The organism is Streptomyces sp. NPDC000134, from assembly GCF_042899225.1.
Classification (GTDB): Bacteria; Actinomycetota; Actinomycetes; order Streptomycetales; family Streptomycetaceae; genus Streptomyces.
The window spans coordinates 1-113,660 of the sequence record NZ_JBIAZN010000016.1; the positions used below are offsets into that span (position 1 = coordinate 1).

A 113,660-nucleotide genomic window follows, 5' to 3' on the forward strand; every position below is an offset into this window, starting at 1 on the left:
AAGGTCATCACCGAGATCGCCGCCTCCCGGCTCACCGAACGCGGCGCCACCCGCGCCGACGACAAACTCTCCGAGGCCGCCATGGAAGACCGCAAACGTGAGGGGTACTTCTAGTCATGGCCACTGTGGACACCCTGCGCTTCGCGACCGCCGGTTCGGTCGACGACGGCAAGTCGACGCTCGTGGGACGGCTGCTGCACGACTCCAAATCGGTGCTCGCCGACCAACTGGAGTCGGTGCGGCGGGCGTCCCGGGGCGAGGGACCCGACCTCGCGCTGCTCACCGACGGCCTGCGGGCCGAACGGGAACAGGGCATCACCATCGACGTGGCCTACCGCTACTTCGCCACCCCCCGGCGCCGGTTCATCCTCGCCGACACCCCCGGACACGTGCAGTACACCCGCAACATGGTCACCGGCGCCTCCACCGCCGAACTGACCGTGGTCCTCGTCGACGCCCGCAACGGCGTCGTGGAACAGACCCGCCGGCACGCCGCCATCGCCGCCCTGCTCCGCGTCCCGCACGTCGTCCTCGCCGTCAACAAGATGGACCTCGTCGGGTACGAGGAGCGGGCCTTCGCGGAGATCGTCGAGGAGTTCGCCAAGTACGCCATCGAACTGGGCGTCCCCGAGGCCGTCGCCGTCCCGATCTCGGCGCTCGCCGGTGACAACGTCGTCGAGCCGTCCGACCGCATGGACTGGTACGGCGGGCCCACCGTCCTGGAGCACCTGGAGACCGTGCCGGTCGCGGCCGGGCCGGTGGACGCGCCCGCCCGGTTCCCGGTGCAGTACGTGATCCGGCACGGTGACCAGCGCCTCTACGCCGGGCAACTGGCGTCGGGGGTGCTGCGGGTGGGCGACCGGGTGACCGTGCATCCGTCCGGGGAGACCACCGAGATCGCCGGCATCGACGTCCTCGGCACGGCGGCCGGGGCGGCGTACGCGCCGCAGTCGGTGAGCCTGCGCCTCGCCGACCAGCGGGACGTCTCGCGCGGCGACCTGATCACGGCCGGGGTGGAGGCGCCGACGCTCACCCAGGACGTCAGCGCCGCCGTCTGCCACCTCGCCGACCGGACGCTGCGCACCGGGGACCGGGTGCTGCTGCGGCACGGCACCCGCACGGTGCGGGCCGTCGTCCGGGACCTCGGGGGCGCGGACGCCCTGGCCGCCAACGACCTCGGCCGGATCGTCCTGCGCACCGCCGAGCCGCTGCCCCTGGACGACTACGCGGTCTCCCGGCGCACCGGCGCGTTCCTGCTGATCGACCCGGCCGACGGGGCGACGCTCACCGCCGGCATGGTCACGCTCACCACCCCGGCCTGAGCCGGGGGCGCGGGGGCGGGTGCGGTACCGGGGTCCTTCGGAGCCGTCGCCGGTCCGTGACTGTCGTCAGGGGTACGCGACAGTCACGGCACGCGGGCCGGGCGCCGAAGGTCCCGGCCGTGCCCGTCGAAGGACTCTGTCGGGCGGGGACGTACCATTCATATGGTTGAAAGCAGGACGGCACCGCCTGCTCCATGAACGGAAACCCCCCGTGCACGATCGTTACTCCGCCCCCGCCTCCTGGCGCGTCGCGCTGCCGCACACCGCCGCGGCCGTGCCGGTGGCCCGTGCCCTGATCCGTACCGCGCTGACCGAGCTGAGGCACACGGCCGACTGCGACACCGCCGAGCTGCTGACGGCCGAGCTGGTGGCCAACGCCGTGGAGCACACCGCCGGCGACGCCCCGATCGAGCTGGTGGTGGAGCTGCTGCCGACCAGTTGCCAGGTCGAGGTGCACGATCCGGACCCGGCGCCGCCCGCCGAGCTGACCCGGCCGGCCCTCACCGAGCCCGACCCGTGGCAGGAGGGCGGACGCGGACTGCTGCTGATCCGCGCCCTCAGCTCCAGTTGCGGGCACCGCGCCACCGGATCGGGCAAGGCCGTCTGGTTCAGGCTTCCCGCGATACCCGCTCAGCGGCGTCCGGCGTGACACCGGCCGTCCGGGCCAGCCGCGAGTGGCGGCGGCCGTAGGCGGCGTACACCCCCAGGCCGACCACGAGGAACGCGGCGAACTGGAGCCAGGTCGTGGCGCCCGTCTCGTACATCAGGTACAGGCAGAAGGCGACGCCGAGGACCGGCAGGACGGGGTAGAGCGGCACGCGGAAGGTGCGGGCGAGGCCCGGTTCGCGGCGGCGCAGGGCGATCACCGCGATGTTGACGGCGGCCATGGTGGCCAGGGTGCCGATGGTGCAGAGGTTGACCACCGAGTCCAGTGAGGCGAAGGCGGCCGGGAGGGCGAAGACGACGCCCACGATCAGGGTGCCGGCCACGGGGGTGGCGGTGCGCGGGGAGACCTTCTCGAAGACGCGGGGCACGAGTCCGTCCCGGGACATCGACATCAGGATGCGGGTCTGGCCGTACATCACCGCGAGGACCACGGAGGCGATGGCCACCACCGCGCCGAAGGCGACGACCGCGCCGCCGACGGAGGAGCCGGTGACCTCGTCGACGACGTAGGACAGGGCGGCGGGGCGGTCGCCGACGGCGTCGCCGCCGATGGCGCCGATGGCGGCCAGGGCGACCGCGCAGTACAGCAGGGTGACCAGGCCGATGCAGACCAGGATGGCGACGGGGATGTCCCGGCGCGGGTTCTTGGCCTCCTCGCCGGCGGTGGTGATCGCGTCGAAGCCGATGTACGAGAAGAAGGCGGCGGTGGTGCCCGCGCCGATGCCGCCGAGGCCGGCCGGGGAGAACGGGGTGAGGTTGCCGTCCCGGAAGGCGGTGAGGCCGATGGCGCAGAACGCGACCAGCACGGCCAGCTTGAGGACCGCCATGGCGGCCGTGGCGCGGGCGCTCTCGCGCACCCCGCGCACCAGCAGGACGCAGGCCAGGGCGATGACGATGACGGCGGGGAGGTTGACCGCTCCCCCGTCGCCGGGACCGGCGGACAGGGCGTGCGGCAACCGGATGCCCAGCACGCTGTCCAGCAGTTCGTTGACGTACTGGCTCCAGCCGACGGCGACCGCGGAGACCGACACGCCGTACTCCAGCAGCAGGCACCAGCCGACCAGGAAGGCCGTGGTCTCGCCGAGCCCGGCGTAGGCGAAGGAGTACGAGGAGCCGGAGACCGGGATCGCGCCGCCCAGCTCGGCGAAGGCGAAGGCGGTGAAGACGCAGGTGACGGCCGCCAGCACGAAGGAGACGACGACGGCCGGGCCGGCCTCGGCGACCGAGTCGGACAGGCCGACGAAGATGCCGGTGCCGACGATCGCGCCCACCCCGAAGCACACGAGCTGGAACAGCCCCATGGTGCGCTTCAGGCCGTGGCCTTCGCGGTCGGCGCCGGACTCGGCGACGAGGAGGTGGGGGGACTTGATGCGGGGCATGCGGGTGGTGCTCGTTTCTGGTGGTGCGGGGGGCGCGACGGTGGTCGCGGCCGGCGGCGCCGGAAGGGGTGGTCCGGGCCGCAGGTCAGGATAACGGGGCCGGCCGGGGGCGGGGGCCGACCGGCGCGGGGCGGGCCGGGTCAGGCCAGGGTGGCGACCAGCACGGCCTTGATGGTGTGCAGGCGGTTCTCGGCCTCGTCGAAGACGACGGAGTGGTCCGACTCGAAGACCTCGTCCGTGACCTCCAGGGAGTCCAGGCCGTACACGGCGTGGATCTCCTGGCCGACCTTGGTGCCCAGGTCGTGGAAGGCGGGCAGGCAGTGCAGGAACTTGACGTCCGGGTTTCCGGTGGCGCGCAGCACGTCCATGGTCACCGCGTACGGGGCGAGGGCGGTGATCCGCTCGGCCCAGACCTCCTTGGGCTCGCCCATGGAGACCCAGACGTCGGTGGCGACGAAGTCGGCGCCGCGCACGCCCTCCTCCAGGGTCTCGGTGAGGGTGATCCGGCCGCCGGCGGCGGCGGCCAGCTCCCGGGCGCGGTCGACGACGTCCTGGGCGGGCCAGTAGGACCGCGGGGCGACGATCCGCACGTCCATGCCGAGCAGGGCGCCGGTGACCAGGTAGGAGTTGCCCATGTTGAAGCGGGCGTCGCCGAGGTAGGCGAGGGCGATCTCGTGCAGGGGCTTGTCGGTGTGCTCGGTCATGGTGAGCACGTCTGCGAGCATCTGGGTGGGGTGCCAGTCGTCGGTCAGGCCGTTGAAGACGGGCACGCCCGCGTGGGCGGCGAGTTCCTCGACCTTGGCCTGGCTGTCGCCGCGGTACTCGATCCCGTCGTACATCCGGCCCAGCACCCGGGCGGTGTCCTTCACCGACTCCTTGTGCCCGATCTGCGAGCCCGAGGGGTCCAGGTAGGTCGTCGAGGCGCCCTGGTCGGCGGCGGCGACCTCGAACGCGCAGCGGGTGCGGGTCGAGGTCTTCTCGAAGATCAGCGCGATGTTCTTGCCCCGCAGGTACGGCGTCTCGGCCCCCGCCTTCTTGGCGGCCTTCAGCTCGGCGGCCAGCTCCACCAGGCCGCGGAACTCCTCCGCGGTGAAGTCCAGCTCCTTGAGGAAGTGGCGGCCGGCGAGGGCGGTCGGGACAGTCGCCATGGGGGCGCTCCAGGGATACGGGCAACAGGGACTCTGGAATACTATACGATCCGTTGAATTGTTATTCAGAACCCCGGTACGGCGTCCCGCTCCACCGGGCAGCTCATGCAGCGCGGCCCGCCCCGGCCCCGGCCCAGTTCGCTGCCCGGGATCTCGATCACCTCGATGCCCTGTTTGCGCAGGTGGGTGTTGGTGGTGGCGTTGCGTTCGTAGGCGATCACCACGCCCGGCTCGACGGCCAGCACGTTGCAGCCGTCGTCCCACTGCTCCCGTTCGGCGGCGTGCACGTCCTGGGTGGCGGTCAGCACCCTGATCTCGCTCAGTCCGAGCGCGGCGGCGATGGCGCGGTGCATGTGCTCCGGCGGGTGGTCGGTGACCTTCAGCTCCTTGTCCCCGGTGCCCGGCTCGATGGTGTACGAGCGGAGCATGCCGAGTCCGGCGTACTGGGTGAAGGTGTCGCCGCCGACCATGGTCATCACGGTGTCCAGGTGCATGAAGGCCCGGCGTTTGGGCAGGTCGAGGGCGACGATGGTGGTCGCGGAACCGGCCGCGAACAGCTTGTGGGCGAGCATCTCCACGGCCTGCGGGGTGGTGCGCTCGCTCATGCCGATGAGCACCGCCCCGTTGCCGATGACCAGGACGTCACCGCCCTCGATGGTCGACGGGTAGTCGGCCTGCCCCTCGGACCAGCGGGGGAAGCGCTCGTCACGGAAGAGCGGGTGGTGCCGGTAGATCGCCTCGAAGTGGACGGTCTCGCGCTGCCGGGCGGGCCAGCGCATCGCGTTGATGGAGACGCCGTCGTAGATCCAGGCGGAGGTGTCCCGGGTGAACAGGTGGTTGGGCAGCGGACCGAGCAGGAAGTCGTCCAGCTCCATGGCGTGGAACCGCACGGAGACCGGCTCGGGGTGCGCGTCCAGGTACTCCCGCTTGGTCATGCCGCCCACCAGCACCTCGGCCAGCTCCCGGCCGGGCAGCGTCTCGAACGCGGCCCGCAGGTGGTCGGTGGCCAGGACGCCGTACTCCTTCTCGTCGAAGACCCGGTCCAGGACCAGTTCCCGGGCCGCCGGGACGTCGAGGGTCTCGGCGAGCAGGTCGCCGAAGAGGTGCACCTCGACCCCCCGGTCGCGCAGCACGTCGGCGAACCCGTCGTGCTCGGCGCGCGCCCGGCGCACCCAGAGCACGTCGTCGAAGAGCAGGGCGTCCTTGTTGCTGGGGGTGAGCCGCTTCAGCTCCAGGTCCGGTCGGTGCAGGATGACGCGGCGGAGCCGCCCGGCCTCGGAGTCGACATGGAATCCCATGCCTCCATCCTGACCGGGGAAACGCTTCTTCACGCGTCCCCGGTCCAGGGCGGCTCGGCTCACAGCCGGGGGTCGACCGGCTCGGACTCCAGCGCCAGCACGCCGAAGACCGCCTCGTGCACCCGCCACAGCGGCTCGCCGTCCGCGAGCCGGTCCAGGGCCTCCAGGCCGAGGGCGTACTCGCGCAGCGCCAGGGACCGCTTGTGGTTCAGGGACCGGCGGCGCAGCCGGGCCAGGTTCTCGGGGCGGGTGTACTCGGGACCGTAGATGATCCGCAGGTACTCCCGGCCCCGGCACTTGATGCCCGGCTGCACCAGGCGGCCCCTGGGGTCGCGGACCAGCGCGCCGACGGGCTTGACGACCATGCCCTCGCCGCCGCGGCCGGTCATCTCCAGCCACCAGTCGACGCCGGCCCGCACCGACTCGGGGTCGGCGGTGTCGACGTACAGCCGGCGGGTGGTGCGCAGCAGGCCGGTGCCGTCGTGCTCGACGAGGCGGTCGATCAGGGCGAGCTGCTCGTCGTGCGGCAGGGCGGCGAGGCTCCGGCCCCGCACGGCGAGGATCTGGAACGGGGCGAGGCGGACGCCGTCGAGGCCGTCGGTGGTCCAGCAGTAGCGCCGGTAGGCGGCGGTGAAGGCGGCGGCGTCGGCGGCCCGGCCGCGCTGGCGCGCGAGGAGGCCGGTGACGTCGACGCCCCGGGCGGCGGCGCCCTCCAGCGCGGCGAGCGCGCCGGGCAGGGCCGCGCCGGCGGCGGCGCCCACGGCGGCGTACTGGGAGCGCAGCAGCCCGGACGCCTTCAGCGACCAGGGCATCAGCTCGGCGTCGAGCAGCATCCAGTCGGTGTCCAGCCTCTCCCACAGCCCGGCCTCGCCGATCGCGGCGCGCAGCCTGTCCAGGACCGCCTCGGTGAGGGAGGCGTCGTCGAAGAACGGGCGGCCGGTGCGGGTGCAGAGGGCCCCGGTGGGGCCTCCCCCACTCTCGGCTCCGCTCGAGCGGGAGGTGCCCCCACCCCCGAAGCGGGCAGCGGCGGTCGCGGCGTCCTGGCAGACCAGGGCGACGGCCCGGGAGCCCATGTGCTTCTCCTCGCACACGACCCGGGCGACGCCGTCCGCGGCGTAGGACGCGAACGCCTCCTCGGGGTGCTCCAGGTAGCCGTCCCGGTGCGAGGTCGCGGTCGGCGCCATGGTCGGCGGCAGGTACGGCAGCAGCCTGGGGTCGGTGGCGAAGCGGCTCATGACCTCCAGGGCCGCCGCCGCGTTGTCCTCCCGCACGGTGACGCGTCCGGCGTGCCGGGTCTCCACCACGCGGCGGCCGTGCACGTCCGCCAGGGCCAGCGGCCGGCCGTCGTGGCCGCCGGGCGCCTCGGTGCGCAGCGGCTTCACCGGCTCGTACCAGACCCGCTCGGCGGGTACGTCCACCAGCTCGCGCTCCGGCCAGCGCAGCGCGGTCAGCTTGCCGCCGAAGACGGCGCCGGTGTCCAGGCAGATGGTGTTGTTCAGCCAGGTGGCCTCGGGGACCGGGGTGTGGCCGTAGACCACGGCGGCGCGGCCCCGGTAGTCCTCGGCCCACGGGTAGCGCACCGGCAGCCCGAACTCGTCGGTCTCCCCGGTGGTCTCGCCGTACAGGGCGTGGCTGCGGACCCGGCCGGAGGTGCGGCCGTGGTACTTCTCCGGCAGCCCGGCGTGGCAGACCACGAGCCGCCCGCCGTCGAGGACGTAGTGGCTGACCAGCCCGTCGATGAACTCCCGTACCTCGGCGCGGAACTCCTCGCTCTCGTGCGCCATCTGCGCGACCGTCCCGGCGAGCCCGTGGGTGTGCCGCACCTTGCGGCCGCGCAGGTGGCGGCCGTACTTGTGCTCGTGGTTGCCGGGCACGCACAGCGCGTTGCCCGACTTCACCATGGACATCACGCGGCGCAGCACGCCGGGGCTGTCGGGGCCGCGGTCGACCAGGTCGCCGACGAAGACGGCGGTGCGGCCCCCGGGGTGCACGCCGTCGGTGTAGCCGAGCCTGCCGAGCAGGGTCTCCAGCTCCGCGGCGCAGCCGTGCACGTCGCCGATGATGTCGAAGGGGCCGGTGAGGTGGGTGAGGTCGTTGAACCGCTTCTCGGTGACGACGGTGGCCCGCTCGATCTCCTCCGCCCCGCGCAGCACGTGCACCTTGCGGAAGCCCTCGCGCTCCAGGTGGCGCAGGGAGCGGCGGAGTTCGCGGATGTGCCGGCCGATGACCCGGCGGGGCAGGCCGGCGCGGTCGGCGCGGTCGGCGTTGCGCTCGGCGCAGACCTCCTCGGGCACGTCGAGGACGATGGCGACGGGCAGCACGTCGTACCGTCTGGCCAGCTCGACGAGGTGCGCGCGGGCCTCGGACTGCACGCTGGTGGCGTCCACGACGGTGCGCCGGCCGGCCGCGAGGCGCTTGCCCGCGATGTAGTGCAGGACGTCGAAGGCGTCCCGGCTCGCGCTCTGGTCGTTCTCGTCGTCGGCGACCAGCCCGCGGCAGAAGTCGGAGGAGATGACCTCGGTCGGCTTGAAGTGCCGCCGGGCGAAGGTGGACTTGCCGGAGCCGGAGGCGCCGATCAGCACGACCAGGCAGAGGTCGGTGACGGGCAGGGCGCGGCCCTCGGCGGTGGTGGTGGTCATGCGGCCTTCGCCTCCTTCTCGGTGCCGGTGGTGACGGTGAACACGGCCATCTGGGTGGGCGGCCCCACCTCGGGGTCGTCGGGGCCGACGGGCCGGAACCCCACCTCGTAGCCGTGCCGCGCGGCGACCGCCGACGCCCAGGCGCGGAACTCCTCGCGGGTCCACTCGAAGCGGTGGTCGCGGTGGCGGACACGGCCGGCCGGGAGGGTCTCCCAGCGCACGTTGTACTCGGCGTTCGGCGTGGTCACGATGACCGTGCGGGGGCGGGCGGCACCGAACACCGCGTACTCCAGGGCGGGCAGCCGGGGCAGGTCGAGGTGCTCGATCACCTCGCTGAGCACGGCCGCGTCGTAGCCCTTGAGGCGCTGGTCGGTGTAGGCGAGGGAGCCCTGGAAGAGGCGGACCCGGGCGGCCTGCCGCTCGCCCATGCGGTCCAGCCCCAGCCTCCGGGCGGCGACGGCGAGGGCGCGCACCGAGACGTCCACGCCGGCGATCTCGGTGAACCGGGGCTCCTCGAGCAGCTCGCGCACCAGGTGGCCCTCGCCGCAGCCGAGGTCGAGGACGCGGGCGGCGGCGGACTCGCGGAGCGCGCCGAGTATCGCCTCGCGGCGCTGGACGGCCAGCGGGGCGGGCCTCTCGTCGCCTTCGGCGGGCCCGGACTCCTCCGGGACCGCGTTGTCGATCTCCTCGACCGCGCTGTCGTCGGTCTCGGCCAGCCGGACCAGCTCCAGCCGCTCGGTCGCCGCGCGGGTCAGCGCCCAGCGGCGGGCCAGATAGCGGCTGGTGATCAGCTTCTGCTCGGGGTGGCCGGGCAGCCAGCCCTCGCCCGCCCGCAGCAGCTTGTCCACCTCGTCGGGGGCGACCCAGTAGTGCTTGGCGTCGTCCAGCACCGGCAGCAGGACGTACAGGTGGCGCAGGGCCTCGGCGAGGGTGAGCGCTCCGGACTCCAGGGTGAGCCGCACGTACCGCGAGTCGCCCCACTCGGGGAACTCGGTGTCCAGCGGCACGGGTTCGGCGGTGACCGCCCACCCGAGCGGCTCGAACAGGCGGTGTACGAGGCCGGGGCCGCCGCGGGCGGGCAGCGCGGGCACCTCGATCCGCAGCGGCAGCGGCTCGGCGGCGCGCTCGGGGCGGGCCTTGCACACCCCGCGCAGCGCGCTGGAGAAGACGTTGCCGAGCGCGACGGCGAGCAGCGAGGAGGCCGCGTACGGGCGGTCGTTGACGTACTGCGCGAGGGCCGCGTCGGGGGCGCCGCCCCGGCCCTTGCCCTTGCCGCGCCGGACCAGCGCCACCGCGTCCACCTCCAGCAGCAGCGCCGCCGTGCAGCGCTGCTCCTCCGCCTCGGGGTAGAGCACGTGGGCCGTGCCGAAGGAGGTGGGGAACGCCTGCGCCTTGCCGGGATGCTTGTGCAGCAGGAAACCGAGGTCGGTGGCGGGGCGGGCGGGCGTGCCGGTGGTGGTGACGGTCAGGAACATGCGGAGGGCCTCTCCGGCTCGGACACGGACAAGGGTGCCGTCGTACGCGAAAGCCCCCAGGCGGTGGTGATCCTGGGGGCCGGCAGGACGACGGTCATACCCTCGCACAAGGGTGCGGACCGGCGCCTCGGTTTATCGGTGCCTGTTCATCGCGGGAGCTGGGCCTGGACCTGGGCGGAGATCAGCTCCAGGTGGTCCAGGTCGTCGAGGTCGAGGACCTGGAGGTAGATGCGCTGGGAGCCGGCCTCGGCGTAGCGGCCGATCTTGTCGACGACCTCGGCCGGGGAGCCCGCCAGGCCGTTGGCCTTCAGCTCGTCGACCTCGCGGCCGATGACGGCGGCGCGGCGGGCGACCTCGGCGTCGTCCCGGCCGACGCAGACGACCAGGGCGTTGGAGTAGACGAGGGCGTCGGCGCCCCGGCCGGCCTCCTCGGCGGCGGCCCGGACCCGGCCGAACTGGCGCTCGGTGTCCTCGATGGAGGCGAAGGGGATGTTGAACTCGTCCGCGTACTGGGCGGCCAGCCGGGGGGTGCGGGTGGCGCCGTGGCCGCCGATGAGGACGGGGACCTTGGCCTGCGCGGGCTTGGGCAGCGCGGGCGACCCGGTCAGGTCGTAGAACGTGCCGTGGAAGTCGAAGGTCTTGCCCGCCTCCGTGGCCCACAGGCCGGTGACGATCGCGAGCTGCTCCTCCAGCCGCGCGAACTTCTCCTTCGGGAACGGGATGCCGTACGCCTTGTGCTCCTCCTCGAACCAGCCCGCGCCCAGGCCCAGTTCGACCCGGCCGCCGGACATCTGGTCCACCTGCGCGACCTGGATGGCGAGCACGCCGGGCAGCCGGAAGGTGCCGGCGGTCATCAGGGTGCCCAGGCGGATGCGCTTGGTCTCGCGGGCGAGGCCGGCCAGGGTGATCCAGGCGTCGGTGGGGCCGGGCAGACCGTCCACGTTGCCCATGCGGAGGTAGTGGTCACTGCGGAAGAAGGCGTCGAATCCCAGGTCCTCGGTGGCCTTGGCGACGGTGAGCAGGGTGTCGTAGGTGGCGCCCTGCTGGGGCTCGGTGAAGATGCGAAGATCCATGCCTCCATCCTGCACGCTCGGACGGACACGGCGGCTCACCGGCTTGGCCCCGGACCCGGCGTCCGCGGCGTCCGGGCGGGCCCGGCGTACGCGGCGTTCGGGCGGGCCCGGGTTGCCCGGCTTCCGTGCGGCCCGGCCCTGAGCCGGTCCGGCCTCGGGGCCGCGCCGTGTCCGCCCGGAGTCCGAGCGGCCCTGAGCCGGTCGGTCCGGTATCCGGCGGCCTTCAGCCAGTCCGCCCGTGTCCGAGCGGCTGCCCTGAGCCGGTCGGGCCGGTGTCCGGGCGGCCCAGCGTCCGCCCGGTAGCCGAGCGGCCTTCAGCCGGCCCGGCACCCGGGCCCCCGCGGGCCGGCCCGGCCGTCCGGGTGGTCCCGGCCTAGCCGGCCTCGCGTTCGGGCAGGCGTGCGGTCATCGCCTCGTCGCGGTCGGCCAGTTTGCGGAGCATCTCCAGGACCCGGTCCCGGGACTCGTCGGCGGCGTCGATGGCCTCCATGCACTGCCAGTACGTGCCCTCGTCGGCGGCGGCGCTGGCGAGGGCGACGAGGGCTATGCCGGTCTCGCCCAGCAGGGTGCCCAGGCGCACCAGGGCCTGGCGGGCGTCGCCGAGTTCGGTGAGCTGGGCGGCGCGCAGCTCACCGGGGGCCAGGTCGGGCCGGCGCAGCACACCGCAGCCGCGGCCCGCCAGCTCGGTGAGGCCCAGCGCCTCGCCGCGCAGCTCCGGGGGGCCGGTGACCGCGAGGCGGCTGCCTATGGCCTGGGCCAGGGCCTGTACCTGCCACACCTCCGTCAGGATCTGCCGGACGTCGCCGCCGGCGGTCAGGGCACGCCTGCTCGTCACGATGAGCCGCACCGCGTCCATGGGTCGTCCCCATCTGTCCGACGCGCTCGTCACGCGTCCGCCCGAACTCCATTGTTCACTACCCAGAGTGAGGGCGCCTGAGACGAAAAGCTAGAGGAAGACCGAAATCTGCGGACAACAATTCGATTATGGGCGGCTTTTCGAATGCGGAGCGTAATTACGGAGCGGGTGGTTCCGTGTCGGCCGGGCGCGGGAACCTCCGCTCGTTGCGGTCGATCTTCGCCGCGAGCGCCGCCAGCGGATCGACGCCGAGCACCGCGCAGAGCTGGAGGAGGTACGCGAGGACGTCGGCGACCTCGTCCCTGACCCGGTGCGCGGTGTCCGGGTCGGCCATCACCCGGGACGACTCCTCGGGCGTCAGCCACTGGAAGATCTCCACGAGTTCGGACGCCTCGACGCTCAGCGCGGTGACGAGGTTCTTCGGGGTGTGGTACGGCTGCCAGTTCCGGGCGGCGGCGAATTCGGCCAGCCGGTGCTGGAGGGCCGCGAGGTCGTGATCGGTCACGGCCCCAGGTGTACCACCGTGACGCCGGCGGTCCCGGCCGCCCAGGAGGCGTCGGGGACCGCGCCGACGAGGCGGATGTCGCCCCGGTCGCACAGCCGGACGGCCAGGCCCAGCAGTTCCGCCCGCTGCTCCGGGTCCAGGCCCCGGTCGAACCCGTCGGCCAGCACGGTGAGCGTCTGGAGCGCCGCGGGGACCTCGCCCGCCGGGTCGGGGTCCAGCACGCCGGGGCCGGTGAGCAGCACCAGCGCGAGGGCGAGGTAGCGCAGTTCGCCGTAGCCCAGGCGGGCGAGGCCGGTACGGACGCCGTCGCCCCGGTCCAGGGCGGCGGCGACCACCGCGCCGGCGCCGGGCTCGGTGACGACGTCCGCGACGTCACCGGCGCAGCCGGCGCGGACCGCCGCGACCAGCCGGGCGTGCCGCACGCGGTGAGCGCGGGTGCGCCGCAGGACGTCGGCGAGGTTGTCGCAGCCCCGCAGCAGCCTGCCCGAGCCGATCGGCGCGGGGTCCCGCATCCGGGCGGGGCGGGGGTCGCAGGCGAAGACCTGGCGCAGGGCGAGCACCATCTGCTCGGCGGCGGCGAGCACCCGGCGCTGTCCGTCCGTGGCGCCGGACACCCGCAGCGGCAGCAGCGCGGTGCCGAGCCGGTCGTCCGGCAGCGGGGCGCGGATCATGGGCACCGGCCCGCCGGTGTGCCAGGCGGCCTGCACGGCCCGGCGGCCGGGGTCGCGCAGGGCGGTCTCCAGCAGGACCAGCCCGCCGGCGGTCAGCCGCTCCCCGACGACGCGCAGGTCGGGCTCGGCCTGCACGGCGATGTCCAGGCGGACCGGGCCGGCCGGGCCGTCGGCCGTACAGCCGATGCGGAAGCCGCGGCGGTGCTGGGCGTCCGGGCGGGCCCGTTCGGGCACATGGGCGGCCGGGTCGGGGAAGACCGCGGCGAGGCGGGCGCCGCCGCCGAGCCGGGCGAGGGCCTCGTAGGCGCGCAGGGCGCTGGTCTTGCCGCTGCCGCTGGGGCCGGTGAGGAGGGTGAGGGGGCCGAGCGGGAGGGCGGTGCGCCGGTGCCCGGCGAAGGCGGACAGCCGCAGTTCGGTGACGCGCGGACGGCGGTCCGGGTGCCCCGCGTCGTCACCGGCGGACGGGACGGGGACGGCCTGGGCAAAGGGCACGGTCATGAGCCCGGACGCTAGGGCGCCCCTCCCCCGCCGAACCGTTCCACCCCTCACCACTTCCCACGATCGAGTGAAACCTCAGATGTGGGGTTGCTACGGCACGGGTGGTCGTGCCCGTCACACTTCCGGCGCCCCCGGCATGCCGGGCCCTCCCGCTTCCTCGACCCGCCCCGTGACCTCCGTGTCCGCCGGGGTCAGCAGGAACACGTTGCGGTCGACCCGGTGCATGCCGCTGGCCAGGCCGAAGACCACGCCGGTGCTGAAGTCGAGGACGCGCTTGGCGACCTCGGTCTCCGCGCCGGTCAGGTCCAGCAGGACCGGGATGCCGGACATGAGTGTCTCGGCGACCTCGCGGGCGTCCGCGAACACGTTGACCCGCAGGACGACGAAGCGGCGGCGCGTCTCGGTCTCCGCCTCGGGCAGCGCCCGATGGCCGACCGAGGACGGCCAGGCGTCGCGTCCGCGCAACGGAACGACCTGGGCGAGCCCCTCCCACTGTTCATCGGTGACGTCGTGGCTGTTCACCGGCTCCCCCCGCTCCGACTCGCCTTCAATGCGTGCACCAGCCAATTCTTACGCCAAGTCACCTGTTCGGCCCAACAGCGACACGGTGCGCGACCGGCCGGTACCGGTCACAGTCCGGTACCGGCCTCCTCCTGACGGCTGGCCAGGGACCAGATGACGAACACGTCCAGCGCCATCATGACCACGGCCCAGACCGGCGCGTACGGCAGGAAGAGGAACTGCGCGACGAGGCTCAGCGAGGCCAGCAGGATGCCCGCGAAACGCGCCCAGGCCAGGTCCTTGAGCAGGCCGTACCCGATGACCAGGGCCAGGGCGCCGAGGACGATGTGGAGGACGCCCCAGCCGGTGAGGTTCATCTCGTAGACGTAGGAGCCGATCCGGGCGTACACGTCGTCCTCGGCCACGGCCGCGATGCCCTGGAGGACGGCGAGGGCGCCGTTGCACAGCAGCAGGACGCCCGCGAAGACGATGCCTCCGGTCACCCAGCTCCGGTGCCGGTCGGCGGCGCGCGGGGACCGGGGCGCCGGGGCGCCCGGGGCGGGAGCGGCGTGCTGAGTCATGGCTGACGTCCTTTCACACGGTTGCTCCGAGCGTGCGCGCGGACCGCGCCGGGCAGCCATGCGGGATGGGCCGAACGGGTGAACCGGCTGGGCGGCGCCGCCCCGGCCGCCGGGCGCTCGGGCGCCCCGGGGCCCGCTTGTCACCACCCCCGCGGGCGCACTACTGTCGCCACGCCTTGGTGAACGGGAAATCCGGTGCGGAACCGGTGCGGCCCTCGCCACTGTGATCGGGAAGTCCGGCTCCCGCCCCGCAAGGGGCAGCCACTGGGTCCTCGCGGCCCGGGAAGGCGGAGCACGGGCGGTGGTACCCGTCAGCCAGGAGACCGGCCAGGGCGCGTCGTCCATCCACGAGGTGCTGGAGAGGGTCTGTCCGGTCATGCACATAGCCGAGGGTTTTCTGCCCCCGGCGCACGCGATCGCCTGGGGCATCGCGTCCGCGCCGTTCGTCGTCCACGGAGCCCGGTCACTCAGCCGTGAGGTCAGGGAGCATCCCGAGAGCACCCTGCTGCTCGGCGCCTCCGGGGCCTTCACCTTCGTCCTGTCCGCCCTGAAGCTGCCCTCGGTGACCGGGAGCTGCTCCCACCCCACCGGCACCGGACTGGGCGCGATCCTGTTCCGGCCGCCGGTCATGGCGGTGCTCGGCACCATCACTCTGCTGTTCCAGGCGCTGCTGCTCGCGCACGGCGGGCTGACCACCCTCGGCGCCAACGTCTTCTCCATGGCGATCGCCGGGCCGTGGGCGGGCTACGCCGTCTACAAGCTGCTGCGCCGCTTCGAGGCGCCGCTGATGGTCACCGTGTTCTGCGCGGCGTTCGTCGCCGACCTGTCCACGTACTGCGTCACCAGCGCGCAGCTCGCGCTGGCCTTCCCCGACCCGCACAGCGGCTTCTGGGGGGCGCTCGGCAAGTTCGGCTCCATCTTCGCCGTCACGCAGATCCCGCTGGCCGTCAGCGAGGGCCTGCTGACGGTGCTGGTGATGCGGCTGCTGACGCAGTCCAGCGGCGGCGAGCTGACCCGGCTCGGCGTGCTGCCGGCGCGTCCGGCGAAGGCCGATCCGGAGGCGGTGGCCCGGTGAAGCGGAACACCAGGATCAACCTCCTGCTGCTGCTCGCGGTGGCCGCCCTCGCCGTGCTGCCGCTCGCGCTCGGTCTGGGCGATCACAAGAAGGAGCCGTTCGCCGGGGCCGACGCGGAGGCGGAGACGGCGGTCACCGAGATCGACCCGGACTACGAGCCGTGGTTCTCGCCGCTGTACGAACCGCCGTCCGGGGAGATCGAGTCGGCGCTGTTCGCCGCCCAGGCGGCGCTCGGCGCGGGCGTGCTGGCGTACTACTTCGGGCTGCGCCGGGGCCGCCGCCAGGGCGAGGAACGGGCCCTGGCCCGGCGGAGCGCGCCCGGGACCGAGGGCGACTGAGTGCTGCCCATCGACGCGGCGGCGCACGCCAGTCGCTGGCGCCACCGGCACCCCGTGGACAAGGCGGTCCTCGGACTGGGCCTGACGCTGCTCGCCATCTCGCTGCCCGCCTGGCCGGGCGCCGCACTGGTCCTGCTGGCCGCGCTGACCGTGCTGCTCGGCCCGGCGGGCGTGCCGGGGCGCAAGCTGTGGCGGGCCTACCGGGTGCCGCTGGGGTTCTGCGTGACCGGGGCGCTGCCGCTGCTGGTGCGGATCGGCGGGCCGGGCGGGTTCGCCGGGCTCGCCGACGGCGGGGCGGTGCGCGCCGGTGAGCTGCTGCTGCGCTCGTCGGCGGCGTCCCTGGGCGTGCTGCTGTTCGCGTTCACCACGCCCCTGTCCGACCTGCTGCCGCGCCTGCTGCGGGCCGGGGTGCCCGCGCCGGTGGTGGACGTCGCCCTGGTGACGTACCGGATGAGCTTCCTGCTGCTGGACTCCGTGCGCCGGGTCCGGGCCTCGCAGGCGGCGCGGCTCGGGCAGACCACGCGGGCGGCGGTGTGGCGTTCGCTGGGCGGGCTGGGCGCCACCGCGTTCGTGCGCGCCTTCGACCGGGCGGCGCGGCTCCAGGCCGGGCTCGCGGGACGCGGTTACGACGGCACCCTGCGGGTCCTGGTGCCCGAGGCCCGCGTCTCGGTCCGCTTCACGGCGGCGAGCCTCGCGCTGCTGTGCGCGCTGGCCGCCCTCACCCACGTACTGGAAGGGCCGCTGACATGAGCGAGCCGGCACTTTTGTCCCTGCGGGGCGCGTCGTTCGGCTACGAGGACGGGCCCCGGGTGCTGGACGGCCTGGACTTCGACGTCCGCGAGGGGCGGGCGCTCGCCCTGCTGGGCCGCAACGGCAGCGGCAAGACGACGCTGATGAGGCTGCTCAGCGGCGGACTGCGGCCGCACGCCGGGCGGTTGGCGGTGGACGGGACGCCGGTGACGTACGACCGGGCGGGGCTGACCCGGCTGCGGACCACCGTGCAACTGGTGGTGCAGGACCCGGACGACCAGCTCTTCGCCGCGTCGGTCGCGCAGGACGTCTCCTTCGGACCGCTCAACCTGGGGCTGTCCGACGCCGAGGTGCGGGAGCGGGTCGCCCGGTCGCTGGCCGCGCTGGACATCGCGGAACTGGCCGACCGGCCGACGCATCTGCTGTCGTACGGGCAGCGCAAGCGGACGGCGATCGCGGGGGCGGTGGCGATGCGGCCGAGGGCGCTGATCCTGGACGAGCCGACCGCCGGGCTCGACCCGGACGGGCAGGAACGGCTGCTCGCCACCCTGGACGGGCTGCGCGCGGACGGGACGACGGTGGTGATGGCGACCCACGACGTCGACCTCGCGCTGCGCTGGGCGGACGACGCGGCGCTGCTCACCCCCGACGGGGTGCGCCGCGGGCCGGCGCCCGAGACGCTGGCCCGCCCGGAACTGCTGGCGCGGGCGGGCCTGAAGCTGCCGTGGGGCGTCGCCGCGGCCGCGCTGCTGCGCGCCCGGGGCATGCTGGGGGCGGCGGGCGCCGCTCCGCGTACGGCGGAGGAACTGGCCGCGCTCGTGGGGCGGGCCGCCGCTGCCGACTGACCCGAGGTACCGTCGGACCGCCGCCGCGGAGCCCGGCGCGGTGGGCGCGCGCTCCGCCGCCGGCCGACCCCGCAGGACCCGTCGAGAACCCTCGCCACCGACCGAACCCGACACTCCGCCGGAACACCCCCGCGCGGGCCCCACCGAACACCTCCGCTGCCGACCGACCCGGGAAATCCAGCGGACCGCCCCCGCAGCACCGCCGAGCACACCCGCTGCCGACCGACCCGGGAAATCCAGCGGACCGCCCCCGCAGCACCACCGAACACCCCCGCTACCGACCGCCTCCGAGAATCCACCCGACCGCCGCCTCGGGGTCCGGCACGGTGGGTACGTCGTCGGGGACCGGCGGGCGGCGTACGACGACGACGGGGACCCCCGCCTCCCGGGCGGCGGTCAGTTTCGGCGCGGTGGCCGCGCCGCCGCTGTCCTTGGTGACCAGGACGTCGATGCGGTGCCGCCGCAGCAGGTCGCGTTCGCCGTCGAGGGTGAACGGGCCCCGGTCCAGCAGGACCTCCAGGTGCGGCGGGTGCGGGGGTCCGGGCGGGTCGACGGACCGGACGAGGAACCACGCGTCGCGGCAGTCGGCGAAGGCGGCCAGGCCGGTCCGGCCGGTGGTGAGGAAGACCCGCCGGCCCAGCGCGGGCAGCAGCGCCGCGGCCCCGGCCAGCGAACCGGCCTCGTGCCAGACGTCGCCCGCGACGGGGCTCCAGCTCGGCCGCCGCAGCGCGAGGACGGGCACCCGGGCGCTCGCGGCGGCCCGCGCCGCGTGGAAACTGATCTCCCCGGCGAACGGGTGCGTGGCGTCGACCAGGACGTCCACGCCGTGCCCGGTCAGCCACGCGGCCAGCCCCGCCGCGCCGCCGAACCCGCCCTCGCGCACCTCGCCGGGCGGCCGCCGGGGCGCGGCCACCCGCCCCGCCAGGGACGTGGTCACCCGCAGCGCGGGCGAGGCGTCGGCGGTCAGCAGTCCGGCGAGCAGGCGGGCCTCGGTGGTGCCGCCCAGGATCAGTACGTGCACGGTGCTGCGGGTCCCTTCCCACGGTTGCCCCGAGCCTACGGGTCCGCCGTACCGGGGCGGCGCGGGCCCGTGGCCACGCCCGGGAGGCGACGGGACCGCCGGGCGCGGGTGCGGGGCGGGCGGGTGCGGGGCGGGACCGGTCCGGACGCCGGCGGCGCCGGACGCCGCGGACCGGTCCCGGTGGGTCAGCCGGTCGTGCAGGCCGTTCCGTTGAGGGTGAACGCCGTGGGCGCCGGGTTGGTCGACTGCTTCGTCCCGATGAAGCCGACCGTGACCGAGCCGCCGGCCGGGATCGTCGAGGTGTACGGGGCGGCGGCGACCGTCACCGAGGCGCCGCTCTGGGCCGGGGTGCCGCCCCACATGTTGCTCACGGTCTGGCCGGCCGGGAAGCTGAAGCCCAGGGTCCAGCCGCTGACCTTGGCGGTGCCGGTGTTGCGGACGGTGATCTCGCCCTGGAAGCCGCCCGGCCACTGGCCGACGACGCGGTAGCCCACCGAGCAGCGGGTGCCGGGCGTGCCGGTGTCCTTCCCGGTCCGCACGGTGACCGCGGCCGACCGGGGCGACCGGTTGCCGGCCGCGTCCCTGGCGTAGACCGCGAAGCTGTACGCCGTGTCCGGGGTGAGGGAGGAGACGGTGACCGAGGTGGCCGTCGCGGCGGCGGCCGGCGTCTCCGTGCTCCCGTCGACGCGGACCACGTCGTAGCCGGTGACGGCAACGTTGTCCGTGGCGGCGGGCCAGGTCAGGGTGACCGAGGTCGGGGACACCGCCGACGCGGTGGGGGTGCCCGGCGCGGTCGGGGCCCGGGTGTCGGGGGCGGTGCCGCCGAAGACCGTCGCCTCACGCGAGGTCGCGGCGATGCCGTCGGGGCCGTGGAAGATGCGCTGGCCCCAGGAGCTGAGCCGCGCCGGGTCGAAGTCGATGGCGAGGTCGAGGACCGGGTCGGTGTTGCCGCTCCAGGACCAGGCCAGGTAGCCGAGGTCGAGCTGTTCGGCGGTGGCCATCATGGTGTCCTCGTCCGGGTCGCCCCACTGGTCGGCGGGGCCGCCGAACTCCCCGATGAGGATGGGGAGTTTCGCGGCGACGAAGGCACCGAGGTAGTCGGTGATCTCCTGGGCGGTGTCGAAGACGCTGTACATGTGGATGGAGAAGATCAGGTTGCCGGTGGGGTCGGCGTCGTAGACGCGCTGGGCGTCGGCCCGCATGACGCCCTGCCAGTCCTGGCCCCAGTTGGGGGCGTCCACCATGATCGTGTGCTGGAGTCCGGCGGCGCGCAGCTTCTGGATCGCAGCGGTCGTCGGGGCGGTCCAGCCCTCGGGGTCGGTGTTGCCCCACGGCTCGTTGCCGATGTTGACGATGACGTAGTCCTCCTGGCCGGCCAGGACGTCCTTGAGGCTGATCCAGTAGTCGGCGGCGTGGTCGAGGGTGCCGGCGGCGGCGTCCTCGCCGTAGCCGGTGGTGTCGTGCACCTCCAGGACGCAGATCAGCCGGTTGGCCTTGCAACTGGCGATGACGGCGGCGACGTCCTCGGCGCTGTTGCGGCTCCAGCGGTAGCCGTCGGAGAGCACGACCCGCACGCTGTTGGCGCCTAGCGCCTTGATGTCGGCCAGCGACTGCGTCTCGCCGGGGTACCAGGTGTGGGCGTGGTTGACGCCGCGCATCACGAAGTCGTTGCCGTTGGCTTCGAGGAGGCGGCCGTCGCTGATGTGCAGCCCGGTCGCGGCGGCACCGGGCGGACCGGCGTCGGCGTGGGCGGCGGCCGGGGACAGGGCGATCAGGCCGAGCAGGGTGATCAGGGCCGTCGCGGCCGCGAACAGGAGGGCGGCCGGATTCGTACGGGGCGTGCTTCTTGTCGTTCTCACTGCGGCTCCGGGGGGCGTGAGGCAAGGAAGCGGGACGGGGAGTGTGGGAAAGTTCTGTGGGAGCGCTCCCACAGGGCTCCCATACAGCCAGCTTTGCCAGGGTCACGTCAAGAGGTGGGACGCCTCCCGCCCTCGCGGTCCCCTTGCGCGGCGGCGGGAACCCGGCCCCGCGTGACGGGAGGCGGGCCCCAGGAGGCCCGGCCTACAGCGACGCGGCGGCGGGAACCCGGCCCCGGCGCGGCGCGGGTGCGCACCGGGACGGCGGCCGAGGCGCACGGTCGCCCCGGCCCGGGAGCCGATGGGCCCTCACGCCGGCGCGGTGTCCGACTCCGCCCGGCGGTCGGCGACGGGCGGGCCGGCGGCCGGGGTGTGCGGGGCCCGGGGCCGCTCGCGCAGGACGACCGCCGCGACCACCAGCGCGCCCAGCACGAAGCAGGCGCTGATCCGGAAGGCGAGCTGGTAGCCCTCGGTCAGCGCGGCCGGCGCGGGCGTGCCGGCGCCGAGCAGCGCGTCGGTGCGGGAGGCGGCCAGGGTGCTGAGGACCGCCAGGCCCAGGGCGGCGCCCACCTGCTGCATGGTGTTGAACATGCCCGAGGCCAGCCCCGAGTCCCGCGGCGTCGCACCCGACATGGCGAGCCCGGCCAGCGACGGCATCGCCAGGCCGAAGCCGATGCCGAGCGGCACGTTCGCCGGGAAGACGTCGGCGAGGTAGTTCCCGTCGGCGGAGACCTGCCCGAGCAGGGCCAGACCGCCGGCGATCAGCACCAGGGCGGCCAGCAGCACCGCGCGGGCACCGAACCGGGCGATGAGCCGCGGGGCGAGGAACAGCGACATCAGACCGATCAGCAGCGAGACCGGGATCAGGCCGGAGCCGGTCCGCACCTCGTCGAAGCCGAGGACGCGCTGCATGTAGAGCACGGTCAGGAACTGGAAGCTGAACATCCCGGCGATCATCAGGGTGTGGGTGCCCAGCGCCCCGGAGACATTGCGGAACCGGAACATCCGGGGCGGCAGCAGCGGGTCGGCGGCGCGGGCCTGGCGGGCGACGAACGCGGCCAGCAGGAGCAGCGCGCCGAGGCCGAGGCCGAGGGTGCGGGCGGACCCGAAGCCGTGGTCGGCGGCCCCGACGATGGTGTAGACGGCCAGCATCAGCGCGGCCGTGATCAGGGCGGCGCCGAGCGCGTCGGTGCTCTTGCCCCGGCCGGTGCCCCGCTCGGCGGCGAGGTGGCGCCGGGCGAGCAGGACGGCGGCGGCGCCGATCGGGACGTTCACGAAGAAGATCCAGTGCCAGCCGACCGCCTGCGTCAGCACCCCGCCGAGCAGCAGGCCGAGGGTGCCGCCCGCGGACTGCACGAAGCTGTAGACGCCGATCGCCCTGGCCCGCTCCCCGGGCTCGGTGAACATGGTGACGATCATGGCCAGGGTCACCGCGGACGTCACCGCGCCGCCCACGCCCTGGAGGAAGCGGGCCCCGAGCAGCACCGCCGGGTGCTGCGCCAGGCCGCAGAGCAGCGAGGCCGCGGTGAAGACGGTCAGGCCGGTGACGAAGACCCGCTTGCGGCCGAAGAGGTCGCCGAAGCGGCCCGCGAGCAGCAGCAGACCGCCGAACGGGATCAGGTAGGCGTTGACCACCCAGCCCAGGTCCGACACGGAGAGGTCCAGGCTCTCCTGGATGGCCGGCAGCGCCACGTTCACGATCGTGCCGTCGAGGATCACCATCAACTGGCCGATGCAGAGGATCGCCAGCGCCAGATGACGCGAGGAGGTGCCGCCGGTCGGTACGGGCACGGCGTGAGCGGACATGGGTGTCCCTTCCATGGGGGCCTCTTTGTTACGGACTCCATGGTGTGTAACCATGACGCCCCGCGGAAGGAGGCACTTTTATGTCCCGGGGTCACATGGATGTGACGGAGCAGGTGGACAACCCGGCGTGCCCGGTGAGCGAGGTCCTCGAACGGGTCGCCGGCAAGTGGGCGATCGGCATCCTCGTCGCCGCCGCGAAGGGCCCGGTCCGCTTCACCGAGCTGGAGCGCTCCATCGAGGGCATCAGCCGCCGGATGCTCACGCTCAACCTCCGCAAGCTGGAGCGCGAGGGCCTGCTGGTGCGCACCGTCTACCCGACCGTGCCGCCCAAGGTCGAGTACGAGTGCACCGAGATGGCGCTGGAACTGAACGAGACGCTGCTCTCCCTCGTCGGCTGGGCCAGGCGCCACAGCGGCGACATCGCCCGCGCCCACGCCGTGTACGACGCGGCGCACGCTCAGGAGGAGACGGGCGGGCCGACCGCGAGGGCCTTGAAGAAGGTGTAGTGGAAGGTCCCGTCCGCCACGGTCCGCAGCAGGTCGGCGATCCCCCGGTCCCAGTCGGCCGGGGTCGTCAGCCCGGCGGCCAGCGCCCTGTCCCGCACGGAGGCGACCATGGCGACGAAGGTGTCGCGGGTGAAGCCGCCGGCCAGTTCGGGCCGGGTCGGGTCGGCGGACACCGGGACCGGGCGGACGTCGATGCCGGCGTAGCCGGCCCCGGCCAGCAGCGGCTGCACCTGCCGTCCGAGCAGCGCGTTGCCCCCGGCCGCCGCCTGGAGGCGGACCTGGCAGTCGATCACGGCACGGGCGTACGCGCTCTCCGGGTGGAAGAACACCGATCCGTGGTCCCCCTCGATCACGGTGACGGTGCCCCCGGGCCGCAGCACCCGGCGCAGACCGGTCAGCGCCGCTCGCGGGTCCGGCAGGTGTTCCAGTACGAAGCACACGAAGACGTGGTCGAACTCCGCGTCGTCGAAGGGCAGGTCGTACACGTCGGCGCGGTGCCACTCCACCGGCGCGTCGGGCGCGAGCCCCGTGACGCGGGCGCGGGCCCGCGCGAGGGAGGTCGCGGACCGGTCGACCGCGACGATCCGCGCGCCGGGGCTGGAGCGGAGCAGATGAACCGTCTGGGCGCCGGTCCCGCAGCCGACTTCCAGGACCCGGCTGCCCGGCGGGTAGGCCGTGCCGGTGTGCAGCAGTCGCGCGAGGGTGTCCGCCTGGTCGCCCAGCCGCCGGCTCTCCCGCCGTGAGTAACCGTGTACGTAGTCCGCCGCCGCAGCCGCTTCCGAGGGTCTGGTCGCTGTGTTCATGACTCCACCCTGCTGCCACTATGGCCCGGTGGACAGATCCAATGAGGGCGCTTCCCAGGGGTCCATAACGGCCGGGGCCGACTTCCTCCACCTGGCCGTCGGCGAGGCCCCGGCGGGCGGGAAGTCCGACTGGCTGGCCCGGCGGATCAGGCACGCGCTGGCCGACGGCCGCCTGCCGGTGGGCAGCAGGCTGCCGGCCACCCGGGTCCTGGCGGGCGAACTCGGGGTGTCGCGCGGGGTGGTCACCGAGGCGTACCGGCGTCTGGTCGAGGACGGGTTCCTCGCCGGGCGGGGGCGCAACGGAACGGTCGTCGTCGGCGCCCCCGCGGCGCCCCCGGCACCGGCCGCCTCCCCCGCGCCCGGCGAACCGGCGGCACCGCGTCCGGTGTTCGCCGCCGAGCCCGGCGCGGACGTCTTCGACACCTTGCGCGGGGCACCGGCCCGGATCGACCTCTCCCCGGGGCTCCCCGACCTGTCCGCGTTCCCGCGAGCGGCGTGGCTGCGCGCGGAACGCCAGGTCCTCGGCCACCTGGCGGCGGCCGACCTCGGCTACGGAGATCCCCGCGGCACACCGGCGCTCCGCCGGGCCGTCGCCCACTGGGTCGCCCGTAACCGGGGCGTCCGGGCCGATCCCGGCGAGGTCCTCGACGTCTCCGGCACCGCGCAGACCCTCACCCTGCTCGGACGGGTGCTGCGCGACGACGGGATCACCGCGGTCGCCGTGGAGGACCCCGGCTCGCTCGGCGCCCGGCAGCACCTGCGCGCCTGCCGACTGGACACCCCGCCCGTCGCGGTCGACTCCGAAGGGGTGCGCGTCGATGAGCTGCGGGCCACGGGTGCGGCGGCCGTCCTCCTCACCCCCGCGCACCAGTTCCCCACCGGCGTGGTGCTGCGCGGCAGCCGACGCAACGAACTGACGCGCTGGGCCCGCGAGACCGGCGGACTGGTCATCGAGGACGACTATGACGCCGAGCACCGCTACGACCGGCCCCCGGTGCCCGCCCTGCGGTCCGTGCTCCCCGAGCACGTCTGCTACGCCGGAAGCGTGTCGAAGCTCCTCGCCCCGGCCCTGCGCCTCGGGTGGGTCCTGGCCCCGCCGAAGTACCGCGAGGCCCTCGTGGCCGCCAAACGGTTCGCCGACCTCGGCAACGCCGCCCTGCCGCAGCTCGTCCTCGCCCGGTTGATGGAATCGGGCGCGCTGGAACGCCACTTGCGCCACCTGCGAAGGCAGCACCGCCGGCGCCGGGACGCCATGATCGACGCCGTCGGCGCCCATCTGCCGGGCGCGACCGTGCACGGTGCGGCGGCCGGTCTGCACCTGACCGTCACCTTCCGGGCCGGGTTCGCCGACACGGATCTCGCGGCCCTGGCACTGGCACGGGGCGTGAAGGCGCACCCGCTGTCCTGGCACAGCCAGCGGCCCCGCAGGCCGGGCCTGGTACTGGGCTACGCCGCGAGCACCCCCACCGACATCGGCGAAGGGGTGGCGGTACTCGGCGACGTACTGCGGCACCTGCCGTGAGGACCCGGCGCCGGACCTATCCGTCCCGCCGCGCCGCGTACCGTACGAACCGGGCTCAGCCGTCCCGGCCGACCACGAAGTCAGAGCGAGTGACATCCTTGGAGTCACGCACGCGCACGGCCAGCTCGGTGACGGCGATCTCTATGCAGTCGTCACCCTGGCTGCCGCTGTAGCTGGACTTGAACCACGCCAGTTCCGTCGTACTCATAGTTCCCCCAGGAGTCGCTCCAGCGGAGCCCGCGAATCCTTGGCGTGCGACCAGCCGTGAAGGCCGCTGTCCGCGTCGCACCAGCATCATGACCACGGCACACAGGACCGCTGCCGGAATCCAGAACCGCACTACCCCTATGGACACCATACGAAGCTCCTGGCGGACCTGCGTGATCTTGGGTAAGAACTCGTCCACCAGGAGCTTCACCGACGTGTCGGCGGGTCAGCGGCTCTGGAACGCGCGCGCTCTCTTCATCCGGGCAGGCTCGAAGGCGTCCGTCGCGCCCGCGCCGGCCATGCCTGGGTCTTCGTCCCAGCCGCGGATCTTGCGGGCGACGCCCTTGAGCCGCGGGTGTGCCGGCCGGACGGCGATCTCGAAGTGCGACTCCTTGGGCGTGGTGAAGTCCCCTCCCCAGGCCACGACCCCGTCCAGCTCGGCGAGGATGTCGCGGATCACGATCATCTCGTTGGGATAGAAATTGCCGTGCGCGCCGACCGGGTAACCGGCCGGCCGGATGGCGAGAGCGCTGCCGGACAGGTAGTTCGACTCGTACGCTTCGGACACGGAGCGGTCGTCGGTCCACCCGTGCACGTCGCCGCTGCGCAGCGCGTCGATCTCGTAGTGGAAGCGGCGCGCTATGTGCAGCAGGACGGTGGCGGCGTCGCCATCGGCGAGACGGACGCTGTGTCCGCTGCCTTCGATGACGAACGAGTCGGCGGCCTGGAGCACCGGCCATCCGTTGCGGGACGCGGACTTCGCCCAGGTGTTCGTGGCCGCGTCCGCCTGAGCGGGGGCGCCGAGGTCCGTGAGTACCGCTGCCGCGGTGACGGCCGCGCCGACGGTGAGTACCTGGCGGCGGGAGGGGCCGGTCAGTTGCACGATGATTTTTCCTTTACAGGCAGGGAAGGGCGCCGCGCCACGGCGAACCGCACCAGCACGGCGAGAGAGACAAGGGAGACGACCACACCGAGCACGACGACCGGATTCACCCACGCCGGGACCATGTCGTAGCTCGCGTTGCACTTGCTGTGCAGCGGGAACCACTTGTTGTACTCGGCGGTGTGTGCGTCCCGGTAGTCGGCGTCGTAGGGCTGGTGATGAACGAACTGGCATTCCTCACGGACGTTGAGGCCCATGCTGAACAGGCCGTAAAGCCACACCGCCAGCGTGCTGAACAGGGACAGGGACAGCACATGGCCCCACCAGTTCACGGCGCGCCATTGCCGGTCGCGGAGTCCCGCGTACAGGCGGCAGGCGCTCCACACACTCGCCAGTGCCCACCCCACGATGAGCAGCACGAGGGTGAGTACGACGGCCTGCTTCATGGTGATCTCCGTCCGGTCAGCGGGCCGCCCGGGTCCGGGCCGCCGCGAGGTAACGCTGCTGGTTGCTCTTGTACGTCTCGGCCTTCCTGGACTCCATGCCGATGCGGGCCACGATCGCGTCGGCGAAGCCCTGCTCGAAGGCGGCGAGCTTGTCGCTGCCGCCGGGCAGCAGAGCGTAGTCGTTGGGCAGGGCGGCGCGCGCGAGGGTGATCAGTCGCAGCTGAGCGGCCGACAGGGTTGCCTCCAGGTCGGTCAGCGCGTGGTGGGCGGAGGTCTTGCAGTTGGTCGCGGTGCCCCAGCGCCCGTTGAAGTAGGAGGTGAACCGGCTGAGCCCGCCGGAGCCGTTGTAGTGCGCCTTCATGGCGTCGACGATGTTCTTGCCGCCGCGGACCGCTCGGGCCAGGAGATAGCCGTCCGCGTCCTCGATGAGGTCGTTGAAGCCGAACGTGGAGGCGACGCCGGGAACAGCGAGCCGGTCGTGGCAGAACTGTTGCGGATCGGCGTATTCCTGCTCCGAATTACGCCAGTCCGCCCAGAACGTCATCAGGTCGCCGGCCCACCCGCCGACGTCGCCCCCGTTGGCGTCGGACTTGGTGCCTGGCTGGTCCTTCAGCAGGTGCGCGTTGGCGGTGGCCATCATGTGCGGCGCGCCGAGCTGGTAGCCCGTGAAGGGGTCGGTGAAGAAGTTCTCGACGTCCATTCCGTTGGAGTCGCAGTAGTCCACGAAGCCGGTGTCGTAGGAGCCGATGAGGTACCACCAGCCGAGCTTGTTCTCCAGGTCCTTGTCACCGTAGTCGTGGTGGCGGATGTACTCCATCACGAGCTGACTGCGCCTCTGCCCGGTGGCGCCGTAAGTACCGGCGAGGTCGTAGAGCTTCTGGACGTAGGCGAGGAAGCTGTCGGCGGGTCCGCCCGTGTCATTGACCGAGCCGACCCCCTTGTCGAGGCCGGATGCGGCGTCGTTGTCGAGGTCGAAGGTGTCCGATCCGTTGGTGACCTTGTATTCCTTGATCTGGTTGAAGGTCCAGTTGCGCGGGATCGGGAAGCCCAGGTTGCCCGAGAAGCCGTACGACATGCCGGATACGAAGGAGTAGCGCGCGAAGGTCTTGTTGCTGACGGTGCTGCAGACGTTCCGCGAGCCGTACACGCCGTGGGTGTACTTCTTTCCCTTGCTGGCCAGAGCGGCCTGCACGCCCTGGAAATAGGGGACGATGGCACTGGCTATCTCCTCGCTCGTGGCGTCGTAGTCGACGGCGAAGTAGATCGTGGTGCCTCGGTTGAACCCATAGGACTCGGCCTGCGCGTGCGCGTTGAGTCCGTGCTGGTACCCGCTCGTGTAGGTGAAGTCGGCGAGCTTGCGGGCGTTGTCCTGGTAGATGGGAAAGACGCGCAGGTCGTTGTCGAAAATGGTCTGCAGCTCGCCGGGCTTGATCTCCTTGTCCAGGGTCGAGCCGGGCGGGTCGTAGATGTAGCGGCCGATGTAGCGGGTGCCGTTGTCGTACAGCCATTTCGCGCGGGAGCTGGTGATTTCGTACCGGGTGTCGGCGCCGGTGACCTTCCGGTCCGGGTCGCCCATCGAGACCAGGAGCTGCGCCCAGGTCTGGTAGTCGCCGTTGCCGCTGACCGCCAGCTTGTTGAACCGCTGGAAGGCGGTGACCCAGGTGGCGAGGCCGGAGTCGAAGGTGCCCTCCTTGCGCCAGGTGGTGCGGACTGCGTCGCCATCGGCACTGTAGGTGGGCGAGTTGAAGACACAGGCGGCGGAGAAGAGGGTCACCAGTACGCCGCTCTGCCCCTGGGCGACGGGGTGGGACTTGAGGGCCGCCTGAGTGCCCGGTCCGAAGTTGCCGTTGGGGGCGGCGATACCCAGCTCGTACTGGAGGGCGATCATCAGGGACTTCTGGACGTCACGGGAGTAGATCCCGTCGCACGGGCCGATCGTGTAGGCGTCCTTGTTCCAGTATCCGCGGTTGAGCCACTGCTGGATCGAGCGGATCTCGTCGGTGCCGCCGGCGACCACCACGTAGGCGTCCATGTTCATCAGGCCGCGGGCGACCTGGACGTTGATGACGCCTTCCCCGCCGATGCCCATGTTGGAACGCAGCGACTCCACCGCGTCACGGGTGACACCTGTGAACCAGCCCTCGCTGCCGGGCTCGACGGCCCAGTACCCCTTGCACCACAGGGCGTACTCCAGTACGGCCACGATGTTGCGGTTCTTGTCCCATTCGAAGCCGATGTCGCCGAGGGCGGCGAATTTGGCCGCCGTGGTCGGTCCGAACGAGGCGACGACAGGGCTGATGCCCAGTTCGTGTTGCAGGGCCATCAGCAGGGAGTTCATGGTTCCCCAGCCGGTCTGCCCGTTCTCCGGACAGCGTACGTAGCCGGAGACGCTGCCGTACTTGGAGTTGACCCACTTCTGCGCTCTGAGGACTTGGTCGTCTGCCACAGATGGTTCCTTACGTCGGTGCGCACCGGTCGTCCGGGCGCACGGGCGGGGGCGCGGCCCGGTCGGGCCGTGCTTGGGAGGAGGCGTCAGCGCCGCAGCGCCTCGACGGGCTGGATGCGGCTCGCGCGCCAGGAGGGATAGAGGCCGGCCAGCAGACCGGTGGTGAGACCGAGGACGGGCGCGGCGGCGAGCGTCACCGGGTCCAGGACCGGCGTCCACCGGTTGTGCAGCGAGACACCGACGACGACCGCCGTGCCCAGCGACGTACCGGCGATCCCGCCGACCAGGCCGAGGGCGGCGGACTCGGTCAGGAACTGCCAGGTGATGTGCCGGGCGCGGGCACCGAGGGCCCGCCGCAGACCGATCTCGCCGATCCGCTCCATGACCGCGACCAGGGTCGTGTTGGCGATGCCGACCGCGCCGATGACCAGGCAGACGACCGACAGCAGCAGGAACAGTTGGCCCAGATCGCCGCCGACCGCGGTGCGCAGGGCCTTCGGGTCCGGCGGCGGGACGGCCCGCAGGTACTCGGGGTGGTCGGGGCGCAGCGCCAGGGCGGCCTCCCGCGCCACCTGGGGGGCGGCGCCCAGTTCCGTGGAGACGAGCATCTTGGCGCGCTCGTCCTGCGGCGGCCCCCAGACCCCTTCGGCGGTGGTCCTGGGGATGACGACGGACAGCAGCAGGTCCGGCATCCGCCGGGTGTCGTCGAAGATGCCGACCACCGTGAACGCGGTGTCGCCGATGAAGACGGCGGGCTGGGTGCGGAGGGTGCCGATGCCCAGGCGGGCGGCGGTCGACGCCCCGATCACGGCCACGGACTGGTGGTGCGCGTCGTGGAAGGCGTCGTAGGCACGGCCCTGGGTGAAGTGCGGCTCGGCGGCGGAGAGCACTCCGGCCGAGGCCGCGACGACCGGGGTCTGCGACACGGCGCCGGTCCCGTCCGCGACCGGCGAGGAGCGCACCGGCTCCCCGGGGGCGAGGCGGACCTTCCAGTACACGCCCGCGGCCTCGACCCCGTTCACCCGGGCCATCCTCCGGTCGGCGTCCGCCGGGAACGCGAGGGGCACCCGGTCGGCGTCGCGTCCGCCGGTGTCCTCGACGCTCACCTCGGTGGCGGTGAGCCGGTTGAAGCGGGTGTCGATCTGGGCGGCGGCGGTGCCCGTCAGACCGAGCACGGCGATGAACGCGCCGACGCCGAGCACCGTGCCCAGCGAGGTCAGCGCCGAACGGGCGGGGCGTTGCAGGATGCCGGCCACGGCTTCGGAGGCCAGGTCGCGGGGCGAGAACCGGGAGCGGCTCACCTGGTCACCTCCGCGGTGGTGCCGTCGTGGGAGGCGTGCGGGTGGTGGGCCGTGGCGGTGCTGTGGGCCGTGGAGGTGTTCTGGGCCGTGGAGGTCCCGTGGGCCGTGGAGGTTCCGTGGGCCGCCTCGGCCCCTGGAGTCGTCTCGGAGAGGACCCCGTCGCGGATGGTGATCACGCGGCGGCCCCGTCGGGCGACATTCGCGTCGTGCGTGATGACCAGGATGGTCATGCCGTCCCGGTGCAACTGGTCGAGCAGGTCGAGGATGGCGCCCGCGGTGTCGCTGTCGAGGTTGCCCGTGGGCTCGTCGCACAGCAGCAGCGCGGGTTCGGCGACCAGCGCACGGGCGATCGCCACGCGCTGGCGCTCGCCGCCGGAGAGCCGGGTCGGCAGGGCGTGGGCGCGATGCGCCAGGCCGACCCGGGCGAGCACCTCGGCGGCCTTGCGCCGCCGCACGCGGCGGGGCGTCCGCTGGTAGACCATCGCGAGTTCGACGTTCTCCTGGGCGGTGCGGTGGGGCAGCAGGTGGAAGGACTGGAACACGAAGCCGATCTGCTGTCCGCGCAGCGCCGCCCGCCGGCCGTCGTTCACCGTGGACGTGTCGACGCCGTTGAGCAGGTAACGGCCCCGCGTGGGACTGTCCAGCAGGCCGAGGACGTTGAGCAGACTGGACTTGCCCGAGCCCGAGGGCCCCACGATGGTGACCAGCTCCCCGTGCTCGATCCGCAGTTCGCAGGGGTGCAACGCGGTGACGGGCGGCGGCCCGGGATAGGTGAGCCCGAGGTCTTCCAGGGCGATGACCGCGGGACGGCCGGGCGGCGTCATGACGGGCCGCCGCCCGACAGGTCCACCCCGACGACGACGCGGTCCCCCACGCCGAGGGCGCCCCGGTCCACCGCGGTGACCTGCACATAACCGTCCGCGGTCATGCCGGTGTCGACCACCACGCGCCGCTCCTGCTCGCCCCGGCGTACCGTGACGGTGGTCCGCCCGTCCTCCCCGGCGGAGACCGCCGAGGCCGGGACCGCGAGCACGGCCTTGCCGGAGGACGCGGCGGTGATGGTCAGCCGGACGTCCTCGCCCGCGAGGGAGGCGGGCAGCCGGTCGGCCGGTTCGATCTTCACCGCATACGTGTCGGCGCCGGACCGCGCGGCGGATTCGGCGTCCTTCTGCGGCTTCGAGGGCTTGTCCGCGACCGACACGACCGTCCCCGTGGCCCGGTCGCCGGTCACCTCCGAGGCGATGGACACCTTCTGCCCCGGCTTCACCAGCCCCTTGACGTCCGCGCTCAGCGAGCCGTCGACGACGAGCTTCCCGGCCGAGATGGTGAGGAGGTCGGCGGACGCCTCGTCGCCGACGTGCGCGGACACCTGCTCCACGTAGGCCGGTTCGGCACGGACGTATGCGATCTCGGACAGGGGTACGACCGTGTGGGAGACCGGACGGGCAGGGGTCGCCGGTGGCGTGCCGTCCGATACGCCGCCGGTGTCCGCCCCGCCCTCGGTGGTCCCGGTGGCCTCGGTGGTCCCGGTGGCCTCGGTGGTCCCGGTGGCTCCAGTGGCTCCGGTGGTCCCGGTGGCCTCCTCCTTCGGCGCGGCGACGGGCTCGCCCTGTTCCGTGACGGGAGCGAACCCGTGCGCCCGGTAGAACAGCCCGACCGCCCGTTCCGTCCCGGAGCCGAAGGTGCCGGAGGGGTCGCCGCCCGTGCCGTAACCGAGCCGGCCGAGGGCCCGCTGGAGCTGGGCCACGTCGTCTCCGGTGCTGCCCGGCCGGAGATCCCGGTAGGCCGGCACCTCCCCTTCGAGGGCGAACACCGGACGGCCGGAGATCTCCAGCAGCAACTGCCCCATCCGCAGCGGCTTGCCCGCCTCGACGGCCACCTTGGTCACGATCGAGCGGCCGGCGTCCTTGCCGCCCGCGCCCTCACCGGACACGTCGATCCGCTGGGCCGCGGCGACCGTGCCACGGGTGATGACCGTCTCGGAAAGCACCTTCTTCTGGACGGTGGCGGTCAGCACGCTCGTCGGCGGCGGACGCGTGTCGGCGGCGGCCTGCGCCGGGGACTTGATGAGGGACGCGGCGGCCACACCGGCGCCCGTCAGGACCACCGAACCGGCGACCACCAGGACCAGGCTCCGCTGCCGGCGCCGCAGCCCGCCGCGCCGCCGGGAACCGGCCGCCCGGCCGTCCGGGAGCTTCTCTTCAGCCATCGGAAGCCCTACTCGCCCTTGACGATCTTCGAGGCGTTGCGCACCGCGGCGTCGATCTTCTTCCGCTCCGCCGAGAGCTGCTCGGCGTGCTGCTCGATGGCACTCTTCTGCAACGCCGACTCGGCCTGGAACCAGACCCACGCCACATCGGTCTTCTGCCGACACCTGATGTCGGCCGTGGCGGTGGCGATCTCCTCGGAACTGACCTCGGTGCCGCTGAACTTCGAGTCGTCGCTCGCGTCCAGCGGCTGCTCGTAGTCGTACCCGCTGCGCTTCATGCACGCCGACCAGTCCGCGAACGCCTTGACGACCTTCGGGTCCTCCTTGGACTTCACGAACGCCGCGTTCGCCAGCTCGACGGCGGCTCGCGCCTGTATCGCGTCGGCGTCGATCTCCTGGTTCGCCGCGCCGACACAGCCGCCCTCGGGGACCTTCTTGCCGTCGACCTCCTGGATGTCGCCGCTGAGGGTCTTGGCGTCCGGTCCGTCGGCGGTCGTTCCGTCTACGGCACCCTTTTCGACCGCGGCGTCATAGGCGGCCTGCTCCTCGGCGTCGGCCTTGTATCCGCGCTGTTCGGCGAGCGCCATGTCGTGAATGCCGTAACGCCAGTCGGTCAGCGTCTTCGGCCCCACCCTGGGCAGATCGGGCGCGGGAGTCCAGGTGAAACCGAAGCCCTTCATGCAGTCGCCGATCAGAATCTTCTTCGCCTGCGAGAGCTGCCCCTGTTCCCGCTCCGTCGGCAGATAGCTCTGGATGGGCAGAACCCAGCTCTGCGGGTCCTTGGAGTCGGACGAAACGGCCTGGTCCCCGCCGTCCGAAGCCAGGGAGCAGCCAGCGAGCAGGAAGGTCACCGCGGATGCCGCCACGACGGCGCGGACGGATGGTGCGGAGCGGAATGTACGAAGGGACAGCATGCGGGGAGCTTTCCGTGATCGATGAAGAAAGAACGAGCAGCGGCATCGACGCCGGCGGACGCGGATGCCGCCGCAGGTCAGCTCTTCCAGTTGAACGAGGCGTTCTCGTTGTACGTGGCTTCCAACTGGTTCACCGTGCCCCAGATGTAATCGGCCGCGCCCTTGTAACCGCTGTTGTAGTAAAGAACCCCGGTGTAGGTGGCGTGGCTGTTGCGCGCGGACGCGGCATTGTTCTTCACATGCTGCCCACTGCCGGCGCTCCGGAAGCCGCAGTAGGTGAGCGGGCTGTAACCCGTGCCGTCCTGCACCGAGTCGAAGTCGTACACCGCGTACCCGATGTTCCGGTAGTCGCCGGCGAGGTTGGAATTGTAGAAAATCCGGAACTTGAAGGTGTTCGACGAATCATAATTACAGCCGAACCAGTAGTTCTCATAGTCCCCGCTCGCCGCCGAAGCGGGCGTAGCCATACCCATCCCGATGGCAGCGGTCATCGCGGCGGCCATTACCGCCTTGTTCAGGTGACGCATTTTACCCTCTCTTGGGTTTAGCGCACATGCGGGCATGCGAGTGCCCACTCCGCACCTAGTTTCAGACGGCACGGAATGCGCTTGTGGTAACTGGTAGAGACCTCAGTACACACACATGATCAAGGGTTTTCAAGAGGGTTATTAACTCCTCCGTGATTAAACTAAGTAGCAAGATCGTTATGAGATCCCGTACAACCCTCGCGCTTTTCCCACCCACAGCCCCCAAGAAAAGCCACCAAACACCACCCAACCGGGCGTCCGTCCGATACCCCCCTTCCGCGGGCAAGCACGGTCAACGTCCGAGCAACCCAGGAATTGAAGCCGGAGGAACGGCCTCCGAAAACCGGACGTCACGATCAGGAAACGGCGATCGAATTCTCCCTGGACCGCCCCATTTGCGCCCCGCCCGGGGAAGAAATGGACGCGAGCGGGGATTCGATACCAAATCCCGCTGTTCCCCGGGCCGGGCCGCCGTCGCGGCCACTCCCCCGAGCCGGCCGGCGCGACCACCGGGCGGAGGCGAGGAACGACGGCCGCACAGCGGCCGGCCGGCGGCCACGCCCCTCGAAACTTTCGAAGCATCTCCAGCCCCCCGGATGCCCCCCACCCGGAATGCGTCCCCTCCAGTCCCGAACCCGTCCCTGATCTGGCCACAAACCGCGCCCTCAGCTCCGGCGTCGAAACTTTCGGACAACTGACAGAAACTTTTTCTGCAACTCGTATTGACGATCCACCGTCAACACATCAATCATCCCGTCTGAACAACCGGCCGAAGTTCGACATACCGAACCGCTCGGCCGCCTGGGCAAGCACCCGCGCCGCCCCATCACGTCCCGGTGAGGTCGGTGCCATGACCGGAAGACGCACCCCCCGCGTTTCAGTCCTTCCGTGATTCCTACCCTGGAGGCACAGTCATGGGCTCGTACGCCCTTCCCAGACCCGTCAACCGCCGAAAGATCCGCGCCCTGCTGCTGACGCTGGTCGCCGGCGTCCTCGGCGTGGTCGCCGCGCTGGTCGCGCCGCCGTCCGCGCACGCCGCCGAGAGCACGCTCGGCGCGGCGGCGGCGCAGAGCGGCCGCTACTTCGGCACCGCCATCGCCTCGGGCAGGCTGAACGACTCGGCGTACACGACGATCGCCAACCGTGAGTTCAACATGGTGACCGCCGAGAACGAGATGAAGATCGACGCCACCGAACCGCAGCGCGGCCAGTTCAACTTCACCTCCGCCGACCGCATCTACAACTGGGCCGTACAGAACGGCAAGAAGGTACGCGGCCACACCCTGGCCTGGTACGCCCAGCAGCCGAGCTGGATGCAGAACCTCAGCGGCAGCACGCTGCGCCAGGCGATGATCGACCACATCAACGGCGTGATGGCCCACTACAAGGGCAAGATCGCCCAGTGGGACGTCGTGAACGAGGCGTTCGCCGACGGCAACTCGGGCGCCCGGCGCGACTCCAACCTGCAGCGCACCGGCAACGACTGGATCGAGGCCGCCTTCCGCGCCGCCCGCGCCGCCGACCCGGCCGCCAAGCTCTGCTACAACGACTACAACATCGAGAACTGGACCTGGGCCAAGACCCAGGCCGTGTACTCGATGGTCCGGGACTTCAAGCAGCGCGGCGTGCCGATCGACTGCGTCGGCTTCCAGTCGCACTTCAACAGCGGCAGCCCGTACAACAGCAACTTCCGCACCACCCTGCAGAGCTTCGCCGCCCTCGGCGTCGACGTGGCCATCACCGAACTGGACATCCAGGGCGCCTCGGCCTCGACCTACGCCAGCGTGACCAACGACTGCCTGGCCGTCGCGCGCTGCCTCGGCATCACCGTCTGGGGCGTGCGCGACAGCGACTCCTGGCGGTCCGGTGACACGCCGCTGCTGTTCAACAACGACGGCAGCAAGAAGCCCGCGTACACCTCCGTCCTGAACGCCCTCAACGGCGGCACCAACCCCGGCAACCCCGGGAACCCCTCGGATGCCGGGCCGCTCAAGGGCGTCGCCTCGGGCCGCTGCGTGGACGTGCCCAACGCCGGCACCACGGACGGCACCCAGCTCCAACTGTGGGACTGCCACGGCGGCACCAACCAGCAGTGGGCGTTCACCGACGCCGGTGAGTTCCGGGTCTACGGCAACAAGTGCCTGGACGCGGCCGGCACCGGCACCGGCGCCAAGGTCCAGATCTACTCCTGCTGGGGCGGCGACAACCAGAAGTGGCGCCTGAACTCCGACGGAACCGTCGTCGGCGTCCAGTCCGGCCTCTGCCTCGACGCCGTCGGGGCCGGCACCGCCAACGGCACCCAGCTCCAGCTCTACACCTGCTCCGGCAGCGGCAACCAGCGCTGGACCCGCACCTGATGAGGCCCCCCACGAACGAAAGGGTGCACCGATGACGACCTACGGTGCGGCTCCCCCCGCCCCACCGGGTAGGCATCGCTGGTGGTCCCGGATCGCCGCCCTGCTGGCGGTGACCCTCGCCCTCGGCATGCTCACCGCCGTGCGTCCGACACCCGCCGCGGCGGCGACGGTGGACACCAACGCCTGGTACGTCCTGGTCAACCGCAACAGCGGCAAGGCGATGGACGTCTCCGGCACGTCCACCGCCGACGGCGCGCGGATCAACCAGTGGACGCGGCACGACCAGGCCAACCAGCAGTGGCAGTTCGTGGACTCCGGCGACGGCTACTACCGCCTCAAGTCCCGGCATTCGGGCAAGGTCCTCGACGTGGCAGGCTCCTCGACCGCCGACGGTGCCCAGATCCAGCAGTGGGCCGACCACAACGGGACCAACCAGCAGTTCCGGCTGGCCGACTCCGACGGGGGGCACGTCCGGCTGATCAACCGCGCCAGCGGCAAGGCGGTGGAGGTGCAGGGCGGCTCCACCGCCGACGGCGCCGGCGTCGTCCAGTACAGCGACTGGTCCGGCGCCAACCAGCAGTGGCAACTGGTCAAGCTGTCGTCCGGCGGCGACGGCGGTGCCGGCGGATGCGGCAGCGCCCCGACCCTGACGAGCGGTACGTACACGATCCAGAGCGGCGGCAAGAGCCGCAGCTTCATCCTCCGAGTCCCCGACAACTACGACAACAGCCACCGCTACCCGCTGATCTTCGCCTTCCACTGGCGCGGCGGAACCGCCGTCGACGTGGCCACGGGCGGCGCGAGCGGGGCCGCCTGGGCCTACTACGGCCAGCAGCAGCAGTCGAACAACAGCGCCATCCTCGTCGCCCCCCAGGGCCTCGGCAACGGCTGGGCCAACTCAGGCGGTGAGGACATCACCTTCGTCGACGACATGATCCGGCGCATCGAGTCGGGCCTGTGCGTGAACCCGGCACAGCGCTTCGCCACCGGATTCAGTTGGGGCGGCGGCATGAGCTACGCCCTCGCCTGCAGCCGGGCGAACGCCTTCCGGGCCGTCGCGGTCATCTCCGGCGGCCTGATCAGCGGATGCGACGGCGGCACCCAGCCCATCGCCTACTTCGGCATCCACGGCATCAGCGACTCCGTCCTCAACATCTCGCAGGGAAGGTCCCTGCGCGACAAGTTCGTCGCCAACAACGGCTGCACCCCGCAGACCCCGCGCGAACCCACCCCCGGCAGCCGGACGCACATCACCACCACCTACACGGGCTGCCGCGCCGGCTACCCGGTCCAGTGGGCCGCGTTCGACGGCGACCACTACCCCGACCCGGTCGACGGCTCCTCCGGCCAGAACGGCGCCGCCACCTGGGTCAAGGCAGAGATCTGGAGGTTCTTCGCCCAGTTCCAGTGACCCACCCGCACGACGGAGGGGAGCCAGGACCACCCTGGCTCCCCTCCACCGATGTCCGGCGGGTGCGCGCGAAGCAGCGGGGCAGAGCCCTTCCGCGCAGGCTCCACAATCGCCACGCGCTCCACATGACGGGTCATCGGAAGGCTGTCGAAAGGCGGACGTCCGGAGACGAGTGAGACCTGCCCGGCTGGGAACCCGGCCAGGCCGAGGGGCAGTGTCACGACAGACCGGCGCTGCGGGCGGCACCTTTCCGGGCAACGTCCGCGACCGCCCCCGGAACTCACTGGGCGGCGGCCCGGAGCCCCCGCACAGCTAGCAGAAAGCCTACCCAATCATGACAAGCGTCACGGTCCGCGTTCCGCGTTCCGAGAGTTCAGGCAGCGACTTCGCTCGGCTGTCGAGGAAGGTCGCGGATGCCGGACTGCTGGGGAGCCGCCCCGGCTACTACACGCTCCGGATCACCGCGGTGGCCGCACTCTACGCCGCCGGATGGACCGCCTTCGCCCTCGTCGGCCGTTCATGGTGGACGTTGGCGGTCGCGGCCCTCCTGGCCATCGTCTTCGGACAAGTCGCCCTGGTCGCCCATGACATGGCCCACCGCCAGGTGTTCCGCCGGCGCAGGGCCAGCGAGGCGTCCGGACGGATCGCCGCCGCGGGCATCGGGATGGGGTACGGCTGGTGGCAGGACAAGCACACCCGTCACCACGCCAACCCCAACAACGAGGACCTCGACCCCGACGTCGCCCCCGACCTGCTGGTCTGGTCCCAGGACCAGGCCCGCGCCGCCACCGGGCTCCCCCGTGTGCTCGGCCGCTGGCAGGCGTTCCTGTTCTTTCCCCTCCTCACGCTGGAGGGCTTCAACCTGCACGTGTCGAGCGGGAGGGCGGTCGCCAATCGCTCGCTCAAGCACCGCGCCCTCGACGGCGTCCTGTTGTCCGCGCACTGCGTGGCGTACCTGACCACCCTGTTCTGGGTCCTGCCGCCCGGCATGGCGATCGCCTTCCTCGCCGTCCACCAGGGCTTGTTCGGCCTCTACCTCGGCTCCCTCTTCGCCCCCAACCACAAGGGCATGCCGATCCTGAAGGGCGACGACCGCCCGGACTTCCTCCGCCGCCAAGTGCTCACCTCACGCAACGTGAACGGCGGCTGGTTCACCGACATCGCCCTGGGCGGCCTCAACCACCAGATCGAACACCACCTCTTCCCCAGCATGCCCAGCCCCAACCTGCGCAAGGCACGGACCCTCGTGCGGCGCCACTGCGAGGAACTGGGCGTGGATTACCTGGAGACCGGGCTGATCGCCTCCTACCGACAGGCACTCACCAGCCTCCATCAGGCCGGAGCACCCCTCCGGCACAAGCGCGTCCCCGCCTAGGAACTCCCGGGACCCGCGGCCGACGCGGTCGCGGGTGCCCCGGTCCGCCGAAGCCTCCCTCCGATCAGGCCGGGGGCGTCAACAGAGCGCTTCCCTCGGATTTCGTGGCTCCTGCCCGCGATCGAGCGGTCAGCTCACCGCACCCCCTCCACGGCAGCCGGAACGTCGTGCGACGGTCCCGGGCCGGAGGGTGGAATGCGGCGCCACGGTCGGCGGTGCCGGTAATCGAGCCGGTGGACGAGGAACGCGCCCTGGCGGATGTCACCGCCGAAAGCGCGACCACCGCACAAGGACGTCCACGGTCGTGACACCCGCTTCGACCGGTCCGCCGGCACGGCGCCGGCCGTTCGGCCCGGTGCGCGAGCGGCCGGAGTTGAGGGTCAGGGGCCGCCTTCGGCTTCCCAGGCCGCCTCCGCGGTCCGGTCGCCCTCGGTCACCGGCCGGGGGGCGTCCGCCATGAGCCGGCTCGCGCAATCGCTGCGCCGGGGGTCGCTCGCGGCGGCCATCAGCCACGCGGCCCGCTCCGGACCCGTCGCCGGGGGGACGACCAGAAGGTTCCAGCGGCCCACGCGGTAAGAGAGCAGCAGCAGCTCGTGCGGGTCCTGCTCGGCCCGGAACCAGCCCACCTTCACCACATGCCCGGCGACGGTGACCTTGTGCGGTACGACCGGCCACTGAGCGGGGTTCACCGTGATCCGGGTGATCCGTCCCCACAGTGGATCGAGCACGGCCGCCAGTGCGGGCAGTTCGGCGTGGAGGTCACGGGAGCGCGGCCACCAGGCGCCGTCCAGCAGTGCCGGCGCGGAGCCGGCCGGGGCGAGAGCGAGGCGCGGACCGGAGGGGGCCGGCCGGCCTTCGGATGTCGTCGGGCGGGAGATGGTCACAGTCATGACGCGGACCCTGCCCCGGACCGGACGTGACCGGCCCGGCGTATTCGATCGCCGAAAACGACACAGGATCGGATGCCGGTGCCCCAAGGATTCTCGGTACTCCCCACCGTACTCCCCGAACCACCCGAAGGGCGGCGCGGTCGCGGACCGTCTGCCGCCGGTGCCCATGGAGCCCGGTCGCTCACGTGCGGTCCGACGTGTCCCTGCTTCGGGCCCGCGGACGTCCGGTCCCGGCACCGGCGGGGACACGGGCGGCGGCACTCGCTCCCGGGCCTGCGGGAACACACGGTGTCGTTCGCACCACCCGGTCCGAGCGGATGCGTCGAGGTCCGAGGCGGGTGATCTGTGCGACTAGAGTGATCGGCGCTCTGATCCGATCGCATCCAGCCGCGCAGTGAGGTCGTCATGGAGTCCCAGGAAGCACCCTCGGCCGGGTATGCCGAGGTTCACATCGTCTCCGCGTCGCCCGAGGACGCACGGCGGGTGGCGGAAGTCCTCCGTCGTTGCTTCGCCGCCACCGAACAGCGCAGTTATCCGGCGAACGACGAGGGCGGCACCCGTCTCGAACTCACCGTGGACACCACCCGCGCGGCAGAGCCCGCCCGTTCGTGGCTGGAGTCCAGCCGGTCGAGCGAACACACCGGCCTGGAGACCAGGCGCGACTGATCTTCCGCCCATGCCGGCCGGCGGCCGTCGGCCCACCGGGTCCCTCCCCCGGCCACTGCGCGAACTCCCGTCCGTGCCCGGGGTCGACAGCGGAGCCGATGATCGGCACAACGCCGGAAAGCCCAGCGAGCGCGACCCCAGTTCCCTGCGCGCGCCCCGGCGCCATCCGCGCCCGACCGATGGCGCAGCCGCCCGACCGGCGGCACAGCACTCCGCGTCACCCGCGCGGAAACCGGGCGCACCGACTACGCAGGACGCTCCGGTTCATCCCCCGGGAGCGGTCCGTCGTGTTCATGACGGAGAAGAGGCATCGGTGAGGTCGGCACCCGTGGCGGCGTCCCGCCCGGCCCTGTCGAGACCGTGCCAGTCCAGGCACATGACAGTCGCGTCGTCTTCCAGGTGCCCCTGGTTGGCGTCGACGACTGCCGCCACGAGAGTGCGGGCGGCCTCGCGGGGATGCAGAGCGCGGGTACGGACGATCAGTGCCCGCAGATCGACACTGCCGGCTCTGCGTTCCAGCATGCCGTCCGTCAGCATCACCAGCCGGTCGCCCGGCCGCAGATTCAACGACTGCACCCGGTAGGTATGGGGCACCTGGAAACCGAACGGCAGATCGATCAGTGGAGTGATCTCCCGCACCTTGCCGTCGCGTATCACCAACGGCCAGGGGTGTCCGGCGTTGATGAACGCCGTCCCGCCATCGACCAGGCTGATGCGCAGCAACTGCCCGGTGACGTAGCTCTGGCTGTGTTCACGCATGGCCCGGTCGGCCTGGCGGGCCTGCTCGGCGAGGTCGGCGCCCGCTCGCCGGGCCCGGCGCAGGGCACCGACGACGAGGGTGGCCAGGAGCGCGGCGTCGACGTCGTGGCCCATGGCGTCGGTGACGGAGAGCTGCACCGCGTCCCGGTCGATCGTGTAGTCGAAGGTGTCACCCCCGACGTGGTCGGCCGGTTCCAGCGCCCCGGCAACCGCGAATTGCGCCGCCTCGCACGCCAGCGACGCCGGCAGCAGCCGATGCTGGATCTCCGCTGCCAGGCTCAGCGGACTGGTGCGGCGGCCCCACTGATAGACGTCGGTGAAGGACCGGTTCGCGATGACGATGTAGGCCAGGGCGTGCGCGCTTTCGCCGATCTCCCGCATCACCTCGGCGGTCGGTGCCGCGGGCAGGAACAGTTCGAGAAGCCCCATGGCATCGCCGCGGTTGGTCACCGGGGCGACCACGCGCACCCGCCCGTCCTCGCCCAGGTCCTCCACGCGCGGTTGCTGGGTACGGATCACGTCGTCGTACAGGGTGCCGCGCAGCGTGATGCGCCGGGCGGGCTCGTCGGTCTCGACGCTTCCCGCGGTCCCCAGTCGAACGACCGAACCACCGGTGAAGTCGGTGAGCAGGAACGACACCGACACAGCTCCGAGGTGCTCACCGAGCATCCGCGCGACCACGTCGAGAGACTCCACCGGCGCGGCGGCCTCTGCCGCCGCCAGCACCCCTGCCAGGCTCACCGCCCTACGACCGGCGGCCCTCGCGGAGGGGCTCGTCGGCCCACCGTCGCTACCCGGTTCAGATCCGCTCACGCCGACTCCCTGATGCGTATGGCCGTTGGCTGATGCGAGATGGCCGCTGGGGCCCGGCCAAAGGGCTGAGAGGCACGTTACAGGTGGGATGCCTGCTCTTTGTTCCACCACGGCCGCGACAGTGCCTGCGGAAGACCCCTTCAGCAGGCGGGTCGACGACGAGTACACGGGCGCGAGCCCGGGACACTCGCCAGAGCCGGGTTTCCAGCACCCGGCCGTCCCACGGCACAGTCCGCACCGACCCGCAATCGGAGGTGTCCTCAGGGACGATCCGGGCACCCTGAGGCCGTGCCCTCTTCGAGCGCACGGTCGTACGAAGGGAAACCGGCAAATGATCCGGAGTGCGGATATCCGTGAGTGGCGCACCCTCGACGTGGTCGACTCGGGCGGCCACAAGATCGGCACGCTGGAGGCTGTCTACGTGAGCACCAGCACCGACGAGCCCACCATGGTCACCGTTCAGGTCGGACTGCCCACCCGCCGCCGTCTGGTCTTCGTCCCCTTGGACGGCGCGGTCGTGGGGCCGGGCTACGTCAGGGTCGACCACGACCGGGCGCTGGTGAAGAAGTGCCCGGCGATCGGCACCGACGATGTGCTGCCCGTCGAGGACGAGGCGGCGGTGTTCGCGCACTACGGCCTGCCCTATCAGCCTGGCGCGAACGGTGAGAGGCAACTCGCCCGCCGCTGACCGACTCCACCGAACCGAAGGGGTGCCTCACATCATGACGCTTTTCCTCCTCCTCGTCATCGCGGCGATCGTGCTGGGCATCATCGGCTTCGTCGCCAAAGGACTGTTCTACCTGTTCGTCATCGGGATCGTGGTACTGGTCGCGGCCTTGGTGTACCTGGGCACGCACATGCGAGGCTCCGGTCGGAACCAGCGCACGCGCTGAAACGCCGGCTCCGCGAGCACGGAGCCAAGCGGTCGCTCGCACCGCTGACGTGAAGGCACACCCCTGCCTGCCGGTACAGCCAGCCGCTCGGCCTCCACGGCCCAGTGGCCAGACCGCCCGATGAGCGAAGTGGTCAGTTGTCGGGTTTCTTCTTCGAGCGCCGGGGGACGGCGGCCTGGGTGGGGCCAGCGCCGGCCTCGGCCTGCTGGGCGTACACGGCGTTCGTCACGAGTTCGCGTGCGTATGCGGCGTCCAGCCGGCCGGGGCGGAAGAGGATGCGGTACATGATCGGCGCCACGACACGGTCGATCAGCAGTTCCGTCTCGGGCACCGGCTCCCCCCGCTGCGCCGCACGGGCCAGCACGACGTCGATCTGCTCCGCGGCATACGCCGAACACTGACCGGCATTGGTTCCGTGGGGGTCGCCGAGCAGGGCATCCCGGATGTAGGCGCGTCCGGGCGGCGAGGCCATCTCGTCGACGAACTGTTCCGCCCACGCGTCGAGATCGGCCCGCAGGCTGCCGAGATCGGCCGGTTCCGTTTCCGGGCGCAGTCGTTCTACGGCCACGTCGGACAGGAGTTCCTGCAGGTCGCCCCAGCGACGGTAGATCGTGGAGGGAGTCACGCCCGCCCGAGTGGCCACCATCGGGACCGTGAGCGCGTCGCGGCCCACCTCCGCTACGAGTTCACGCACCGCCGCATGGACGGACTCCTGCACGCGTGCGCTGCGCCCGCCGGGGCGGACCATGGGCCTGGGACTCATGCGATCCACCTTAATGCGACTTTCTTGCTTCTAGGCGGTGGCCGGCGTCGGCGGCCCCGGGGCTGCGTATCCGGGCGCCCGAGCACGGCGGACGCCCCTGCGGCGACGCGACCACATGCCGGCTGGAACGTCCGCCTTCCCTCAGGCAGCGAGGGGAGCAAGCCGCCCCGCGCCGGCCACCGACTCCTCGTAGACCCGGCCCACACGGAGCACCGTCGCGTCGTGGAAGGGGCGCGCCATCAGCTGCATACCGATCGGCAGTCCGGCGCGGTCGTGACCGACCGGCAGGGTGAGGGCCGGGACGCCGGTGATGTTGGCTGGGGCACAGAGGCGGACGTAGCTGTCCGACACGGCCTCGGTCGTGCCATCGGCCCACTCGACGGCTTCCTGCCCCGCCTCGACGGCGGTCATCGGCACCGTCGGCGCGGCGAGGACGTCGATTCCGTGGAACATGCGAGCCCAGGCGTCTCGCATCATGGTGCGGGCCCGCTGGGCGCGGAGGTAGTCGCCCGCGGAGGTGAGTTCGCCGGCCTCCAGCAGGATGCGAACGTCCGCCGCGTACAGGTCGGGGGTGGCCCGCAGCGACCGCTCGTGGTAGGCGGTGGCCTCGGGAACCATCAGCCCCCACTGAACGGCCTGGACGTAACGCGCCATCGGGATCTCGACGTCGACCAGCTCCGCCCCCAGCTCCGCCAGCCGCTCGATCGCGCCGCGTACGGACTCCTCGACCTCGGGCGTGACCCGGTCGAAGTAGTGGTTCCGCGGTACGCCGACCTTCAGTCCCCGCAGGTCGCCTCCCGGGAAGCGGTCCGGCATCGGGCCGGACACGCTCGCCGGGTCGCGCGGGTCGTGGCCGGCGGTCGCCGACAGCACCAGCGCGGCGTCCTGGACGGTGCGAGTGAGAGGGCCCACGTGGTCCAGGGACCAGGACAGCGAGGTCACGCCGGTGCGTGGGACCAGGCCGTAGGTCGGCTTGAGGCCCACCACGCCGTTCAGGGCAGCGGGGACCCGGATGGAACCGCCCGTGTCCGTGCCCATGGCGAACGTCGCCCCGCCGGCGGCGACAGCTACCGCCGAGCCGCCGCTCGATCCGCCCGCGACCCGGCTGTGGTCCCAGGCGTTGTTCGTCTGCGGAGTGGTCAGGCCGTAGGCGAACTCGTGCGTGTGCGTCTTGCCCAGGAGGACGGCCCCGGCGGCGCCGAGCCGTTCGGCCACCCGGCTGTCGCGTTCCGCCACGTGCCCGGCCCGGACGTGCGAACTCGCCGTGGTGGGTATCCCCTCCGCGTCGATCAGATCCTTGAGCGCCATGGGAATCCCGTGCAGCGGCCCGCGCGGTCCGCTTCCGGAGATCTCCCGTTCGGCGCGGACCGCCGCGGCCAGGGCCGCGTCGGCGGCGACGGTGACGTAGGCGCCCAGCCGTCCTTCGACGGCGGCGATACGGGCGAGCACCGATTCGGTGAGTTCGACGGGGGACAGCTCCCGTGTGCGCACCGCGCGGGAGGCTTCGGTCAGCGACAGCTCAAACGGTTGCATCGGCGTTCCCCTGTCCGGCTCGGTAGGAGGACGCGGGAGGGGTCTCGCCGAAATCGAGCTCGCGCAACGTGCTGATCACGGAGTGGATGTAGTTGGCCGTCATGGCCACTCCTTCGTGTCGGCCGTCCCCGAGGGGGAGCCCCGCCCGCAGCGCCCCTCGGGCTGCCTCTTGGGGGGTGAGTTCGCTGGTCATTGCTTCCTTCCGGATCTGTGCGGCGCGACGGGCCGGTTCTGGTACAGGACCTCCGACCCCCGTAAAAGCAACTCGTTTGCTTTAGCCGATCGTAGGGCTTACGGTGGCTTAAAGCAAACCAATCGCTTTTAGCACGGGAAGGGTCCTCATGCAGAGCGTCCCCGCGGGCCTCGCGCCTCCCCGCACCTCTCCATCCGGGCGCCTGCCGTTCGCATTGCACGCCTCGATCCTGATCGCGCTGCTCGCCGCGTCCAGCGCGCCGACCCCGCTGTACCCCCGCTACCAGGCTCAGTGGCAGTTGTCGTCCCTCGACATCACCGTGGTCTTCAGCGCCTACGCTCTGGCGCTCCTGATCGCACTGCTGACGACCGGAACCCTTTCCGACCATGTCGGACGCCGCCCCGTGCTGCTGGGCGCGCTCGCGGTCCAGGTCGCCTCCATGGCACTGTTCGCGACGGCCGGCGGCCTGACCACCCTGATCGGCGCCCGCCTGCTGCAGGGCATCGCCACCGGCGCGGCAACCAGCGCAGCAGGTGCGGCTCTCCTCGACCTGGAAGACCCCGCCCGGCCGGGCCGCCCCGCTCTGGCCAACAGCATCGCGCCGGTGACGGGCATGGCGGCCGGCGTCCTGGCAGCCACCCTCATGGTGCGCTTCGCCCCCGTTCCGACGATCACGGTGTACGCGGCCCTGATCGCCGTGTTCGCCGCGCAGGCCATCGCCCTCGTCTCGACGCCCGAGACCGTCCGCCGCCGTCCCGGAGCACTGCGCTCGACGCGGCCCCACCTGGCGCTGCCGTCGGCGGCCGCGCACGCTCTCCTGCTCAACGGCGCCGGCGTCGTCGCCGTCTGGGCACTCGGCGGCTTCTACTCGTCCCTGGGACCGGGCTTCACGCGGCTCATCTCTCCCGGCGGACCCGAAGGCGCCGGCGGCATGGTCTTCTTCACGCTGACGGCCGTCGCCGCCCCGACGGTGTACTTCACGCGCAGGACGCGTGCCGACGTCTCCGCTCTTCTCGGGAGCTGCGCGGTGATTCCGGCGGCCGTCCTGACCCTGGGGGCCCTCCATCTCGCCGGCCCCGTGCTTCTCTTCGCCGGGGCGGCGCTGGCCGGGTTCGGCTTCGGAGCCGTCTCCCAGGGTGCGCTGCGCGCGGTCGTCGGCTCGGTCCCGGCCCGGGAGAAGGGCGGCACGCTCGCCTCCTATTACGTACTCAGCTACCTGGCGATGAGTCTGCCCGCCATCGGCGCCGGCGCCCTCACCGCCGGCTTCGGGCTGCGTGCGGCGGCACTGGTTTACGCCGGCTGCGTGGCCGTACTGGCGACCGTCGCGGTCGCGACGCTGGCCGCGTCGCTGCGCAGTCGACGCCGGGCACCGTCCCCGGACACCCACTCCCGCCCGGTGACGAGCAACTGCACATCCGCCTCATCCGACACACCCGCTCCGGACATCTCCGTCCTCGCGACTCGTAACAGGTAAGGAACGTCGCCGTGTTCACCTCATCGCAGACGACCAAGTCCATCACTCCCCCCGCCTCTTCCTGGACGGTGGGCAACCACACCGTCCGACGCATCGACGAAGTGGTCCTGCCCGCCGGGACCGGTCCGTGGCTGCTGCCCGGGGCAACCACCGACCTGGTGAGCCGGACTCCCTGGCTGAGCCCCGAATTCGCCGACGAACAAGGCGTCCTGCGCCTGGCGAGTCACAGCTTCGCCGTCGAGGTGGACGGCATGCGGGTGCTGGTGGACACCGGCATCGGGAACGGCAAGCGGCGCGCCAACCCCGCCTGGCACAACCTGAACAGCGACTACGAAGCACGGCTACGGGCGGCGGGCTTCGCGCCGGAGAGCGTTGACCTCGTGGTCCTGACCCACCTCCACGCCGACCACGTGGGGTGGAACACGCGTGCCGAGGGCGACGCCTGGGTGCCCACCTTCCCGAACGCGCGCTATCTCACCTCACGCACCGAGTGGGACTACTGGGCGGGTGTCGACATGGAGGAGGCGCGTCGGCAGATGTTCCGGGACTCGGTCCATCCCGTCCGGGAAGCAGGTCTGCTCGACCTCATCGATGTCGCGGACGAGGGCACGGACGTCGCGCCGGGCATCCGTCTGCTGCCCACCCCCGGCCACACACCGGGACAGGTGGCGGTGGAACTGAGCAGCCGTGGCGAGACCGCACTGGTCACCGGTGACAGCATCCACCACCCGGTCCAGATGGCGCATCCGGAGCTCTGCAGCTGTGTGGACGTCGCTCCCGGACTCGCGGCCAGGACCCGGAACCAGGTGCTCGGCTCACTGGCCGGTACGTCAACTCTCCTGCTCGGGAGCCACTTCCCGCCGCCGACCGCCGGACACGTGCTGCGCGAGAACGGCGGGTTCCGACTGGTCCCGGCTCCCACAGGGGTCACGCCCATCGGCGGCTGAAGCGCCCGGAGCCGGCTGCCGGCTGTCCCTCGTGGGCGACAGTCACGCCGACGCGTCGCGAACGACGGCAACCCACCGGCCCCACTCGCCCAACGCCGACCGAGCAACGCGGCCCTGCTCCGGACTCGCGTACGACCCCCGCCACACCCTGCAACCGCAGGTCAGGAGCCCTTAGCGGCCGGTTCGAGGATGGCGACGCACTCCACATGATGCGTCATCGGAAACAGATCGAACGCCCGAAGCGTCCGCACCCGGTACCCCCCCTCCCGGAAGTACCCCAGGTCCCGGGCCAGTGCCGCCGGGTCGCAGGCCACGTAGGCGATGCGGCGGGCGTTCAGGGACGTGAGGTGGGCGACCGTCTTGCGGCCGGCGCCCGCGCGGGGCGGGTCGAGGACCACGAGGTCGACCTCGGAGATGCCGGTGCGCGGCAGGACCGCCTCGACCTTGCCCTGTTCGACGCGGACCCGGTCGAAGTCGGCGAGGTTGTGCCGCGCGTCCTCGACGGCGCGCTTGCCGGACTCGATGCCGAGGACCGCGCCCGTCTCGCCGACCCGGTCGGCCAGCGCGCCCGCGAAGAGGCCGGCTCCGCAGTACAGGTCGAGGGCCATGTCGCCCTTGCGGGGCAGCAGGCCCTGCATGACCGCGGTCACCAGGGTGTCGGCCGCCTTGGGGTGGACCTGCCAGAAGCCGCCGTTGCCGACCCGGTAGGTGCGGCCGTCGGCGCGTTCGCGGACGAAGGGGCGGCCGTGGACGCGGTGCACGCCCCCGTCCTTCTCGCCGACCCGCAGCACCGAGACCGGGCGGTCCAGTTCCACCAGGGGCAACCGCGCGCCCGGCTCGGGCGTGAGGATCACCTGCCGGTCCTGGGAACCGCTGGCCGCGATCGCCTCGACCGAGGCCATGCCCGCCCAGTCGCGCTTCTCGATGCCCAGCTCGCTGACCCCGGGCGCCGCGATCATGCAGTGGTCGATCGGCTGCACCTCGTGCGAGCGGTGCTTGCGCAGCCCCGCGTTGCCGTCGGCGTCGACGGCGTACTGCACGCGCGTGCGCCACGACGGGACCTCGCCGGCCGGCACCTTGTCGCCCTCGGCGGGCATCACCGTGCCGTCCCAGCCCGCCTCCTCGGGCGTCAGCCCCGCGAGCCGCCGCAACTGCTCGGCGATCACCTCGCCCTTCAGGCGGCGCTGGGCGCCCGGCTTGGCGTGCTGCCAGTCGCAGCCGCCGCAACGGCCGGGGCCGGCGAAGGGGCAGGGCGCCTCGACCCGGTCCTTGGAGGCGGCGAGGATCTCGACCGCGTCCGCGCGCAGGAAGCGGGCCCCCTCCTCGCCCTCGGTGACGCGGGCCACGACCCGCTCGCCGGGCAGCGCGTGCCGGACGAAGAGCACCTGCCCCTCGGACGTACGGGCGATGCAGTGGCCGCCGTGGGCGACGGGGCCGATCTCGACCTCGTACTCCTCCCCGACCAGCGACGTCTTCGGTTCTGCCTGCATGGCGGGGTGACTCCAGTAACGAGAACGGGACGACAAAGGACAACAGCCGTCCAGTCTACGTCGGGTCCGAGGGCTCCTTCGTCCGGTCGTGGTGGTGGAGGTGGTGGTGGTGCGCCGGACCGCGCCGGACCGCGCCGGGCGCGTTCCACTCCTGCTGCCTGCGGGCCCGCCGCTTGGCCGCCTCGGAAGACTGGAGCTGGTACGGCACCGAGGTCACCATCACGCCCGGGGTGAACAGCAGCCGGCCCTTGAGGCGCAGCGCGCTCTGGTTGTGCAGCAGGTGCTCGTACCAGTGGCCGACCACGTACTCGGGGATGATCACGGAGACCGCGTCGCGCGGCGACTCCTTGCGCAGGCTCTTGACGTACTCGATGACCGGCCGCGTGACCTCGCGGTAGGGCGAGTCCAGGACCTTGAGGGGTACGTCGATGCCGCGCCGTTCCCACTCGTCGCGCAGCGCCTTGGTCTCCGTCGGGTCGACGTTGACGCTGAGCGCCTCCAGGCTGCCCGAGCGCAGCAGCTTGGCGTAGGACAGGGCGCGCAGTGCCGGGCGGTGGATCTTGGAGACGAGGACGACGGAGTGGACGCGGGAGGGCCGCACCATGTCGTCGTCGGGGGTGTCGGGGGCGGCGATCTCCTCGGCGACCCGGTCGTAGTGCTTACGGATCGCGGTCATCGTGGCGTAGAAGATGCACATGCCGAGCAGCGCGACCCAGGCGCCGTGGGTGAACTTCGTGACCAGCACGACGACCAGGACCAGGCCGGTGAAGAAGGCGCCGAAGGCGTTGATGGCCCGGGAGCGGACCATGTGGCGCCGCTTGGCCGGGTCCTTCTCGGTGGCCAGGTGGCGGTTCCAGTGGCGGACCATGCCGGTCTGGCTGAGCGTGAAGGAGACGAAGACGCCGACGATGTAGAGCTGGATCAGCCGGGTGGAGTCGGCGCCGTAGATGCAGACCAGCAGCACGGCCGCGCCGGCCAGCAGCACGATGCCGTTGGAGAACGCGAGGCGGTCGCCGCGGGTGTGCAACTGGCGGGGCAGGTAGCGGTCCTGGGCGAGGATCGAGCCGAGCAGCGGGAAGCCGTTGTACGCGGTGTTCGCGGCGAGGAAGAGGACCAGGGCGGTGGCGGCGGCCAGCACGACGAACAGGAAGCTGCCCTTGCCGAAGACGGCCTCGGCGACCTGGGAGATCACCGGGTTCTGGACGTAGTCCGCGCCGACCGCGGCACCGTTGTGGATCAGGTCGACGGCCGGGTTCTCGGCCATCCGGACGCGGGTGGCGGAGGCCAGCGCGATGATGCCGCAGAACATGGTGACCGCGAGCAGGCCCATCATGGCCAGCGTGGTCGCCGCGTTCTTGGACTTGGGCTTGCGGAAGGCGGGGACGCCGTTGGAGATCGCCTCGACGCCGGTGAGCGCCGCGCAGCCGGAGGAGAAGGCCCGCAGCAGCAGGAAGACCAGGGCGAAGCCGGCCAGTCCCTGGTGCTCGGGCTTGATCTGGTAGTCGGCGGTCGGCGCGCGCATGTGGTCGCCGAGCACGAGCCCGCGGAACACGCCCCAGGCGATCATGATGAAGACGCCCGCGACGAAGACGTACGTCGGGATCGCGAAGAGCTTGCCGGACTCCTTGACGCCGCGCAGGTTCATCAGCGTCAGCAGCACGATGACGGCGACCGCGCAGAAGACCTTGTGCTCGACGACGAACGGGATCGCGGAGCCGAGGTTCTCGATGCCGGAGGCGATGGAGACGGCGACGGTCAGCACGTAGTCGACGAGCAGCGCGCTGGCCACGGTCAGGCCCGCCTTGGGGCCGAGGTTGGTGGTGGCGACCTCGTAGTCGCCGCCGCCGCTCGGGTAGGCGTGCACGTTCTGCCGGTAGGAGGCGACCACGGTGAACATCAGCACGACGACCGCGAGGGCGATCCAGGGACTGAAGTGGTACGCCGACACGCCCGCGATGGACAGGACCAGCAGCACCTCGCCGGGCGCGTACGCCACGGAGGACAGCGGGTCGGAGGCGAAGACGGGAAGGGCGACGCGCTTCGGCAGAAGCGTTTCACCCAGCCGGTCGCTGCGCAGTGCGCGCCCGATCAGAATCCGTTTGGGCACGTCGGTCAGTTTGGACACAACAGAGGATCGTAAGCGTTCGAACGGGGGGTCGCCCACCCGCCACCCCCGATCCGGCGTCCCTCTGCTCTCCGGGTGAAATCGGCGGGCCGCGCGGCTACGGATTCCGCAGGTGACCGAGGTGGCATGCCTATATGACAAAACCCGGCCGCCGGCCGCCGGAACCGGCCCCGCTCGCGCCTTCCGCCCGCCCTCAGGAGGTCCCATGCCCCCCTTCGCAGAGCTGATCGGCGCCGCCGCCGCGCTCGTCGGCCTCGGATTCCTGACACTTGCCAGCATCCGCAGCATCGGCCGCCGCCGCTCCTCGGCCGGGGGGTGAGACCGACGGGGGGCGGCGGGGGCGAGGCCGACGGGGCGAGGACGTGCCCGCGCCGGGCGTCCGGGCACCCGGGAGGAGTCAGGCCCGGCCGGCACCGGCATGATGTTCCCCTGCGGCCCGCACGCTGGCCGCGACCTGTCGCCGGCGAGCCGAAAGAGAGACATGAGCACGACAGCCAGCAAGGTCACCGAGCCTGCAGGAAGCGCGGTGTGACACGATGCACATTGTCATCATGGGCTGCGGCCGAGTGGGCTCCGCTCTCGCCCAGAGCCTGGAACAGCAGGGGCACACGGTCGCCGTGATCGACCAGGACCCCACCGCCTTCCGCCGCCTGGGCTCCTCGTTCGGCGGTCGCAGGGTCACCGGCGTCGGCTTCGACCAGGACACGCTGCGCGAGGCGGGCATCGAGGAGGCCGGCGCCTTCGCCGCCGTCTCCAGCGGTGACAACTCCAACATCATCGCCGCCCGGGTGGCCCGCGAGATGTTCGCCGTCGAGCACGTCGCCGCGCGCATCTACGACCCCCGCCGCGCCGAGGTCTACCAGCGCCTGGGCATCCCCACCGTGGCCACCGTCCGCTGGACGGCCGACCAGATGCTGCGCCGGCTGCTGCCCTCGGGCGCCGAGCCGCTGTGGCGCGACCCGACCGGCGGCGTCCAGTTGGCCGAGGTGCACACCGCCGCCTCCTGGGTCGGCCACAAGGTCAGCCGGCTCCAGGACGAGACCGGTGTGCGGGTGGCGTTCCTCACCCGGCTCGGGGAGGCGATCCTGCCCAGCTCGCAGACGGTGCTGCAGGAGGGCGACCTGGTGCACGTGATGATGCGCACCGACGAGGTCGACAAGGTCGAGGCGGCGTTCGCCAAGGGTCCCGAAGAGGAGGGCGGTCACTGATGAGGGTCGCCATTGCCGGAGCCGGCGCGGTCGGCCGCTCGATCGCGGGCGAACTGCTGGAGAACGGCCACGAGGTCCTGCTCATCGACAAGGCGCCGACCGCCATCTCGGTCGAGCGCGTCCCGCTGGCCGAGTGGCTGCTCGCCGACGCCTGCGAGATCACGTCCCTGGACGAGGCCGCGCTCCAGCGCTGCAACGTCGTCATCGCCGCGACCGGCGACGACAAGGTGAACCTCGTGGTCTCCCTGCTGGCCAAGACGGAGTACGGCGTTCCGCGCGTCGTCGCCCGGGTGAACAACCCCAAGAACGAGTGGCTGTTCAACGAGTCGTGGGGCGTCGACGTCGCCGTCTCCACCCCGCGGCTGATGTCCGCCCTGGTCGAGGAGGCGGTGAGCGTCGGCGACCTGGTCCGGCTGCTGCGCTTCAGCCACGGCGACGCCAACCTCGTGGAGCTGACGCTGCCCGAGGAGTCGGCGCTGGCCGGCACCCAGGTCGGCGACGTGGCGTGGCCGGAGGACACGTCCCTGGTCACGATCATCCGCGGTACGCGGGTGATGGCGCCGTCCCCGGAGGACTCGCTGGAGCCGGGCGACGAGCTGCTGTTCGTGGCGGCGCAGGCCCGCGAGGAGCAACTGGAGGACCTGCTGTCGGCGCGGCGGGGCGGCGCCGACGACTGACCGCGTGGCCCCCGGGGACGCCGTCCCCGGGGGCTTCACCGGCTCAGGGCTTGCGGTGCCGGGCGGACCGGGGCTCCCCGGCACCGCCCGCAGGCTCCCCGGCACCGCCCGCAGGCTCTCCGACACCGCCCGCAAGCTCCCCGGCACCGCCCGCAGGCTCCCCGGCCGGGCCCGCCGGCTCCCCCTCGGCGGCCTGCTGCTCCGCCCGCTCCGCCGCCTCCATCTCCGCGAAGACGTCGATCGGCGCGGGCGCCTTGGCCAGGAAGACCCAGGTCAGCCAGACGGCGAGCAGGAACGGCGGGATCTTCAGGGCGACCAGGACCCAGCCCAGCGACTCGGTGTCCGCCCACCAGTACAGCGGGAAGAGGATCGCGCACTTGGCGAGCAGGATCAGGCCCCAGGCGTAACTGGCCTTGGCGTACGCCTTCTTGCGGCCCGGGTTGCGGGTGCGCCAGGAGAGGTTCTCCTTGAAGACCGGGCCGAGGATCAGACCGATCAGCGGCACCCCGGCCAGCGTGGTGACGATGTACGCCAGCCCCAGGCCGAGGGTGTAGAGCATGCCCGGGAGATAGAAGTTCTTCGCGTTGTCGGTCATCATCGCGAAGACCACGCCGAAGGCGACACCGAAGACGCCGCTGAAGGCGTGCTTGACGGTGTCCTTCATCACCAGGCGGACCACGACCAGCACCAGCGACACCGCCAGCGCGGCGATCGCCGACAGGTGCAGGTCGTTGTTGATCGTGAAGATCGTGACGAAGAGGAGACCCGGCAGGACCGTCTCGATCATGCCCCGCACGCCGCCGAAGGCTTCGAAGAGGGCGGCCTCCGTCACCGCTCTGGCGTCCGCTTCCGTGTCTTCGGTCGGCTTGTCGAGGGACGTCACCGGCTACTCCCGTCCGAGGGGTCGCAGTTCGTACTTGGGATTGAACAGCACCCGGCGGCCCCGGCTCAGGGAGATCCGGCCCGATGCGATGAGCTTGCGCCCCGGTTCTATACCCGTGATGGAACGCCTGCCCAACCACACCACGTCCAAGGCGGCGGAGCCGTCGAACAACTCGGCCTCCAGCGCCGGGACTCCGGCGCGTGGTCGCAGCGTGACCGTGCGCAAGGTACCAGTAACCGTCACGATCTGGCGGTCCTGGCAGTCACCGATGCGTGTACAGCCGGTGGTGGCGGCGTCTTCCCGCAGCTCCTCCGACTCCAGGTCCTCCTGCGAGGAGGAGAGCCGGTCGAACATGCGCCGCAACCGGCCCACCGGCTTGCCGGAACGAGGAACAGCACTCATACCTGAAGCGTACCGGGGCGCGCCGGCGGCCATGCGGGCCGTGCCCGGGGCGGCCGGACGGCTCACTTCTCGAACCGGTAGCCCATGCCCGGCTCCGTGATGAAGTGCCGGGGGTGCGAGGGGTCCGCCTCCAGCTTGCGGCGCAACTGGGCCATGTAGACCCGCAGGTAGTTCGTCTCCGTCCCGTACGACGGCCCCCACACCTCCTGGAGCAACTGCCGCTGGCCGACCAGGCGGCCGGTGTTGCGGACCAGCACCTCCAGCAGGTGCCACTCGGTGGGGGTGAGCCGCACGTCCCGGCCGCCCCGGCCGACCTTCTTGGCGGCCAGGTCGACGGTGAACTCCGCGGTCTCGACGATCACCTCGGCCTCGCCGCCGGGGACCGGTTCGGCGCGGCGGACGGCGGCCCGCAGCCGGGCGAGCAGTTCGTCCATGCCGAAGGGCTTGGTGACGTAGTCGTCGGCGCCCGCGTCCAGCGCCTCGACCTTCTCGTCGGAGGAGTGCCGGGCGGAGAGCACCAGGATCGGCACCCGGGTCCAGCCGCGCAGTCCCTTGATCACCTCGACGCCGTCCATGTCGGGCAGGCCCAGGTCGAGGACGACCACGTCGGGGTGGCGGGCGGCGGCCAGTCGCAGGGCGGTGGCGCCGTCGTGGGCGGAGTCCACTTCGTAGTGGCGGGCCCTGAGGTTGATCACGAGGGCCCGCACGATCTGCGGCTCGTCGTCGATCACGAGCACCCGGGTCATGGGGCAGCCTGCCTTTCTGCCGACGGGGCGGCGGCGGGCCGGGCGGACCGCCCGGCCGCGCGGACGGTGAGGACCATGGTGAGGCCGCCGCCGGGGGTGTCCTCGGCCGCCAGGGTGCCGCCCATGGCCTCCGCGAAGCCCCGGGCCACGGCGAGGCCGAGCCCGACCCCGGCGCCGCGCGGGGCGTCGCCGTACCGCTGGAAGGGTTCGAAGATACGTTCCTTCCCCTCGTCCGGCACCCCCGGCCCCCGGTCGACGATCCGGATCTCGACCCGGTCCCCGAGGGCGCTGGCGGCGACGAGGACGCGGTGGCCGGGCGGACTGTACTTGACGGCGTTCTCCACCAGGTTGGCCACCGACCGCTCCAGCAGGCCGGGGTCGACGGCGGCCATGGGCAGCGACTCGGGGATGTCCAGCTCGACGTCGGCCTCGGGAACGCCGCCGAGCGCCATCGGCACCACCTCGTCCACGTCGATCTCGCGGATCAGCGGGGTGACCGTGCCGGTCCGGAGCCGGGACATGTCGAGCAGGTTGCCGACCAGGTGGTCGAGGCGGTCGGCGCCCTCCTCGATGCCCTCCAGCAGTTCCGCCTGATCCTCCTCGGACCAGGCCACGTCGTCGGAGCGGAGGCTGGAGACGGCCGCCTTGATGCCGGCCAGCGGGGTGCGCAGGTCGTGGCTGACGGCGGCGAGCAGGGCGGTGCGGATGCGGTTGCCCTCGGCGAGCGCGCGGGCCCGCTCGGCCTCCTCGCGCAGCTTCCGCCGGTCCAGTACGACGGCGGCCTGGGCGGCGAAGGCGGCGAGCACCCGGCGGTCCTCGGCGGGCAGCACCCGGCCGGTCAGCGCGAGCGCCATGTGGTCGCCGACCGGCATGTCCACATCGGCGTCCTCGGGCCGCTCGACGGAGGGTCCGGGGCCGGCCCGGCCGGCACAGGTCCAGGGGGCCACGTCGTTCTCCCGTTCGAGGAGGGCGGCCGAATCCATGCCGAAGGTCTCGCGGACCCGTTCCAGCAGCGCCTCCAGGCTGGTGTCGCCGCGCAGCACGCTGCCCGCGAGGAAGGAGAGGATCTCCGACTCGGCGCGCAGCCGGGCCGCCTGGTGGGTGCGCCGGGCGGCGAGGTCCACGACGGAGGCCACGGAGACGGCGACGCCGACGAATATCGCCAGGGCGAGGATGTTCTTGGGGTCGGAGATGGTGATCCGGCTGACCGGCGGGGTGAAGAACCAGTTGAGCAGCAGCGATCCGACGGCGGCCGAGGCGAGCGCCGGGTAGAGCCCGCCGAGCAGGGCCGCGGCGACGGTCAGCGCGAGGTAGAGCAGCACGTCGTTGGCGAGCCCGAGGTGGACGCCGCTGAGCACCAGGGTCAGCAGCACCGGGCCGCCGAGGCCGGCCAGCCACCCCCACACCAGCCGGGACCGCCCGAGCCGCGCGCCCCGGGCGACGGGCAGTCCGCGCCCCTTGGCGGCCTCCTCGTGGGTGACGATGTGCACGTCGAGGTCGGGGCCGGACTCGCGGGCGACGGTGGCGCCGACGCCGGGGCCGAAGACGTACTGCCAGCTCTTGCGGCGGGAGGAGCCGAGGACGATCTGGGTGGCGTTGACCCCGCGGGCGAAGTCGAGCAGGGCGGCCGGTATGTCGTCGCCGACCACGTGGTGGAAGGTGCCGCCGAGGTCCTCGGCCAGGGTGCGCTGGACCGCCAGTTCCTTCGGGGAGGCGGCGGTCAGGCCGTCGCTGCGGGCGATGTAGACGGCCAGCACCTCGCCGCCGGCGCCCTTCTCGGCCAGCCGCGCGGCGCGCCGGATCAGCGTCCGGCCCTCGGGGCCGCCGGTGAGGCCGACCACGATCCGTTCCCGCGAGCCCCAGATCCTCGACACCCGGTGGTCGCTGCGGTACCGCTTCAGGTACGCGTCGACCCGGTCCGCGACCCAGAGCAGGGCCAGCTCCCGCAGCGCGGTGAGGTTGCCGGGGCGGAAGTAGTTCGACAGGGCCGCGTCGACCTTGTCGGGCCGGTAGATGTTGCCGTGCGCCATCCGGCGGCGCAGCGCCTCGGGTGACATGTCGACCAGCTCGATCTGGTCGGCGCGCCGCACCACCTCGTCCGGCACGGTCTCCTGCTGCCGTACGCCCGTGATGGACCGGACGACGTCGCCCAGCGACTCCAGGTGCTGGATGTTGACGGTGGAGACCACGTCGATCCCGGCGGCGAGGAGTTCCTCGACGTCCTGCCAGCGCTTGGCGTTGCGGGTGCCGGGGACGTTGGTGTGCGCCAGTTCGTCGACCAGGGCCACGCGGGGGCGCCGGGCCAGCACCGCGTCCAGGTCCAGCTCCGTGAAGCGGGCCCCGCGGTACTCGGTCTCCTGGCGCGGCACCTCCTCCAGGCCGCGCAGCATCACCTCGGTGCGGGGCCGGCCGTGGTGCTCCACGAACGCCACCACGCAGTCGGTGCCGCGCTCCACCCTGCGGTGCGCCTCGGACAGCATCGCGTACGTCTTGCCGACGCCCGGCGCCGCGCCGAGGTAGATCCGTAGCTTGCCGCGTGCCATGGCCTCATCGTCTTTCCGGTCCTCCGGTCGCTGCCGACCGCAGCGTCGACCCTACGGCCAACGGTCCCGGCGGACGCGGGCGGAGGACGGGCGGGAGCGCTCTTTGACGCAACCCTGACGGGGCGCCCGCCGTCAGGCGCCGACGATCTCCCCGTCGCGCAGTTCGAGCACCCGGTCGGCCAGGTCGAGCAGGGTGGCGTCGTGGGTGGCGACCAGGGCGGTGACGTGCTCGCTGCGGACGACCGCGCGCAGCAGTTCCATCATGCCGTGCCCGGTCTCGGCGTCCAGTTGGCCGGTGGGTTCGTCGGCGACGAGCAGCGCGGGCTCGTTGGCCAGGGCGCGGGCCACCGCGACCCGCTGCTGCTGGCCGCCGGACAGCTCACCGGGCCGCTGGGCGGCGTGCTCGGCGAGGCCGACCAGGGAGAGCAGCAGCTCGACGCGTTCCTCGCGCGTCCGGGGGTCGGCCCGGCGCAGCCGCATCGGCACGCCCACGTTCTCGGCGGCCGTGAGGATGGGGATCAGCCCGAAGGACTGGAAGACGAAGCCGATGCGGTCGCGGCGCAGGGCGAGCAGCCCGTCCTCGTCCAGCCCGGCCAGGTCCAGGCCGTCGACGACGACCCGGCCGCGGTCCGGGACGTCGAGGCCGCCGACGATGTTGAGCAGCGTGGTCTTCCCGGAGCCCGAGCGTCCCTCCAGGGCGACGAGTTCGCCGCGCGGCACCTCGAAGGAGACACCGCGCAGCGCGTGCACGGCGGCGCTGCCGCCGCCGTAGGACTTGTGCACGTCCTCGACGCGCACCATGGTCTCGGTGATCACCTGCCGCATGGGCCCTCCCCCGCCGGAACCGGGCGCCAGTATCCCCACCGGGCGCCCGGCCCTTCAATGGCCGGGCAGCGGGAGGAGCCGGGCGTGGGAATGCCGAAGGGCCGCGTACCCCGGCGGGGCGCGGCCCTCGTGACGTGTGCGGCGGCCGGCTAGCGGACCTCGGTGATCTCCGGGCCGCGCTGGAGCTGGCCCATGCCGCCGGAGAAGCGGGAACCTTCCTCCTGCTGGACGCCCTCGGGCACCATCTGCGCGTCGTTCGGCAGCTTGAGGACGATGGGGTCGCGGGGGGCCATCGGACCGTCGCCGCGGACCACGACCGTGTCCCGGAAGATCTGCTCCAGGAGCCCGGCCGCCTGCGGCTGCACCGCGCCCTGGCCGGAAATGACCCCGCGCAGGAACCAGCGGGGGCCGTCCACGCCGACGAACCGCACGACCTGGAAGCCGCCCGTGCCGTCCGGCAACTGCACCGGCACCTGGGCCCGCAGCTCCCAGCCGAGGGGGCCCTCGACCTCGTCGATGATGCCGCCCTGCTGGGTGATGCCGGCCGCGATCTCCTCGCGCACCTCGCCCCAGATGCCCTCGCGCTTGGGCGCGGCGAACGCCTGGAGCTGGATGGCGCTGTCGCGCAGCACCACGGTGGCGGCGACGATCGCGTCGCCCGCGACCTCCACCCGCAGTTCCATGCCGTCGACACCCGGTACGAACAGGCCGCCCAGGTCCACCCGGCCCTCGGCGGGGTCGCGGACCTCGGAGCTGTCCCAGGGGCCGTCGGGCCGCGGTTCGGGCTCCAGCTTCAGCCGCCCGCCCTCGTCGTCCGCCTCGGTGTCGACGCTGTCGACGACCTGCTCGGCCTCGCCGGCCGCGCCCTCGGCGGCATCCCTCTTCTTGCGACGTCCGAACACGTCACTGTCCTTCCCGGTCGGATACGACCGAAGCGTATCGATTCCCACCCGTCGGGCCACCCTCGGCGGCCTGACCGCTTGTGCCGCTTGCCGGGTCCGCCCCGGCGTGCCCGCCGGTGGACCCGAAGCCCCCCTCGGCCCGCGCCGAGCCGGGAAGCTCCGCGACCTGGCGGAAGCGGACCCTCTCGACCTGCTGGACGACCAGTTGGGCAATCCGGTCGAAGCGCTCGAACCGCACGCTCTCGCGCGGGTCGAGATTCACCACGATCACCTTGATCTCCCCACGGTACCCGGCATCAATCGTCCCCGGGGCATTCACGAGGGCGACACCGCAGCGGGCCGCGAGGCCGGAACGGGGGTGCACGAAGGCCGCGTACCCCTCCGGGAGCGCCACAGACACCCCGGTGGGCAGTACGGCCCGCTCCCCGGGCGCCAGTTCGCATCCGACGGTCGTCCGCAGGTCGGCCCCCGCGTCCCCGGGATGCGCGTACGCCGGAAGCGGTACGTCGGGGTCGACGCGGCGGATCAGGACCTCCAGCGGCGCCCGGCTCACGGGTTCACCTCGAAGGCGCGGGCCCGGCGGATCTGGTCGGGGTCGTCCAGCGCGGCCCGGATCTCCTCGGGGCGGCCGTTGGCGGTGAAGTGCTCGACCTTGACCTCGATGAAGAGGGCGTCGGCGCGGACCGCGACGGGACCGTCGGGGCCGCCGGTCCGGCCGGTGGCGGTGGAGTAGATCTTGCGGCCGGCCACCGCGGTGACCTCGGCCGACAGATACAGGGTGGCGCCGACGGGCACGGGCCGTACGAAGTCGGTCTCCAGCCGACCGGTGACGGCGATCGTGCGCAGCAGCCAGTTGAGGGAGCCGAGGGTCTCGTCCAGGGCGCTGGCCAGCACACCGCCGTGGGCGAGGCCGGGGGCGCCCTGGTGGGCGGGGCGGACGGTGAACTCGGCGGTGACGCTCACGCCGTCGCCGGCCCGCGCCTGCAGGTGCAGTCCGTGCGGCTGGTCGCCACCGCAGCCGAAACACTGTCCGTAATGCGCGCCGAGCAGCTCGCCGGGGGCCGGGGCCTCGGGGTGCCGTACGGGCCGCGCGGCGCCGGCGGGCGGGCGGAGGGCTGCGGATGTACCACTACTCACAGCCGCAGACCTTACCCGCGCGTCGGCCGCCTGCCGATCCCATGCCAAGCTTGACGTCATGCAGCTTTCCGCCGCCCCGTACGAAGAACGGCTCACCGCGCCCCGGACCTGGTGGCTGGTCAGCTTCCTGGTGGGGCTCTCGATGGCCCTGGTCCTGCTGCCCTTCGGCACCCTGCCGATGCTCGGCGGGCTGGCCTGCGGGACGGCCGCGGCGGCCGTCGTCGCCAGCGCGTACGGCTCGGTCCGCATCCGCGTGGTGGGCGACTCCCTGATCGCGGGCGAGGCGAAGATCCCGGTGACCGCGCTGGGCGAGGCGGAGGTCCTGGACGCCGCCGAGGCCCGCGCCTGGCGCACGCACAAGGCCGACACCCGCGCCTTCCTGCTGCTGCGGGCCTACATCCCGGGGGCGCTCAAGGTCGAGGTCACCGACCCCGAGGACCCGACGCCGTACCTGTACCTGTCGACCCGCGAGCCCGAGCGCCTGGCGGAGGCCCTGGAGGCGGCGAAGGCGCGGGCGCGGGCCGCCTGAGTCCTCTTCGCCGGGGCGCGCTCAGTGCCCCCGGCCCGGTCCGCCGTCGCCCATCTCCAGGGCGTCCTCGGGGGGCTCCAGGGGCGGCAGCTCCGGCAGGGCGTCCCAGGGGACCTGGACCTTGCGCAGGTCCTGCCGGATGCGGGCGGCCAGCTTGGCGGTGTCGCGGCGGTTCATGACCGCGCCCACGGCGGCGCCCACCATGAACGGCATCAGGTTCGGCAGGTTGCGCACCATGCGTTTCATGATCTGCTGGCGGAGCTGGCGCTTCATCTGGCCGTTCATGGCCGCGCCGAGGGTCGACGGCTTGGTCATGTCGATGCCGCGCTCGTCCGACCAGGAGTTGAGATACGCGGTGCTGCGCTGGGCGAGGCTGCCGGGCGGTCGTACGCCGTAGACCTCGTGGAGTTCGGCGATCAGCTTGAGCTCGATCGCCGCCACACCGGTGACCTCGGCGGCCAGTTCGGTGGGCATCGCGGGCGGCACGGGCAGCATCGCCGCCGCGCCGACGCCCGCTCCGACCGTCGCCGTGCCTCTGGTGGCGCCGGCCACGAGCCGGTCGGCGAGCTGCTCCGGCGGGAGCCCGGGGAACTGGGCGCGCAGGGTCGCCAGATCCCTTACGGGGACCCGCGGGGCGATGTCGATGACGCGGTCGGCGAGGTGCGCCAGGGCCGTCCTGGCGCGGTCGCCGCCCTTGCGGACGCCTTCGGCGGCCTTGTCCCGGAACGCCGCCGCCCGGCGACGGGCAGCGGGCGCGGGGGCCGGTACGGGCGCCGGGAGGTCGGCCCGGTCGCTCGCCGGTTCGAGCGAGGCCGCTCCCGAGGTGGTCGGGCCTCGCTCGTCGTCACGCGCGCCGTCGGGGCCGTCGGACGGCCCCAGGTCCGCTCCCCGCTCGGGGAAGCGGCGCTTCCAGGGAGGGGTCGAGCCAGTCACGGCCGACCCCGCCTCAGTCGCAGTCGCGGCAGATCGGCTGGCCGTTCTTCTCCCGGGCCAGTTGGCTGCGGTGGTGCACCAGGAAGCAGCTCATGCATGTGAACTCGTCCTGCTGCTTGGGCAGTACTCGGACTGCCAGCTCCTCGTTCGAGAGGTCGGCGCCGGGAAGTTCCAGGCCTTCCGCGGCCTCGAACTCGTCGACGTCCACGGCGGAGGCCGACTTGTCGTTCCGGCGGGCCTTCAGTTCTTCGAGGCTGTCCGAGTCGACGTCGTCGTCGGTCTTGCGTGGAGTGTCGTAATCGGTTGCCATGGTCGCTCTCCCCCTCTGGGTGTCTGCGGTGTCTCCAGCGCACGTAACGCGTGAGAGGCCGGACTTGTGCCCGACCCGAGGCGGAGATTTTGCCTCACATCAAGGTCTGTTACTCAATCGACACCCAACCGGACTCCGCTTGAGTGATCGGGTTGGATGGCGATGGGGACCGTACACGGTCCCCATGCCGCACGCCAAAGGCGTCTCACCGTGTACTTCCCGTGATCACGACCCCCGAAAACCAGGATTTTCCCGGCTTTCCGGCAGGCTTCATGATCACGGAGAGTAGATGGCTGGAAAACCTTCTCTGTGATCGATCACACACGCGAGCGCCGGGAGGACGCCCCGAAAATTCCGCGCAAAGCGAACATCCCCGGGTGCCGGCGAAGGTGATCGGCGCAATGATCTCAGATCGGCGGGGCGGCTCGGAGCCACCGGGTCACAGCGGCAGGGTCACCCTCATCACGAGGCCCCCTCCCTCGCGCGGCCGGGCGTAGATGTGCCCGCCGTGCGCCCGAGCCACGGACCGCACGATGGACAGCCCCAGGCCGACGCCCTTGTCGCTGCCGGTCCGCTCGGTGCGCAGCCGCCGGAACGGCTCGAAGAGATTGTCGATCTCGTACGCCGGCACCACCGGGCCCGTGTTCGTGACGGTGAGCACCGCCTGGCCGTGCTGGATCTCGGTGGTGACCTCCACCCAGCCGTCCTCCGGCACGTTGTACCGCACCGCGTTCTGCACCAGGTTCAGGGCGATCCGCTCCAGCAGCACCCCGTTGCCCTGGACGACGGCCGAGACGCGCTCCCCGCGGATCTCCACGCCCTTGGCCTCCGCCTCGCCGTGCACCTGGTCGATGGCCTGCCCGGCGACCTCGGCGAGGTCCACGGGCTTGCGCTCGACTATCTGGTTGTCGCTGCGGGCGAGCAGCAGCAGGCCCTCCACGAGCTGCTCGCTGCGCTCGTTGGTGGCCAGCAGCGTCTTGCCGAGCTGCTGGAGCTCCACGGGCGCGCCCGGATCGGAGAGGTGCACCTCCAGCAGGGTGCGGTTGATGGCGAGGGGGGTGCGCAGCTCGTGCGAGGCGTTGCCGACGAAGCGCTGCTGGGCGGTGAACGCCCGCTGGAGGCGCTCCAGCATGTCGTCGAAGGTGTCCGCCAGCTCCTTCAGCTCGTCGTCGGGGCCGTCCAGCTCGATCCGCCGGGACAGGTCGGAGCCCGCCACCGCGCGCGCGGTGCGGGTGATCCGGCCCAGCGGCGACAGGACCCGGCCGGCCATGGCGTAACCGAACGCGAAGGCGATCACGGCCAGGCCCAGCAGGGTCAGCAGCGAGCGGCTGAGCAGGCTGTCCAGGGCGTGCTGGCGCTGCTCGTTCACGCAGTCGTTCATCGCCGTGTTGAAGACCTCGGGCGTCGCCTTGGTGGGCAGGTTGCACGTGTCGCTGGTGACACTGCCCGAGGTGATCTTGAACGGGAGGTCGCTGCCCGGGTTCAGCGCCTGCGCCGCCAGCAGGTAGATGATCGACAGCAGCAGGATGCCGGCGATCAGGAACATGCCGCCGTACAGCAGCGTAAGCCTTATCCGGATGGTCGGGCGCAGCCACGGGAACGGGGCCGCCGACGGGGGGTCCCAGGTGGGCTTGGGGGGCGCCTGGGGAGGCGCGGGTGTCGCTGCCACGGGCGATCAGATCCGGTAGCCGGAGCCGGGGACGGTGACGATCACCGGCGGCTCGCCCAGCTTGCGGCGCAGGGTCATCACGGTCACCCGGACGACGTTGGTGAACGGGTCGGTGTTCTCGTCCCAGGCCTTCTCCAGGAGCTGCTCCGCGGAGACCACCGCGCCCTCGCTGCGCATCAGCACCTCCAGCACGGCGAACTCCTTCGGCGCGAGCTGCACCTCCCTGCCCTCGCGGAAGACCTCCCGGCGGTTGGGGTCCAGCTTGATGCCGGCGCGCTCCAGGACGGGCGGCAGCGGCACGCTGGTACGCCGGCCCAGGGCGCGCACGCGTGCGATCAGCTCGCTGAACGCGAAGGGCTTGGGCAGATAGTCGTCGGCGCCGATCTCCAGTCCCTCGACCCGGTCGCTGACGTCGCCGGAGGCCGTGAGCATCAGCACCCGCGTGGGCATGCCCAGTTCGACGATCTTGCGGCAGACGTCGTCACCGTGGACGAGCGGGAGGTCGCGGTCGAGGACGACCACGTCGTAGTCGTTGACGCCGATGCGCTCCAGGGCGGCCGCACCGTCGTACACGACGTCGACGGCCATGGCCTCCCGGCGCAGTCCGGTGGCCACCGCATCGGCGAGCAGTTGCTCGTCCTCGACGACGAGTACGCGCACGTCGCTTGTCCTTCCTGTGTCCGCCCGGACGGCCCCCTCGGGGCACGCGCGGGCAGGGGTCCGGGTGAGTGTGTTGCCTCCATCCTGCCCTTTTCGGCCATAAGTCGGGGGTAAGGCGGTCCGCGGCCGCCACGGGCCGGGGGCCCTGTGTTCACCGGTCCGTCACGGGGCAGACGGGCCGGACGGGAATACGGGATTTTCTCGCCCGGTTGAGGTTTCCGCGGAAGGGAGCGGGGGGAGGACGGCTTTACACCCCGCGATCACGCTCTGCCCGTACCGCAGGACCAGCGGTGCGCGGCGACTGTTCGCCGCAGGGCGGGCGCGGGTGTCCGGCACCGTCGCCGCCCGGCCGAGCGGCGCTGGGCACCTGTCGCAGACGTGATCGCCCCTTCCCGACGGCACACCCCCGTGCCATAGACCCACGACCCAGGACGAGGGGGCGCAGCATGGACGCTTTCACCGCAGGACTTCTGCAGCGCATAAAGGCGACCGAGTCCGACCTGTCGCGGGCCCGTGACGAGGGCGACGAGTTCCTCGTCGAGGTGGAACTCGGCGAACTGGACGACCTCCGCCGCCTCGCCGCCGAACATGGCGTGGAGGTAAGCGCGCCCAGCCTCTGACCGGCCCGTGAGCACGAGAACCCCGGCGGGAAACAGCGCCGGGGTTCCTGCTTGTGGGGCCGGGCCGGGCCGCCCGGCGGGGTCAGTCGTGCCAGGCGCCGAGGTCTTCCAGGAGGCCCTGGAGGGGCTCGAAGACGCCCGGGGTGGCCGCGACCGTCAGGTCGTAGGACGGGCGTTCCCCGGGGCGTCCGCCGGTCAGCGCGCCCGCCTCGCGGGCTATCAGGTCGCCCGCGGCGACGTCCCAGGGGTGCAGGCCGCGCTCGTAGTAGCCGTCGAGCCGGCCGGCGGCCAGGTCGCACAGGTCGACCGCGGCCGAACCGCCCCGCCGGATGTCCCGCAGGCGCGGGATGAGCTGCCGGGCGACCTCCGCCTGGTGGGCGCGCACGGCGGTGACGTAGTTGAACCCGGTGGAGACCAGGGCCTGGTCCAGCGGCGGCGCGGGGCGGCAGGCGAGCGCCCGCTCCCCGTCCCAGGGACCCGTCGCCCAAGCGCCGTGACCGCGGACCGCGTGGTACGTCTCCCCGCGCATCGGCGCCGCCACCACCCCGACCACCCGCTCGCCGTCCTGCTCGGCGGCGATGGAGACGGACCAGGTGGGCAGCCCGTACAGGTAGTTGACCGTGCCGTCGAGCGGGTCGATCACCCAGCGGACGCCGCTGGTGCCCTCCGAGGAGGCGCCCTCCTCGCCGAGGAAGCCGTCGTCCGGACGGCGGTCGGCGATCAGCCCGGTGATCAGCTTCTCGGCCGCGATGTCCATCTCGGTGACCACGTCGATCGGGCTGGACTTGGTCGCGGCGACCGCGAGGTCGGCCGGGCGGCCGTCCCGCAGCAGCTCGCCCGCGCGGCGGGCGGCCTCCCGCGCGATCGCGAGCAGCTCGGCGTGCAGGGGGTCGGTCACGTCGGTCACGGGGCTCCTCACGCGTAGGGGCTGTCGGCGCCCGCGGCGGCGGGGCGGGGGGCGCGGGCCGGGCAGCAGCCCACCGGGCAGACGTCGTGGCCGGCGCCCAGCGCGCCCAGGGCGCACCGGGTGACCGCCTGGCCCCGCTCGCCGGCGGCGCGCTCCAGGACCAGGTCGCGGACGGCCGTGGCGAACCGCGGGTCGGCGCCGACGGTGGCCGAGCGGCGCACCGGCAGGCCCAGCTCCTCGGCCTTGGCCTCGGCCTCCGTGTCGAGGTCGTAGAGGACCTCCATGTGGTCGGAGACGAAGCCGATGGGGGCCATCACCACGGCGGGGACGCCGGCCGCCTGCCGCTCCGCCAGGTGGTCACAGATGTCGGGCTCCAGCCACGGGATGTGCGGGGCGCCGGAACGCGACTGGTAGACGAGCTGCCAGGGGTGGTCCACGCCGGTGCGCTCGCGGACCGCGTCGGCGATCAGACGGGCCACGTCCAGGTGCTGCCGGACGTACGCGCCGCCGTCGCCGTGCTCCTCGACGGGGCCGGAGGTGTCCGCGGCGGAGGTCGGGATGGAGTGGGTGGTGAACGCGATGTGGGCACCGTCGCGGACCTCCTCGGGGAGGTCGGCCAGGGAGCGCAGGACGCCGTCGACCATCGGCTCGACGAAGCCCGGGTGGTTGAAGTAGTGCCGCAGCTTGTCGACCCTCGGCGGCTCCAGGCCCTCCTCCTGGAGGGCGGCCAGCGCGTCGGCGAGATTCTCGCGGTACTGGCGGCAGCCCGAGTACGAGGCGTACGCGCTGGTGGCGAGGACGAGGACGCGGCGCCGGCCGTCGCGGACCATCTCGCGCAGGGTGTCCGTCAGGTAAGGCGCCCAGTTGCGGTTGCCCCAGTAGACCGGCAGGTCCAGGCCGTGCTCGGCGAAGTCCTCGCGCAGGGCGTCCAGCAGCGCGCGGTTCTGGTCGTTGATGGGGCTGATCCCGCCGAAGAGGAAGTAGTGCTGCCCCACCTCCTTCAGGCGTTCCTTGGGGATGCCCCGCCCGCGCGTCACGTTCTCCAGGAACGGGACCACGTCGTCGGGGCCTTCCGGGCCGCCGAAGGAGAGCAGCAGCAGGGCGTCGTAAGGGGTGGCGTCAAGCACGTCTGGCATGTCTCGATCCTGCCACCCGGCACTGACAGCCGGGAAACGGCGGGGGATGTCACCTGTGCGCCGACCGGTCCGGGAGGGTGCGTTAGGGTGACCTAAGCAGTAAGCTGTCTTGGCTGCGTTCGAACCTTACTGGGCCTTCTGGCCCGCACCGAGCCGCCCGTGCCGTCGGGGCCGTCCGCGCCCAGTCGCACCGAGCCGTTTTCCTCCGGAGACAACGTTGGCCAGCCCGTACCGCGCCCTGTTCGCCGCCCCCGGCTCCAAGGGCTTCTCCGCCGCGGGCTTCCTCGGCCGGATGCCGCTGTCGATGATGGGCATCGGCGTGGTGACCATGGTCTCGCAGCTCACCGGGCGGTACGGACTGGCCGGTGCGCTCTCCGCCACCATCGCGCTCGCCGCCGCCGTGGCCGGCCCCCAGGTCTCGCGCCTGGTGGACCAGTACGGGCAGCGGCGGGTGATGCGTCCGGCGACCCTGATATCCCTGGCCGCCGCGGCCCTGCTGCTGCTCGCCGCCTCCTACGGGTGGCCGGAATGGGTCCTGTTCGTCGCCTGCGTCGGCATCGGCTGCGTGCCGAGCGTCGGCGCGATGGTGCGGGCCCGCTGGGCGACCCTGTACCGGGGCACCCCCCAGTTGCACATCGCGTACTCCTTCGAGTCCGTCGTCGACGAGGTCTGCTTCATCTTCGGGCCGATCATCTCCATCGGCCTGTCCACCGCCTGGTTCCCGGAGGCCGGACCGCTGCTGGCCGCCTGCTTCCTGGCGGTGGGCGTCTTCTGGCTGACCGCGCAGCGGGCCACCGAGCCGGAGCCGCACCCGCGCGGGCCCAGCGGTGGCGGCAGCGCGCTGCGCTCCCGGGGGCTGCAGGTCTTCGTGGCCACGTTCGTGGCGACCGGGGCGATCTTCGGGGCGGTCGACGTGGTCACCGTCGCCTTCGCCGAGGAGGAGGGGCACAAGGCCGCCGCGAGCCTGGTCCTGGCCGTGTACGCGGGCGGATCGTGCGTGGCGGGCATGGTGTTCGGGCTGCTGCGCTTCGCGGGGGCGCCGGAGCGGCGCTGGCTGCTGGGCGTCTGTGCGATGGCCGTGAGTATGATCCCCCTCCTACTGGTCGGGAACCTGCCGTTTCTGGCCGTGGCGCTGTTCGTTGCGGGTCTGTCCATCGCTCCGACGATGATCACGACCATGTCCCTCATCGAAGAGCACGTACCACGCGCGCAGCTCACCGAGGGCATGACCTGGGTGAGCACCGGGCTCGCGGTCGGTGTCGCGCTCGGTTCCTCCGCGGGGGGCTGGGTGATCGACGCGGCCGGGGCACGCGCCGGGTACGGGGTGCCGGCCGTCGCCGGTGCCGTCGCGGTCACGGTCGGTTTCCTCGGGTACCGCCGGCTCAAGCGGCCGGCCCCGGGTCGGGGAGGGACCGTTGAGCAGCACACGCACGGCGAGCGGGAAGAACGGAACCTGGCGTAACTGGGGAGGCAATGTCTCCGCCCGCCCCGCGCGGGAGGTCGCTCCCGCCTCCGTCGAGGAACTGGCCGAGGCGGTGCGCCGGGCCGCCGAGGACGGGCTGACCGTCAAGGCCGTGGGCACGGGGCACTCGTTCACGTCCATAGCGGCCACCGACGGAGTGTTGATCCGCCCTCAACTGTTGACCGGCATACGCGACATCGACCGCGATGCCATGACCGTCACGGTGGAGGCCGGTACTCCGCTCAAGAGGCTCAACCTGGCGCTCGCCCGCGAGGGTCTGTCGCTGGCCAACATGGGCGACATCATGGAGCAGACCGTCTCCGGGGCGGTCAGCACCGGCACCCACGGCACGGGCCGTGACTCCGGTTCGATCGCCGCCCAGATCCGCGCCCTGGAACTGGTCACCGCCGACGGCTCGGTGCTCACCTGCTCCCCGGCCGAGAACCCGGACGTCTTCGCCGCCGCCCGGATAGGGCTCGGCGCGCTGGGCGTCGTCACCGCGATCACCTTCGCCGTCGAACCGGTCTTCCTGCTCACGGCCCGCGAGGAACCCATGCCGTTCGACCGGGTCCTCGCCGAGTTCGATCACCTGTGGGCGGAGAACGAGCACTTCGAGTTCTACTGGTTCCCGCACACCGGCAGCACCACCACCAAGCGCAACAACCGCAGCGCCGGCCCGGAGCGGCCGGTGGGACGGTTCAAGGGCTGGTTCGAGGACGAGTTCCTCTCCAATGGCGTCTTCCAGGCGGCCAACCTGGTGGGCCGCGCGGTGCCCGCCACGATCCCGGGGATCGCCCGGGTCTCCAGCCGGGCGCTGTCCGCGCGGACGTACACCGACATCCCGTACAAGGTGTTCACCTCGCCGCGCCGGGTGCGGTTCGTGGAGATGGAGTACGCGGTTCCGCGCGAGGCCGTCGTGGACACGCTGCGCGAGCTGAAGGCGATGGTGGACCGCTCGCCGCTGCGGATCAGCTTCCCCGTCGAGGTGCGCACCGCCCCGGCCGACGACATCACGCTGTCCACCGCGTCCGGCCGGGACACCGCCTACATCGCCGTCCACATGTTCCGGGGGGCGCCCTACCGGTCGTACTTCACGGCCGCCGAGCGTCTCTTCGTCGCGCACGAGGGGCGGCCGCACTGGGGGAAGGTGCACACCCGGGACGCCGAGTACTTCTCCCGGGTGTATCCGCGCTTCGGTGAGTTCACGGCGCTGCGGGACCGTCTTGACCCTGATCGCCGCTTTGCGAACGACTACTTGCGGAGGGTGCTGGGGCCGTAGCCGAGCCGCCGGGGCCGGCGGTCGGGTCCTGGCCGCCGGTGGCGGTCGGCGCCGGTGTCGTGGACCGCGTACCGCCGTCCTGCTCGGAGCTGTCGCCCGGCGAGGTGCCCGCGTCACCGCTCGCCGAGCCGGACGGGGTGGCCGCCGGACCGGTGCCGGACCCGGTGCCGTCCGGGCCGGGGCTCGGGGAGGTCGTGGCGTCCCCGGAGCCGTCCGGGCCCCCGGAACCGCCCGGCTCGTCCTGGTCGTCCTGGTCGTCCGGGTCGCCGGAGTCCGACGAGGACTTGCCGTGGCCGGACAGGGCGTCGCCGACGGTCGTGCTCGCGCCGCCGCTCAGGTTGTGACCGGAGACGAGTTCGTAGGCGGTTATGCCGCCCATGGTCACGCCGAAGACCAGGGCGGCGGCGATCACCGGCCGCTTCCAGCTCCTGACCCGCGCTCGGTAGACCGTGCCCTCGCCGAACTCCCCCGTGAGCGACGGGCCGGACGCCACGTCCGCCGTCACCAGGGGTCGCTCGGCGGTGCGCTTGACCTTCCACTGCTCGCCCGTGCGCCTGAAGAAGTGCTGGAAGACCGTGCCGCCGCAGGTCGCGATGGCACTGACCAGACCGGCGCCGAGGATCGTGCCGTACACCCCGAAGGACGAGGCCAGCTTGGCGGCCACCACGGCCGCCAGGGCACTGCCCGCCACCTGGGGCACGCTCAGGTCGATCCGCCCGCGCCCCGCGGAGCCGTCGGCTCCCGTACCACTCCCCTCCCGGGTCTCCGCCTCGCCTGTGACACCGGACCTTTCGCGCATATACGGACCTTGCCCTGTCTTTCCGTACGTGATCCAACAACTACACGAGAAGGGGACGTAGGGACGAAACCATTAGTTCCGTTTCTGGGGATTGCGTGAAGTAGGCCACGTCCAAGATCGCCGGACACAAGTTGGACGGCGTGCCAATCCACGCACGTGGCCCAAATGGAGTACTGTTGCGAGCCCTGGGCCCGGTCTCCCGTCCGGGGGCACGGGGCCCGCAAGGTCCGCCGGGAGGGGGGCAGGGTGCACAGGGTGACGGAGTTGGTCACTTAGCGTTGCGAACAGGTAACCGTGCCATAACGGCGATCCAGGGCCACCGCCCGACACGCCGGGCAACTCGGCAAGGTTGTGGCAGGCTGCACCCGGGCAGGCCACACTCGACAGAGCGGAAGCAGCGACGCACGTGACGTCGGCAGGCACCACCCGGGAGGTCCCCATGCCCGAACTGCGTGTCGTGGCCGTCTCGAATGACGGCACACGGCTGGTGCTGAAGGCTGCGGACAGCACGGAGTACACGCTTCCGATCGACGAACGGCTCCGCGCCGCCGTGCGCGGCGACCGTCCCCGCCTCGGCCAGATCGAGATCGAGGTGGAGAGCCACCTCCGCCCCCGCGACATCCAAGCGCGGATACGAGCCGGCGCGACCGCGGAAGAGGTCGCCCAGATGGCCGGCATCCCCGTCGACCGCGTTCGCCGTTTCGAGGGACCCGTGCTCGCCGAGCGCGCCTTCATGGCCGAGCGGGCCCGCAAGACCCCCGTGCGCCGCCCCGGCGAGAACTCCGGCCCGCCCCTCGGCGAGGCCGTGCAGGAGCGGCTGCTGATCCGCGGCGCCGAGAAGGACACCGTCCAGTGGGACTCCTGGCGCCGCGACGACGGCACCTGGGAGGTCCTCCTCGTCTACCGGGTCGCGGGCGAACCGCACTCGGCGAGCTGGACCTACGACCCGCCCCGGCGGCTCGTCCAGGCCGTCGACGAGGAAGCGCGCGCCCTCATCGGCGAGTCCGACGACCTGGCCGCGCCCGAGCCCAGCTTCCCCTTCGTGCCGCGCATCGCCCGGCTGCCGCGCGACCGGCCGCTGGACCGGCCCGGCGACCGCGAGCGGCCCGGCCTGCCCGCGCAGCCGACCGAACCGGCCGCCGAGGAGACCGCGAGCGAGCGGGACTCGCTGACCAGCCTGCTGGAGGCGGTGCCGAGCTTCCGGGGCGACCTGGTCGTCCCCGAGCGCCCGGTGTCCGCGCCGGAGCCCCCGGCGGAGCCGGTCGAGGAACCGGTCGCCGAGGAGCCCCCGGCCCCCGCGGCGTCGGCCGGTGCCGGCTCCGCCTACGCCGATGTGCTCATGCCGCGCTCCGTCGGCAGCCACCGGGACCGCCTGACCGGCTCCACCGACCGCCAGGCCGAGGCGGACGGCGTCCGTCCGGGACGCCGGGCGGCGGTGCCGAGCTGGGACGAGATCGTGTTCGGTACGCGGCGCAAGAAGCAGGAGTAGCACGTCGTAAGTGGCTGGAGGGGCCGCACCCCGGGCGGGGTGCGGCCGTTCTCGTACTGCGGCCGTTCCCGTACGGCGGTCGTTCCCGTACGGCGGTCTCCCGTACGGCGGTCCTTCCCGTACGGCGGTCCTTTTCGTACTACTGCGGGTCCGGGCCCACGGCCACCGGGCGGTCCGGGTTGGCGGACCACTCCGACCAGGACCCCGCGTAGAGCGCGGCCGGCACCCCGGCCACCGCCAGTGCCAGTACCTCGTGGGCGGCGGAGACGCCCGAGCCGCAGTACACGCCCACCTCGGTGCCCCCCGTGACGCCCAGCGCCTCGAACCGGGACCTGAGTTCCCCGGCGGGCAGGAACCGGCCGTCCGGGCCCACGTTCCGCGTGGTCGGCGCCGACACCGCGCCCGGGATGTGCCCGCCCACCGGGTCGATCGGCTCGACCTCGCCCCGGTACCGCTCCCCCGCGCGGGCGTCCAGCAGCAGCCCCGACCGGGCCAGCGCCGCGGCGGCGTCCGCGTCGAGCAGGCCCGACCCGCCCGGCACCGGCTCGAAGTCGCCCGGCTCGGGGTGCGGCACCTCCGTCGACAGCGGGCCCTGCCAGGCCGCGAGGCCGCCGTCGAGGACCCGCACGTCCGGGTGACCCGTCCAGCGCAGCAGCCACCAGGCGCGTGCCGCCGCCCAGCCCTGCCCGCCGTCGTACACGACCACCGGCCGGTCCGCCGACACGCCCGCGCGGCGCATCGCGGCACCGAACTCCGCGAGGTCCGGCAGCGGATGCCGGCCGCCCCGGCCGGGCGGGGCCGCGAGTTCCCGGTCCAGGTCGACGAAGACGGCGCCGGGAAGGTGACCGGCCGCGTACTCGGCCCGGCCGTCGAAGGGGGGCGCGCCGGTCGCCTTGGCCATGCTGAGCTGCCAGCGGACGTCGAGCAGGACCGGCGGCCGGGCACCCGCCAGGTCGCTCGCGAGTTCGGATGCGGAAATGATGACGTTCATGGCCACCATCCTGGCCCACCGGGTGGCCGCCGGGGCATTGTCGGGCTACTCTGCCCGCCGGGCAGCCCTGGTCACCCCGAGTGCGGGACCGAGCACGTGCTGTACATCCGGGCAGTATCTGTCAGCCCTCGCGCGGAAACGGCCGGGGCACCTCCGGGCGGCGTCCGCCGACGGGCGGACCGTCCCAGGGTGGGCCCGGAGCGCGCGTGAGCGGGGGGCCGGTGCCGGCATCGGCGACGGGGGCCGTCCGAGCGGAAGCGACACGGCCACCGTGAGGGGCCGGGAGAAGAGTGACGATGACCGATGTACGGGGACCGGCCGGCCGGGCCGGTGATCCGCCCGCCCGGCTCGCGCCCGGCACACCCTGCTGGGTGAGTCTGATGGTGCACGGGCTGGCCGCCACCCAGGAGTTCTACGCAGCGCTGTTCGACTGGGAGTTCCGGCCCGGTCCCCAGCAGCTCGGCCCCTATGTGCGGGCCCTGCTCGGCGGGCGGGAGGTGGCGGGCATCGGCCAGTCGCCGACCGACCGGCACCTGCCCGTCGCCTGGACGCCGTACCTCGCCTCCGACGACGTGGACCGCACGGCCGCCACGGTCCGGATCTGCGGGGGCACGATCGGCGTGGGGCCGCTGGACGCGGCCGAGGCCGGGCGGATGGCGATCGGCTCCGACCCGGCGGGCGCCGTCTTCGGCGTCTGGCAGGCCGCGGCCCACCTGGGCACCGCCCTCACCGGGGTGCCGGGCACGCCCGCCTGGAACGAACTGATGACCTACGAGACGGCCGGGGTCGCCAAGTTCTACGAGAACGCCTTCGGGCACGCCCGGGACCCGGTGGACTCCGCCGGCTCCGACTACGTCGTCCTGCGCGTCGGCGGCCGGCCCGTCGCCGGTATCCACGGGGTGGGCAACGCCCTGCCGCGCGACCGGGGGCCGCACTGGGTGACGTACTTCGAGGCCGCCGACGTCGACGAGAGCGTGGCGCGGCTGGCCGGCCTGGGCGGGCAGGTGCTGCGGCCGGTGCGGGAGACCTCGCGGGGGCGGGCGGCCATGGTGGCCGACCCGGAGGGGGCGCGGTTCGCGCTGTTGCAGAGCGCGGGGTGAGCACAGGGCTGAGCGCAGGGCGCGGGCGCCGCGCGCTCCGGCGCTCGGGCGGTCGACGCCCAGCAGTGGGACCGTTCAGGCGTTCGACATCGGGAGTACGTCCGGCGACAGGGCCGCCGCGCGGGCCGAGGCCGCCGTCATGCGGCGCCGGTGGTGACGCCGGCAGAGCACCTCGTAGCCGATCTCGTCGGAGGAGTGGGTCACATCGCCGACGACCACCTGGGCGCCCTCGACCACCATGACACCGCCCAACGTACGGGCGTTGTGCGTGGCGCGGGCCCCGCACCAGCACAGGGCCTCCACCTGGAGCACCTCCACGCGGTCGGCGAGTTCGACCAGCCGCTGGGAGCCCGGGAACAGCTTGGAGCGGAAGTCGGTGGTGATGCCGAAGGCGTACACGTCCAGGTCGAGGTCGTCGACCACGCGGGCGAGCTGGTCGATCTGCTCGGGCGCCAGGAACTGCGCCTCGTCGGCGATCACGTAGTCCGCCCGGCCGCCCCGCGAGAGGTGGTCGACCAGATGCGCGTACAGGTCGGCGCCGTCCTCGACCTCGACCGCGTCGGTGACCAGGCCGAGCCGTGAGGAGAGCTTGCCCTCGCCCGCGCGGTCGTCGCGCGTGAAGATCATGCCGGCCAGGCCGCGCGCCGAGCGGTTGTGCTCGATCTGGAGAGCCAGTGTCGACTTCCCGCAGTCCATCGTTCCGGAGAAGAACACCAGCTCGGGCATGACAGGGCGAACACCTTTCGGCGGGGTCGGACGGGACCTGGGGGCTGCGGAGGTCCCCGGGGGTTTCAGGAGCGTACTTCGAGCAGGGGGACCAACTGCTCGGCAGGGGTCATCGAGCCGTGGTTGCCGACCATCGCCGACTCCTTCGGCTCCCGCTCGGAGGCGATGAGCAGCACGTCGTCCCGGGCGGCGGCGATCACGTCGCCGATGCGGTCGTACACACGCGCGTCCACGTGCGGGCCGAACCAGCCCGCCGCGATCGCCTCGTCCCGCGAGGCCACCCAGAACTGCTCGCCGAGCACCTCCCGCCAGCAGGCCAGTACGTCGTCGGCGGCGCCCGGCACGGCGTAGACATGTCGGGCGCGGCCCTCGCCGCCGAGGAGGGCGACGCCGGCCCGCAGCTCCCAGTCCGCGTCGAAGTCGATGCGGTGCTCCTCGTCGAAGGGCACGTCGATCATGCCGTGGTCGGCGGTGACGTAGAGCACGCTGCGCGGGGGCAACTGCTCGGCCAGCCGCTGGACGAGCAGGTCGACGCGGCCGAGCTGGCCGCGCCAGGAGTCGGAGTCGACGCCGAAGCGGTGTCCGGCGCCGTCGACCTCGGAGTAGTACGTGTAGACCAGGGAGCGGTCGCCGGCGGCCAGTTGCTCGGCGGCCAGGTCCATGCGCTCCTCGCCGGGGAGCCGGCCGAGGAAGGTGCCGCCGCTGAGCGCGACCTTGGTCAGCGGGGTGTTCTGGAAGGTCGGGGCGGAGACCTGCACGGCGTGCACGCCCGCGTCGTGCGCCAACTGGAAGACGGTGGGGCGCGGCTGCCAGAGGTGCGGGTCGGTCCAGGGCTGCCAGCGCAACTGGTTCATCAGCTCGCCGGTGGCGGGGTTGCGCACGGTGTAGCCGGGCAGGCCGTGGGCGCCGGGGGGCAGGCCGGTGCCGACCGAGGCCAGCGAGGTGGCGGTCGTCGCCGGGTAGCCGGCCGTGATGGGGCGCCCGGTGCCGCCGCGCGAGCTGCCGAGCAGCGAGGTCATGAAGGGGGCGTACTCGGGGTGCGCGCGGAGCTGCTCCCAGCCGAGGCCGTCGATCAGGAAGACGCACGCGCGGTCGGCCGGGGCCAGCTCGCCGATCGCCGCGGTCATGCCGGGGACGGCCATGCCGGCGGCGAGGGTGGGCAGCAGATCGGCGAGCGAGCCGCTGCCGTACTCGGGCACGGGCGCGGAGCCGATGGGGAGCGGCTCGGGGTCGGTGTCCCAGGCGGTGGCCGGCGGCGGGGCGGACGCGGGGCGTCCCCGGTCGTGGGCGGCGTAGGGAGAGGGGCGGGACATCAGCGGCCGGTGTCCGCGGTCGCCTCGGAGAGTGCCTGGGCGAAGGCGAGCGCCTGGCGTACCGTCTCGGGGCCGTCGCCGGCCTCGCTGACCCGCAGGCTGAGGTCGTCGGCGGTGGAGCTGCCCGTGTAGCCGTGGTCCGCCTCGCAGTTGGGGTCGCCGCAGGCGGCGGGCTCCAGATCGATCCGGGAGACGGCGCCCCAGCCGATGGTCAGCACGATCTCGCGGGGCAGCGTGCCCGGCGTGTACTGCTCGGGGTTGGCGACCACCCGGCTGACCACGATGGAGGAGATCCGGCCGAGCTTGACGGACTCCGTGGACGTCGTGGCGTACGGCGTCGGGGAGGTGTCGTCGGCGGCCTGCTCGTCGGTGTGGCTGACGATGAAGCGGTGGTCGGTGAGGACGAGCACCGTCACATGCCGGCGCACCTCGTTCTGATCGAACGTGGTCTCCTGGTGGACCAGGTACGACCGCATGGGCTCGCCGCCCACGGCGGCCTCCACCGCCTCGGCCACGAGGGCCGGGTAGTAGCCGCTGCGCTCGATCGCCGCACGCAGCCCCTGGGTCGTCGTACTGGTCTTGGCCATGCCGTCCATCCTACGGGGGACCACTGACTGCCAGACACGGTCGTGCGCTCCTGGTGCCGGTCAGTACGCCGGGAGCGTACGGGGGCCGAGGTCGTCCCTGGCGGGCGGCGGGGCGAGGCGGACCGAGGCGCCGAGGACGCTCAGGCCGCGCGGGGCGACGACCACCGGTTCCAGCGTGACCGCGACGACCTCGGGGTGGTCGTCGACCAGGCGGGAGACCCGCAGCAGCAGTTCCTCCAGGGCGGCGCTGTCGACCGGGGCGGAGCCGCGCCAGCCGAACAGCAGCGGAGCGGTCCGGATCGAACGGACGAGCGAGATGGCTTCCCGGTCGGTGACCGGGATCAGGCGGTGCGCCACATCGCCCAGCAACTGGGTGGCCGCCCCCGCCAGACCGAAGGAGAGCACCGCCCCGGCCGCCGGGTCGATGACCGCGCGGACGACCGTGTCGACCCCGCGCGGTGCCATCCGCTGCACCACCGGCCGCAGCTCCGCCGGCGCGCCGAACAGCCCGGTCAGCTCCTCGTACGCCCGGCGCAGTTGCCCCTCGTCCGCCAGGTCCAGGCGTACGCCGCCCAGGTCGGCGCGGTGCCGCAGGTGCGGGGCGGTGGCCTTGAGGGCGACCGGGTAGCCGAGGGCGGTCGCGGCGGCGACGGCCTCGTCGGGGGTGGGGGCGGGCAGGGCGCGGTGGACCTCGATGCCGTACCGGCCGAGCAGTGCGCAGGTCTCCGCCGGGCCGAGCGTGAGGCCCTGCCCGCGGGCGAGGAGGGTGCCGATCTGCTCGGCGGCGCCTTTCTCGTCGATGTCCTCGTACTCCGGGACCTTGCCGGGGTCGGCGGCGTCGCGCCGCCACTGCGCGTAGGCGACGGCCTGCGCGAGGGCCCGGACGGCCCGCTCGGCGGCGGGGTAGGCGGGGATGAGGTGGGTGCCTTCGGGGGGGTTGGGGGCGGGGGGTGCCGCTGTGGGGGGTGTTCGGGTGGAGGGTGGCTGGGCGGGGAGTGGCTCGGTGGGAGGTGCCGCCCCGGGGGAGGGCGGGCCGGCCTCCACGGCGGGCGCGGGCGCGGGCACGGGCGCGGGCGCCGGCACGGGTGGCGGGCCCGGCTCGGGTGCCGTGCCGGGCGTCGGTCCGGGGGCCGTGGCCGGTGTCGGTGCCGGTCCGGCGGCCGAGGCGGGTGTCGGTGCCGGTCCGGCGGCCGAGGCCGGTGTCGGTGCCGGTCCGGCGGCCGAGGCCGGTGTCGGTCCGGCGGCCGTGGCCGGTGGCGGTGGCTGCGGGGCCGTGCTGGTCGCCGCCGAGAGGGCCTCGGCGAGGCCGCCCAGTTCGACGTGGACCACCAGGACCGGCTTGGTGGGGACGGCGGCCGCCGCCGACCGCAGGGCGTGGGCCAGGGCCGCGTCGCCCGCCGAGCCCTCGCCGAGCGAGGGGATCGCGGTCACGACCACGGCGTCGCAGGTGTCGTCGGCCAGCGCCCGGGACAGCGCCGCGCGGAAGTCCTCCGGGGTGGCCGCCGTCGTCAGGTCGCGCGGCGGCAGCGGGCGCAGGCCCTCGGAGAGACACGCGTCGTAGGTGAGCAGGCCCAGGGACTCGGAGTTCCCGAGGATCGCCACCCGGGGCCCGGCGGGCAGCGGCTGGCGGGCCAGCAGCAGGCCCGCGTCGACCAGTTCGGTGATCGTGTCGACCCGGATCACGCCGGCCTGCCGCAGCAGCGCGGAGACCGTCGCGTGCGGCAGGCGCGTGGCGCGTACGGCGTGCCCCTGCGGTGCCGCGCCGCCGTGCCGGGCGCCCTGCACGACGACCAGTGGCTTGGCGGCGGCCGTCCGGCGGGCCAGGCGCGTGAACTTGCGCGGGTTGCCGATGGACTCCAGGTACATCAGGGCGACGTCGGTGTCCGGGTCGTCGTACCAGTACTGGAGCACGTCGTTGCCCGAGACGTCGGCCCGGTTGCCGGACGAGACGAAGGTGGAGACGCCGGTGACGCCGGTGACGCCGCCGCCGCGCCGGTGCAGCCGGGAGAGCAGGGCGATGCCGATGGCGCCGGACTGGGCGAACAGCCCGATCCGGCCGGTGCGCGGCATCTCGGGCGCGAGGGAGGCGTTGAGCCGCACCTCGGGGGAGGTGTTCACGATGCCGAAGGCGTTGGGGCCGATGATGCGCATCCCGTACGCGCGGGCGTGCCGCACGAGGGCGCGCTGGCGCTCGCGTCCGTCGGGGCCGCTCTCGGCATACCCGGCGGAGATCACCACCAGGCCCTGCACGCCGTGCTCGCCGCACTCGGCGACCACCTCGGGGACGTGCTCTGCGGGGACGGCGACGACCGCCAGGTCGACGGGCCCGTCGATGTCCCGCACCGAGCGGTGGGCGGGCACGCCGTCCAGGTCCTCCTGGTCCTCGGGGAAGGCGCGGTTCACGGCGTACAGCCTGCCGGTGAAGCCCGCGTCCCGGATGTTGCCGAGGACGCCGCGGCCCACGCCGCCGGGTGTGCGTCCGGCGCCGACGACGGCGACCGAGCCGGGCGTGAGCAGCCGCCGTACCGAGCGTGCCTCGGCGCGCTGTTCGCGTGCGTACTGCACGGCGAGGGAGCGGTCGGTGGGTTCGAGGTCGAACTCCAGGCGGACCACGCCGTCCTCGAAGCTGCGCTTCTGGGTGTACCCGGCGTCCATGAACACCTTGATCATCTTGGTGTTGGCGGGCAGTACCTCGGCGGCGAAGCGGCGGATGCCGCGCTCCCGCGCGACGGCCGCGATGTGTTCGAGGAGGGCGGAGGCGACACCCCGTCCCTGGTGGGCGTCCTGCACCAGGAAGGCGACCTCGGCCTCGTCGGCCGGTGCGGTGGCGGGCGTCCCGTCGGCGCCGATGCGGTCGTACCGCACGGTCGCGATGAACTCGCCGCCCACCGTGGCCGCGAGCCCCACCCGGTCCACGAAGTCGTGGTGCGTGAAGCGGTGGACGTCCTTGGCGGACAGGCGGGGGTACGGTGCGAAGAAGCGGTAGTACTTCGACTCGTCGGAGACCTGCTCGTAGAAGCTGACCAGGCGGTCGGCGTCGTCGACGGTGATCGGGCGGACGCGTGCGGTGCCGCCGTCGCGCAGCACCACGTCGGCCTCCCAGTGGGCGGGGTACTCGTGCCGGTCCGACGAGGTCTGCATGGGCCCCAGAGTACGGCTCGCGTACGACAACGGCGCGAGGCAGTCTGTGGGAGGGCGGGGCCAAGCCGAGGCCGCGGTCCGACCCGCCCGCCGGCGCGCGGCACCGGCCGCTCCGGGCACTCTTCACCGTATGGGAAACTGGTCTAGACAACCCTGAACACCGAAGGGCAGCAACACATGGCTGAGCGCCGCGTCAACGTCGGCTGGGCCGAGGGTCTCCACGCCCGCCCCGCCTCCATCTTCGTCCGAGCCGCCACGGCCACCGGCGTCCCGGTCACGATCGCCAAGGCCGACGGCAACCCCGTCAACGCGGGCTCCATGCTGGCCGTCCTGGGCCTGGGCGCCCAGGGCGGCGAGGAGATCGTCCTCGCGTCGGACGCCGAGGGCGCGGACGCCGCCCTGGACCGTCTGGCGAAGCTGGTCGCCGAGGGGCTCGAGGAGCTTCCCGAGACCGTCTGAGCCGGATCGCCTGAAATGGGCGGAGCCGTGCCGACCTCTTCCGGTCGGCACGGCTCCGCCTTTTTCGCGCCGGGCTCCCGAATATGCTTTCGGCATCGTCTTGAGAAGCGGCGGCAAAAGGGCAGCAAAAATAACCCCCGGAGAATTACTCCCTCTTTGTATACGGCGTCCGTGTTAATGGCGCAGGCTCGGCGTGTTTACTGGATGTTGCGAGTTCCTCACACGCTCCGCCCGGTCGGCACCGGGACCGAAGCGCAGCCGGTGGACCGCCGTCGACCGCTCGGCGTGCAGCGCGGTGAGCGACCGCGCACGCTCGCCGTCGCCGCGGGCCACCGCGTCGACGATCGCGCCGTGCTCGGCCCAGGAGTCGACCGGGCTGGCCGGCGCGTCCACGGCGTACATCCAGGCGATGCGGTGCCGCAACTGGGTCAGCGTGGCGGTCAGGGCGGCGCTGCCCGCGGCCTGGGCGAGCGTCTCGTGGAACCAGCCCCCCAGGGAGCGCAGGTCCTCGCTGTGGCCCCGCCTGGCCCGCTCCTGCCCCAGTCTGACCAGGCCGCGCAGCACTTTGAGGTGGGCCTCGGTGCGGCGCTGGGCGGCCCGCGCGGCGCCGAGGGGCTCCAGCAGCAGGCGCATCTCCAGTAGGTCGGCGGCCTCCTGCTCGGTCGGTTCGGCCACGCACGCGCCCGCGTGCCGCCGGGTCACCACGAAGCCCTCCGCCTCCAGGGTGCGCAGCGCCTCGCGCACGGGGACGCGGGAGACGCCGTAGCGGCGGGCGAGCAGTTCCTCGGTGAGCCGGCTGCCGCGCTCGTAGACACCGGCGACGATGTCGTCCCGGATCGCCGTGCATACCGAGTGCGCCGGAATACGCATGACCGACCTCCGCCTTAATCCCCGTGAAACGTCGGCGATTGACGCCTGTTCAGCGACTCTATGGCAGTGCGCGGGAATTTCCGACGGGCATCCGGAATCCATGGATATTTTTTGGACAGCGGGACGCCGGAAAGGGCGGGCGTAGCGGGGTCACGGGAAGCGCCCGGGAACGCCGAAAGCCCCGGCTCTCTGGGGAGGAACCGGGGCTGCGTGGAGGGGGGTGGCGGTGCCGGTGGCGTCAGACGTCGACGCCGTGGGAGCGGAGGTAGGCCACGGGGTCGATGTCCGAGCCGTACTCCGGGGAGGTGCGGGCCTCGAAGTGCAGGTGCGCCCCGGTGACGTTGCCGGTGGCGCCGGAGAGGGCGATCTGCTGGCCGGGGGTGACGGTCTGGCCCACCGACACCCCGATGGACGACAGATGTCCGTACTGGGTGTACGTACCGTCATGCATCTTGATCACGACTTGATTGCCGTACGCACCGCCCCAGCCGGCCTCGACGACGGTACCGGCCCCGACCGCGTGGACGGAGGTGCCGGACGCCGCGTGGAAGTCGATCCCGGTGTGGCTGCCGGAGGACCACAGGCCGCTGCTGGCCTGGTAGGCGGTCGACACGTAGGAGGCGCTGATCGGCGCCACATAGGCGGTCAGGCGCTTGCGCTCGGCCTCCCGGGCGGCGCGCTCCTTGTCCTCGCGGGCCTGCTGGGCGGCCTTCTCGGCCGCTTCGGCGGCCCGTTCGCGCGCCGCCTCCTCGGCCGCGCGCTCGGCGGCGGCCTCTTCGGCGGCCAGGCGCTGGGCGGCGGCCTGGGCGTCTATCTGCTCGGCTATGGAGTCGCCGATGGTGACGACCGGGGTGAGGCCGGTCTGCTCGGGGGCGGGCTCGGCGGCCAGGGCCGGGGCCGCGAGGGTGCCTACCACTCCGGTGGTGGCGAGGGCCGCGACGCCCGCCGCGCGGGCGGTGGTGCGGTGCAGCCGGCCGGGCCGGCGGTGCTTGCCGGTGGCGCGCGTGAACGCCATGTACGGGCTCGTCCTTTCCTTCCCTCTCGCCTACCGGGTTAGCTGACGGGTTCGGAGCAGGAAGGTCTCCTACGGACCCCCTCGCTGGGCGCGGGCGTCCGATTCACCCCAGGGACTGCGGTGGGTCCCCGGCTCCCCTGGCTCGCGCCGTACGGGGACTCGGCGATGGCTGTCCGGTGCCGCGGGTGCGGCGCACTGCCTGACGGACAGCCCGGAAGACGCTAAGCGGGCCCGCGTTCAATTCCCAAACGCAACAGACGTTTTGTAGCGCATCCCACAGCCCAGAGGGGCAACCTCTCCCCCAATCCGGACAAAAGGCGGCCCCGGCGACACGAGGGTCACCGGGGCCGTAAGGCGCGCCTGGCGCTACTCGGCCGCCACCACGGTGACTTCGCCGATGCCGAGGGCCTCGACGGGCTCCTTGATCCTGGCCGCGTCGCCGACCAGGACGGTCACCAGGCGGTCGACCGGGAAGGCGTTCACGACCGCCGCGGTGGCCTCGACCGTGCCGGTCGCGGCGAGTTGCTGGTACAGCGTCGCCTGGTAGTCGTCGGGCAGGTGCTGCTCGACCTGGTCGGCCAGCGTGCTCGCGACAGCCGCCGCGGTCTCGTAGCGCAGCGGCGCCACGCCCACCAGGTTCTGCACGGCGACGTCGCGTTCGGCGTCGGTGAGGCCCTCGGCGGCGAGCGTGCGCAGCACCGTCCACAGGTCCTGGAGGGCCGGTCCGGTGTTCGGCGTGTCCACCGAGCCGCTGATGGCGAGCATCGCGGTGCCGGTGCCGTCCGGCGCGGAGCGCAGCACCTGGCCGAACGCCCGGACGCCGTAGGTGTAGCCCTTCTCCTCGCGCAGGACGCGGTCCAGGCGGGAGGTGAGGGTGCCGCCCAGGCAGTACGTGCCGAGCACCTGGGCGGGCCAGACGCGGTCGTGGCGGTCCGGGCCGGTGCGGCCGATCAGCAACTGCGTCTGCACGGCGCCGGGCCGGTCCACGATGACGACCCGGCCGGTGTCGTCGGCGGTCACCGACGGCACGGGCCGGGGCTCGGCCGCCGAGCCGGTCCAGGCGCCGAGCGTGTCGGCGAGCAGCGCGTCGAGGTCCAGGCCGGTGAGGTCGCCGACGACCACGGCGGTGGCGGTGGCCGGGCGGACGTGCTTCTCGTAGAAGGCGCGTACGGCCGCGGCGTCGATGTTCGCCACCGTCTTCGCGCTGCCCTGGCGGGGACGCGACATCCGCGAGTCCGCCGGGAACAGCTCCTTGGACAGCTCCATGGCGGCCCGGCGCCCGGGGTTGGCCAGCTCGTGCGGGATCTCGTCCAGCCGGTTGCGGACCAGCCGCTCGACCTCGCTGTCGGCGAAGGCGGGCGCCCTGAGGGCGTCCGCGACCAGGCCGAGCGCCTTGACCAGGCGGGAGGCCGGCACCTCCAGGCTGAGCCGTACGCCGGGGTGGTCGGCGTGCGAGTCGAGGGTGGCGCCGCAGCGCTCCAGCTCGGCGGCGAACTCCTCGGCGGAGTGCTTGTCCGTGCCCTCCGAGAAGGCCCGCGCCATGACGGTGGCGACGCCGTCGAGACCGGCCGGCTCGGCGTCCAGCGGGGCGTGCACGAGGACCTCGACGGCGACGACCTGCTGGCCGGGGCGGTCGCAGCGCAGGACCGTCAGCCCGTTGGGCAGCGTGCCGCGCCCGGGGGCGGGGAACGCCCAGGGCTTGGGCTCGCCGGCCTGCGGCTGGGGGTGGAACTCCATGGGGGCCAGCTCGGTCACTTGGCCTCCTCCTCGGTCTCGTCGGTGGCGTCGGCGTCGGCGGCTTCGGGCGCGGTCGGCTCGTAGACGAGCACCGCGCGGTTGTCGGGCCGCAGCCGGGCCTTGGCGACCTCCTGGACCTCTTCCGCGGTCACCTCCAGGACCCGTCCCACCGCGCCGAGGGCGAGCTGCGGGTCGCCGAACAGGACGGCGTACCGGCACAGTTCGTCCGCGCGGCCCGCGACCGTGCCCAGGCGGTCCAGCCACTCGCGCTCCAACTGGGCCTGGGCGCGCTCCATCTCCTCGGCGGTGGGCCCCTCCTCGGCGAAGCGGGCCAGCTCCTCGTCGATGGCGGCCTCGATGACCGGCACCTCGACGTCGCCGGAGGTCTTCACGTCCAGCCAGCCCAGCGAGGGCGCCCCGACCAGGCGCAGCAGGCCGAACCCGGCGGCCACCGCCGTACGGTCGCGGCGCACCAGCCGGTTGTAGAGCCGGGAGGACTCGCCGCCGCCGAGGACGGTGAGCGCGAGGTCGGCCGCGTCGCAGGCGCGCGTGCCGTCGTGCGGCAGGCGGTAGGCGGCCATCAGGGCACGCGCGGGGACCTCCTCCTCGACGACCTCGCGCAGTTCCTCGCCGATGATGTCGGGCAGCGTGCCGTCCCGGGGGGCGGGCTTGCCGTCGTGCGAGGGGATGGAGCCGAAGTACTTCTCGATCCACTCCAGGGTCCGCTCGGGGTCGATGTCGCCGACCACCGACAGCACCGCGTTGTTCGGCGCGTAGTAGGTGCGGAAGAACGCGCGGGCGTCCTCCAGGGTGGCCGCGTCGAGGTCGGCCATGGAGCCGATCGGCGTGTGGTGGTAGGGGTGGCCCGCCGGGTAGGAGAGGGCGGTGAGCTTCTCGAACGCGGTGCCGTAGGGCACATTGTCGTAGCGCTGGCGGCGTTCGTTCTTGACGACGTCGCGCTGGTTCTCCATCGACTCCTCGTCGAGGGCGGCCAGCAGGGAGCCCATGCGGTCGGCCTCCAGCCAGAGCGCGAGCTCCAACTGGTGGGCGGGCATGGTCTCGAAGTAGTTGGTGCGCTCGAAGCTGGTGGTGCCGTTGAGCGAGCCGCCCGCGCCCTGCACCAGTTCGAAGTGGCCGTTGCCCTTGACCTGGGCGGAGCCCTGGAACATCAGGTGCTCGAAGAGGTGAGCCAGACCCGTGCGTCCCTTGACCTCGTGGCGGGAGCCGACGTCGTACCAGAGGCACACCGCCGCGACCGGGGTCAGGTGGTCCTCGGAGAGCACCACGCGCAGGCCGTTGGCCAGGCGGTGCTCGGTCGCTGTCAGGCCGCCGGAGCCTGCCTCGGCGGTGGCCGTGTGACCCATGGGCATGTACGTCCCTTCGATCGCGGAAACCTAGACGGATTCACTGTGCTGGTTCACCGGTCGGAACCGCGCCATTCCTGCCGGTCCTGCCACTGTATGCAAGCGCGCGGACGACCGGCGCGGTTCCCGGTGCCGCTACGCCCAGAGCGAGAACGCGGATACCGGGTCGGCGGGCCCGAGGGCGTACCCTGCGGGCAGCACCGGGCCGACTGCCCGCGACGGGTCCTGGTCGGTCGCTGTCAGTGCCGCGGTCCACAATGGACCGCGTCAGATCACCGTTCACGCTTCAGCAAGGAGCCGGCAGCGATGGCCCGCCGCAGTACGAAGACCCCGCCGCCCGACGACGCGTACGAGGAGAAGATCCTCGACATCGACGTCGTCGACGAGATGCAGGGCTCGTTCCTCGAGTACGCGTACTCGGTCATCTACTCGCGTGCCCTGCCGGACGCCCGGGACGGCCTGAAGCCGGTGCACCGCCGCATCGTCTACCAGATGAACGAGATGGGCCTCCGGCCCGAGCGCGGCTACGTCAAGTGCGCCCGGGTCGTGGGCGAGGTGATGGGCAAGCTCCACCCGCACGGTGACGCGTCCATCTACGACGCCCTGGTGCGCATGGCCCAGCCGTTCTCCATGCGGGTGCCCCTGGTCGACGGCCACGGCAACTTCGGCTCGCTGGGCAACGACGACCCGCCGGCCGCCATGCGGTACACCGAGTGCCGGATGGCCGAGGCGACCAGCCTGATGACGGAGTCCATCGACGAGGACACCGTCGACTTCGCCCCCAACTACGACGGCCAGGAGCAGGAACCGGAGGCCCTCCCCGCCGCCTTCCCGAACCTGCTGGTCAACGGCGCCTCGGGGATCGCCGTCGGCATGGCGACGAACATGCCGCCGCACAACCTGCGCGAGGTGATCGCCGCCGCCCGCCACCTGATCCGGCACCCGAGCGCCGACCTCGACGCCCTGATGAAGCACGTCCCGGGCCCGGACCTGCCCACGGGCGGCCGGATCGTGGGCCTGCCCGGCATCCGGGACGCCTACGAGACCGGCCGCGGCACCTTCAAGATCCGCGCGACGGTGTCCGTGGAGACGGTGACGGCCCGCCGCAAGGGCCTGGTCGTCACCGAGCTGCCCTTCACGGTCGGTCCGGAGAAGGTGATCGCCAAGATCAAGGACCTGGTCGGCGCGAAGAAGCTCCAGGGCATCGCCGACGTCAAGGACCTCACCGACCGCGAGCACGGGCTGCGCCTGGTCATCGAGATCAAGAACGGCTTCGTGCCGGAGGCGGTCCTGGAGCAGCTCTACAAGCTGACGCCGATGGAGGAGTCCTTCGGCATCAACAACGTCGCCCTGGTGGACGGCCAGCCCCTCACCCTGGGCCTGAAGGAGCTGCTGGAGGTCTACCTCGACCACCGCTTCACCGTCGTACGCCGCCGCAGCGAGTTCCGCCGGAGCAAGCGGCGGGACCGCCTCCACCTGGTGGAGGGCCTGCTCACCGCGCTGGTCGACATCGACGAGGTGATCCGGCTCATCCGCTCCAGCGAGAACTCCGCGCAGGCCAAGCAGCGCCTGATCGAGCGGTTCTCGCTGAGCGACGTGCAGACCCAGTACATCCTGGACACGCCGCTGCGCCGCCTGACCAAGTTCGACCGCATCGAACTGGAGGCCGAGCAGGACCGGCTGAACGCGGAGATCGAGGAGCTGACCCGGATTCTCGACTCGGACGCCGAGCTGCGCAAGCTGGTCTCGACGGAACTGGCGGCGGTGGCCAAGAAGTTCGGCACCGACCGCCGTACGGTGCTGCTGGAGTCGGCCGCGACGCCCGCCGCCGTACCGCTCCAGGTCGCCGACGACCCCTGCCGGGTGCTGCTGTCCTCCACCGGCCTGCTGGCCCGCACGGCGAACGGCGGGCCCCTCGCCTCCGACGCCAAGCGCGTCAAGCACGACGTGATCGTCTCCGCGGTGCCGGCCACCGCGCGGGGCGAGATCGGCGTGGTGACCTCCTCCGGGAAGCTGCTGCGGATCAACGTCGTCGACCTGCCGCAGCTCCCCGAGGACATGGCGACGGCGAACCTGGCGGGCGGCGCGCCGCTGGCGGAGTTCGTCTCCCTGGAGGACGACGAGACGGTGATCTGCCTGACCACCCTCGACGAGTCGTCCCCGGGCCTCGCGCTCGGCACCGAACAGGGCGTCGTCAAGCGGGTGGTGCCCGACTACCCGGGCAGCAAGGACGAGCTGGAGGTCATCACCCTCAAGGAGGGCGACCGGATCGTCGGCGCGGTCGAGCTGCGCACCGGCGACGAGGACCTCGTCTTCATCACGGACGACGCGCAACTGCTGCGCTACCAGGCGTCCCAGGTGCGTCCGCAGGGCCGCGCGGCGGGCGGTGTCGCGGGCATCAAGCTCGGCGAGGGCGCGAAGGTCATCTCCTTCACGGCCGTCGACCCGGCGGCGGACGCGGTGGTGTTCACCGTGGCGGGCTCGCGCGGCACGCTGGACGACTCGGTGCAGACCACGGCCAAGATGACGCCGTTCGACCAGTACCCGCGCAAGGGCCGGGCCACCGGCGGGGTGCGCTGCCAGCGGTTCCTGAAGGGCGAGGACTGCCTGTCGCTGGCCTGGGCGGGACCCGCCCCGGCCCGCGCCGCGCAGAAGAACGGCACACCCGTCCCGCTCCCGGAGATCGACCCGCGCCGGGACGGCTCGGGCGTGTCCCTGCCGAAGACGGTGGCGGTGGTGGCGGGGCCTGCCTAGTCCGGGTCCGCGGCCCGGTCCGGATGCGGGTCCGCGGCCGGGTCCGGATGCGGGTCCGGGTCCGGGCCGTCCGGGTCCTGTACGTAGCGCAGGACGCCCCACATGCCGTGCTCGTCGGCGTGCGTGGCGTCCGCGCTCCGGCACTCCTGGAGTTCCTCGGCGAGCGCGGCGGCGTGGATGCCGGAGCCGATGAGGACGAGCCGGGTCAGGCGTTCGTCGCCGGGCGCCCAGCGCTCCGGGTAGAAGCGCAGGAACCGCCCCACCGCGTGGACGCCGTACCGGTTGCGCACGTCGTACGGCCCGAAGTCCACGTGCCCCTTGATCCGGTACAGGCCCTCCGGCCGGTCGTCCAGGAACCGCATCAGCCGGCGCGGGTCGAGCGGGACGTCGGAGACGAAGGACAGGCTGTCGTACGCGCTGTGCAGGTGCTCGGCGTGGCCGGCCCCCTCGCCGTCGGCGTGGTCGTGCAGGTCGTCGAAGGACAACTGCCCGACCCGCTCCTCGCTGGGCCGGCAGTCGAAGAGGAACTCCGGGTCGATCCGCCCGTACACGGCCGGCACGACGGCCGCGCCGTCGGCGAGCGAGCCGACCAGGGCGAGCACGCGTTCCTCGTCCGTCACCCGGTCGAGCTTGTTGACGATCACCAGGTCGGCCAGGGCGAGATGCCGGTCGATCTCGGGGTGCCGGGCGCGGGTGTCGTCGAACTCGGCGGCGTCGACGACCTCGACCAGACCGCCGTACACGATCCCGGGGTGTTCGCTGGCGAGCAGCATGCGCACCAGCTCCTGGGGCTCGGCGAGACCGCTGGCCTCGATGACGATCACGTCGATGCCGGTCTCCGGGCGGGCCAGCCGCTCCAGGTAGACGTCGAGTTCGCCGGGGTCGACGGCGCAGCACAGGCAGCCGTTGCCGAGCGAGACGGTGGAGTCGCCGAGCGCTCCGGCCACCGCCATGGCGTCGATCTCGATGGCGCCGAAGTCATTGACGATCGCGCCGATGCGGCTGCCTCCGGAGCGGTGCAGCAGGTGGTTGAGCAGGGTGGTCTTTCCGGAGCCGAGAAATCCGGCGAGGATGACGACCGGGATCTGCGGGCTCGGGTTCTGCCCCACTGTGCGACCTCTCTCACGCCTGCGCGTACACCGGCACCCGGCTCGTCACCGCGCGGGAGCCGAGTGCCGACCCAGGATACGAGCCTTGGCAATCATGGCGAAGTGAACGATTGTTAGCAGCGGCCATGGGGCAGACGTTGGGGAAGGCGCCGGTGTGTGCGACCCCGCTTCCCTCCGTGCGCCTCCTCTCCGCCTCCCCGCCGATCAGAGCCGCTCGGCACCCTGGAGGCGGCAAGCGCCGCCCATCGCTCGCCGGTCCCCGTCAGCCGACCCGCACTCGACGACCGGCGGACGGTCGCCTTGATTCGGGGGTTGACATGGCCACACAGAAAGCTTTCACCAGGGGGGTGGGTCCCGCCGCGGTCGGCCTCGTGCTCGCCGCCACCACCGCGACGCTGACCGTGCGCCGGCGCCGTCTGGACGCGGCACGGCTGCGGGAGCGACTGCTGGAGCTGGAGGAACTGGCCGTCCGGCGCAGGGCCCTGGCCCACCAGCAGCGCATGCACTGGGAACTGCTGGCGAGGGCGATCGACGACCCCTCCCTCGCCGCGGTCATCGACACGTACGACAAGACCGTCCCGGCGGAGAAGCGCAGGCAGTTCCTGTACGCCAACGCCTGGTACGCCTACCTGTACCACGTCCACCGGGCCGGCCTCCTGGACCGGGAGGAGCTGTACACGCATCTGCGGGAGTTCTTCCAGAGTCCGCTGTTCCGCGAGTACTGGGAGGCGTCGAGGGCCCAGCGCGCGACGCTGAAGCAGACGTCCGACGAGGCGAGGATCGGGCACATGGTGGATGCCCTGGTCAAGGAGCTGGACGAGGCCGACACGGACGAGTGGTGGGTGGTGGGCACTCCTCCGTCCGACTGACGCCTCGTCACCCCGGCGGAGTCCGTGTGCCGTCACGGGACACTCTTTGCACGTCCGTACACGCAGGTGTCTCGTAAAACCAGTAGCGTTCTGCCCGCACAGAGTCCACCCATGCCTTAAGGACCCCCTTTGAAGATCGTGCGCCGCATCGGTGTGCCTCCGAGCGCCCGAGGCAGCAACTCAGGAGCCAACTGCCCCGACGTGTTCGAGCTGAGCGACGGCAACTTCGCCGTCATCGGCACCGAGGCCACCGAGGCGCTGGAGCGCGAGCTGCCAGCCGACGCCTCCCGCGCGGACTACGAACGCATCGTCGTCGTCAGCCGGGAGACCCTGATCCGCGCCAAGGCGGACATCCCCGACGCCTGACGTCACCGTCCACGTCCCCGGCCGCACCCACCGTTGCCCGGACCGGACCGTCCCTCCGGCGAGCAGTCCGGCACCCCGTCCCTGCTCGACGCCCTCCTCGATGAGGCCTGGCGCCCCAGAACGGCACCAGGCCGCACGCTCCCCTCAGGCCCCCTCAGGCGCCCGCGGGCACCGCCACCGGCGCCGGCGGCCCCACGTACCGCGCGGCCGGGCGGATGATCTTCGAGTCCCGGGCCTGTTCCAGGATGTTCGCGCTCCAGCCCACGACCCGCCCCGCGGCGAACGTCGGTGTGAACATCTCCCGTGGCAGACCGCAGAGTTCCATGACGACACCCGCGTAGAACTCCACGTTCGTGTGCAGCTCCCGGCCCGGCTTCAGCTCCGCGAGGATCGCCTCGACCCGGCGCTCGACCTCGACGGCGAACTCGACCCGGGGACCGCCGAACCGCCGGGCCACCTCGCGCAGCATCCGCGAACGGGGGTCCTCGGTGCGGTAGACGGCGTGGCCGAAGCCCATCATGCGTTCGCCCGCCAGCACCCGCTCACGGACCCAGGAGTCGATGCGGTCGGGGGCGCCGATGGCGTCCAGGGTGTCCAGCGCCCGGCTGGGCGCTCCGCCGTGCAGCGGCCCGGACAGCGCCGCGACCGCCCCGGCCAGGCAGGCCGCCACGTCCGCCCCCGTCGACGCGATGACGCGGGCCGTGAACGTTGACGCATTGAAGCCGTGGTCAATGGTTGAGATCAAGTATTGCTCGATCGCCCGCGCCCGTCGCTCGTCGGGCTCCTCACCGGTGAGCATGTACAGGTAGTTCGCGGCGTACGAGAGGTCCTCGCGCGGTTCCACCGGGTGCAGCCCTTGTCCCAGCCGGTACAGCGCGGTGGTCAGGGTGGGTACGGCGGCGACCGCGACGAGGGTGTCGCGGCGGCGCCGGTCGGCGTCGACGTCGTAGACCGGCCGGAAGCCGTGCGCCGCGCCCAGCAGGGACAGGGCCGTGCGCATCCCGGCGAGCGGGCCGGACCGGGCGCCGGCCGCGGCGACGGCGGGCAGCGCCGCCCGCACCTCCCCCGGCAGCCGGCGCAGCGCGGCGGTACCCGCGGCGAAGGCGGCGCCGCGTCCGGCGTCCGGGAGGGCGCCGTGGACCAGCAGGTGCCAGACGTCCTCGAAGCTGCGGGTACGGGCCAGTTCGACGGCGGAGTACTGCCGGTAGTGGTAGAAGCCCTCGGTCCCCCGGACGTCACCGATCTCGGTGTCGGTGACGACGACGCCCGCGAGTCCTCGCGGTACGTCGACAAGTGTGGCTGCGGACCTGTTGACGGACATGATTTCCTCCCTCGACTTGATTCGACTGTCCATAATTGATTGAGCTTCTGTCAATATTGATCCACTCAATATACGTCCGGCTGAGCCTCCGGGCGAACGCCGAGGATGGATACGGTGACCTCCATGCGCGATCAAGAGCCCGGCCGTCCCAGCGGCACCGAGCGGCGGCTGAGCACCAAGGAGGCCGCCGAACTCCTCGGCGTGAAGCCGGAGACGGTGTACGCGTACGTCAGCCGCGGTCAGCTCAGCAGCCGACGGGCCCCCGGCGGGCGCGGCAGCACCTTCGACGCCGGGGAGGTCGAGGCGCTTGCCCGCCGCAACAGGCGCGGCGGCGACCCGGCCACGGGTGGCGAGCTGTCGGTACGGACCCGCGTGACGCTCATCGACGGCGACCGGTACTACTTCCGGGGGGTCGACGCGGTGGAGCTGGCCGAGCGGCACAGCTACGAAGAGGTCGCCGAGTGGCTGTGGACCGGCAGGCTCCGCCCGGGAGTCACCTTCACCGCCCCCGGGACCTCCGTCGCCGTCGCCCGCCGTGCCGTCGACGCGCTGCCCAAGCACGCCGGGCCCGCCGACCGGCTCCGCGTCGCCGTGATCGCCGCCGCGACGGCGGACCCGCTCCGCTTCGACCTGGCCGAGGAGGCGGTGCTGGGCACGGCGCGCACCCTCGTCCCCACCCTCGTCGCCGCCCTGCCGGCCGCGGGCCCCGAACAGGTCGACGAGGGTCCCCTCGCCCACCGTCTGTGGGCACGGCTCAGCGGATGGCCCGCGGACGAGGCACGACTGCGCGCCCTGGACCTCGCCCTCTGCCTGCTCGCCGACCACGACCTGGCCGCCTCGACGCTCGCCGTGCGCGTCGCCGCGTCGGCCCGAGCCCACGCCTACGCGGCCGTGTCCGCCGGGCTCGGGGTGATCGAGGGCCCGCTGCACGGGGCGGCCAGCGGGCTCGCCCACCGGCTCCTGCTGGAGGTGCTCGACCAGGGCAGCGCGGGGCCCGTGGTCGCCGAGGAACTGCGGGCCGGGCGGCGCGTCCCGGGGCTCGGCCACCGTCTGTACTCCGGCGAGGACCCACGCGCTCGTGCCCTGTTCGCCTGCCTGGAGGAGATCCCTCAGGCGGCGCCCGCGCTGGCGGCGGCCCGGGACATCGCGGCCACGGCGGCCCGCCACATCCCGCTGCACCCCAATGTCGACCTGGCGCTCGCCGTCCTGACCGCGTCGTCCGGGATGCCCGCCACCGCGGGCGAGACCATCTTCGCCGTGTCCCGTACGGCGGGCTGGATCGCGCACGCCCTGGAGGAGTACGCCGAACGCCCCCTGCGCATGCGCCCGAGCGGCCTCTACACCGGCCCGCAACCTCCCCAACCACTGCCGGAGCAGCCAGGGGACACCTCGGGGTGACGGCCGTCCCGCGTCACTACGGCGACGGCCTTCGGGCGCTGCCCCGTCCGCCACCCCCGTCTCACTCCGTCGGCGGCCTCCGGGCGCGGCTGGGAATCACCAGGGCGCAAGTCAGGTTAGGCTCACCTCTGTGAGTACGTGCTCAACCGTCTCCCGGGACTACGACGAGCCCCTCGCGGGCACCGCGGCCACCGCGCGGACGTGGCTGCTCGTGGAACAGCCGGGGCCGTGGGGTGCCAAGGCGCTCACTTCGAGCCACCTGGACCCTGCCCTCGGCCGTGCCCTGGAGAAGGCCGCCAAGGGAACGGGCGTACGCATCGCCCTGATCCGCCGCCCCGGCCGGCACGCCGACTGCGGCACGCCCGCCGAGCGGCGGGTGTACGCGGCCCACACGGTGCCCGGCCACACCTGGGTGCACACCGCCACGATCGCCGACCCCGCGCGCCTGCTCGACCTGGACTTCACCGCGCTCGGCAGGGGCGACCACCGGCGTTTCGACCCGGTGCTCCAAGGCGCCCCTCACACCGGGGACCCGCTGGTCCTGGTCTGCACCAACGGCAAGCGCGACCGGTGCTGCGCCCTGCTCGGCCGCCCACTGGCCGCCGAACTGGCCGCCGCCGGCACCGAGGGCGTCTGGGAGGTGACCCACCTGGGCGGTCACCGTTTCTCGCCGACGCTGCTGGTGCTGCCGTACGGCTACGCGTACGGGCGGGCCGACGCGCACGCCGTCCGGGAGATCCTGCACGGCGTGCGGGAGGGGCGGATCGTCACGGCGGGCTGCCGGGGCGGCTCGGCCTGGGAGCGCCCCGCGCAGGCGGCCGAACTGGCCGTGCGTACGGCGCTCGGCGAGGACGCCGCCGGGGCCCTGAGCGTCGTACGGACGGACGGCACCGCACCCCGCTGGGAGGTGACCCTCGCGCACACCGACGGGCGGCACTGGCGGGTCGTCGTGGCCCAGGGCGCGTCGCAGCCGCCGCGTCCGGAGAGCTGCGGGACGTCGGTACTGGGTTCACCCGCGCGGATGGAAGTCGCCGAGGTCCGCGCGCTGACGCTGACCTCGACCCTGGCGAGCTGACGGCGGCCCGCCCGCCGCGCGTACGGGCGATTCACGTCCCGCGACCCCGTGCGGGCGCCGTCCACCGTCGGGAGGGCCGTTCCCCCGCGCCCTCACCAGGCGCACGCGCCCCCTCCCCCGCGCGGGAGATTCCCCTCACACCCCCCTGCGGTCCCCCGCCCCCGGCCACGTACCGTCGAGGGCATGAGCCCCACTCCCCCCGCACGCCGTCGGCGCCTCGGGCTGCCGCGGCGGGTGTTCTCGCAGGTGCTGCTGATGCAGGTGGCGATCGCCGCCGGGGTCGCGGTGCTGGCGACCGGGCTGTTCCTCGCGCCCCTCGGTCACCAACTGGACGACCAGGCGATGCGGCGCGCGCTCGCCATCGCGCAGACCACCGCACAGCAGCCGCAGATGGCGCGGGACCTGCGCACCACCCCCGCGACGGCGGACGGCCCGGTGCAGCGGGAGGCCGAACGCGTCCGGAAGGCCACCGGGGCCGAGTACGTCGTGGTGCTGGACCGGCGGGGCGTGCGCTGGTCGCACACCGATCCGCGCCGGATCGGCGGGACCGTGTCGACCGACCCCGCCGAGGCCCTCGCCGGGCACGAGGTGATGGAGATCGACGACGGCACCCTGGGCCGCTCGGCCCGGGGCAAGGTGCCGCTGCGCGACGCCGGCGGCGAGGTCGTCGGGGCGGTCTCGGTCGGCATCGCGTACGACAGCGTGCGGGCACGGCTCATCCACGCCATTCCCGGGCTGTTCGCGTACGCGGGCGGCGCCCTGGCGGTCGGCGCGCTGGCCGCCTGGCTCATCTCCCGCCGGGTGCAGCGGCAGACCCGTGACCTGGCCTTCTCGGACATCGCGGCGCTGCTCGCGGAGCGCGAGGCGATGCTGCACGGCATCCGGGAGGGCGTCGTCGCACTGGACCGCAGCGGCCGGATGCGGCTCCTCAACGACGAGGCGCAGCGGCTGCTGGGCCTCGGCGGCGAGGCCGTCGGCCGGTCCCCCGCCGAAGCGCTCGGCGCGGGGCGTACGGCCGACGTACTGGCCGGCCGGGTCACGGGCACCGACCTGCTCACCGTGCGCGGCCAGCGGGTCCTGATCGCCAACCGCATGCCCACCGACGACGGCGGTGCCGTGGCCACCCTGCGCGACCGCACCGAACTGGAGCAGCTCGGCCGCGAACTGGACTCCACGCGCGGCCTCATCGACGCCCTGCGCGCCCAGGACCACGAACACGCCAACCGCATGCACACCCTGCTGGGCCTGCTGGAGCTGGAGATGTACGACGACGCGGTGGAGTACGTCGGTGAGGTCGTCGGCGACCACCGGGCCACCGCCGAACAGATCACCGAGCGCGTCCCCGACCCGCTGCTCGCCGCCCTGCTGGTCGGCAAGACGACCGTGGCGGCCGAGCGGGGGGTCGCCCTGTGGGTGTCCGACCGGACGCGGCTGCCGGACCGCCTGGTCGACCCCCAGGGGCTGGTCACGATCGTCGGCAACCTGGTCGACAACGCGCTGGACGCCGCCGCGGGCACCACGCACGCACGCGTGGAGGTCGAACTGCGCGCGGAGGGGCGTACCGCGACCCTCAAGGTGCGCGACACCGGCCCCGGGGTGCCGCCCGAGCACCGGGAGGCGGTCTTCACCGAGGGCTGGTCCACCAAGGAGGCCCCGGCGCACCGCCGGCGCGGCATCGGCCTCTCCCTGGTGCGCCGGCTCGCCGAGCGCCAGGGCGGCAGCGCGACGGTCGGCAAGGCGTACGGCGGCGGCGCGGAGTTCACCGTCGTCCTGCCGGAGGCGCTGGCCCCCGCGGAACTGGAACCGGCGCTCGCCGCGCCCGTCGCCCCCGCCGTCGAGAAGGAAGCCTGATGTTCGAGGTCCTGGTCGTGGACGACGACACCCGGGTCGCCCGGGTCAACGCCGCCTATGTCGAGAAGGTGCCGGGCTTCCGGATCGCCGGCGCGGCGCACAGCGCCGGGGACGCGCTGCGCGCCCTGGATTCGCTCCCCCGTCTCGACCTGGTCCTGCTGGACCACTATCTGCCCGACCGTACCGGCCTGGAGGTCGTCCAGGAGATGCGGCGGCGCGGCCACCAGGCCGACGTGATCATGGTGACGGCGGCACGGGACGTGGCGACCGTACGGGCGGCGATGCGGCAGGGCGCGCTGCAGTACCTGGTCAAGCCGTTCACCTTCGCGGGGCTGCGCGCCAAGCTGGAGGCGTACGCGGAGCTGCGCCGCACCCTGGACGGCGGCGGCGAGGCGGAGCAGGCCGAGGTGGACCGCATCTTCGGCGCCCTGTCGACCACGTCGGAGCCGGGGCTGCCCAAGGGGCACTCCCCCACCACCGCGGAGTTGGTGCGCCAGTGCCTGATGCGGGCCGACGGTCCGCTGTCGGCCCAGGAGATCGCCGACCGGACGGGGGTGAGCCGCCAGACCGCCCAGCGCTATCTCAAGCTCCTGGAACGCACCGGCCGGGCCCGCCTGACCCTCAAGTACGGTGACGCGGGCCGCCCGGAACACCGCTACCTCTGGGCGACCCGCACCTGAACGCCCCTCGCCACCGCCCGCCCTCCGGCCGCACGGCGCCCACCGGTACGGCGGTGGGGCGCTCTCCGGCCGCACGGCGCCCACCGGTACGGCGGTACAGGCGCCGTCCGTCAGACGGCTCCCGCCCCCGTCAGTGACCGGACTTCCGTCTCGGCGTGCCGGGCGCCGTCCGGTCTCTCCCGTGAGGTGACCGTGCCGAGCCAGCCGGCCAGGAAGCCCAGGGGGATCGAGACCAGCCCGGGGTTCTGCAGCGGGAAGCACTGGAAGTCGAGGCGCGGGAACAGCGCGGCGGGGCTGCCCGACACCACGGGCGACACCAGGACGAGCACGACGGCCGGGACCAGCCCGCCGTAGACGGCCCACACCGCGCCGCGGGTGGTGAAGCGACGCCAGAACAGGGAGTAGAGCAGCACCGGGAGGTGCGCGGAGGCGGCGACGGCGAAGGCGAGGCCCACCAGGAAGGCGACGTTGAGGTCGCGGGCGAGCAGGCCGAGCGCGATGGCGACCGCGCCGACACCGACGGCGGCGAGGCGTGCCACGGCCACCTCGCCGCGCGGCTCGGCGGCACGGCGGCGCAGCGACGCGTACAGGTCGTGCGCCACCGACGCCGACGAGGCCAGCGTGATCCCGGCGACCACCGCGAGGATGGTGGCGAAGGCCACGGCGGCGACGACGGCGAAGAGAACCGTCCCCCAGGTGGAGTCCGCGCCGCCGCCCAGGTCGAGGGCGAGGAGCGGAACCGCCGTGTTCCCGGCCGCGTTCGACTCCCGGACGGTGCTCGTCCCGACGATCGCCGCGGCCCCGAAGCCCAGCACGATCGTCATCAGGTAGAAGCCGCCGATGAGTCCGATCGACCAGATCACCGACCGCCGGGCCGCGCGGGCCGTGGGCACGGTCCAGAAGCGGGACAGGATGTGCGGCAGTCCGGCCGTGCCGAGGACCAGGGCGAGCCCGAGGCTGATGAAGTCGAACCGGGAGGTCCAGCCGCCGCCGTAGATGAGCCCCGGCGCGAGGAACTCCTCGCCGTGCCCGCTGCGTTCGGCCGCGGTGAGCAGCAGCCGGTTGACGTCGCCGTGGAAGCGGACCAGGACGAGCGCGGTCAGCGCCACCGTGCCGCCGAGCAGCAGGACCGCCTTCACGATCTGAATCCAGGTGGTGGCCCGCATCCCTCCCAACGACACATGGACGACCATGAGCGCGCCGACGCCGATGACGGTCCAGGTCTGCGCCGCCTCACCCGTACCACCGAGCAGCAGCGCGACCAGGCTGCCCGCCCCCACCATCTGCGCCACCAGGTAGAGAACGGACACGGTGACCGAAGAGGTTCCCGCGGCGATCCGCACCGGACGTTCCCTCATCCGCGCGGCGACCACGTCGGCCAGGGTGAAGCGGCCGCAGTTGCGCACCAGTTCCGCGACCAGGAACAGCACCACCAGCCATGCCACCAGGAAGCCCACTGAGTACAGCATCCCGTCGTAGCCGTAGAGCGCGATCAGGCCCGAGATGCCGAGGAAGGACGCGGCGGACATGTAGTCGCCGGCGATGGCGAAACCATTCTCCATGGGCGAGAAGAGACGGCCGCCCGCGTAGAACTCCTCCGCCGAGCCGCGCCGGTGCCGGCTCACCCAGGTCGTGATCGCCAAGGTGACCGCCACGAACCCGCTGAACAGCAGCAGCGCCGGTGTCTGATGCTCTCCCGTCACGGGGCACCGCCCCGGGTCCGGGTCAGTTCCTGTGTCTTCCAGCGCAGGTCCAGCGCCGCCCGGTCCCTGCGCAGCCGGGCGTGCCGGGCGTAGGCCCAGGTGAGCAGGAAGGTGGTGAGGAACTGGCCGAGCCCGGCCAGCATCGCCACGTTCACCGCTCCGGCCACCGGCCGGGCCATCAGCTCCGGTGCCGTCGTGGCGGCCACCACATAGGCGACGTACCACGCGAAGAAGCCGGTGGTCGCGGGCACCACGAACCGTCGATACCGGCTGCGCACCTCCTGGAACGCCGCGCTCCGCTGGACTTCCAGGTACACATCGGCCGAAGCCCGCACCCCGTCGTCCGCCGCCGGCCGTCCCCCCGACTGCACCGGCACCGCCCGGCCGCCCGCCGCCTCACCCCAGCCGGAGGCCAGGGCGTCGTACCAGGGGTCGTCGTATCCGGGGCTCGCGGGCGGCTGCGCCGGGGCGAGGCCCTGACCGACTCGATGCCTCCTGGCGCTCCCCGGACCACCCTGGTCACTGCGGAGACGATCGTTGCTCGACTGCATGGCCCAAGGATGGACAGAACGGGAAGATCCCCGACTCTTCTTCCTCTCCCGCTTCACCCCATCAGGTGACTCACTCCACGGTCGGCCGCACCAGCCCCTTCCCATAGGCGTAACGCACCGCCTGCGCCCGGTCCTTGAGCCCCGTCTTGCCGAACAGGTTGTTGATGTGCGTTTTCACGGTCGCGGTCGACACATGCAGCTTCCGGGCGATCTCCTGGTTGCTGAGGCCCTCGGCGATCAGCACCAGCACCTCCGTCTCCCGGGTGGTGAGTCCCTCCGTGAGAGTGATGGGGTGTCGGCGGAGAGTTCCGCCGACGCCTTCGACGCTACGGAAAGCGGCAGGTCCCGGGATCGGAGCCAGGGTGGATCACGGGTGGATCGTCACGCGGCGGATCTCTACCCGCGGGTGGAGAAGACGCCTCGGCCTCGCGGGATCGCCCCGCCGGCGGGGACGCGGAACAACAGGGTCCCGTAAGCGGACCGGGAGGTCCCGAGCACGGAACGGAAGGAGCTGTCCGGGGATCGAGAGGTCCCGGACGCCGGCGGGGACGGCCCCCGGGTGATCGCCCCCGAAGACCGCCCCGCCCCCGTCCCGCGGCTACGCGTCGATGCGCGACCGGTCGAGCGTCGCCGCCGAGTTCGAGATGAACTCCTTGCGGGGCGCGACGTCGTTGCCCATCAGCAGGTCGAAGACCTGCTCGGCGGACTCCAGGTCGGTGAGGTTGATCCGGCGCAGGGTACGGCGCCGCGGGTCCATGGTCGTCTCGGCCAACTGGTCGGCGTCCATCTCACCGAGGCCCTTGTACCGCTGGATGGAGTCCTTGTACCGGATGCCCTTGGTCTGGAACTCCATGAGCTTGTCGCGCAGCTCGCGGTCCGAGTACGTGTACACGTACTTGTCCTGGCCCTTCTTCGGCTGGACCAGCTCGACGCGGTGCAGCGGCGGCACGGCGGCGAAGACACGTCCGGCCTCGACCATGGGGCGCATGTAGCGGTGGAACAGCGTCAGCAGCAGCGTGCGGATGTGCGAGCCGTCCACGTCGGCGTCGGTCATCATGATGATCTTGCCGTAGCGTGCCGCGTCGATGTCGAAGGTCCGGCCCGAGCCGGCTCCTATGACCTGGATGATCGCGCCGCACTCGGCGTTCTTCAGCATGTCCGACACGGAGGACTTCTGAACGTTGAGAATCTTGCCGCGGATCGGCAGCAGTGCCTGGAACTCGGAGTTGCGGGCGAGCTTGGCGGTGCCGAGCGCGGAGTCGCCCTCGACGATGAACAGCTCGCTGCGGTCGACGTCGTCGCTGCGGCAGTCGGCGAGCTTGGCCGGCAGCGAGGAGGACTCCAGGGCCGTCTTGCGGCGCTGGGCGTCCTTGTGCTGACGGGCGGCGATCCGGGTACGGGCCGCGGCGACGGCCTTCTCCATGACGACCCGCGCCTGCTGGGCGGCGTCCCGCTTGGTGGAGGTCAGGAACGCCTTGAGTTCCTTGGTCACGACGTTGTTCACGATACGGCGGGCCGCCGAGGTGCCGAGCACCTCCTTGGTCTGCCCCTCGAACTGGGGCTCGGCGAGCCGGACGGTGACGACCGCCGTGAGTCCCTCCAGGGCGTCGTCCTTGACGATGTCGTCCTCGGCGACGCGCAGCAGCTTCTTGGCGCGCAGCACCTCGTTCATCGTCTTGGCGACGGCCTGCTCGAAACCGGCGACATGGGTGCCGCCCTTGGGCGTGGCGATGATGTTGACGAACGACCTGAGCGTCGTGTCGTAACCGGTTCCCCAGCGCAGCGCGACGTCGACGCCCAGTTCACGGGTGACCTCGGTGGGGGTCATCTGGCCGCGGTCGTCCAGGACGGGGACGGTCTCCTTGAAGGTGCCCTGCCCGGTGAAGCGGAGCACATCGCAGACGGGCCGGTCGGTGGCCAGGAACTCGCAGAACTCGCTGATGCCCCCGTCGAAGCGGAAGGACTCCTCGCCCTTGCTGCCGCCCTCGCCGAGGCCGTACTCGTCGCGCACGACGATGGTCAGGCCCGGCACCAGGAACGCGGTCTGGCGGGCGCGCTGGTGCAGGTTGTCCAGGGAGAGCTTGGCGTCCTTGAGGAAGATCTGCCGGTCGGCCCAGTACCGCACGCGCGTGCCGGTGCGGGACTTGGGGATCTTCTTGGCCTTGCGCAGCCCGCTCCCGGCCTCGAACCGGGCGTCCGGCCCCGCGGTGGCGAAGGCACCGGGCACGCCGCGGCGGAAGCTGATGGCGTGGCTGTGCCCGTCGCGGTCCACCTCGACGTCCAGGCGCGCGGACAGGGCGTTCACCACGGAGGCGCCGACGCCGTGCAGACCGCCGGAGGCGGCGTACGAGCCGCCACCGAACTTGCCGCCGGCGTGCAGCTTGGTCATGACGACCTCGACGCCGGACAGGCCGGTCTTGGGCTCGACGTCCACCGGGATGCCGCGGCCGTTGTCCCGGACCTCCACCGAGCCGTCGTCGTGGAGGATCACCTCGATGTGGTCGCAGTAGCCTCCGAGGGCCTCGTCCACGGAGTTGTCGATGATCTCCCACAGGCAGTGCATCAGGCCACGGCTGTCCGTGGACCCGATGTACATGCCAGGGCGCTTGCGCACGGCCTCGAGCCCCTCGAGGACGAGCAGGTGCCGCGCGGTGTAGTTGGAACCGTCCCGGTCTGCTCCTGCCAGCAGAGCTGTGGACGGCACGGACGTCTCGGCGGTCACGCGGTTCGCTCCTCGCTGAATTTCAGATGGGCCCTGGTGGGTAAGGGCGCGGGGTCTTTCACCGGTCAGAGGGTACCGATGCCTGGTAGAGCCGTTGTCACGCCACCCTCGTCGGCGACTCAGCCTAGTCCAGAGTCGCATGCATGTTCGATCCCTCGATGGAGTGAAGTACACATCACGTTCCCTTCGAGGCATGAACCATTTAGGCTCCGGGCACGTCCTCATGAACAAACCGGCAACCCAGCCGGCCGGACCGACATTGACCGACAGCGCGAACCCGTACGACACATAGACACGCAATACGGCACATTCGCCGCCACCCGGCAACAGCCAGCCTCCTCGGAAAGTTTTTTTCGAGGAAATGCCACGAGCGGGAACGTTTTGGGGCTGGTTGGATGTTGACCCTGGTACGACAGCTCGTCGAGCTAGAGAAGAGGCGACGTGACTACTGTTCTGACTTCCGCGAGCCCGCTGACGGCCGCTGACCGATGCGACCGTTGCGGCGCCCAGGCATACCTGCGCGTCGTCCTGCTGAGCGGCGGAGAACTGCTCTTCTGCGCCCACCACGGGCGCAAGTTCGAGCCGGAACTCAAGAAGATCGCCGCTGAGATACAGGACGAGAGCGAGCGCCTGACCAGCGACCAGGCAAGCGCCTCCGAAGAAGAGCGCTGATATATCGCGTCCCACGACGAGCGAGCCCGGCACAGGCCGGGAACCAGGGCGGCCCCCTCCACACCCGGAGGGAGCCGCCCTCGCTCATGTTCCAGCGGCCCCCTGGTCGCCCCTGGGTGGCCGTCTGACGGCCCCCGGGGTGGCTTCGGCCCCGTTGCCCCACCCCAGCGTCCGCAGTACGGCGGACAGGCGCGTGTAGACCCCGGGGCTGCCCGATCGGCCGCACGCGCCGCCCCACGAGACGAGGCCGATGAGCTTGCCGCCGGCCACCAGCGGCCCGCCGCTGTCCCCCTGGCAGGCGTCCCGGCCGCCCGCCACCTCGCCCGCGCACAGCATCGTGTCGGGAAGGTACTGACCCACGTCACCGCCCGGATACGCCTCCTCACAGACGGAATCGGACAGCACGCGCACGCGTGCCGCGTGCAGAGTCGTCGGATAGTCCCCGGCGCCGGAGGTGTCACCCCATCCGTAGACGACGGCGCCCGTGCCCGGCAGGTAGGCGGGATCGCCGGCGGGCGCCATGGCTATGGCGGAGCCGGGCGGCAGCGCCTCGCCCAGGGTCAGTACGGCGAAGTCGCCGGCGTTGGCCACGTCGTCGTGTCCGGGGTTCACCCAGATGTCGCGGACCGCTATCTCGCGGCCCCCGTCCGACAGGAGGTCGCCGCGTCCGGCGACGACCTTCAGGTCGGGCACCTGCCCGGGTGGTACTCCCAGGGCTTCCGCGCCCAGGCAGTGCGCTGCCGTCAGCACGGTGGTCCGGCCGACGGCCACTCCCCCGCAGAACTGTCCCGCCCTCGTACCCCCGAACCGGTCACGGCTGGTCAGGGCCACGGTCCACGGACTGTCGGACACATCGACGGGAAAGCCTCCGACGACAACGCCGTCGGCGGGCGCGGGAGCGGCGGACGTCAGCGGAACGACGGTCGCGGCGACGGCCAGGATCAACGGCCGGGCCAGTGCCCGAGCAGAAGGACGACGCATGCGGACCTCTCACTCTGTGGCGCACATGGGACACCCAGAGTGATCCAGTCGGCGGCACCCCGCACCCCGGCCGGCGGCACCGCCCGCACGGCCGACAGGGCCCGGTCCCCCGCGGGGGACCGGGCCCTGTCGGCCGTGCGGCGTGACCTAGTCGAGGTAGTCGCGCAGCACCTGGGAACGCGACGGGTGGCGCAGCTTCGACATGGTCTTGGACTCGATCTGGCGGATGCGCTCGCGGGTGACCCCGTACACCTTGCCGATCTCGTCGAGGGTCTTCGGCTGACCGTCGGTGAGACCGAAACGCATGGAGACGACGCCCGCCTCGCGCTCGGACAGGGTGTCCAGGACGGAGTGCAACTGCTCCTGCAGGAGCGTGAAGCTCACCGCGTCGGCCGGGACGACCGCCTCGGAGTCCTCGATGAGGTCGCCGAACTCGCTGTCGCCGTCCTCGCCCAGCGGGGTGTGCAGCGAGATGGGCTCACGGCCGTACTTCTGGACCTCGATGACCTTCTCGGGGGTCATGTCGAGTTCCTTGGCCAACTCCTCCGGGGTGGGCTCGCGGCCCAGGTCCTGGAGCATCTGGCGCTGCACGCGAGCGAGCTTGTTGATGACCTCGACCATGTGCACCGGGATACGGATGGTGCGGGCCTGGTCGGCCATCGCGCGGGTGATCGCCTGACGAATCCACCAGGTGGCGTACGTGGAGAACTTGTAGCCCTTGGTGTAGTCGAACTTCTCGACCGCGCGGATCAGACCGAGGTTGCCCTCCTGGATGAGGTCCAGGAAGAGCATGCCGCGGCCGGTGTAGCGCTTGGCCAGGGAGACCACCAAGCGGAGGTTGGCCTCCAGGAGGTGGTTCTTGGCACGGCGCCCGTCCTCGGCGATGATCTCCAGCTCGCGCTTCAGCTTCGGGGCGAGCTTGTCGGCGTTGGCCAGCTTGTCCTCGGCGAACAGACCGGCCTCGATGCGCTTGGCGAGCTCGACCTCCTGCTCGGCGTTGAGCAGCGGGACCTTGCCGATCTGCTTGAGGTAGTCCTTGACCGGGTCGGCGGTGGCACCGGCCGCGGCGACCTGCTGGGCCGGCGCGTCGTCCTCGTCCTCGTCGGACAGGACGAAGCCGGCGTTCTCGGTGCCCTCGGGCTCGTCGGCGACCTTGGTGTCCTCGAGCACCTCTTCCTCGAGGATCTCGGCGTCGTCCTTCTTGCCCGTGGTCTTCTTGGCCACCGCCTTCTTCGCGGTGGCGGTCTTCTTGGCGGCCGCCTTCTTGGCGGTCGTCTTCTTCGCGGCCGCCTTCCTGGCAGTCGTCTCTTCCTCGGCGGCGGGGTCGGCGGCGGGCGCTGCCGGGGTGGCGGCGGTGGCGGTCTTCCGGGTGGCCACCGTCTTCGCCGCGACCGTCTTGGTGGCGGTGCGCTTGGCGGGGCTCTTCGCTGCGACGCTCTTTCGGGTGCGCTTGGGCTCTGCGGCACTGACCATCAGCGTCACACCCTCTTCCTCGAGGATCTGGTTGAGGCTGCGCAGTACGTTCTTCCACTGAGTGGCCGGAATCTGGTCAGCTTCGAAGGCCCGACGCACGTCATCGCCGGCGATCTGCCCCTCAGCCTTTCCCCGCTCAATGAGCGCCATGACAGAGACGGACTCGGCGATCTCCGGCGGGAGCGTACGGGATGTGCTGGCCGACACGAACAACCTCTCGGAACGTTGAAAACGGCTTCCGGCCCCGTCCAGGCGGACAGGAGCCGACCGCCGGCTTGGGGATGGGCCGACGGCGCGGGCGGGGGCCGGGAGATGCACAGCGCCGTGAACGGCGTCCGTATTCCCTCCTCGGCTGTCACCTCTTAGGTCATCGCGCTGTTTCCGCGAGCGTTACGCCCAATCCGCGTGGCCCGAGTCACACCCCGTAAGCGCTCAAAAGTGTTCATATACGTACAAATGTGTTCGCTGATGGTGTCGGCCCGGACAGACCGGGGAGCGGTGTGATCACACCATCGGACCCCGCAGAACCATGGCGGCTCTGCGGGGTCGACGGCCGCGGCGAGCCGGCCGGGCGTCGCCACAGGAGGGGGTGGCCCGCCCGCCCGCGCCGCTTCGTGGAGCGGTCAGTGCTCCCGCGGGGCGGGCACCACGCGCTCCACCTCGGGGTGGACGGTGAGCAGTTGCCGCATGGCCGTTTCGGCCGCGCCGCCGTCGCCCGCGGCCAGCGCGTCGGCGATCCGGGCGTGCTGCGCCAGCGACGCCTCGGTCGGGCGGTCACAGCCGGCGACCGGGCCGCCGGAGACCTGGAGGGCGGCGGACACGATGCCCGAGAGGTGCTCCAGCATGCGGTTGCCCGCGACCTGGATGAGCAGGGAGTGGAACTCGGCATCGGCACGCGCGAAGGTGAGCGCGTCACCCTGGCTCATGGCGTGACCCATGATGCCGACCATGTCGGTCAGGCGCTGCTGGACGTCCTCGCGCCCGTGCCCGGCGGCGAGGCGCGCGGCGAGCGGCTCGATCGTCCAGCGCAGCTCGCTCAGCTCGCGTCGCTGGTCATCGCGCTGCGGCCCGAACGCCCGCCATTCGATGATGTCCGGGTCCAGCAGATTCCAGTCGCTGACGGGACGCACGCGCGTGCCGACGTTCGGCCGGGCACTCACCAGGCCCTTGGCCTCCAGGACCCGCAGCGATTCGCGGACGACGGTCCGGGACACCTCGAAACGCTGGCCGATCTCCTCGGGCACCAGCGGGCGGTCGGCGCCCAGGTCACCGGAGACGATCATCTGGCCGAGCTGCTGGACGAGTTGCCCGTGCAGCCCGCGTCCGCGGCTGCCCGCGGCGCGCCGGCCCACGCGGCCCAGCTCCGAATCCGTCCCTTCCCAGGCGGGGATTCCGACGCGGTCGACGCCGGGCGCCTCGGCGTAGGAGTAGCGGTCGAGTTCGCCCGAGTTCGCGAGGCCTGAGTCGGCGGAGCGGGCGGCGGTCATCATGGTGTGCGCAAGGGTACTCACGCATCCTTTGTCGGCGCTGTTCCCAACTCCCTTGAGGTCTTTGGTGAAAAGCACACGAAAGGGTGATCGCTCACCCCGTCGCAATTGACGCCTTATCGGAAAGAAATGGGCTTTCCCCGGGGAGTTGTGCACACGGCCGGACCGGGAGCTCACGGACGGTGGTCATCGGACCCTGCCGCGCAGGGTCGTCACCAGATACGCGCAGAGCAGGGCGGTCAGGGACAACGTGAGCGCACTGCCGACGGGTTGGGCGAGCGCGAGGATCACGGCCTCCACGTACCGCTCCCCGCCGAACGGCCACTGGGCCAGGAGCACCTCCCGCAGCCGCAGCGGGAAGCCCGCCGCGGTCCGCACGGAGTGACTCTCCCAGACCGCTTGTACGAGGGGTACGACGAGGACGGGTACGGCGACCACGGCCGCGAGCCCGGCCGTGGTCGACCGGAAGACGCCCGCCGCCAGTACACCGGCCCAGGCGCAGCCGACCACCAGGCAGATCCAACCCGCGCCCAGCGTCAGCCACTCCGGGGGAACCTGCGCGAGTTCCCGTCCGTAGAACAGGTGCAGCACCTCGGCGTCGCAGCCCACCGTGAGGAGCGCCAGCAGCAGCGCGGTGGCCGCGGAGACGAGGAGCTTGGCGGTCAGCAGCCCCAGCCGACAGGGCACCGTGCCGCGGTCCGCCGCCAGGGCGGGGTGGCGGAACTCGTCCCCGAAGGCCAGCGCCCCCAGCAGCCCCGCCCCGAGCGCCGCGGGCGGCAGGGGCAGCTCCCGCGGCCACGCGGCGAGCAGCCGCGGTTGCGGAGTGTGACCGATGCGGGCCAGGAGTACGGCGGTGACGGCGGACACGGCGAGTACGACGGCCCCGGTGACGAACCCGGTGCCGATCCCGACCGCGCGGCGGAACTCGTAGCGGAGGGGGCGGAGGGGGCTGGGCGCCGAGCGGACGGAGATAGGGGGCGGGAGGGGCGAGGAGGGGGCGCCAGATGTCGGTCCGGCGGGGTTGAAAGAGCCGTGTGTGCGGAGGGGCTCGGGGGGCTGATGGTGCTGGGGTGACTGATGTGTCTGGGGTGACCGGAGGGGCTTTGTGGGCTGCTGGGGTTCTAGAGGCTGCTGGGACTTCGGCGGCTGCTGAGATTCGAGGGGCTGCTGGGATTCGTGGAGCTGCTGGGACTCTTCCGGTTTCCTCGCGAGGGCCCCCGGGGCAGTGGCAGTGGCAGTGGCAGTGGCAGTGGGCGAGGGTGTGTCCGGGCCCATGTCGCCGACCTCGTCGGCCAGTTGGTGGACGAGGATGCCGTTCCGGAAGGCGACTTCGCCCACTTCGGCGCATGCACTGCCGTACACGGAGAGGCGGTTGCCGCCCTCGCGGACCACCTCTACGGAACGGTGCGTGGTGCGGGCCTCCTTGGCGAGGAGGGCGGCGAGGCGCGCGGCGTGCGGGGTGCGGACGGCGACACGGGGGCGCAGCCGGGTGCGGGAGAAGTCGGCGGCCTCCTGGTCGGCGGCGAGCCTGCCCTGGTTCAGGGTGACCACGCGGTCGGCGGTGCGTGCGGCTTCCTTGGGGTCGGCCGTGGCGTAGAGGACGGTGCCGCCCTGGGTGGCGTACGCGCGCAGGGCGTCGTGCAGCCAGCGGCTTTCGGGGGTGGAGAGCCCGCGCGCCGGGTCGTCGAGCACGAGCGTGTGCGGATCGGCGAGCAGGGCGCAGGCCAGGCCGAGACGGCGGTCCATGCCGCGGGACAGGGTGCCGAGGCGTTCGTCGCGCAGGCTCACGAGTTCGACGGTTTCCAGGATTTCGTCGGCGCGGCGGATCGTGACTCCGGCCGCCGCGCACAGCATGCGCAGATGTCCGCGGACCGTACGGGCCGGGTGGCCGGGTACATCGCCGAGCAGGACGCCGACTTCCCGCGACGGGTGGGCGATGCGGTGCAGGGGGCGGCCTCTGAAGTGGGTGATGCCACGGCCGCGTTGCAGTTCGAGCATGAGTCTCAGCACTGTCGTCTTTCCGGCGCCCGGTGCTCCGAGCAGTGCGGTGACGCGGCCCGCGTGCGCCTCGAAGGAGACGTCGTCGACGACGGGCGGAAGCTCTTTGCGAGGGCTGCTGGTCAGTCCGATGGCCTGGATCACCCGTAGCAAGATAGCGCGGTATGCCCAGTTTTGTAGGCATCGCAGGGCTCACACCGCGTTGAGGACGGGCTCCGCCGGTTCGGTGTTCGACCGCCGGTGGTTCGGCGGTCCTTTGCCGATGCCGGTGCTCGTCGTTCGCTGGTTGCTGGTCTCAGTCGCTGGTTGCCGTCCGAGCCGTTCGGCACCGATGCGCGGATGCGTGCTGTCAGACCTCGGGGCGCAGCATGGGCGGGTTGAGGAGCGTCGCGCCGCCGGCGCGGAAGAGTTGGGCCGGGCGGCCTCCCTGGCGTGTGGTGGTCCCCCCGGTGGGCACGAGGAACCCCGGGGTGCCTGTGACCTTGCGGTGGAAGTTGCGCGGGTCGAGCGCCACGCCCCAGACCGCCTCGTAGACGCGGCGCAGCTCGCCGACGGTGAACTCGGGCGGGCAGAACGCCGTGGCCAGCGACGAGTATTCGATCTTGGAGCGGGCTCGTTCCACGCCGTCGGCCAGGATCTGGGCATGGTCGAAGGCCAGGGGTGCCACGGGTTCGCCGTCGCGGCCGTAACCGGCCTGCTCCAGCAGTTCCTCGACCGGTGCCCAGCGGGCGTTGCTCGCGTCACCACCGGCGCGCGGCGCGGGGAGATCGGGTGCGAGAGCCAGGTGAGCGACGCTCACCACCCGCATCCTGGGGTCGCGCTCGGGATCGCCGTACGTCGCCAACTGCTCGAGGTGGGCGCCGTTGTCCTGGACGGGCACCGCGGGGTCGTGGACGCACAGTCCCGTCTCCTCGGCCAGTTCGCGTGCCGCGGCCTGTGCCAGGTCCTCGTCGGCCCGGACGAATCCGCCAGGGAGGGCCCAGCGCCCCTGGAACGGCGCCTCGCCCCTGCGCACCGCCAGCGCGCACAGGGAATGACGGCGCACGGTCAGTACGACCAGGTCCACGGTGACGGCGAAAGGCGGGAAGGCTGACGGGTCGTAGGGCATGCCGCGATCATAGTCGTCTTCCTGACGATAAACACGTCCTTCGGCAGCGCCGCCGGTGGATGATCCGCCGGTGACCAGCATGGCTCGCTCCACCCGTTCCGAGGCATTGAGCGGGGCTGCCACAGCGCAGGTCACACCCCCAGTTGCAGCCCGTCGGCGGCCTCCTCGACCATGGCCAGCCCGAGTCTGCTGACTCGTACCGAGAAGGGCGCGCCCGCGACGCTCAGCCCGGTGAAGACGATCTCACCCAGGGGTGCGCTGCGCAGCGGGCGCAGCGTGATCGTGCCGGCCGGGGCATCGGGGCGGATGCCCGCGAGTGCGGTCAGCAGCAGGACGCCGCTTGCCGCGGCCGTGGCGGCGGGGCGGCAGGCCGCAGGGTGCGGCAGGGGTGCGCTGCCCTCGCTGCGCTGCTCTCCCGCGTACATCTCGGGCAGTCGGTGGCCGAACGCCTCGGCCGCTGCGAGCACGCCGCGCAGCAGCGAACCCGCCTCCTTCTCGTATCCGGCGGCGGCCAGTCCCGTCACCGCGATCGCCGTCTCGTGGACTCGTACGGCGCCCGCGCGATGGCCGAACGGGTTGTAGCCCGCTTCCTTGGCGCCGAGGCTTCGCAGTCCCCAGCCGGAGTCCATGGCCGGGCCTCCCAGCAGCCGGGCGAGCTGGTCGGTCTGCGTCTTGTCCAGCAGACCCGGGGCGGGTGCGCCTCCGCCCAGCAACCCGGTGTCGAGGAGGTGAGCGGCCGCCGAGCCCAGGTGCGGTACGGGGCGCCCGTCACGGGCACGAGCGGCGGCGGGCCGGCCGCCGCCGAGGTCGTCGATCCAGAAGTCGCGCTGGAACGCCGTCCGCAGCGCGCTCGCCCACTGCCGCAGTCCGGCACCGCCCGGTCTGCCCTGGGCGTCGAGCAGATCGGCCCCGAGGAGGGCCGCCCGGTGGGCGTGGGCCTGGGTGTCGCAGCGGGCGGGGCCGCCGGGGCGCGGGTCGTGCACATAGGTGCCGTCTCCCACGGTGGTGCGCAGCCAGGTCAGGCAGCGCTCGGCCGCCGGGAGCAGTTCCTCCGTGTCCTGCTCGGGCAGCCCCCAGCGGTGGGCTTCCGCAAGGAGGGCGGGGAAGATCAGGGTGGCCTCGACACCGGTGCAACTGGGTGGTAGGTGCGGGCCGGCGTCGCGTCGGGCTCCGGGAATCATGCCGAAGCGCGGTCCTGGGGCGAAGATCTGTCCTCGAGCGAGGATGCGAAGGGTGCCCGCGGCGAGACGGGTGCCGAGGGGCAGTGTCATCCGGGCGGCGGCGAGTGCCTCGGCGGGGGACAGACCGCAGCGCCACGGGGCGCCGGCCGCGAGATGAACGTCGGTTCGGTGCGCGGGGTCCCGCAGGAGCAGGGCCCGGAGATCCTCGACGCTCGTCCGCAGGAGTGCCCGCACTCCAGGATCGTCACCTGCCGCCTCGGGCAGGGACAGCGGGCTGGTCGCCGCACGGCCCACGGCCCGTACCGGCCCCGCGCCGTCCGGCCGCACTCTCAGTTCCAGGCTGGCGCTGCCGCCGGGTGGCAGTTCGAACTCCCAGCGCAGCAGTCCGGCCGAGGCCAGCGCGTCGGCGGGCGGCGGGTCGGCTGTGACCGAGGAGGTCCGTGCGGGGCCGGACCAGCGCAGACCGGAGTCGTGGACGGTCGCCGGCAGCTCGGGCCCGTCGGTGCCCGCGGCGATCGCGCCCAGGTCCGCCAGGTCGGTGCCGAGGGCCACTTCGACCGGTAGCCGAAGCGGGCGGTGTGCCCAGTTGCGCAGTGTGATCCGCTCCGTGCCGTCCGCGTGGCGGACCCGCTCGACCATCACGTCCGGGTCCGGCCCCGGCGGGGAGGTCACCCGCAGGGTCGCGACGAAGCGGGCGCGGTCGGCGGCGGTCATCCGTGCCTGGACCGGAACGGGTTCGCGTCCGCCGATCAGGAGTCGGCACCGGGAGAGCAGGCGCACACCCGCGCGGTAGAACCCTTCCAGTCCGCGACCGGTCAGTTGTCCCTGCTCCGTGGAGATGGCCAGGCCCGGGAGGGCGACGCAGACCATGCCGACGTGGGTGGGCGGCAGGCCGGCGGGCCTCCGGGTCCCCGGTGGGTGCGCGCTCGGTGCCCGGCCGCCGCCCGCGCGGAGTGGGGCTGAGGACGGGAGCGGAGGTGGGGTCGGGGCGTGCCGGGCAGGAGCCGGGGCCGCGTGGGAGCCGGGGCGGGGGACTGGGCCCTGGCCCGGCCCACAGGGCAGAGGTGCGCCGCCCATGGCGGACCTTGGGTCGTCGGTGCCGGCCGGCGGAGTCGGCTGATGCATGGAAGGGCTTCCTCTGCGCTCGATACGCCTCGGGCGGAAACGGCACCGGGAGCGGACTCCGGCGCCGCGGGAGCGGTACGGCAGCAGGGTCCGTGGGGGCACTCCGCCACTCAGGTGAACGGAACCGATGTCGTTCGAGTCACGCCCACGCCCGGACGGTCATTCCTCGTCCCCGGGTCGCTCCGTGCCGTGCGTCCCCGGGCCGGCGTTCCGTCGGGCTGCCCCGGACGCGGGGCGCGGACGTGCCGTACGGCCCGTCGACGTGTCGCGCGGCCGCGCGCCGCCAGTGGGGGCGTGCGGGCGCACGGTGTTCCTCCCCGGCTCCCGGCCTTCCCGTGCTCCGGGGCGACGGCGAGTGCCGGACGTCGCGGTCGCACACGTGCGCCGACGACAGCCGCCGGAGGCCGGCTCGGTCGTGGGGACGGCCCACCCCCGGGCCTCTGCCGTCTCCTCGACACCTCCGGTCTTCCCGACACCTCCGGTCTTCCCGGCACCTCCGGTCTGCCTGACGCTCACGGCCTGCCCGCCGCCTCCGGCCGGCCCGCCGCCTCCGGCCTGCCCGCCACCGTCCGCTTCCCCTCCCTCGGCGTCGCCCCGGAGGCGGTCTCCGCGTGCGGCGCGCAGACAGTGGCGTACCGCTTCCGGGTCGAGTCCCTCGTTGCATGCCTGGTGCAGGAGACGGGCGAAGAGGTACTCGGGGTCCGCGCCCAGGGCCATGGCCAGTGCTTCGCGGGCTTCGAGTTCGTCACCGGCGGACCAGGCGACCCAGCCCGCCAGGGTGAGGGGCGCGGCCGCGTGCTCGCCGTACGATCCGACGCAGCGGCGGGCCAGTGCACGCCACAGGCGCAGGGCCGGGCCGGCCTCGTCGGCCTCCATCCATTCGGCCGCGCGGTCGCGGGTGGTGCGGTCCTGCAGCCCGATGATCAGCTTCGCGGCCTCGCCGTGGTCCAGCAGCCCGTCGTCGCGACGGTCCGACTCCGCCACGCCGGCCAGGAACGGGGCTTCGTCCAGTCGCTTCATCACACGGTCCGCCAGGGCCAGGGTCTCCCGTGCCACGTCCT

The 113,660-nt window shown here is 72.5% G+C and carries 99 protein-coding genes, 3 pseudogenes and 2 riboswitches (1 of these 104 running past the window's edge); of the genes and pseudogenes, 34 read left to right on the forward strand and 68 right to left on the reverse strand.

What is annotated here, in order from left to right:
• From ACFY32_RS23380 to ACFY32_RS23390, 3 genes and pseudogenes are all read left to right on the forward strand, one after another.
• Window positions 1–114, forward strand: a pseudogene (locus ACFY32_RS23380) (sulfate adenylyltransferase small subunit); the annotation flags it as partial.
• Between the two features lie 2 nt (window positions 115–116).
• A complete protein-coding gene (locus ACFY32_RS23385; RefSeq protein ID WP_390675163.1) occupies window positions 117–1,322 on the forward strand; it encodes a sulfate adenylyltransferase subunit 1 in 1,206 nt (401 codons plus the stop codon).
• 211 nt (window positions 1,323–1,533) lie between these two features.
• Window positions 1,534–1,971: an ATP-binding protein gene (locus tag ACFY32_RS23390; RefSeq protein WP_359200276.1), complete on the forward strand. Its 438-nt coding sequence runs from the start codon at window positions 1,534–1,536 to the stop codon at window positions 1,969–1,971.
• Here ACFY32_RS23390 and ACFY32_RS23395 read toward each other — a convergent pair.
• From ACFY32_RS23395 to ACFY32_RS23445, 11 genes are all read right to left on the reverse strand, one after another.
• Window positions 1,931–3,367 carry an amino acid permease gene (locus ACFY32_RS23395; protein WP_390675164.1) on the reverse strand — a complete coding sequence of 479 codons (1,437 nt, stop codon included), beginning with the start codon at window positions 3,365–3,367 and terminating at the stop codon, window positions 1,931–1,933. The two genes, ACFY32_RS23390 and ACFY32_RS23395, sit on opposite strands and share 41 nt — an antisense overlap.
• Window positions 3,368–3,507: 140 nt before the next feature.
• A complete protein-coding gene (argF, locus tag ACFY32_RS23400) occupies window positions 3,508–4,515 on the reverse strand; it encodes an ornithine carbamoyltransferase (RefSeq protein ID WP_390675165.1) in 1,008 nt (335 codons plus the stop codon).
• 65 nt (window positions 4,516–4,580) lie between these two features.
• Window positions 4,581–5,813, reverse strand: a complete 1,233-nt coding sequence (locus ACFY32_RS23405) for an arginine deiminase (protein WP_359200270.1) — start codon at window positions 5,811–5,813, stop codon at window positions 4,581–4,583.
• A 59-nt stretch (window positions 5,814–5,872) separates the two neighbouring features.
• Window positions 5,873–8,452 (reverse strand): polynucleotide kinase-phosphatase, encoded by a 2,580-nt coding sequence (locus ACFY32_RS23410; protein ID WP_390675166.1) that lies wholly within the window; start codon window positions 8,450–8,452, stop codon window positions 5,873–5,875.
• Window positions 8,449–9,927 carry a 3' terminal RNA ribose 2'-O-methyltransferase Hen1 gene (locus tag ACFY32_RS23415; RefSeq protein WP_390675167.1) on the reverse strand — a complete coding sequence of 493 codons (1,479 nt, stop codon included), beginning with the start codon at window positions 9,925–9,927 and terminating at the stop codon, window positions 8,449–8,451. Before ACFY32_RS23415 ends, ACFY32_RS23410 begins: the two co-directional genes overlap by 4 nt.
• A 146-nt stretch (window positions 9,928–10,073) precedes the next feature.
• Window positions 10,074–11,000: an LLM class F420-dependent oxidoreductase gene (locus ACFY32_RS23420; protein WP_359200264.1), complete on the reverse strand. Its 927-nt coding sequence runs from the start codon at window positions 10,998–11,000 to the stop codon at window positions 10,074–10,076.
• Between the two features lie 373 nt (window positions 11,001–11,373).
• Window positions 11,374–11,856, reverse strand: a complete 483-nt coding sequence (locus ACFY32_RS23425) for a DUF6099 family protein (protein WP_359200261.1) — start codon at window positions 11,854–11,856, stop codon at window positions 11,374–11,376.
• A 157-nt stretch (window positions 11,857–12,013) separates the two neighbouring features.
• Window positions 12,014–12,361 carry a nucleotide pyrophosphohydrolase gene (locus tag ACFY32_RS23430; protein ID WP_359200259.1) on the reverse strand — a complete coding sequence of 116 codons (348 nt, stop codon included), beginning with the start codon at window positions 12,359–12,361 and terminating at the stop codon, window positions 12,014–12,016.
• On the reverse strand, window positions 12,358–13,530 hold the full coding sequence (locus tag ACFY32_RS23435) for an ATP-binding protein (protein WP_359200257.1): 1,173 nt from the start codon (window positions 13,528–13,530) through the stop codon (window positions 12,358–12,360). Before ACFY32_RS23435 ends, ACFY32_RS23430 begins: the two co-directional genes overlap by 4 nt.
• Window positions 13,531–13,644: 114 nt before the next feature.
• The gene (locus ACFY32_RS23440; RefSeq protein ID WP_359200255.1) at window positions 13,645–14,052 is read right to left on the reverse strand and encodes a cell division protein SepF; all 408 of its coding nucleotides are present in this window, start codon (window positions 14,050–14,052) and stop codon (window positions 13,645–13,647) included.
• 107 nt (window positions 14,053–14,159) lie between these two features.
• Window positions 14,160–14,612 carry a hypothetical protein gene (locus tag ACFY32_RS23445; protein WP_390675168.1) on the reverse strand — a complete coding sequence of 151 codons (453 nt, stop codon included), beginning with the start codon at window positions 14,610–14,612 and terminating at the stop codon, window positions 14,160–14,162.
• A 160-nt stretch (window positions 14,613–14,772) separates the two neighbouring features.
• Window positions 14,773–14,959: riboswitch (cobalamin riboswitch) on the forward strand.
• A gap of 29 nt (window positions 14,960–14,988) precedes the next feature.
• On the opposite strand from ACFY32_RS23445, the gene ACFY32_RS23450 reads away from it, so the two are divergent.
• The 4 genes from ACFY32_RS23450 to ACFY32_RS23465 are packed head-to-tail and all read left to right on the forward strand — an operon-like array spanning window position 14,989 to window position 17,620.
• The gene (locus ACFY32_RS23450) at window positions 14,989–15,687 is read left to right on the forward strand and encodes an energy-coupling factor ABC transporter permease (protein WP_359200251.1); all 699 of its coding nucleotides are present in this window, start codon (window positions 14,989–14,991) and stop codon (window positions 15,685–15,687) included.
• The gene (locus ACFY32_RS23455; protein ID WP_359200249.1) at window positions 15,684–16,025 is read left to right on the forward strand and encodes an energy-coupling factor ABC transporter substrate-binding protein; all 342 of its coding nucleotides are present in this window, start codon (window positions 15,684–15,686) and stop codon (window positions 16,023–16,025) included. The genes ACFY32_RS23450 and ACFY32_RS23455 overlap by 4 nt, the downstream gene beginning before the upstream one ends.
• A complete protein-coding gene (gene cbiQ / locus ACFY32_RS23460) occupies window positions 16,026–16,775 on the forward strand; it encodes a cobalt ECF transporter T component CbiQ (protein ID WP_390675169.1) in 750 nt (249 codons plus the stop codon).
• On the forward strand, window positions 16,772–17,620 hold the full coding sequence (locus tag ACFY32_RS23465) for an ATP-binding cassette domain-containing protein (protein WP_359200245.1): 849 nt from the start codon (window positions 16,772–16,774) through the stop codon (window positions 17,618–17,620). The genes cbiQ and ACFY32_RS23465 overlap by 4 nt, the downstream gene beginning before the upstream one ends.
• Before the next feature lie 274 nt (window positions 17,621–17,894).
• Here the strand turns inward: ACFY32_RS23465 and ACFY32_RS23470 are convergent, their stop codons facing one another.
• The 3 genes from ACFY32_RS23470 to ACFY32_RS23480 form a co-directional block, all read right to left on the reverse strand.
• Window positions 17,895–18,641: a cobalt-precorrin-6A reductase gene (locus tag ACFY32_RS23470; RefSeq protein ID WP_390675170.1), complete on the reverse strand. Its 747-nt coding sequence runs from the start codon at window positions 18,639–18,641 to the stop codon at window positions 17,895–17,897.
• A 185-nt stretch (window positions 18,642–18,826) separates the two neighbouring features.
• A complete protein-coding gene (locus ACFY32_RS23475) occupies window positions 18,827–20,500 on the reverse strand; it encodes a cellulase family glycosylhydrolase (protein ID WP_390675171.1) in 1,674 nt (557 codons plus the stop codon).
• A 306-nt stretch (window positions 20,501–20,806) separates the two neighbouring features.
• Window positions 20,807–22,303, reverse strand: coding sequence for an MFS transporter (locus tag ACFY32_RS23480; RefSeq protein WP_359200239.1), 1,497 nt, complete (start codon window positions 22,301–22,303; stop codon window positions 20,807–20,809).
• 80 nt (window positions 22,304–22,383) lie between these two features.
• Here ACFY32_RS23480 and ACFY32_RS23485 point away from each other — a divergent pair, with 80 nt between their 5' ends.
• The gene (locus tag ACFY32_RS23485) at window positions 22,384–22,809 is read left to right on the forward strand and encodes a helix-turn-helix domain-containing protein (protein WP_359200237.1); all 426 of its coding nucleotides are present in this window, start codon (window positions 22,384–22,386) and stop codon (window positions 22,807–22,809) included.
• Here the strand turns inward: ACFY32_RS23485 and ACFY32_RS23490 are convergent.
• The gene (locus tag ACFY32_RS23490; RefSeq protein WP_359200235.1) at window positions 22,761–23,612 is read right to left on the reverse strand and encodes a methyltransferase domain-containing protein; all 852 of its coding nucleotides are present in this window, start codon (window positions 23,610–23,612) and stop codon (window positions 22,761–22,763) included. The genes ACFY32_RS23485 and ACFY32_RS23490 overlap by 49 nt on opposite strands.
• Before the next feature lie 28 nt (window positions 23,613–23,640).
• Between ACFY32_RS23490 and ACFY32_RS23495 the strand changes: the two genes are divergently transcribed.
• Complete coding sequence (locus ACFY32_RS23495; RefSeq protein ID WP_390675172.1) at window positions 23,641–25,134, forward strand: PLP-dependent aminotransferase family protein; 1,494 nt, start codon at window positions 23,641–23,643, stop codon at window positions 25,132–25,134.
• 55 nt (window positions 25,135–25,189) lie between these two features.
• Here ACFY32_RS23495 and ACFY32_RS23500 read toward each other — a convergent pair whose 3' ends face one another.
• The 9 genes and pseudogenes from ACFY32_RS23500 to ACFY32_RS23540 all read right to left on the reverse strand — a co-directional run bounded on the left by ACFY32_RS23500 (window position 25,190) and on the right by ACFY32_RS23540 (window position 34,067).
• On the reverse strand, window positions 25,190–25,342 hold the full coding sequence (locus ACFY32_RS23500) for a DUF397 domain-containing protein (RefSeq protein WP_359200231.1): 153 nt from the start codon (window positions 25,340–25,342) through the stop codon (window positions 25,190–25,192).
• Window positions 25,343–25,567: 225 nt separating this feature from the next.
• The gene (locus ACFY32_RS23505) at window positions 25,568–26,224 is read right to left on the reverse strand and encodes a hypothetical protein (RefSeq protein WP_359200229.1); all 657 of its coding nucleotides are present in this window, start codon (window positions 26,222–26,224) and stop codon (window positions 25,568–25,570) included.
• On the reverse strand, window positions 26,215–26,670 hold the full coding sequence (locus ACFY32_RS23510) for a hypothetical protein (RefSeq protein ID WP_359200227.1): 456 nt from the start codon (window positions 26,668–26,670) through the stop codon (window positions 26,215–26,217). The genes ACFY32_RS23505 and ACFY32_RS23510 overlap by 10 nt, the downstream gene beginning before the upstream one ends.
• Before the next feature lie 16 nt (window positions 26,671–26,686).
• A complete protein-coding gene (locus tag ACFY32_RS23515; protein ID WP_390675173.1) occupies window positions 26,687–29,116 on the reverse strand; it encodes a glycoside hydrolase domain-containing protein in 2,430 nt (809 codons plus the stop codon).
• 86 nt (window positions 29,117–29,202) lie between these two features.
• The gene (locus ACFY32_RS23520) at window positions 29,203–30,417 is read right to left on the reverse strand and encodes an ABC transporter permease (protein ID WP_359200223.1); all 1,215 of its coding nucleotides are present in this window, start codon (window positions 30,415–30,417) and stop codon (window positions 29,203–29,205) included.
• Window positions 30,418–30,551: 134 nt separating this feature from the next.
• Window positions 30,552–31,241 (reverse strand): annotated as a pseudogene (locus tag ACFY32_RS23525) (ABC transporter ATP-binding protein); the annotation flags it as partial.
• The gene (locus ACFY32_RS23530; protein WP_390675174.1) at window positions 31,238–32,626 is read right to left on the reverse strand and encodes a peptidoglycan-binding protein; all 1,389 of its coding nucleotides are present in this window, start codon (window positions 32,624–32,626) and stop codon (window positions 31,238–31,240) included. The pseudogene ACFY32_RS23525 and the gene ACFY32_RS23530, both read right to left, overlap by 4 nt.
• A gap of 8 nt (window positions 32,627–32,634) precedes the next feature.
• Window positions 32,635–33,492, reverse strand: a complete 858-nt coding sequence (locus ACFY32_RS23535; protein ID WP_359200219.1) for a hypothetical protein — start codon at window positions 33,490–33,492, stop codon at window positions 32,635–32,637.
• Window positions 33,493–33,617: 125 nt separating this feature from the next.
• Window positions 33,618–34,067 carry a hypothetical protein gene (locus ACFY32_RS23540; protein WP_359200217.1) on the reverse strand — a complete coding sequence of 150 codons (450 nt, stop codon included), beginning with the start codon at window positions 34,065–34,067 and terminating at the stop codon, window positions 33,618–33,620.
• Window positions 34,068–34,981: 914 nt separating this feature from the next.
• Between ACFY32_RS23540 and ACFY32_RS23545 the strand changes: the two genes are divergently transcribed.
• From ACFY32_RS23545 to ACFY32_RS23555, 3 genes are all read left to right on the forward strand, one after another.
• Window positions 34,982–36,424, forward strand: a complete 1,443-nt coding sequence (locus ACFY32_RS23545) for an endo-1,4-beta-xylanase (protein WP_390675175.1) — start codon at window positions 34,982–34,984, stop codon at window positions 36,422–36,424.
• A gap of 100 nt (window positions 36,425–36,524) precedes the next feature.
• A complete protein-coding gene (locus ACFY32_RS23550; RefSeq protein WP_390675222.1) occupies window positions 36,525–37,835 on the forward strand; it encodes an RICIN domain-containing protein in 1,311 nt (436 codons plus the stop codon).
• Between the two features lie 334 nt (window positions 37,836–38,169).
• The gene (locus ACFY32_RS23555; RefSeq protein ID WP_390675176.1) at window positions 38,170–39,210 is read left to right on the forward strand and encodes a fatty acid desaturase family protein; all 1,041 of its coding nucleotides are present in this window, start codon (window positions 38,170–38,172) and stop codon (window positions 39,208–39,210) included.
• Window positions 39,211–39,590: 380 nt separating this feature from the next.
• On the opposite strand, the gene ACFY32_RS23560 is transcribed toward ACFY32_RS23555, so the two are convergent.
• Window positions 39,591–40,100, reverse strand: coding sequence for a DUF5994 family protein (locus ACFY32_RS23560; protein ID WP_359200211.1), 510 nt, complete (start codon window positions 40,098–40,100; stop codon window positions 39,591–39,593).
• Window positions 40,101–40,505: 405 nt separating this feature from the next.
• Here ACFY32_RS23560 and ACFY32_RS23565 point away from each other — a divergent pair, with 405 nt between their 5' ends.
• On the forward strand, window positions 40,506–40,766 hold the full coding sequence (locus ACFY32_RS23565; RefSeq protein WP_359200209.1) for a hypothetical protein: 261 nt from the start codon (window positions 40,506–40,508) through the stop codon (window positions 40,764–40,766).
• Between the two features lie 291 nt (window positions 40,767–41,057).
• On the opposite strand, the gene ACFY32_RS23570 is transcribed toward ACFY32_RS23565, so the two are convergent.
• Window positions 41,058–42,266 (reverse strand): PP2C family protein-serine/threonine phosphatase, encoded by a 1,209-nt coding sequence (locus ACFY32_RS23570; RefSeq protein WP_359200207.1) that lies wholly within the window; start codon window positions 42,264–42,266, stop codon window positions 41,058–41,060.
• A gap of 403 nt (window positions 42,267–42,669) precedes the next feature.
• Between ACFY32_RS23570 and ACFY32_RS23575 the strand changes: the two genes are divergently transcribed.
• Together ACFY32_RS23575 and ACFY32_RS23580 are read left to right on the forward strand one after the other, a co-directional pair.
• The gene (locus ACFY32_RS23575) at window positions 42,670–43,026 is read left to right on the forward strand and encodes a PRC-barrel domain-containing protein (RefSeq protein ID WP_359200205.1); all 357 of its coding nucleotides are present in this window, start codon (window positions 42,670–42,672) and stop codon (window positions 43,024–43,026) included.
• A 34-nt stretch (window positions 43,027–43,060) separates the two neighbouring features.
• The gene (locus ACFY32_RS23580) at window positions 43,061–43,231 is read left to right on the forward strand and encodes a hypothetical protein (protein ID WP_359200203.1); all 171 of its coding nucleotides are present in this window, start codon (window positions 43,061–43,063) and stop codon (window positions 43,229–43,231) included.
• 133 nt (window positions 43,232–43,364) lie between these two features.
• Here the strand turns inward: ACFY32_RS23580 and ACFY32_RS23585 are convergent, their stop codons facing one another.
• From ACFY32_RS23585 to ACFY32_RS23595, 3 genes are all read right to left on the reverse strand, one after another.
• The gene (locus tag ACFY32_RS23585; protein ID WP_390675177.1) at window positions 43,365–43,994 is read right to left on the reverse strand and encodes a TetR/AcrR family transcriptional regulator; all 630 of its coding nucleotides are present in this window, start codon (window positions 43,992–43,994) and stop codon (window positions 43,365–43,367) included.
• Window positions 43,995–44,135: 141 nt separating this feature from the next.
• On the reverse strand, window positions 44,136–45,527 hold the full coding sequence (locus ACFY32_RS23590; RefSeq protein WP_390675178.1) for an amidase: 1,392 nt from the start codon (window positions 45,525–45,527) through the stop codon (window positions 44,136–44,138).
• Complete coding sequence (locus ACFY32_RS23595; protein ID WP_249626581.1) at window positions 45,514–45,720, reverse strand: hypothetical protein; 207 nt, start codon at window positions 45,718–45,720, stop codon at window positions 45,514–45,516. Before ACFY32_RS23595 ends, ACFY32_RS23590 begins: the two co-directional genes overlap by 14 nt.
• Before the next feature lie 148 nt (window positions 45,721–45,868).
• On the opposite strand from ACFY32_RS23595, the gene ACFY32_RS23600 reads away from it, so the two are divergent.
• Together ACFY32_RS23600 and ACFY32_RS23605 are read left to right on the forward strand one after the other, a co-directional pair.
• Window positions 45,869–47,194, forward strand: coding sequence for an MFS transporter (locus ACFY32_RS23600; protein WP_390675179.1), 1,326 nt, complete (start codon window positions 45,869–45,871; stop codon window positions 47,192–47,194).
• An 11-nt stretch (window positions 47,195–47,205) separates the two neighbouring features.
• The gene (locus ACFY32_RS23605; RefSeq protein WP_359200194.1) at window positions 47,206–48,141 is read left to right on the forward strand and encodes an MBL fold metallo-hydrolase; all 936 of its coding nucleotides are present in this window, start codon (window positions 47,206–47,208) and stop codon (window positions 48,139–48,141) included.
• A 161-nt stretch (window positions 48,142–48,302) separates the two neighbouring features.
• On the opposite strand, the gene ACFY32_RS23610 is transcribed toward ACFY32_RS23605, so the two are convergent.
• Both ACFY32_RS23610 and ACFY32_RS23615 read right to left on the reverse strand, forming a co-directional pair.
• Window positions 48,303–49,631, reverse strand: coding sequence for a class I SAM-dependent RNA methyltransferase (locus tag ACFY32_RS23610; protein ID WP_359200192.1), 1,329 nt, complete (start codon window positions 49,629–49,631; stop codon window positions 48,303–48,305).
• A gap of 55 nt (window positions 49,632–49,686) precedes the next feature.
• Complete coding sequence (locus tag ACFY32_RS23615; protein ID WP_359200190.1) at window positions 49,687–51,756, reverse strand: APC family permease; 2,070 nt, start codon at window positions 51,754–51,756, stop codon at window positions 49,687–49,689.
• 536 nt (window positions 51,757–52,292) lie between these two features.
• On the opposite strand from ACFY32_RS23615, the gene ACFY32_RS23620 reads away from it, so the two are divergent.
• Together ACFY32_RS23620 and ACFY32_RS23625 are read left to right on the forward strand one after the other, a co-directional pair.
• The gene (locus tag ACFY32_RS23620; protein ID WP_190205552.1) at window positions 52,293–52,964 is read left to right on the forward strand and encodes a TrkA family potassium uptake protein; all 672 of its coding nucleotides are present in this window, start codon (window positions 52,293–52,295) and stop codon (window positions 52,962–52,964) included.
• On the forward strand, window positions 52,964–53,641 hold the full coding sequence (locus ACFY32_RS23625) for a TrkA family potassium uptake protein (protein ID WP_359200187.1): 678 nt from the start codon (window positions 52,964–52,966) through the stop codon (window positions 53,639–53,641). Before ACFY32_RS23620 ends, ACFY32_RS23625 begins: the two co-directional genes overlap by 1 nt.
• A 43-nt stretch (window positions 53,642–53,684) precedes the next feature.
• Here the strand turns inward: ACFY32_RS23625 and ACFY32_RS23630 are convergent, their stop codons facing one another.
• The 8 genes from ACFY32_RS23630 to ACFY32_RS23665 form a co-directional block, all read right to left on the reverse strand.
• A complete protein-coding gene (locus ACFY32_RS23630; protein WP_390675180.1) occupies window positions 53,685–54,524 on the reverse strand; it encodes a DUF3159 domain-containing protein in 840 nt (279 codons plus the stop codon).
• 3 nt (window positions 54,525–54,527) lie between these two features.
• A complete protein-coding gene (locus ACFY32_RS23635) occupies window positions 54,528–54,926 on the reverse strand; it encodes an OB-fold nucleic acid binding domain-containing protein (RefSeq protein WP_359200183.1) in 399 nt (132 codons plus the stop codon).
• A gap of 62 nt (window positions 54,927–54,988) precedes the next feature.
• The gene (locus tag ACFY32_RS23640; RefSeq protein WP_359200181.1) at window positions 54,989–55,672 is read right to left on the reverse strand and encodes a response regulator; all 684 of its coding nucleotides are present in this window, start codon (window positions 55,670–55,672) and stop codon (window positions 54,989–54,991) included.
• Entirely contained in the window at window positions 55,669–58,215 is a 2,547-nt protein-coding gene (locus ACFY32_RS23645; protein WP_390675181.1) for an ATP-binding protein, read from the reverse strand. The genes ACFY32_RS23640 and ACFY32_RS23645 overlap by 4 nt, the downstream gene beginning before the upstream one ends.
• A gap of 132 nt (window positions 58,216–58,347) precedes the next feature.
• The gene (locus tag ACFY32_RS23650) at window positions 58,348–59,040 is read right to left on the reverse strand and encodes an ABC transporter ATP-binding protein (RefSeq protein WP_359200177.1); all 693 of its coding nucleotides are present in this window, start codon (window positions 59,038–59,040) and stop codon (window positions 58,348–58,350) included.
• A 149-nt stretch (window positions 59,041–59,189) separates the two neighbouring features.
• Window positions 59,190–59,942, reverse strand: a complete 753-nt coding sequence (locus tag ACFY32_RS23655) for a DUF3710 domain-containing protein (RefSeq protein ID WP_390675182.1) — start codon at window positions 59,940–59,942, stop codon at window positions 59,190–59,192.
• A gap of 1 nt (window position 59,943) precedes the next feature.
• Window positions 59,944–60,495: a dUTP diphosphatase gene (gene dut, locus ACFY32_RS23660; protein ID WP_359200173.1), complete on the reverse strand. Its 552-nt coding sequence runs from the start codon at window positions 60,493–60,495 to the stop codon at window positions 59,944–59,946.
• Entirely contained in the window at window positions 60,492–61,079 is a 588-nt protein-coding gene (locus tag ACFY32_RS23665) for a PaaI family thioesterase (protein WP_359200171.1), read from the reverse strand. The genes dut and ACFY32_RS23665 overlap by 4 nt, the downstream gene beginning before the upstream one ends.
• A gap of 58 nt (window positions 61,080–61,137) precedes the next feature.
• Here ACFY32_RS23665 and ACFY32_RS23670 point away from each other — a divergent pair, with 58 nt between their 5' ends.
• Window positions 61,138–61,608 carry a DUF3093 domain-containing protein gene (locus ACFY32_RS23670; RefSeq protein WP_359200169.1) on the forward strand — a complete coding sequence of 157 codons (471 nt, stop codon included), beginning with the start codon at window positions 61,138–61,140 and terminating at the stop codon, window positions 61,606–61,608.
• Window positions 61,609–61,629: 21 nt separating this feature from the next.
• On the opposite strand, the gene ACFY32_RS23675 is transcribed toward ACFY32_RS23670, so the two are convergent.
• The 4 genes from ACFY32_RS23675 to ACFY32_RS23690 form a co-directional block, all read right to left on the reverse strand.
• Window positions 61,630–62,541 carry a hypothetical protein gene (locus ACFY32_RS23675; protein ID WP_359200167.1) on the reverse strand — a complete coding sequence of 304 codons (912 nt, stop codon included), beginning with the start codon at window positions 62,539–62,541 and terminating at the stop codon, window positions 61,630–61,632.
• 13 nt (window positions 62,542–62,554) lie between these two features.
• On the reverse strand, window positions 62,555–62,851 hold the full coding sequence (locus ACFY32_RS23680; protein ID WP_003993510.1) for a DUF4193 domain-containing protein: 297 nt from the start codon (window positions 62,849–62,851) through the stop codon (window positions 62,555–62,557).
• 439 nt (window positions 62,852–63,290) lie between these two features.
• Window positions 63,291–64,520 (reverse strand): HAMP domain-containing sensor histidine kinase, encoded by a 1,230-nt coding sequence (locus tag ACFY32_RS23685; RefSeq protein ID WP_359200165.1) that lies wholly within the window; start codon window positions 64,518–64,520, stop codon window positions 63,291–63,293.
• Between the two features lie 6 nt (window positions 64,521–64,526).
• Window positions 64,527–65,180, reverse strand: a complete 654-nt coding sequence (locus tag ACFY32_RS23690; RefSeq protein ID WP_071369401.1) for a response regulator transcription factor — start codon at window positions 65,178–65,180, stop codon at window positions 64,527–64,529.
• 446 nt (window positions 65,181–65,626) lie between these two features.
• Here ACFY32_RS23690 and ACFY32_RS23695 point away from each other — a divergent pair, with 446 nt between their 5' ends.
• Window positions 65,627–65,800, forward strand: a complete 174-nt coding sequence (locus tag ACFY32_RS23695) for a hypothetical protein (protein WP_359200162.1) — start codon at window positions 65,627–65,629, stop codon at window positions 65,798–65,800.
• Between the two features lie 82 nt (window positions 65,801–65,882).
• On the opposite strand, the gene ACFY32_RS23700 is transcribed toward ACFY32_RS23695, so the two are convergent.
• Together ACFY32_RS23700 and ACFY32_RS23705 are read right to left on the reverse strand one after the other, a co-directional pair.
• A complete protein-coding gene (locus ACFY32_RS23700; protein ID WP_390675223.1) occupies window positions 65,883–66,698 on the reverse strand; it encodes an inositol monophosphatase family protein in 816 nt (271 codons plus the stop codon).
• 17 nt (window positions 66,699–66,715) lie between these two features.
• Window positions 66,716–67,843, reverse strand: a complete 1,128-nt coding sequence (locus ACFY32_RS23705) for a ferrochelatase (protein ID WP_390675183.1) — start codon at window positions 67,841–67,843, stop codon at window positions 66,716–66,718.
• A gap of 217 nt (window positions 67,844–68,060) precedes the next feature.
• On the opposite strand from ACFY32_RS23705, the gene ACFY32_RS23710 reads away from it, so the two are divergent.
• Together ACFY32_RS23710 and ACFY32_RS23715 are read left to right on the forward strand one after the other, a co-directional pair.
• On the forward strand, window positions 68,061–69,305 hold the full coding sequence (locus tag ACFY32_RS23710) for an MFS transporter (RefSeq protein ID WP_359200158.1): 1,245 nt from the start codon (window positions 68,061–68,063) through the stop codon (window positions 69,303–69,305).
• Window positions 69,259–70,584, forward strand: coding sequence for a D-arabinono-1,4-lactone oxidase (locus ACFY32_RS23715; RefSeq protein WP_359200156.1), 1,326 nt, complete (start codon window positions 69,259–69,261; stop codon window positions 70,582–70,584). Before ACFY32_RS23710 ends, ACFY32_RS23715 begins: the two co-directional genes overlap by 47 nt.
• Here ACFY32_RS23715 and ACFY32_RS23720 read toward each other — a convergent pair.
• On the reverse strand, window positions 70,508–71,383 hold the full coding sequence (locus ACFY32_RS23720; protein WP_359200154.1) for a hypothetical protein: 876 nt from the start codon (window positions 71,381–71,383) through the stop codon (window positions 70,508–70,510). The genes ACFY32_RS23715 and ACFY32_RS23720 overlap by 77 nt on opposite strands.
• A gap of 439 nt (window positions 71,384–71,822) precedes the next feature.
• Between ACFY32_RS23720 and sepH the strand changes: the two genes are divergently transcribed.
• Window positions 71,823–72,872 carry a septation protein SepH gene (gene sepH / locus ACFY32_RS23725; RefSeq protein ID WP_359200152.1) on the forward strand — a complete coding sequence of 350 codons (1,050 nt, stop codon included), beginning with the start codon at window positions 71,823–71,825 and terminating at the stop codon, window positions 72,870–72,872.
• A gap of 139 nt (window positions 72,873–73,011) precedes the next feature.
• Here sepH and ACFY32_RS23730 read toward each other — a convergent pair whose 3' ends face one another.
• On the reverse strand, window positions 73,012–73,863 hold the full coding sequence (locus tag ACFY32_RS23730; protein WP_359200150.1) for a sulfurtransferase: 852 nt from the start codon (window positions 73,861–73,863) through the stop codon (window positions 73,012–73,014).
• A 296-nt stretch (window positions 73,864–74,159) separates the two neighbouring features.
• On the opposite strand from ACFY32_RS23730, the gene ACFY32_RS23735 reads away from it, so the two are divergent.
• Window positions 74,160–74,963, forward strand: coding sequence for a VOC family protein (locus tag ACFY32_RS23735; RefSeq protein WP_359200148.1), 804 nt, complete (start codon window positions 74,160–74,162; stop codon window positions 74,961–74,963).
• Between the two features lie 75 nt (window positions 74,964–75,038).
• Here ACFY32_RS23735 and ACFY32_RS23740 read toward each other — a convergent pair whose 3' ends face one another.
• From ACFY32_RS23740 to ACFY32_RS23755, 4 genes are all read right to left on the reverse strand, one after another.
• On the reverse strand, window positions 75,039–75,689 hold the full coding sequence (locus tag ACFY32_RS23740; protein WP_359200146.1) for a thymidine kinase: 651 nt from the start codon (window positions 75,687–75,689) through the stop codon (window positions 75,039–75,041).
• Window positions 75,690–75,754: 65 nt separating this feature from the next.
• Window positions 75,755–77,002: a nucleotide pyrophosphatase/phosphodiesterase family protein gene (locus ACFY32_RS23745; RefSeq protein ID WP_359200144.1), complete on the reverse strand. Its 1,248-nt coding sequence runs from the start codon at window positions 77,000–77,002 to the stop codon at window positions 75,755–75,757.
• Window positions 77,002–77,598, reverse strand: coding sequence for a DUF5998 family protein (locus tag ACFY32_RS23750; RefSeq protein WP_190205530.1), 597 nt, complete (start codon window positions 77,596–77,598; stop codon window positions 77,002–77,004). The genes ACFY32_RS23745 and ACFY32_RS23750 overlap by 1 nt, the downstream gene beginning before the upstream one ends.
• Window positions 77,599–77,649: 51 nt before the next feature.
• Complete coding sequence (locus tag ACFY32_RS23755) at window positions 77,650–80,730, reverse strand: GNAT family N-acetyltransferase (RefSeq protein ID WP_390675184.1); 3,081 nt, start codon at window positions 80,728–80,730, stop codon at window positions 77,650–77,652.
• Between the two features lie 177 nt (window positions 80,731–80,907).
• Here ACFY32_RS23755 and ACFY32_RS23760 point away from each other — a divergent pair, with 177 nt between their 5' ends.
• Complete coding sequence (locus ACFY32_RS23760; protein WP_359200139.1) at window positions 80,908–81,189, forward strand: HPr family phosphocarrier protein; 282 nt, start codon at window positions 80,908–80,910, stop codon at window positions 81,187–81,189.
• A gap of 174 nt (window positions 81,190–81,363) precedes the next feature.
• Here the strand turns inward: ACFY32_RS23760 and ACFY32_RS23765 are convergent, their stop codons facing one another.
• The 4 genes from ACFY32_RS23765 to ACFY32_RS23780 form a co-directional block, all read right to left on the reverse strand.
• On the reverse strand, window positions 81,364–82,059 hold the full coding sequence (locus ACFY32_RS23765) for a GntR family transcriptional regulator (protein ID WP_359200137.1): 696 nt from the start codon (window positions 82,057–82,059) through the stop codon (window positions 81,364–81,366).
• A gap of 238 nt (window positions 82,060–82,297) precedes the next feature.
• Entirely contained in the window at window positions 82,298–83,074 is a 777-nt protein-coding gene (locus tag ACFY32_RS23770; protein WP_390675185.1) for a M23 family metallopeptidase, read from the reverse strand.
• Window positions 83,075–83,086: 12 nt separating this feature from the next.
• Window positions 83,087–83,249: riboswitch (cyclic di-AMP (ydaO/yuaA leader) on the reverse strand.
• Between the two features lie 191 nt (window positions 83,250–83,440).
• Window positions 83,441–84,829 (reverse strand): M16 family metallopeptidase, encoded by a 1,389-nt coding sequence (locus ACFY32_RS23775; protein WP_390675186.1) that lies wholly within the window; start codon window positions 84,827–84,829, stop codon window positions 83,441–83,443.
• Window positions 84,826–86,175: a pitrilysin family protein gene (locus ACFY32_RS23780; RefSeq protein WP_359200131.1), complete on the reverse strand. Its 1,350-nt coding sequence runs from the start codon at window positions 86,173–86,175 to the stop codon at window positions 84,826–84,828. Before ACFY32_RS23780 ends, ACFY32_RS23775 begins: the two co-directional genes overlap by 4 nt.
• A gap of 306 nt (window positions 86,176–86,481) precedes the next feature.
• Here ACFY32_RS23780 and ACFY32_RS23785 point away from each other — a divergent pair, with 306 nt between their 5' ends.
• Window positions 86,482–88,929, forward strand: coding sequence for a DNA topoisomerase IV subunit A (locus ACFY32_RS23785; RefSeq protein WP_359200129.1), 2,448 nt, complete (start codon window positions 86,482–86,484; stop codon window positions 88,927–88,929).
• On the opposite strand, the gene ACFY32_RS23790 is transcribed toward ACFY32_RS23785, so the two are convergent.
• The gene (locus ACFY32_RS23790; RefSeq protein WP_390675187.1) at window positions 88,926–90,038 is read right to left on the reverse strand and encodes a CobW family GTP-binding protein; all 1,113 of its coding nucleotides are present in this window, start codon (window positions 90,036–90,038) and stop codon (window positions 88,926–88,928) included. The two genes, ACFY32_RS23785 and ACFY32_RS23790, sit on opposite strands and share 4 nt — an antisense overlap.
• A gap of 317 nt (window positions 90,039–90,355) precedes the next feature.
• Here ACFY32_RS23790 and ACFY32_RS23795 point away from each other — a divergent pair, with 317 nt between their 5' ends.
• The gene (locus tag ACFY32_RS23795) at window positions 90,356–90,907 is read left to right on the forward strand and encodes a DUF6082 family protein (RefSeq protein WP_359200125.1); all 552 of its coding nucleotides are present in this window, start codon (window positions 90,356–90,358) and stop codon (window positions 90,905–90,907) included.
• Window positions 90,908–91,036: 129 nt separating this feature from the next.
• The gene (locus tag ACFY32_RS23800) at window positions 91,037–91,273 is read left to right on the forward strand and encodes a hypothetical protein (RefSeq protein WP_190205520.1); all 237 of its coding nucleotides are present in this window, start codon (window positions 91,037–91,039) and stop codon (window positions 91,271–91,273) included.
• A gap of 154 nt (window positions 91,274–91,427) precedes the next feature.
• Here the strand turns inward: ACFY32_RS23800 and ACFY32_RS23805 are convergent, their stop codons facing one another.
• Entirely contained in the window at window positions 91,428–92,594 is a 1,167-nt protein-coding gene (locus ACFY32_RS23805) for a citrate synthase (RefSeq protein WP_390675188.1), read from the reverse strand.
• 123 nt (window positions 92,595–92,717) lie between these two features.
• On the opposite strand from ACFY32_RS23805, the gene ACFY32_RS23810 reads away from it, so the two are divergent.
• From ACFY32_RS23810 to ACFY32_RS23825, 4 genes are all read left to right on the forward strand, one after another.
• On the forward strand, window positions 92,718–93,992 hold the full coding sequence (locus tag ACFY32_RS23810) for a citrate/2-methylcitrate synthase (RefSeq protein ID WP_390675189.1): 1,275 nt from the start codon (window positions 92,718–92,720) through the stop codon (window positions 93,990–93,992).
• Window positions 93,993–94,122: 130 nt separating this feature from the next.
• Window positions 94,123–95,067 carry a sucrase ferredoxin gene (locus ACFY32_RS23815; protein WP_390675190.1) on the forward strand — a complete coding sequence of 315 codons (945 nt, stop codon included), beginning with the start codon at window positions 94,123–94,125 and terminating at the stop codon, window positions 95,065–95,067.
• 183 nt (window positions 95,068–95,250) lie between these two features.
• The gene (locus ACFY32_RS23820; protein ID WP_359200116.1) at window positions 95,251–96,918 is read left to right on the forward strand and encodes a sensor histidine kinase; all 1,668 of its coding nucleotides are present in this window, start codon (window positions 95,251–95,253) and stop codon (window positions 96,916–96,918) included.
• Window positions 96,918–97,598, forward strand: a complete 681-nt coding sequence (locus tag ACFY32_RS23825; protein ID WP_359200114.1) for a response regulator — start codon at window positions 96,918–96,920, stop codon at window positions 97,596–97,598. Before ACFY32_RS23820 ends, ACFY32_RS23825 begins: the two co-directional genes overlap by 1 nt.
• 110 nt (window positions 97,599–97,708) lie before the next feature.
• Here the strand turns inward: ACFY32_RS23825 and ACFY32_RS23830 are convergent, their stop codons facing one another.
• The 4 genes and pseudogenes from ACFY32_RS23830 to ACFY32_RS23845 all read right to left on the reverse strand — a co-directional run bounded on the left by ACFY32_RS23830 (window position 97,709) and on the right by ACFY32_RS23845 (window position 102,574).
• The gene (locus tag ACFY32_RS23830) at window positions 97,709–99,301 is read right to left on the reverse strand and encodes a cation acetate symporter (RefSeq protein WP_359200112.1); all 1,593 of its coding nucleotides are present in this window, start codon (window positions 99,299–99,301) and stop codon (window positions 97,709–97,711) included.
• Window positions 99,298–99,852 carry a DUF485 domain-containing protein gene (locus ACFY32_RS23835; protein WP_359200110.1) on the reverse strand — a complete coding sequence of 185 codons (555 nt, stop codon included), beginning with the start codon at window positions 99,850–99,852 and terminating at the stop codon, window positions 99,298–99,300. The genes ACFY32_RS23830 and ACFY32_RS23835 overlap by 4 nt, the downstream gene beginning before the upstream one ends.
• A 70-nt stretch (window positions 99,853–99,922) precedes the next feature.
• Window positions 99,923–100,129 (reverse strand): annotated as a pseudogene (locus ACFY32_RS23840) (response regulator transcription factor); the annotation flags it as partial.
• A gap of 321 nt (window positions 100,130–100,450) precedes the next feature.
• Window positions 100,451–102,574, reverse strand: coding sequence for a DNA topoisomerase IV subunit B (locus ACFY32_RS23845; protein ID WP_359200108.1), 2,124 nt, complete (start codon window positions 102,572–102,574; stop codon window positions 100,451–100,453).
• Window positions 102,575–103,015: 441 nt separating this feature from the next.
• On the opposite strand from ACFY32_RS23845, the gene ACFY32_RS23850 reads away from it, so the two are divergent.
• On the forward strand, window positions 103,016–103,246 hold the full coding sequence (locus tag ACFY32_RS23850) for a hypothetical protein (protein ID WP_359200106.1): 231 nt from the start codon (window positions 103,016–103,018) through the stop codon (window positions 103,244–103,246).
• An 84-nt stretch (window positions 103,247–103,330) separates the two neighbouring features.
• On the opposite strand, the gene ACFY32_RS23855 is transcribed toward ACFY32_RS23850, so the two are convergent.
• From ACFY32_RS23855 to ACFY32_RS23885, 7 genes are all read right to left on the reverse strand, one after another.
• Window positions 103,331–104,227, reverse strand: coding sequence for a S1 family peptidase (locus tag ACFY32_RS23855; RefSeq protein WP_390675191.1), 897 nt, complete (start codon window positions 104,225–104,227; stop codon window positions 103,331–103,333).
• A 147-nt stretch (window positions 104,228–104,374) separates the two neighbouring features.
• Window positions 104,375–105,907, reverse strand: coding sequence for an RNA polymerase sigma factor (locus ACFY32_RS23860; protein ID WP_359200102.1), 1,533 nt, complete (start codon window positions 105,905–105,907; stop codon window positions 104,375–104,377).
• Window positions 105,908–106,323: 416 nt separating this feature from the next.
• A complete protein-coding gene (locus tag ACFY32_RS23865) occupies window positions 106,324–107,211 on the reverse strand; it encodes an FCD domain-containing protein (protein ID WP_359200100.1) in 888 nt (295 codons plus the stop codon).
• Window positions 107,212–107,373: 162 nt separating this feature from the next.
• Window positions 107,374–109,329, reverse strand: coding sequence for an ATP-binding cassette domain-containing protein (locus ACFY32_RS23870; protein WP_390675192.1), 1,956 nt, complete (start codon window positions 109,327–109,329; stop codon window positions 107,374–107,376).
• 205 nt (window positions 109,330–109,534) lie between these two features.
• A complete protein-coding gene (locus ACFY32_RS23875; RefSeq protein WP_359200096.1) occupies window positions 109,535–110,293 on the reverse strand; it encodes an NUDIX hydrolase in 759 nt (252 codons plus the stop codon).
• Window positions 110,294–110,424: 131 nt separating this feature from the next.
• On the reverse strand, window positions 110,425–112,344 hold the full coding sequence (locus ACFY32_RS23880) for a glycogen debranching N-terminal domain-containing protein (protein ID WP_359200094.1): 1,920 nt from the start codon (window positions 112,342–112,344) through the stop codon (window positions 110,425–110,427).
• 414 nt (window positions 112,345–112,758) lie between these two features.
• Window positions 112,759–113,660: the 3' portion of a DUF4192 domain-containing protein gene (locus ACFY32_RS23885; protein WP_390675193.1), read on the reverse strand. 823 nt of this gene lie beyond the right edge of the window; 902 of the gene's 1,725 nt are visible here — the last part of the coding sequence; its start codon lies beyond the right edge, outside the window; it ends in the stop codon at window positions 112,759–112,761.

Bases quoted from the DNA above. Each gene is read 5' to 3' on its own strand.
- ACFY32_RS23765 (WP_359200137.1), bottom strand. From the start codon at position 82,059: ATGCGTATTCCGGCGCACTCGGTATGCACGGCGATCCGGGACGACATC.
- ACFY32_RS23425 (WP_359200261.1), bottom strand. From the start codon at position 11,856: ATGGACGCGGTGCGGCTCATCGTGACGAGCAGGCGTGCCCTGACCGCC.
- ACFY32_RS23450 (WP_359200251.1), top strand. From the start codon at position 14,989: ATGCACATAGCCGAGGGTTTTCTGCCCCCGGCGCACGCGATCGCCTGG.
- ACFY32_RS23755 (WP_390675184.1), bottom strand. From the start codon at position 80,730: ATGCAGACCTCGTCGGACCGGCACGAGTACCCCGCCCACTGGGAGGCC.
- ACFY32_RS23490 (WP_359200235.1), bottom strand. From the start codon at position 23,612: ATGAACACAGCGACCAGACCCTCGGAAGCGGCTGCGGCGGCGGACTAC.
- ACFY32_RS23705 (WP_390675183.1), bottom strand. From the start codon at position 67,843: ATGCCAGACGTGCTTGACGCCACCCCTTACGACGCCCTGCTGCTGCTC.
- ACFY32_RS23750 (WP_190205530.1), bottom strand. From the start codon at position 77,598: ATGGACGGCATGGCCAAGACCAGTACGACGACCCAGGGGCTGCGTGCG.
- ACFY32_RS23835 (WP_359200110.1), bottom strand. From the start codon at position 99,852: ATGCAGTCGAGCAACGATCGTCTCCGCAGTGACCAGGGTGGTCCGGGG.
- ACFY32_RS23420 (WP_359200264.1), bottom strand. From the start codon at position 11,000: ATGGATCTTCGCATCTTCACCGAGCCCCAGCAGGGCGCCACCTACGAC.
- ACFY32_RS23795 (WP_359200125.1), top strand. From the start codon at position 90,356: ATGGCCACACAGAAAGCTTTCACCAGGGGGGTGGGTCCCGCCGCGGTC.
- ACFY32_RS23825 (WP_359200114.1), top strand. From the start codon at position 96,918: ATGTTCGAGGTCCTGGTCGTGGACGACGACACCCGGGTCGCCCGGGTC.
- ACFY32_RS23510 (WP_359200227.1), bottom strand. From the start codon at position 26,670: ATGAAGCAGGCCGTCGTACTCACCCTCGTGCTGCTCATCGTGGGGTGG.
- ACFY32_RS23405 (WP_359200270.1), bottom strand. From the start codon at position 5,813: ATGGGATTCCATGTCGACTCCGAGGCCGGGCGGCTCCGCCGCGTCATC.
- ACFY32_RS23680 (WP_003993510.1), bottom strand. From the start codon at position 62,851: ATGGCAACCGATTACGACACTCCACGCAAGACCGACGACGACGTCGAC.
- ACFY32_RS23585 (WP_390675177.1), bottom strand. From the start codon at position 43,994: ATGAGTCCCAGGCCCATGGTCCGCCCCGGCGGGCGCAGCGCACGCGTG.
- ACFY32_RS23600 (WP_390675179.1), top strand. From the start codon at position 45,869: ATGCAGAGCGTCCCCGCGGGCCTCGCGCCTCCCCGCACCTCTCCATCC.
- ACFY32_RS23620 (WP_190205552.1), top strand. From the start codon at position 52,293: ATGCACATTGTCATCATGGGCTGCGGCCGAGTGGGCTCCGCTCTCGCC.
- ACFY32_RS23880 (WP_359200094.1), bottom strand. From the start codon at position 112,344: ATGGTCTGCGTCGCCCTCCCGGGCCTGGCCATCTCCACGGAGCAGGGA.
- ACFY32_RS23810 (WP_390675189.1), top strand. From the start codon at position 92,718: ATGCGCGATCAAGAGCCCGGCCGTCCCAGCGGCACCGAGCGGCGGCTG.
- ACFY32_RS23760 (WP_359200139.1), top strand. From the start codon at position 80,908: ATGGCTGAGCGCCGCGTCAACGTCGGCTGGGCCGAGGGTCTCCACGCC.
- ACFY32_RS23485 (WP_359200237.1), top strand. From the start codon at position 22,384: ATGTCCCGGGGTCACATGGATGTGACGGAGCAGGTGGACAACCCGGCG.
- ACFY32_RS23575 (WP_359200205.1), top strand. From the start codon at position 42,670: ATGATCCGGAGTGCGGATATCCGTGAGTGGCGCACCCTCGACGTGGTC.
- ACFY32_RS23640 (WP_359200181.1), bottom strand. From the start codon at position 55,672: ATGACCCGGGTGCTCGTGATCGACGACGAGCCGCAGATCGTGCGGGCC.
- ACFY32_RS23580 (WP_359200203.1), top strand. From the start codon at position 43,061: ATGACGCTTTTCCTCCTCCTCGTCATCGCGGCGATCGTGCTGGGCATC.
- ACFY32_RS23465 (WP_359200245.1), top strand. From the start codon at position 16,772: ATGAGCGAGCCGGCACTTTTGTCCCTGCGGGGCGCGTCGTTCGGCTAC.
- sepH (WP_359200152.1), top strand. From the start codon at position 71,823: ATGCCCGAACTGCGTGTCGTGGCCGTCTCGAATGACGGCACACGGCTG.
- ACFY32_RS23740 (WP_359200146.1), bottom strand. From the start codon at position 75,689: ATGCCCGAGCTGGTGTTCTTCTCCGGAACGATGGACTGCGGGAAGTCG.
- ACFY32_RS23785 (WP_359200129.1), top strand. From the start codon at position 86,482: ATGGCCCGCCGCAGTACGAAGACCCCGCCGCCCGACGACGCGTACGAG.
- ACFY32_RS23560 (WP_359200211.1), bottom strand. From the start codon at position 40,100: ATGACTGTGACCATCTCCCGCCCGACGACATCCGAAGGCCGGCCGGCC.
- ACFY32_RS23820 (WP_359200116.1), top strand. From the start codon at position 95,251: ATGAGCCCCACTCCCCCCGCACGCCGTCGGCGCCTCGGGCTGCCGCGG.
- ACFY32_RS23410 (WP_390675166.1), bottom strand. From the start codon at position 8,452: ATGACCACCACCACCGCCGAGGGCCGCGCCCTGCCCGTCACCGACCTC.
- ACFY32_RS23565 (WP_359200209.1), top strand. From the start codon at position 40,506: ATGGAGTCCCAGGAAGCACCCTCGGCCGGGTATGCCGAGGTTCACATC.
- ACFY32_RS23855 (WP_390675191.1), bottom strand. From the start codon at position 104,227: ATGCGTCGTCCTTCTGCTCGGGCACTGGCCCGGCCGTTGATCCTGGCC.
- ACFY32_RS23595 (WP_249626581.1), bottom strand. From the start codon at position 45,720: ATGACCAGCGAACTCACCCCCCAAGAGGCAGCCCGAGGGGCGCTGCGG.
- ACFY32_RS23415 (WP_390675167.1), bottom strand. From the start codon at position 9,927: ATGTTCCTGACCGTCACCACCACCGGCACGCCCGCCCGCCCCGCCACC.
- ACFY32_RS23770 (WP_390675185.1), bottom strand. From the start codon at position 83,074: ATGGCGTTCACGCGCGCCACCGGCAAGCACCGCCGGCCCGGCCGGCTG.
- ACFY32_RS23480 (WP_359200239.1), bottom strand. From the start codon at position 22,303: ATGTCCGCTCACGCCGTGCCCGTACCGACCGGCGGCACCTCCTCGCGT.
- ACFY32_RS23745 (WP_359200144.1), bottom strand. From the start codon at position 77,002: ATGTCCCGCCCCTCTCCCTACGCCGCCCACGACCGGGGACGCCCCGCG.
- ACFY32_RS23610 (WP_359200192.1), bottom strand. From the start codon at position 49,631: ATGCAGGCAGAACCGAAGACGTCGCTGGTCGGGGAGGAGTACGAGGTC.
- ACFY32_RS23720 (WP_359200154.1), bottom strand. From the start codon at position 71,383: ATGCGCGAAAGGTCCGGTGTCACAGGCGAGGCGGAGACCCGGGAGGGG.
- ACFY32_RS23805 (WP_390675188.1), bottom strand. From the start codon at position 92,594: ATGTCCGTCAACAGGTCCGCAGCCACACTTGTCGACGTACCGCGAGGA.
- ACFY32_RS23780 (WP_359200131.1), bottom strand. From the start codon at position 86,175: ATGGGTCACACGGCCACCGCCGAGGCAGGCTCCGGCGGCCTGACAGCG.
- ACFY32_RS23645 (WP_390675181.1), bottom strand. From the start codon at position 58,215: ATGGCACGCGGCAAGCTACGGATCTACCTCGGCGCGGCGCCGGGCGTC.
- ACFY32_RS23625 (WP_359200187.1), top strand. From the start codon at position 52,964: ATGAGGGTCGCCATTGCCGGAGCCGGCGCGGTCGGCCGCTCGATCGCG.
- ACFY32_RS23635 (WP_359200183.1), bottom strand. From the start codon at position 54,926: ATGAGTGCTGTTCCTCGTTCCGGCAAGCCGGTGGGCCGGTTGCGGCGC.
- ACFY32_RS23545 (WP_390675175.1), top strand. From the start codon at position 34,982: ATGGGCTCGTACGCCCTTCCCAGACCCGTCAACCGCCGAAAGATCCGC.
- ACFY32_RS23500 (WP_359200231.1), bottom strand. From the start codon at position 25,342: ATGAGTACGACGGAACTGGCGTGGTTCAAGTCCAGCTACAGCGGCAGC.
- ACFY32_RS23555 (WP_390675176.1), top strand. From the start codon at position 38,170: ATGACAAGCGTCACGGTCCGCGTTCCGCGTTCCGAGAGTTCAGGCAGC.
- ACFY32_RS23735 (WP_359200148.1), top strand. From the start codon at position 74,160: ATGACCGATGTACGGGGACCGGCCGGCCGGGCCGGTGATCCGCCCGCC.
- ACFY32_RS23540 (WP_359200217.1), bottom strand. From the start codon at position 34,067: ATGCGTCACCTGAACAAGGCGGTAATGGCCGCCGCGATGACCGCTGCC.
- ACFY32_RS23385 (WP_390675163.1), top strand. From the start codon at position 117: ATGGCCACTGTGGACACCCTGCGCTTCGCGACCGCCGGTTCGGTCGAC.
- ACFY32_RS23670 (WP_359200169.1), top strand. From the start codon at position 61,138: ATGCAGCTTTCCGCCGCCCCGTACGAAGAACGGCTCACCGCGCCCCGG.
- ACFY32_RS23445 (WP_390675168.1), bottom strand. From the start codon at position 14,612: ATGACTCAGCACGCCGCTCCCGCCCCGGGCGCCCCGGCGCCCCGGTCC.
- ACFY32_RS23590 (WP_390675178.1), bottom strand. From the start codon at position 45,527: ATGCAACCGTTTGAGCTGTCGCTGACCGAAGCCTCCCGCGCGGTGCGC.
- ACFY32_RS23730 (WP_359200150.1), bottom strand. From the start codon at position 73,863: ATGAACGTCATCATTTCCGCATCCGAACTCGCGAGCGACCTGGCGGGT.
- ACFY32_RS23395 (WP_390675164.1), bottom strand. From the start codon at position 3,367: ATGCCCCGCATCAAGTCCCCCCACCTCCTCGTCGCCGAGTCCGGCGCC.
- ACFY32_RS23695 (WP_359200162.1), top strand. From the start codon at position 65,627: ATGGACGCTTTCACCGCAGGACTTCTGCAGCGCATAAAGGCGACCGAG.
- argF (WP_390675165.1), bottom strand. From the start codon at position 4,515: ATGGCGACTGTCCCGACCGCCCTCGCCGGCCGCCACTTCCTCAAGGAG.
- ACFY32_RS23435 (WP_359200257.1), bottom strand. From the start codon at position 13,530: ATGACCGTGCCCTTTGCCCAGGCCGTCCCCGTCCCGTCCGCCGGTGAC.
- ACFY32_RS23650 (WP_359200177.1), bottom strand. From the start codon at position 59,040: ATGCGGCAGGTGATCACCGAGACCATGGTGCGCGTCGAGGACGTGCAC.
- ACFY32_RS23530 (WP_390675174.1), bottom strand. From the start codon at position 32,626: ATGGCTGAAGAGAAGCTCCCGGACGGCCGGGCGGCCGGTTCCCGGCGG.
- ACFY32_RS23875 (WP_359200096.1), bottom strand. From the start codon at position 110,293: ATGCCCTACGACCCGTCAGCCTTCCCGCCTTTCGCCGTCACCGTGGAC.